The following is a 113,963-nucleotide window of genomic DNA, read 5'->3' as shown; positions in this document are numbered from 1 at the left end:
CCGGACGACCCCACCCAGCCCGCTCCCACCGACCCCGCCTCCGGTGGTCTCGCGTCGGGCGCCCACGCGTTCGGCGCCCTTGCATCCTCCGCCCCCGCCTCCGGCGCGCCCGCGTCTTCCGCCCCCGCGTCCGGCGCGCCCGCGTTCGGCGGTCATGCGAGTGGTAGCCCGGTCTCCGGGGCCGGCGGTGGCGGGCCCGCTGATCGGGTGTCCGGCGGTCGGGTGCCGGACTGTGATGCGGCTGTGCGGCGGGCGCGGGAGTTGTTGCGGGCCGCCGTCACCAGCCGGGCCGCGCAGATCAGGGACGTCAGGGCGGGTGCCGTCCGGCACGACGAGGCCGTCAGGCGTCGTACCGCCGCCGAGCACGAGCGCGACCAGGCCCGCGACGACCTGGCCGCCGCCCAGGAGGCGCACGAGAAGGCCGGGCGCCGGTGTGAGGAACGCGCCCGCGATCTGGCCGCCGCCCTGGCCGACTGGGCGGGCGGCTGCGCGCAGCTCCAGCTCGACCCCGGCACGCTCGCCGGGCTGGCCACCGACTTCGGGCGGGCCGACGACCTGGTCGGCACCGCCCGGACGATGGCCGCCGTCGAGCTGACCACCCGCGAGCAGCACGTCACGAGCCGGCGCGCCGGGCTGCTCACCGAGCGCGCCGAGCTGGCCAAGGAGCGCGAGAGCCTCACCGACCAGGCCGTACTGGAGCCGCCCGCCCCGCACGCTCGCGCCACCGCCACCAGACCGGGACGCCCGGGCACCCCGCTGTGGCGGGCCATCGCGTTCAGGTCAGGGCTCGACCCCGTCGCCCAGGCCGGGCTGGAGGCCGCGCTGGAGGCGTCGGGCCTGCTCGACCTGTGGCTGCGCCCCGACGGCGGGTTCGACTCCGGCGAGCACGACGCGTTCGCCGTGGCCGCGCTGTCCAGGCCCGCGCCCGGCTACAGCCTGGCGCACGTGCTGTTCACCGAGGCCGACTCGCCGGTGTCCGCGGACACCGTGCTGGCCGGGATCGCGTTCGCGCCCACCGCGATCGGCGTCGACCACCCCGCCGTCATCGGCGCGGACGGCACCTGGCGGCTGGGCCCCGCGACGGGCCGCTGGGTCAAGCCCGAGCCCTCCTACATCGGCGCCACCGCCCGCGAGCGGGCCAGGCGCCGCCGCGTCGCCGAGCTCGACGACCGGCTCGGCGAGCTCGCCGGGCGGATCGCCGAGTGCGACCACCTGCTCGCCGTGATCGAGGCCGACCGCGACACGCTGACCGCCGAGCTGCGGCGCAGGCCCGACCGGACGCCGTACGCCGACGCGCTCCAGGACCTCGACGGCGCGGTAGGCAAGGTCGCGCTGCTGGAGGACCGGCTCCGGGCCGGCGAGCAGCGCCTGCGCGAGCGTGAGCAGGACGTCGGCCGGTCGCTGCGCCACCTCACCGAGCTGGCCGACCGGCACGCCCTGCCCGCCGCGCCGCCCGCCCTGGACAACCTGGAGGAGGCGCTGCGCGGCACCGAGACGACCGGCACCGTCTGGCACGACCGCCGCGCCGACGCCCGCGCCGCGCGGGAACGCGCCGAGCAGGCCGAGGCGACGGCGGGCGAGTACGAACGCCTGGCCGTCCAGGCGGTCGAACGGGCCGAGGAGGCCGCCGCCGCCGCGATGGTGCTGGCCGAACGACTGACCGCCATCGAATCCGCGATCAAGCCGGGCATCGATCGCGCGACCGGCTCCGCCGACGGCTCCGGACACGGATCTGGGGACACGTCGGAAATCGATCGCGAGGACGGGGCCGGGCAGGCGCACGTACTGGAGCGGCTGCGCGAGGCCCAGGGCGCTCACCAAGCCTGCCGGCGCCTGATCAAGTCGATCAACGACGGCCTGGCGAAGCTGAACGCCGAGCTCGGCCGGCTCAGGGGCGAGCTCGGCACCGCCGAGGACCGGCACGCCGAGGCCAGGCGGGCGCGCGACGAGGTGTCCGGGCGCTTCCGCCGACTGGCGGCCGGGCACCTGCCGGCGGACGCCGGGGTGACGATCGAGCTGGCGCCGGAGGCCGGGACACGGGCCGTGCTGGAGGCGGCCAGGGCGGTGGCCGAGCAGCTGGCGGCGGTCCCGTACGAGCACAAGAACGTCAGGGAGGCCGAGACGCGGCTGCAGGACGCCTTCCACCACGCCAGGGAGATCCTGGCCGGTCGCGCGGACCTGGAGCTGACCCCGGAGGAGGACGTGCAGGTGCTCACCGCCACCGTCAGCGGCGTGCGGGCCGGCGCCGCCGCGCTCAGCCAGGTGCTGCGCGAGGAGCGCGACGAGCGGCGCACCGACATCACGGAGGCCGAACGGGACCTGTTCGACCGCACGCTGGCCGGCGACACGCGGCGGCACCTGGCCGACCGGATCAGGCAGGCGACCGCGCTGGTCGAGAGCATGAACCAGCGCCTCGAACGCGTCCGCACCGCCTCCCGGGTGGCGGTGCGGCTGGTGTGGCAGGTGGACCCTGCCCAGGCGCCCGGCACCCGCGCCGCCCGCGACCTGCTGCTGCGCGACCCCGCCGGGCTGAGCGAGGCCGACAAGGAGGCCCTGTACGTCTTCTTCATGGACCGCGTGGAGGAGGCACGGGCCGACGACTCCTCGGCGAGCTGGGAGGACCAGCTGATGAAGGTGCTCGACTACACGGCCTGGCACCGGTTCGTGGTCCGGCTCGACCGCGGCGACGGGCAGGGCTGGCAGGAGCTGACCAGGAAGCTGCACGGGGCGCTGTCGGGCGGGGAGAAGGCGATCGCGCTGCACCTGCCGCTGTTCGCCGCCGTGGCCGCGCACTATCAGACCGATCCGGGGTGCCCGCGGTTCATCCTGCTGGACGAGGTGTTCGTCGGGGTGGACAGGACGAACCGGGGGCAGGTGTTCGACCTGCTGGTGGACCTGGGGCTGGACCTGGTGCTCACCTCCGACCACGAGTGGTGCGAGTACCGGGAGCTGGACGGGATCGCGATCCACCAGCTCATCACGGGCGACGGCGACGACGCGGTGACGACCGCCCGTTTCGTCTGGAACGGCTACCGCACGGTGCCAGGCGACTGACGTCCGGTCAGTTGGTCGCGCCAGGGCGGGTCGGCCCCGGGGACCGAGCACGTCAGCGCCGCCACCTCGGCCGCGAACGTGGCCGCCGCCACGGCGGTCTCCAGGTCGAGGGCGTCGAGGCGGCCCCCGAGCAGGCCCCGCGCCTCCAGGTCGTGCAGCAGCCCGGCGGTGAACGCGTCCCCCGCGCCGACCGTGTCCACGACCCGCACCCGCGGCGCCGGCACCTCGGCCCGTTCGCCGTCCAGGGAGATCAGCGCGCCCGCCGCGCCCTTGGTGACGACGACGAGGCGGGCGCCGGCGGCGTGCCAGGTGTCGCAGGCGCGCTCGTACGGCACGCCGGGCAGCAGGAAGTCCACGTCGTCGGTGCTGAGCTTGAGGATGTCGCTCCACGCGCACCAGCGCTCCACCCGGTAGTCGTCCCTGGTGGCGAAGCCGGGACGGACGTTGGGGTCGATCGAGACCGTGGCGCGGGAGCGCACGGCGCGGGCGAACTCCTCCACCGCCTCGCCCCCCGGCCGCCTGACCAGCGCCAGCGAGCCGGTGTGCAGGCAGGAGGCCGGGCCGAGCCGGTCGCCGTCCAGCTCGTCCGGGGTCCAGCCCCAGTCGGCGGTGCCGTCGGCGTAGAAGGTGTAGACCGCCCGGCCGTCGGCGTCGAGCGCGGCGACCGCCAGCGTGCTCAGCTCGCCGGCCGCGACGGCCGCCGACAGGTCCACCCCCGAGGAGGTCAGGTGCGCCCGGAACAGGTCGCCGAAGACGTCATGGGAGAGCCGCCCCAGGAACCGGGCGGCGGTCCCCAGCCGAGCCAGCGCCACCGCCGTGTTCGCCGGCCCGCCACCAGGCAACACCCGCAACGCCATCCCCACCGGCCTGGCGCCTGGTCCGCCCGCCGGTCCGCCCGCCGGTCCGCCCGCCGGCCCGTCCTCTGGCCCGTCCTCTGGTCCGCCCGCCGGCCCGCTCGCCGGCCCGTTCTCCGACCCGCCTGTCCGCCCGTCCGACGGCCCGTCGGACGGGCGGACAGGCGGGTCGGCGGGGCGGTGGTCGGTGAAGGCGTCGGCGACGCACTCGCCCAGGACAGCGATCATGGTGCGGCCTGCCTCTCGCCGCCTGTTGCCGATTCGTTACGGCACCAGGGCATTGACGTTTCCCGGATCGAAGCTCATCATCGCAGCACAGCCGATGTCAACGATGACATATGTCAACGATGACATAGAATCCCCCCTGTTAGGAACCGCAATGAACGCGAAGCTTCCTGCCGGAATCCTGGTCACCGTGCTGCTCGTCGCCGGCTGCGGCGGCGGCGGAGGAGGGGGCACGCAGAGCGCCTCCGCCACCAAGGTCGGCCTGATCACCAAGACCGAGACCAACCCGTTCTTCGTCAAGATGAAGGAAGGCGCGCAGAAGGCCGCCCAGGCCGGCGGCCTGGAGCTGATGAGCGCCGCGGGCAAGTTCGACGGCGACAACGCCAGCCAGATCACCGCGATCGAGAACATGGTCGCCGCCGGGGTGAAGGGCATCCTCATCACCCCGAGCGACACCAAGGCCATCGTCCCGGCGATCAAGAAGGCGCGCGACGCGGGCGTCCTCGTGATCGCCCTCGACACCCCCACCGAGCCGCAGGACGCCACCGACGCGCTGTTCGCCACCGACAACTTCAAGGCCGGCGAGCTGATCGGCCAGTACGCCAAGGCCGCCATGGCCGGCAAACCCGCCAAGATCGCCACCCTCGACCTGGCCCCCGGCATCACCGTCGGGCAGCTCAGGCACGACGGCTTCCTCAAGGGGTTCGGCGTCCAGGAGGGCGACCCGTCGATCGTCTGCTCCCAGGACACCCGCGGCGACCAGGCCAAGGGCCAGACCGCCATGGAGAACTGCCTGCAGAAGGCCCCCGGCATCAACCTCGTCTACACCATCAACGAACCGGCCGCGCTCGGCGCGCACACCGCGCTGAAGGCCAAGGGCCGCGACAAGGACGTGCTCGTCGTCTCCGTCGACGGCGGCTGCACCGGCACCAAGGCCGTGCAGTCCGGCCAGATCGCCGCCACCAGCCAGCAGTACCCGCTGAAGATGGCCGAAGAGGGCGTCAAGGCCGTGGCCACGTTCGCCAAGAGCGGCCAGAAGGCCAGCGGCTACACCGACACCGGCGTCACGCTCATCACCGACAAGGCCGTCACCGGCGTCGACGCCGAGGACACCGCCTTCGGCCTGGCCAACTGCTGGGGCTGAGCATGGCCGTGACGCAAGCGACGACCCACACGACGCTGCCACGCCGCCTGGCCGCCACCCCGGTCGCGGGCCCGCTGGTGGCGCTCCTGCTGGCCTGCCTGTTCTTCGGCGTGAACAGCGGCCAGTTCTTCACCGGCCCCAACTTCTCGCTGATCATCCAGCAGGTCATGGTGGTCGGCACGCTGGCCATCGGGCAGACCCTGATCATCCTGACCGCGGGCATCGACCTCGCCTGTGGCGCGATCATGGCCTTCGGCGGGATCGTGATGACCAAGCTGGCCGTGGACACCGGCCTGCCGCCCGTGCTCGCGCTGGCCGCCGGGCTCGCCGTCTGCGCCGGGTTCGGGCTGGTCAACGGGCTGCTGGTGACGCGGATCTCGCTGCCGCCGTTCATCGTGACGCTGGGCATGCTGAACGTGGTCTTCGCCCTGACGCACATCTACTCCAACGAGCAGACGGTGACCGAGCTGCCCGCGCTGCTGACAGTGCTCGGGCAGACGTTCCAGGTCGGTCAGACGAACGTCACCTACGGCTCGCTGCTGACGATCCTGCTGTTCGTGCTGTTCGCGTACCTGCTCGGCTCCACCGCGTGGGGCCGGCACGTGTACGCGCTGGGCAACAGCCCGGAGGTGGCCCGCCTGACCGGCATCAGGACCGGCCGCCTGACCGTCGGCGTCTACACGGTGGCCGGCCTCGTCTACGGCATCGCCGCCCTCCTCCTGGTCAGCCGGACCGGCGTCGGCGACCCCCAGGCCGGCCAGACCGACAACCTGGACAGCATCACCGCGGTCGTGCTCGGCGGCACCAGCCTGTTCGGCGGGCGGGGCCTGGTCCTGGGGACGCTCGTCGGGGCGCTCATCGTGGGCGTCTTCCGCAACGGGCTGCAGCTCATGGGCGTACCGTCGATCTACCAGACGCTCATCACGGGCATCCTGGTGATCCTCGCGGTCACCGTCGACCAGCTCTCCCGCAGGAGGAACCGATGACGAGCCCGCCTACGCCGATCCTCCAGGCGCGCGGCCTGGTCAAGCGCTACGGTCACGTCACCGCGCTCGACGGCGCGGACTTCGACCTCATGCCCGGCGAGGTGCTGGCCGTCATCGGCGACAACGGCGCCGGCAAGACCAGCCTGATCAAGGCGCTGACCGGCGCGCTGCAGCCCGACTCGGGCGAGATCCGGCTGGACGGCGAGCCGGTGCGCTTCCGCGACCCCCTCGACGCGCGCCGGCACGGGATCGAGACCGTCTACCAGGACCTGGCCATCGCGGCCTCGCTCGACATCGCGACGAACATGTTCCTGGGCCGGGAGGTGCGCAAACCCGGCCTGCTCGGCACGGTCTTCCGGATGCTCGACAAGAAACGCATGCGGGAGGAGTCGGCCCGGCACATGGCCGAGCTCAAGATCGGGCTGCGCTCGCTCACCCAGCCGGTCGAGTCGCTGTCCGGCGGGCAGCGGCAGGGCGTGGCCGTGGCCAGGGCGGTCGCGTGGGCCACGAACGTCGTGGTCATGGACGAGCCCACGGCGGCGCTCGGCGTCAAGGAGTCCGGCCAGGTGCTCGACCTCATCCGGCAGGTCCGCGACCGGGGCACCCCGGTGGTGCTGATCAGCCACAACATGCCGCACGTGTTCGAGATCGCCGACCGCGTCCACGTGCAGCGCCTGGGCCGCAGGGTCGCCGAGCTCAGCCCGCGCGACCACAGCATGGCCGAGGTGGTGGCCATCATGACCGGCGCGCTCCAGCTGTCGGACGGGAAGTCCGTGGTCCACGACGAGGGCGCCGCCAAGGCGATCGGCCTGTAACGGATCTAGGTTGGCATCCTCTCCCTGCCAAAGGAGGGAGAGTCCCACGGTCGCCCATGGGTCTTCCTGCTTCACCGCCGGTCGCCCGCCCGAGAGGGGTCTCGTTGAGGTCTTACACCGGCTCCACAGGCGTTTCAGTTCTCCGCCAGCCCGGCGGCGAGCACGTTCTGGGCCGCGTTCACATCCCGGTCATGGAGCGCGCCGCAGGCACACTGCCACATCCGGACGTTCAGCGGCATCTTCTCTTGCACGCAGCCGCACACGGAGCACAGTTTGCTGGAGGGGAACCAGCGGTCTGCCGCCTCCAGCGTGCGCCCGTACCAGCGCGCTTTGTACTCCAGCATCGACCGCATCTGTCGCCAGCCCGCGTCGGAGATGGCGCGGGCCAGCGAGTGATTGCGAACCATGTTGCGGACGGTCAGGTCTTCCACGGCGATCGTTTGGTTCTCGCGAACAAGCCGTGTGGTGACCTTGTGCAGATGATCTCTTCTCCGGTCGGCGATCCGGGCGTACGCCTTCGCTACCTTCAGGCGGGCCTTGGCCCGGTTGTTCGAGCCTTTCTCCTTGCGGGACAGCGCCCGCTGGGCTTTGGCCAGCTTGCGCCGGTCGCGGCGCTCGTGCTGGGGGTTGATGATCTTCTCTCCGGTGGACAGGGTGGCCAGCGAGGTGATGCCCGCGTCCACGCCCACCGCCTGCTGCACTGGAGCGAGCAGGGCGATCGTCTCCTCCACCAGGATCGACACGAACCAGCGCCCCGCAGCGTCCTTCGACACCGTCACCGTGGACGGCTGCGCGCCTTCCGGCAGCGAACGCGACCACACGATCGCCAGCGGGGCGTCCATCTTTGCCAGCGTCAACTCCCCATCCCGCCAGCGGAAGGCAGAGCGGGTGTATTCCGCCGACGCCCGCGACTTCTTACGGGACTTGAAGACCGGGTACTTCGCCCGCTTGGCGAAGAAGTTCGCAAACCCCGTCTGCAGATGGCGCAACGCCTGCTGCAAGGGCACACACGACACCTCGCGCAGGAAGCCGAACTCGCCGCTGCGCTTCCACGCCGTGAGCATCGCCGACGACTCCGCATAGGAGACCCGCTTGCCCTCCAGAGCGTAGGCGCGGGTGCGCTCTTCGAGGGCTTTGTTGTAGACGAAGCGGACGCAGCCGAACGTCCGGGCAAGCTGCGAGGTCTGCTCGGGGGTGGGGTAGAAGCGGTACTTGTAGGCCCGCTTCACGATCTGCGCCATGCCTGGCATCCTATCGAACGATCAAGGAGAATTCGCTTTCATGTTCGATATGTCGGTTCGGCTGTCGGCGAATCGGCAGTTCCTGCCCTGCTCCGCAGGAGTCCGATTCCTCCCTCGCCTCAAGGCGGGGGTTTCTTCGGAGGCTTCTGATGAGCCGAATGCGGCGTCCGACGATGACAGACGTGGCACGCGAGGTCGGAGTCACCGCCAAGACCGTCTCCCGGGTGCTCAACGACGAGGGCCCGGTCGCCGTCGAGACGCGCGAGCGCGTCCTGGCGGCGGTCAGGCGGCTCGGATACCAGCCCAACCTGATGGCCCGCAACACCCGGGTGGGCGCGCGCGACGCCGCGATCGGCCTGGTCATCCCCGAGATGGGCAACCCGTTCTTCGGCACGGTCGCGGGCGGCGTCGAGAGCGCCGTACGGGCGCGCGGGCTCACGCTCATCGTCGGCTCCTCCGACGAGACGGCCGGGCTGGAGCAGTCGCTGATCGCCACGTTCCTGGCCCGCCGGGTGAGCGCCCTCATGGTCGTCCCCGCCGCCGGCGGCGACCACCGTCACCTGCGCTCGGAACGGGTGGCCGGGCTGCCGATCGTCTTCCTCGACCGGCCGGCCGCCGGCCTGACCGCGGACTGCGTGGTCAGCGCCAACCGGGAGGGCTCCAGGGCCGGCGTCGCCCACCTGATCGGGTACGGCCACCGCAGGATCGGCTTCGTCGGCGACGTGCCCGCCACCCTCTACACCCGGCGCGAACGCCTCCAGGGCTACCGCGACGCCCTGGAGGCGGCCGGCCTGCCGTTCGACCGATCGCTCGTGGACACCGGGCACGACATGGAGGCCGCCGCCCGTGCCACCCTCCGGCTGCTGGCCCTGGCCGACCCGCCGACCGCGCTGTTCGCCGGGAACAACTTCGCCTCCATGGGGGCGGTGCTGGCGCTGGCGCGGGCCGGGCGCAAGGACGTCGCGCTCGTCGGCTTCGACGACCTGCCGCTGGCCGAGGTCCTGGACCCGCCGCTGACGGTGGTCGCCCAGGACCCGGCGGCGGTGGGGGCCGCGGCGGCGGAGCTGGTGCTGTCGCGGCTGGACGGCGACCGCTCCCGCGCCCGCCGCGTGGTCGTCCCCACCCGCCTGCTCACCCGCGGCTCCGGCGAGCTTCCGCCCCCCGGGTCCGCTCCGCCCGCCGTGGAGGTGAGCGCGGGACTGGGATGAGCCGCCTGTCGTGGGGGATTCGAGTGGGCCGGTTGGCTGAGGCGGTCAGGTGCAGGTGTAGGTGGCCGGGAGCCGGGTGTCGCCGGTCGGGCGGGTGGCCTGGAGGCCGAAGGTGGTGCTCTGGCCTGGGGTGAGGGCGCCGTTGTGCGTCGTGTTCCCGGCCGTGACGGTCTGGCCGGAGGTGGTCAGGACGGCGTTCCACGAGCCGGTGACCGTGTGGCCCGCCGGCAGCGTGAACGTCACCGTCCATCCCGTCGTCGCGGCCGTGCCTGTGTTGGTGACCGTGACCGGCTGGACGACGTAGCCCGTGCCCCACTGGGACTGGACGGACGCCGTCGCCGTGCAGCCGCCCGAGGGGCTGCCGCCGGTGGTGGTGACCGTGACCGTGGCGGAGACCGGTGACACGTTGCCGGCCGCGTCGCGGGCGCGGACCTGGTAGCGGTAGGCGGTGCCCGCGCTCAGCCCCGTGTCGGTGTGCGTGGTGCTCGCCGAGGTGCCCACCTGGGTGAAGGCGCCGGAGGTGCCGGGGGCGCGCAGCACGTCGTAGCCGGTCACGCCCACGTCGTCGGTGGCGGCGGTCCAGGTCAGGGTGGCCGTGGTGGCGGTCGTGCCGGTGGCGGCCGGGTCGCCGGGCGCGGTGGGCGCGGCGGTGTCGGTGCCGCCGGCGGCCGGCGGGACGCGGATGATCCGGTCATCCTGGGCGACCGGGGTGCCGCGGCCGTCGCGGTTGCTGGTCGCCACCCAGAGCCAGCCGTCGGGCCCGGCCGCGACCGCGCGCAGCCGGCCGTACTGAGAGGTGAACTCGGCCTGTGGCGTGCCCGGCGTGCCGGCGCCGGTCAGCGGCACCGTCCACAGGCGCTGCCCGCGCAGGGCCGCCGCGAACAGCGTGTCGTTCGCGTACGCGAGCCCGCTCGGCGAGGACTGCGCGGTCGGCCAGGTGACGATCGGGCGGCGGAAGTTCGTGTTGCCGCAGTCGCCCTCGCAGGAAGGCCAGCCGTAGTTGCCGCCCGCGACGATCTGGTTGATCTCGTCCCAGGTGTTCTGACCGAACTCGGTGGCGTACATCCGGCCCTGCGCGTCCCAGGCCAGGCCCTGTACGTTGCGGTGGCCGTAGCTCCAGACGCGGGAGCCGGGGAACGGGTTGTCCGAGGGGACACCGCCGGTGGGCGTCATGCGCAGGATCTTCCCGGCCGGGCTGGCCAGGTTCTGGGCGTTGGCGGTGTTACCGGCGTCGCCGGTGCCCGCGTACAGCATGCCGTCGGGGCCGAACGCGATGCGGCCGCCGTCGTGGATCGTCGCGCTCGGCACCCCGGAGAAGAGCACCGTCTGCGTCTGCGGGGCGCTCAGCTGGAACCTGATCAGCCGGTTGTCGCCGCTGGTGCTGGTGAAGTACGCGTACACCCAGCCGTCCTGCGCGTAGCCGGGGGAGACCGCGAGGCCGAGCAGCCCGCTCTCGCCCGACGCGCTGACCCCGCTGATCGTGGCGACGGCGGCGGGCGCCTGGCCGGGACGCACGCGCATGACGCGCCCGGTGTTCCGTTCGGAGACGAGCGCGCTGCCGTCGGGCAGGAACGCCATCGCCCACGGCACCTGGAGGCCGGTGACGGAGACCTCCGCCCTGGAGAAGTCGAAGCCGCCCAGGGCGTGGGCGGCCGGGACGTCGACGCCCAGCGCGAGCAGCATCACGATCAGGGCCGGGACGACTCTCGCGCGCATGACGGACTCCTTGACCGGGCCACCGGGCGGATGTCAGCACCGTACGCGCACCGGTCACCGCATCACAATCCGCCCGGCCGTCCGGCTCCGGAGACATCGGGCGATCTGCGGTGATCGCCGGCGGCGACCACCGGCCCGCTGAAACTTTCACCACCGAGACCGTCAAGTCACGGCCCGAACCCGTCGAGGTCATGCCGCGGGCCGTTGAGATCACCGCCCGGGTGGTGACGTGCACCGGTCGGGCGGTCGCAGGTCCCGGTCGGACGGGGTGGTCCCGGACCGGCTGGTCCCCGATCGGGTGGTCCCCGATCGGGTGGTCCCGGACCAGGCCGGACGTGTCGGGGCGCCGGTGGCGTCAGGAGTCGCGGAGGCCTGCGAACAGGTCTTCCTCGTGGGCGGGTGCGTCGACCTTGCTCAGCACCCGCTCGAACGCCTCGTGCGCGAACGCCTGCATACGCACGTCCTCCGCCATGCGCAGCAGGAAGATGTTGTCGCCCTGGCTCTCGTGCGCCTGCAGCGCCTTGAGCTTGCGCTCGACGTAGGGGGCGACATCGACGACGCTCGTCACGCGCTCGTCGGGGGTGCCGAAGTCGCCGGAGGGGTCGAAGTCGCCGACGTCGACGCCGCTCTCCTTCATCAGCTCGAACATGCGCATGATCGACGCCCTGGGGATGGCGGTGTAGTAGAACTTGTCGGGGATGCCGCTGCGCTCGACGGCGGCCACCGTGACGCGATGGGTCTGCACGTGGTCGGGGTGACCGTAGCCGCCCCCGCCGGTCTCGTCGTAGGTGACCACGACCTGGGGCCGGTAGTGCTCCATCAGCGCGGCCAGCCGGGCCGCGGCGCTCTCCACCGGGACGTTGGCGAAGGCGTCGGGATGGCCGTTGGCCTCCCAGCCCTCCATGCCCGAGTCGCGGTAGCCGAGCAGCTCCAGGTGCTCGACGGCCAGGTGGCCCACGGACTCGCGCAGCTCCTCCAGCCGCTTCGCGGCCACCGCCGCGTCGTCGTGACCGGGCTCGCCCGGCTTGACGCCGTTCTGGTCGTCGCCCTGCTCACCGTTGGTGCAGGTGACCAGCACGGTGCGCACGCCCTCTTCGGCGTAGCGGGCCAGGATGCCGCCCGTGGTCAGGCATTCGTCGTCGGGGTGGGCGTGCACGACCATCAGGGTGAGTTGCCGGTTCATGTCCGGAAACACTACTCGCCGGGTCCGACAAGCGAGCGCCCCGCCGGCCACGCGCACCACTCGGAGGCCGGCGGGTGGGCGGCCCACTGGCGGGAGCGTCACTCGGGGGCCGGCCAAGCGGGCGGCCCGCCGGTGTGAGCGCTACCCGGGGGAGCCGGCGATCCGGCCCCCGCCCGCCGCGAGCTCCCGTGCCCGCGTGCGCGCCACGGCCGCCGCCGCCCCGTCGCCCATCGCGTCGGCCAGCGAGGCCTGCTTGAGCCAGTTGTACGGGCTGCACGGCCGCACGCTGATCCGCTCGCTCACCAGCACCCTGGCCACATCGCGCCGCCCCGCCCGCAGGGCCGCCTCCAGCAGCGTGCGCTGCACGGCGTCGCGCTGGGCGTGGCTGCCGCCGAACTCGCCGACCCGGTGCCTGATCGGATGCAGCAGCTCCACCACCGCCTCGTGGTCGCCCCGCCCGAACGCCACGATCGCCCGGCACACCGGCAGCCCGACCCGCAGCGTCATGGCGTGGTTGGTGACGCCGGGACGCGGCCGCGCCACGTACGCCTCCCGCCCCGCGATCAGCCGCTCGGCCTCCGCGATCCGCCCCGCCCCCACGTACGACATCACCGCGTGCATGTCGTTGAAGGCGTAGAACGGCTCGCCCATGCGCGGCGGCCACGCCTCGGCCAGGACCCGCCAGCGTTCCGGCTGCTCGGAGCCCTCCAGGTGCAGCCGCCACAGCAGCGCGGCGGCGTCGAGCAGCTCCATGCAGGACTGCCCGTCGGCGAGCACCGCGTCGTAGATCGCCAGCACCCGCCGCTCGTCGCCGCTCTCCAGCGCGTACAGGCAGTAGTGCCACCAGCTGTGCACGTTGAAGAACGTCCCGGTGGACCAGTCGCCCATCCGGGCGTCGAGGTAGCGCAGGCCGTCGCCGAAGCGCCCCTGCATCTCGTACGTGTGCACCACCGCGTGGATGCCCCACACGTCGCGCGGGTCGAGCTCCACCGCCCGCAGGCCGACCTCCTCGGACCGGTCGTAGTGGCCCGCCTCCTCCAGACCGAAGGCGTACATGCCGAGCAGGTGACCGAAGTGGCGATCGTCCTCGTGCCAGGCGTTCAGCGCGCCGCCGATCCGGTCGCGCAGCATGCGGGCGTCGCCGGTGAAGAAGTCGATCTGGTGGCCGGCGGCCAGCGCCAGCGCGTCGCGCGGATGCTCGGCCGCGATGCCGGCCAGCAGCTCGCCGCAGGTCAGGTAGTCGCCGCCGAACAGCGCCCGCACGGCCGCCACGTGCGCGCGCTCACGCGGCAGCAGCGAGGTGGCGTCGATCCTGCGCAGGAACGCCTCGAACCGGACCCGGGCCGTGCGCGCGTCCTCGACCTCGGTGGTCAGCAGCCCGAGGTAGGCCGCCAGCACGTTGCCCATCGGGAAGTCGGGCGACTCGGCCAGCGCGGCCCCCGACTCGGCGTCCACCTCGGCCCGGAACCGCAGCAACTCGTCGATCGCCCGGTCGTAGTGCCGCACCGCCGCGGCGCCCGCACCCGTCATGGCCAGGCCGTGCTGATCACAGCTCACCGCTCCACTGTAACCGGGCCGCTGTGACCAGCGGGAAGACCTGCGGAAACGGGTTCGCCACGCCTAGACGCCCCGTTCCAGGGCACTCGGGACCGGCAACGAATGAGCGTTCTCTTGGGAGGAAGCGTGAACACAGCGGAACAGGCGGGTCGCGAGGCGAAGGCCGCCACGCGGCGCGCGACCTCCAGCCGGCCCATGGCCGTGCTGACCCGGGTGGGCCTGGCCTGCCGCGGCGTGCTGTACGCGTTGATCGGCGTGGTGGCCCTGCAGATCGCCACCGGCGACGGCTCGCAGCAGGCCGACAAGGCGGGTGCGATCACCACGCTGGCCGGGCTGCCGTTCGGGGCCGTCATCCTGTGGGTGATGACGGCCGGATTCGTCGCGCTGGCGCTCTGGCAGGCGTCGGAGGCGCTGTTCGGCTCCGGCAAGGCACTCGAGAAGGGCGAGGCGGTCGCCCGGGTCGTGGTGTACGGGCTGCTCGTCTTCACCCTGATCAGCGTGCTGACCACGCACAAGGCGAAGTCCGACGACCAGAAGTCGCAGGACCTGACGGCCAAGCTGCTGGAGCTGCCCGGCGGGCAGATCATCGTGGGCGCGGTCGGGCTCGGCCTGATCGCGCTGGGCGTCTACTGGATCCACCGGGGCGTGACGAAGGGCTTCAAGGAGGAGCTGGAGCTCGGCCGCATGTCGCCGCGTGCCAGGACGATCATGGAACGGCTCGGCGTCGGCGGCTATGCGGCCAGGGGCGTGATCGCCGGGCTGGCCGGAGTCCTCGTCGTCCAGGCGGCGCTCACGTACGACCCGGACAAGGCGGGCGGCATCGACGCGACGCTGCGCGAGTTCGCCGAGACGCCGGTCGGGCCGTGGCTGCTGGTCGTGGTGGCGCTCGGGCTGCTGCTGTTCGCCGGCTACTGCTTCGGCGAATCCCGCTGGCGCCGCACCTGATCAGCGACCGCTCAGGCCGGGTGCCGGGCCACCACCGCGCGGCCCATGGCCGGGTCGTCGCAGAAGGCGCCGTCGATCCCCAGCTCGACCAGCCGCGACAGCCACCCCATGACGTCCCCTGTGGCCCGCGGATAGGCCGGGCTGGCCGGATCGCCGAGCCGGTGGTCGGCGGGCAACTGGGAGTTCTCGTTACGCACCGTCCAGACGTGCACGTCGAGCCGCGCGCGGTGCGCGTCCGCGACCAGCGTCGAGGGCTCCAGCGTCCGGCCGGCCGCGTCCACGGGGACGACCCGCCGCGTGTCCACGCCGATCCCGTCGGCGTAGCGGGCCACCTCGCGCAGCCCCTCGGGCGTGACCATGTCGTCGTAGGTCCGCGTGCCGCCGGCGGCCACCCAGTCGTAGGGCGCCCCGCCGGCGCTGATGAGCTGGATCAGCGGCAGCCGCGTCCGGCCGCTCAGCTCACGCAGGTTGGCGGTCTCGAACGACTGGATGTACGCCTTCCGCACCCGGTGCCGGCCCAGCACGTCCAGCAGCGGCTCCTCCAGCGACAGGCCGATGGAGTCGAAGTAGGTCGGATGCTTGGTCTCGGGGTAGACGCCGACGCCGTGCGCGACGGCCAGCCGCACGACCTCCTCGAACGTCGGGATCTCCGCCAGCCCGTCGAACGCCGTGTTGCCCGGCCGCAGGTCGGGCACGCGCTCCTTGGCCCGCAGCGTCTTCAGCTCGGCCAGCGTGAAGTCCTCGGTGAACCAGCCGGTGACCGGCCGCCCGTCCACGGTCTTGGTGGTGCGCAGTCCGGCGAACTCGGGCCTGGCGGCCACGTCGGTCGTGCCGGAGATCTCGTTCTCGTGCCGGGCCACCAGCACGTGGTCCTTGGTGGAGACGAGGTCGGGCTCGATGTAGTCGGCGCCCATCGCGATGGCGGCCTCGTACGACAGGAGCGTGTGCTCGGGCCGGTGGGCGCTGGCGCCCCGGTGGCCGATCACGAGCGGGGCGTGGCCGCGGCGCTCGGCCGTGGCGGGAGAGGTCTGGGTCAGCACGACCGCGACGCTACCGCCGGCCAGGACCCCGGCCAGCACGCTCGCGAGCAACCTGCGCATCGTCATGACGCGCACGGTAGCCCTGCCAGGTGGACGGCGGGTCACGGCCGGGGGAACGGACGCGGCCGCCCGCGGCGGGGGCGTCACGTCCGGCCGGGGGAGCGGCCCCGGAGGGCCGCTCGGGCGGGTCGATCGGGCGGCTCGATCGGGCGGGTCAGAGGTCGGTGGCGATGATGTGCTCGATGTTGCGTTCGGCCAGCGCCGTGATCGTGACGAACGGGTTGACGGTGGTGTTGCCGGGGATCAGCGCCCCGTCGATGACGTACAGCCCCGGGTACGCCGTCAGCCGCCCGTAGTTGTCGGTCGCCCGGTTCAGCACCGCGCCGCCGAGCGGATGGTAGGTCAGGTGGTCGCCCCAGATCTTGTAGACGCCGAACAGGTCGGTCCGGTAGATCGTCCCCTCCTTGGCGTTGATCCGGTCGAAGATCGTCTTGGCCATGTCGATCGACGGCTGTTTCCACGCCGTCTGCCAGTTCAGCTCCACCTTGTTCGCGCTCGCGTTCCAGGAGAACTGCGCGCGATGCGGGTTGTTGGTGATGGACAGATAGAACGAGGCCCACGTCTCGATGCCCGTCGGCAGCGGCGCCACCTCGGCGAACGCTCCTCCCGCGGCCCAGTTGTCGATGCCGCAGCACGGGATGGCCGACTGGAGCGAGCCCGTCGGGTCCCATAAGTGGTTGGCCCGGCCGCACATGACGTTGCCGTTGTCGCCCCAGCCCTTGCCGACCTCCCCGTTGAGGTTGGGCAGCACACCGGTGGCCTTGAGCTTGACCAGCAGCTTGCTGGTGCCGACGCTGCCGGCGGCGAAGAACACCCGGTCGGCGGTGACGGTCTTGGTGGCGATCGTGTTCCCGGAGGTGTCGAGCTGCTCCATGGTCACCGTGTACCGGCCGCCCGACGCCGGCGCGACCGAGGTGACCCGGTGCAGCGGCGAGACGGTGACCCGGCCGGTGGCCTTGGCCTGGGCGAGGTAGGTCTTCTGCAGCGACTTCTTGCCGTGGTTGTTGCCGTAGAGGATCTCGCCGGCCAGGGCGGACTTCGGGACGGTGCCGGCCTCCTCCGCCTTCATGTAGTCCCAGTCGTACACGTCGGGCACGAACACGAACGGGAAGTTCGAGCGCTGGGCGTGCTTACGGCCGACGCGGCCGTACTGGTAGTAGGCCGTGCTGTCGAACCAGGCCGGGTCGATGGTGCCGACGCCGAGGCCGGCGTTGGCGCGCGGGTAGTAGACGTCGTACATCTCGTTCGCGTTCACCGACGGCAGCACGGAGGCGAAGTTCGCCCGTTTCGGGGTGACCGCCATGCCGCCGTTCACCAGGGAGCCGCCGCCGACGCCGCGGCCCTGGTAGACGGTGATGCCGCCGAACTCCTCCGCGTCCAGGACCCCGGTGTGGCGGGGGATGTCGCGGTCGATGGGGAAGCCGAGGAAGTAGTTGAGCGGGGCCTTGGTCCTCGTGCGCAGCCAATAGGAGCGGTAGTCGGGCTCGCGCGTGTTGCAGAAGATCTTGCCGTCGGTGCCGGGGGTGTCCCAGGCCATGCCCATCTCGATCATGTGGACGTCCACGCCCGCCTGGGCCAGGCGCAGGGCGGCGACGGCGCCGCCGTACCCGGTGCCGATGACCAGGGCGGGGACCTGCGTGCCCGAGGCGATGGCGCGGGCGGCGGGGGCGTGCACCCCGAGGGCGGCGGTGCCCAGCAGGGTGCCGGTCCCGGCGATGAAACCGCGGCGGGAGAGCTCGTTCTGACTCATCTGGCCGGCCTCACTCTCGGCTCTGGTGCGGGCGAAGCGCCACTGGGCAACTGGCAGACGGTGTCCAGGCCCAGGACGTGGTTGAGCCGGCCGAACGCCAGCCACGAGCCGATGCTCATGCTCAGCTCCACGATCTCCAGCTGGCTGTAGTGCGCGGTCATCCGGTCCCAGAACTCCTCGTCGAGGTTGTGGGGGTCCAGGGTGTACCGCTCGGCGTACTCGGCGGCCAGCCGGGTGCGCTCGTCGAAGTCGCCGGTCGTGCGCCAGTGCGTCACCGCGTCGGCGAAGCTCTCCTCGACCTTGACGCCGTCGCGTTCCGTCCGCCAGTCCAGGCAGAACGCGCAGCCATTGATCTGCGCGACGCGCAGCCTGGCCGCCTCGAACTCACGCAGGCCGAGGGTCGTGTGGGTGTAGACCGACAGGGAGAAGCGCGAGGCGGCCGGGCCGATCCCGGGCACCATCTCGCCCCACACGTACGCGATGGCGTCCTTGCCCTCCGGTATGTCGATCTTCATGACCGTCTCCTTCCGAGCTTGCCGGTGGCGGGACGCAGGGGCACGTCGAGTGCGTCGTACAGTCCTGGCGGGGCCTGGTCCAGCCAGTCGATGGCGCCGACCAGCCGGCCGACGGCGGTCGCGTTGCCGCCCGCCGAGCGGTTGCCGTCCTCGTCCGCGGCCTCGACGGTGACCTCGATGCGCGGCCGGCCCTCGATGATCACCCGGTGCGCGCCCACGCCGTCCGGCGGGAGCGGCCAGTCGGGCGCGCAGGACGGGTGGATGCGGGTGACGTGCTCGATCACGATCAGCGCCTCCCCGTCCACGACGCCCTGCACCTCGAACCGCACCGCGCCCTGGGTGCCCGCCTCGAACGCGCCCATCGAGGCGGTGGTCACGGTGGCGTCGAGCTCGCGTCGGTGCACGCTCTCGCGGATCTCGTCCAGCTCGACGTCCAGGGCTCTGGCCATGAGCCGGATCTGGCCGCCCCACACCATGGACGGCACGGTGGGCGCGATCATCGGTGGTTCGTAGTCCATCGGCTGGCCCATGCCGACCAGGTAGCGGACCGCGTCGGGCTGGTCGTAGGTGGAGTAGTCGAAGATCTCCTGGCAGCGTACGGCGTCCACGGTGGTCGCCAGCCCGCTGACCAGCAGCGGCAGCACGTCGTTGCCCCAGCCGGGGTCGACGCCGGAGACGAACAGCGAGCCGCCGCCCTCCTTGACGGCGGCCAGCACGGGCTCGCGCATGTCGGGCGGGGCGCTGCGGTGGTCGTAGAGGGCGTACAGGGAGGGCGTCACGACCACGGCGCCGGCGCGCACGGCCGTGACGATGTCGGCCAGGGCCTCGGCCGGGCGGATGTCGCCCGAGGCGGCGTACACGACGGCCCTGGGGCCGGTCGCCAGCACCGCCTCGGGATCGCCGGTGGCCGGAACGCCGAGGTGGCGGCCGAGGCCGGCCAGGTCGCCGGCGTCGCGGCCGAGCTTGGCCGGGTCGTGGACGAGGACGGCGGTCAGTTCGAGCGCCGGATGGGCTTCGACGGCGCGGATGGCGGCGCGGCCGATGTTGCCGGTACCCCAGACGATCGTGGACACCATGGGCGGAGCGTAGCAAGCGCTTGGTTTGTTGCCTAGAGGTTTCCCCGCCTTCACTACGGCCCTGACGCGTAGTCACTTTCTCACTTTTCGTGGCGGATCCAGGCCGCGTCCGGCAAGCTGCTGTTCACCGAGGCGGCAAGGTGGGCGAGCCGGACAGGTGAGGGCCATGACGATGGGTGGGCGGCACAGCGGGAATCTGCCGCCGGAGACGACCAGCCTGGTGGGCCGCCGCGGAGAGCTGGCCCGCATCCGCCGGTTATGCCGCGAGTTCCGCATGGTGACGCTGACCGGGGTGGGCGGGGTCGGCAAGAGCCGGCTCGCACTGCGCGCCGCCGCCCTCATGCGGCCCGGGTTCGCCGACGGGGCCTGGTTCGTGCCGCTCTCGGCGCTGGACCAGGGGGCGCTGGTGCCGTACACGATCGCCGAGTCGCTGCCCCTGGCCGACCAGACCACCCGGCCGATGCTGGAGGTGCTGACCGAATACCTCGGCGACCGGCACCTGCTGCTCGTGCTGGACACCTGCGAGCACCTCATCGAGGACTGCGCCAGGACGGCCCGCGAACTGCTCGTCGCCGCCCCCCGGCTGTCGATCCTGGCCACCAGCCGCCGCCCGCTGGGCGTGCCGGACGAGCAGGTGCTCATCATCGACCCGCTGCCCGTCCCCGACGACGACGGCGAAGGCCCGCAGGAGGCGGTCCGGCTGCTCACCGAGCGCGCCGCGGCCACCGTGCCCGGCTTCGCCGTCGGCGACGGCGACCGGACCGAGCTGGCCCGTCTGTGCCGGCGGCTCGAAGGGCTGCCCCTGGCGATCGAGCTGGCCGCGGCCCGGCTGCGCGAGCTGGCCCCGGCCGAGCTGGCCGCGCGGCTGGACGACCGGTTCGAGCTGCTCGGCGACACCGAGGACGAGGTGCTGGACGCCGACCCGCCCTGGCACCAGGCGCTGCGCACCGCGATCGGCTGGAGCCACCAGCTGTGCACCCCCGAGGAGCGGCTGCTGTGGGCGCGGACCTCGGTGTTCGCGGGCAGCTTCGACGACCAGGCCGCCATGGATGTCTGCGCCGACGAGCTGCTGCCCGCCGCCGACATCGTCGGCCTGCTGGCCGGGCTGGCCGACAAGTCGATCCTCATCTGGGCGCCGACCGGCGGCGGCGAGCGCTACCGGATGCTGGACACCATCCGCGAGTACGGCGCCATCTGGCTGCGCGCCCTCGGCGAGCAGGACGAGCTGCGCCGCCGCCACCGCGACTTCTATCTCGACCTGGCCCGCCGCGGCGACGCCTCCTGGCTGGGCCCCGAGCAGATCGACTGGAACGACCGCACCACCGTCGAGCACGACAACCTGCGCACCGCCCTCGACCACAGCCTCAGCACCCCGGACGACCACAGCGCGCTCGAGTTCGCCGCCGCGCTCTGGTTCTTCTGGTACCCCTGCGGCTTCCTGCGGGAGGGCCAGCACTACCTGGAACGTGCCCTGCGCCTCGACACCGAGCCCAGCGCGGTGCGCAACCGAGCCCTGTGGGTGTGCAGCCTGACCCTTGTCGTCCAGGGCGACGCCACCGCCGGCATGGCCTGGGCCGCGGAGTGCGCGGGCGCGGCCGAACGGCTCGGCGACACCGAGGCGGCGCTGGCCGCGCAGGCCATGGTCATGGCGGCGGCCACGATCAGAGGAGACCTGTCGCTCGCGCTGGCCCTGGCCGACAGCCTGCTGGCCGTGCACCGGCCCGAGCACGGGCTGAGCCTGCCCAGCCTCCTGGCCCGCCTCGGCCAGTGCCACGTGCACACCGCCGAGGGCCGCGTCGAAGAGGCGGTCAAGGTGCTGGAGGAGATGTGCGCCGAGTGTGACAAGCGCGGCGAACGGTGGATGCGCGCCTACGCCGACCTCTTCCGCGCCCAGGCCGAGCTCACGCTGGGCCGCTTCGAGGACGCGCAGACGCACGCGCGGGCGGCGCTGGAGGTCAAGTACCGGCTGCACGACAGCGTCGGCATCGCGCTCGCCCTCGACGTGCTGGCCTGCGCCGCCGCCGCGTCGGGGCAGGGCGCGTCCGCCGCCCGCCGGCTGGGGCTGGCCCAGCACGTGTGGGACACCATCGGGCGGGCGCAGCTCGGCATCCACGAGTGGGTCAGCGCCCGCGAGAAGTGCGAACGGCGGGCGCGGGCGGCGATCGGCGACCAGGAATACCGCAACGCGTTCCTGACCGGGTACGGGACCGGGCTGGAGGCCGGGATCTTCAGCGCCCTCGACCCCGGCCCGCTCGACCCGTCCTCCTCGCCCCCGTCCGGCCCGGCCCAGGAGCACTGACCGCGGTCCTCAGGGGCCGGCCGGGGCGGCGGCCGTCCGGCCGTCCGACCGGTGCCGTCGGTCCGTGAGCCCGCCGTCCGTCAGCCCGCCGTCCGCGCGGTCCTCGCCGCGTCGGCGCGGGCCGCCGCCTCGAAGAGCAGCGGCTCGTCGCCCGGACGGCAGACGAGCTGCAGGCCGACCGGCAGGCCGTCCACCGTCCCCGCCGGGACGGTCAGCGCCGGGAAGCCGAGCACGTTCCAGGGGCTGGTCAGCGCGAGCAGCGCCGGCCGCACCGCGACGGAGCGCCCGTCCACCTCCATCTCGCGCGCGCCGACCGGCGGCGCGACGATCGGCACGGCCGGCAGCACGAGCACGTCGTGCCGCTCGAACAGCGCCCCCACCGTGCCGGCCAGCCGCCGCCTGGCCTCCAGCGCGCGGACGTAGCGCCAGCCGGGCAGCTCGGCGGCGGCGCGCAGGCGTTCGAGCACCTCGGCGTCGAACAACTCGGGCGCCCGCTCCAGCCGCTCGGCGTGCACGGCGGCGGTCTCGCAGCTCTGGATGGCCAGGTACGTCTCCCTGAGCTCCGCCGCGACCTCCTCCGACAGCCGCACCTCGTCGGCGGCCCCCGACGCGGCTCGTACGGTCCGCGTCACCCGGGGATCGCCGTCGAAGACCGCACCGGGATCGAGCCACGCCACCCGCACGGGCTCCGTTCCCTCCCTGCCCGGCCCGCCGCCGTCCCCGGCCAGGTGGCGGTAGGCGATCAGGCAGTCGTCGGGGGTGCCCGCGAGCACGCCCACGTGGTCGAGCGTCGTCGAGAGCGGGAAGACGCCGTCCGCCGGGATCGCGTCGTACGCAGGCTTGAACCCGGCGATCCCGCACACGGCCGCCGGGATGCGGACGGAGCCGCCCGTGTCCGTGCCGAGCGCCAGCGGCACCATGCCCGCCGCGACGGCCGCCCCGCTGCCGCCGCTGGAGCCGCCCGACATGCGTTCCGGGTCCCACGGGTTGCGCGAGGGGCCGGTGGCGGAACGGTCGCCGGTCGGCCCGTACGCGAACTCGTGCGTGGTGGTCTTGCCCACGACGACCGCGCCCGCCTCCCGCAGCGCCGTCACGCAGGCCGCGTCGGCGTCCGGGACGTATCCGGCGAAGTGCCGCGAACCCATGGTCGCCGGCACCCCCGCCACCATGATCATGTCCTTCACCGCGACCGGCAGCCCGTGCAACGGCCCCCGGTCGCCGCCCCCGGACAGCTCCTCGTCGGCCCGGCGCGCGGCCTCGAGCGCCCCGCCGGCGTCCACGGTGACGAACGCGTTCAGCGCCGGATCGAGCACGGCGACGGCGCCGAGCGCCTGCTCGACCAGATCGACGGAGGTGGTCTTCCGGTCGCGCAGCTCCCGGGCGAGGTCGGTGACGGTACGGCCGGTGAAGGGTCCCTGGGGAATCGGCATGGACCCTTTTCTACACATCACCCCGGCCCGCGCACCAACGGATCCGATCCGGACCGCCGGTCCGCACCTCACCCGGCCCCGGGCATCGACGGAGACGGGCCGGGCGGCCGGCCCGCACATCACTCCGGCCCCGGGCACCGACGGAGACGGGCCGGGCGGCCGGCCCGCACATCACTCCGGCCCCCGCGCCGACGGAGACGGGGCGGGGGCCGGGGGAGCGCTAGCATCGGCGGATGCCCGAGGCGCCCTCCCTCCTCCGCCGTGCGCTGCGCTGGTCGCGCCGGCTCGCCGCCGTCCTGATCAGCCTCTGCGCGGTCGTCGGCGCCGTGCGCCTGATCGCCCCCGCCACGCCGGGCGGCCCCGCGGGCGAGCCGCCGGGGGTGCGGCGGCAGCTCGCGTTCCTGCGCGGCGCCCTGGACGCCGGCGCAGCCGAGGACGCGCAGGCGCTGTTCCCCGAGGGCTACTTCTTCCTGCACGTCCTGTACGGCCTGACCTGGGTCGAGCTGGGCCTGCGCGTCCCGGGCGAGACCAGGGCCGAGGCGCTGCGGGAGGCGCGGTGGGCGCTGGAACGCCTGGAGACCCCGCCGGGCCGCGCCCCGTTCAGCGCCGAGCTCGTCCCCGAGTACGGCGTCTTCTACCGGGGCTGGTGCAACTGGCTGCGCGGCGGCGTGCTGAGCCTCCAGCCGGCCGGGCGGCGGGACGCGGGGGAGTCGCGCCGCTTCGCCGCGGACTCGGCCGCGCTGGCCGAGGCGTTCGACGTCTCCCCGTCGCCGTACCTGGAGGCCTACCCCGGCCAGGCGTGGCCGGTGGACTCCACCGTGGCGATGGCCTCGCTGCGGCTGCACGACACCCTGGAGCCGCCCCGCCACGCCGCGACCGTCGCGCGCTGGCTGGAGCTGGTGCGGGAGCGGCTGGACCCGGGCACCGGGCTGCTGCCGCACCGCGCCGCGCCCGGCACCGGCGAGCCGGAGGAGGTGGCCAGGGGCAGCTCGCAGAGCATGATCCAGCGCTTCCTGCCCGACATCGACCCCGGCTTCGCCGCCGGGCAGTACCTGCGCTTCCGCGACCGCTACGTCGTCACCCCGCTCGGCCTCGGCCCGGCCGTGCGGGAGTACCCCTCGGGCATGGACGGCCCCGGCGACGTCGACTCCGGGCCACTGCCGCTGGGCGTGAGCCTGTCGGCCACGACGGTCACCCTGGGCGCCGCCCAGGTCCACGGCGACGCCGCCCTGGCCGGGGCGCTGGCCCGCTACGGCGAGCTGGCCGGCCTGCCCGTCGGCACCCCGTGGACCAAGCGGTACGCCTTCGGGCTGATGCCGATCGGCGACGCGTTCCTCGCCTGGTCGAAGACCGCCCGGCCGTGGACGGCCACGGGGCCCCTGGAGCCGCCGCCGGCGAGCGTCCCGTGGTGGTGGCGGCTGCCCCTGCTGGCGCTGCTCGCCGTGCTCGGCGCCGCGCCCTGGCTACCGGCGTTGCGACGCCGGGCCAGGGCGGCCCGCTGAGACGTTGTTCCCCGCTCAGACGGCGGGGACGGGCTTGGCCGGGCGGCGGGTGCCCGGCCTGCTCAGGCGGTGGGCCAGCCGGTCCAGCGCCATGTTGATGACGATGAAGATGGCCGCGATGAGGATCGCCGCCGGGATCACGTTCGAGAAGTTCGCCGCGATCCCGTTCAGGCCGCGGTCCACCAGTTCGTCGTAACCCACGATCAGCCCGAGCGCCGAGTCCTTCAGCAGCACCACGAACTGGCTGATCAGCGCCGGCAGCATCGTCTTGAGCGCCTGCGGCAGCAGGACCAGGCGCATCACCTGCCCCTTGCGCATGCCGACCGCGTACGCCGCCTCCCGCTGCCCCCTCGGCAGGCTGAGCACGCCGGCGCGGACGATCTCGGCGATCACCGAGCCGTTGTAGAGCGTCAGCCCGAACACCACCGCCGCGAAGGCCGAGACGTTCACGCCGATGAGCGCGTACGAGCCGAAGAAGGCGAAGAAGATCAGCAGCAGCAGCGGCACGGACCGGAAGAACTCCACCACCACGGCCGCCGGCACCCGCACCCACGCGTGCTCCGACAGCCGGGCGGTGGCGAAGACGAGCCCGAAGATCCCGGCCAGCACCCCCCCGGCGACGGCCGCCGCCAGCGTCCCGGCCAGGCCGGGCAGGATGAACGTGGCCCACACGTCCGCCCGCAGCAGCGGCGCCCACTTCGCCGCCGCCCACTGCTCCTTCTCCTCGAAGCGCACGTAGACGACGTACGCCAGGGCCAGCAGCACGAGCGCGACGACACCCGTCAGCACCCGGTTGCGCCGCACGCCGCGCGGTCCCGCGACCTCGTACAGGTTCGCGTAGGTCATCGGGTCACCGCCATCCGCTTCGACAGCCAGCCGAACGCCAGCCCCATGGGCAGGCAGAGCAGCACGAAACCGGCGGCGAAGCCGAGGAAGATCTCGATGACCTGGTCCCCGTACGTCTCGACCAGCTCCCGCATCCGCACCGACGCCTCCGCGACTCCCACCACCAGCGCGATCGTGGTGTTCTTGGTCAGCGCGATGAGGATGCTGCCCAGCGGCGCCACCACCGCGCGGAACGCCTGCGGCAACGTGATCAGCGCCAGCGTCCTGACGAAGCCCAGCCCCAGCGAGCGGGCCGCCTCCGCCTGCCCGACGGGCACCGTGTTCAGCCCCGAGCGCAGCGCCTCGCAGACGAACGCCGAGGTGTAGGCGGTCAGCCCGATGACGGCGAGCCAGAAGTTGTTGGTCGCGATGTCGTCGGACAGCTCAAGCCCGAGGTTCGCCCCGAGCCCCAGGCCGGTGAACAGCAGCACCAGCGTCAGGGGCGTGTTGCGGGCCACGGTCACGTACGCGGTCGCGGTGGCGCGCAGGGAACCCAGCGGGGCCACCCGCATGGCGGTCAGCAGCGTGCCCAGCACCAGAGAGCCGAGCGCGCTGACCGCCGTCAGCCGGACCGTCATCCAGAAGGCGGCCAGAACGGTGCCGCCCTCGGTCAGCAACGCGTCCATGGGCCTCAGTACCGTTCGAGCTGCGGGGCCTGGGAGACGGTGAAGCCGGAGGAGCCCACGCTGGCCTGCAGCGCCTTGGTCCAGCTGCCGTCGGCGAACATCTTCTCCAGGGCGTCGTTGACCGCCTTGCGGCCGTTCGTGTCGTCCTTCTTCATCCCGATGCCGTACTTCTCGGTGCTGAACGGCTCGCCGACCACCTTGAGCTTGCCCGCGTGCTGCGCGGCGTAGCCGGCCAGGATGACGTTGTCGGTGGTGAGGGCGTCGAGCTGGCCGCCGAGCACGCGGTCCACGCAGGCCGAGTAGGTCCGCTCCTCCTGCAGTTGCACCTCCTTGGCGTACTCGGTCTTGACCTTCTGCGCCGGGGTCGAGCCGGCGACCGAGCACAGCTTCTTGCCGTTCAGTGCCTCGGGGCCGGTCAGCGCGGCGTCGTCGGCCCGTACCAGCAGGGCCTGGCCGGCCACGAAGTACGGCCCCGCGAACGACACTTTCTGCTTCCTCGCGTCGGTGATCGAGTACGTGGCCACCACCATGTCCACCTGGCCCTGCTCGATGAACGCCTCCCGGTTGGCCGTCACGGTCTCCTTGAAGGTGATCCCGGACGGCTCGACCCCGAGCTGCTTGGCCACGTACGTGGCGACCTCGACGTCGAACCCGGTGAAGCTCCCGTCGGGCGTGCGCAGGCCGAGCCCCGGCTGGTCGGCCTTCACGCCGATGACCAGCTTCTTCTCGGTCTTGGCCTTGTCCACGATCGAGGCGTAGGCGTCCTGCCCGCCTCCGCACCCGGTGGCGGTCACGGCGACCACGGCGAACACGGCGTAAAGGGATCTGCCGAACATGACACTCCTTAGTGGGTGAGGATCTTGGCGAGGAAGGACTGGGCGCGGTCGCTGCTCGGCGCGCCGAAGAAGGCGCTGGGGGCGCCCTGCTCGACGATCTCGCCCTCGGCCATGAAGACGACCCGGTCGGCCGCCCGGCGGGCGAAGCCCATCTCGTGGGTGACGACGACCATCGTCATGCCCTCGCGGGCCAGCGTGGTCATGACGTCGAGCACCTCGTTGACCATCTCGGGGTCCAGCGCCGAGGTGGGCTCGTCGAACAGGATCGCCTTCGGGTCCATCGCGAGGGCCCTGGCGATGGCCACCCGCTGCTGCTGCCCGCCCGAGAGCTGGGCGGGCAGCTTGTCCGCCTGGGCGCCGATGCCGACCCGGTCGAGCAGCTCACGGGCCTTGCGCACGGCCTGCTCCCTCGGCCGCTTCAGCACGTGGACCTGCCCGAGGACGACGTTGTCCAGGACGGTCTTGTGCGCGAAGAGGTTGAAGGACTGGAACACCATGCCGACCTCGGCGCGCAGCCTGGCCAGCTCCCTGCCCTCCGACGGCAGCGGAGTGCCGTCGAGGGTGATCGTGCCGGAGTCGATGGCCTCCAGTCGGTTGATCGCCCGGCAGAGGGTGGACTTGCCCGCCCCGGACGGGCCGATGATCACGACGACCTCGCCCTGCCGGACCGTCAGGTTCACGTCCCGGAGCACGTGATGGTCGCCGAATCTCTTGTTGACCTGGTCCAGGACGATCAGGTCCGACTGGGACATGCGCCACGCTCCTCGTCTCGGTCAGCGTTGGCGTAACCGTAGGAGCCGCATGATCCGCGGAAGGGCTTGTGATCGTTTAGGTTGCTTGTGCTCGTTTAGCTCAGCAGTTGGCGGGCCTGGACGGGCCGGCGGTGTTACCGTGAACGCCGATGGTGGCCATGAAGCCGCGGTCCCACTGCCCGTCGCGCAGCCAGCGGCAGATCAGGCCGTTGAGGTAGTCGCGGAAGGCCGTGTCCTGCTTGCGCACGCCCATCCCGTACGGCTCGCGCCCGAACGGCTTGCGTACCAGGCGCAGCGTGTCGGGATGCTGGGCCAGCAGGCCGAGCAGGATGGTGTCGTCGGTGCTGAGCGCGTCCACCCGCCCGGAGATGAGGGCGGGGATGCAGATGCTGTAGGCGTCGACGATCTCCAGCTTGGCGGTCGGCACCTGCTCCCGCAGCCGGTCCACCGAGGTGGAGCCCTTGGCCGTGCAGACCGTCTTGCCGCCCAGGTCGGTCACCTGGTTGATGGTGGAGTCACCCATCCTGACCAGCAGGTCCTGCCCCGCGTAGTAGTACGGGTCGGTGAAGGAGACCAGCTCGGCGCGGGCCGGGGTGATCGAGTAGGTGGCGATGACGAGGTCCACCACGCCCTGGGTGATGAAGTTCTCGCGCTCGCGGGAGACGGTCTCGACGAAGCGGATGTTGCGCTCGCTGCCGGTGAGGTCCTTGGCCAGCAGCCGCGCGATCTCCGCGTCGAAGCCGGTGATCCGGCCGCTGGCCGGGTCCTTGTAGCCGAACATCGGCTGGTCGAACTTGGTGCCCACGGTCAGCACGCCACGCTGCTTGATCCGCGCCATCGTGGACTCCGCGGCGAACGCGTCCGCCTCGCCGCAGCCCGTCGCGAGCACGCAGAGCAGCACCGCCGCCAGCACCACGCGCAACCCGCGCCGCGCCGTCCCGCTCGTCGGGCCGTTCCGCGAGCTGCTCATCGGGCTGATCATCGGACGCGGTACCGGTGCTGCGGGCGCCCGGTCTCCCCGTACTTCGGGCGGCCCTCGACCAGCCCGCGATCGGCCAGGTGCTCCAGGTAGCGGCGGGCGGTGGCCCGGCTGACGCCGACCATCCCGGCCAGCTCGTGCGCCGAGGCGTCCTCCTCGACCTCGGCCAGCGCGTCCAGGATCTTCTGCTCGGTGGCCGGCGAGATGCTCTTCGGCCGGGTGCCCTGGTCGAGGTGGAGTGAGCGGAAGAGGCGGTCGATCTCCTGCTGCTCGGCGAACCGGCCGCCGCCGTCGAGCTGCTCGGCGGTGGCCGCGTACCGCAACAGGGTCTGCTCCAGCGTGCCGGCCCTGGTCGGCTTGACCAGGTAGTAGAGGGCGCCGCGCTGGATGGCCGCCCGTACGGTCGCCGACTCCTTGCGGCTGGAGACGACGATGATGTCGGCGGGGGGCTGTTCCGGCCGGCGCAGCCGGTGCGCCACCTCTAAGCCGGGCATATCCGGAAGGTGCAGATCGAGCAGGATCAGCCGGGGCGCGAAGCGGCCGGCGGCGGCCAGCGCCGCGTGGCCGGTGTGGGCGATGCCCACCACCCTGAAGCCCAGCACCCGGTTCACCTGCGCGTGCAGCGCCGCCGTGACGACCGGATCATCGTCCACGATGAGTACGGTGATGTCCCTGGGCTCAGGCATCGCCACGCTCCTCGTCCAAGCAGTAGATTCTTGCAGCTTAGGCGTGTTTTATTACAAAAGATCGACTTTTGCTCGTTCTGCTCATCCGGATCCGGCGTGCCCGCCGGTTACCTCCTACTCTGTACCCGAACGGCTGGGGGGAGGGACGGACGCCCGTGCGGTGGTTGTTCGCGGTGACGGCCCTGTGGACGCTCCTGGGCCTGCTGCCACTGGCGGCGCTGACGTCGTCCAGCATCTCGCTGTCCGAGGGCGCCGTGCGCGACGAGGTCAGCAACCGGGTCAGGACCACCGCGTCCGTCAGCAGGGTCGTGGTGGACCAGCAGATGAGCTCGCTCAAACAGCTCGTCACCGCCTTCGCGCAGCGCCCCGAGGTACGCGACTCCGTCGGCGACGCCACGCCGACGACCCTGCGCGACTGGCTGGGCCAGCTGGAACGGATGCGCGACGGCGTCAGCGGGCTCATGCTGATCTCCCCCGAGGGCGGCATGCTCGGCGCCGAACCCCCGAGCGCGCTGCCCCAGGACATCACCAGCACCGACTGGTACCGCGCCGTGCGCGACGGCCGCCAGGCCCACGTCTCCCAGGCGTACACGCCCACGATGGGCGACGTGTCCAGGGCGGTCGCCGTGGCCGCGCCCATCATGAGCGCCGACGGCGTGCGCATGTTCGGCATGCTCGCCCTCGTCTACAGCCTGGACGCGATCAAGGCCTTCGCCGAGGAGGCCGCCAACGCGCAGGACATCCGGCTGCTCATCACCGACAAGGCCGGCGTGCTCGTCGCCGACCCCGGCAGGCAGGTGTACGCGCTCACCTCCCTGCGCGAGGACTTCCGGGTGGACGCCGCGCTGGCCGGGCAGGCGTGGAGCGGCATGTACCGCGGCATCGACGGCCTGGTCATGTCGGCCTCCGAACCCATCCCGAGCATCGGCTGGACGGTCACCGCCGAGGTCTCCGCCGCCGAGGCGCTGGCTTCCGCCGACAAGCTGCGGACCAACGTGCTCACCGTCGCCGCCCTGCTCGCCCTGCTCATCCTCATCGGCCTCGGCCTGCAGATCCACTCCACCCGCGGCCGCCGCCGGGCCCAGGCCACCCTCGCCAGGTACGCCGCCGAACTGGCCTCCGCCAGGGACGACGCGCTCAGCGCCTCCAACGCCAAGTCCGAGTTCGTGGCCAAGATCAGCCACGAGATCCGCACCCCGATCAACGGCGTGCTCGGCATGAACTCCCTGCTCATGGGCACCCGCCTGGACGAGGAGCAGCGTTACTACGCCACCACCGCCCAGGAGTCGGCGCACAACGTGCTGCGCCTGCTCGACGACTTCCTCGACCTGTCCAGGATCGAGGCCGGCCACCTCCAGGTGGACGCCGTGACCTTCGACCTGCCCCGCCTGTGCGACGAGGTCGTGGCGCCGTTCGCGCCGCACGCGTACGAGCAGGGGCTCTGGCTCACGCTCCGGCTCGACGAGAACGTCCCGAGCCAGGTGTCCGGCGACCCCGCCCGGCTGCGCCAGGTGCTGACCAACCTCGTCGGCAACGCGCTCAAGTTCACCTTCCAGGGCGGCGTGGACCTGCGGGTCACCCTCGACGAGGGCGAGCCGGGCCAGGAACGGGTGACGCTCAGGTTCGCCGTGGCCGACACCGGGATCGGGGTCGGCCCCAACGACCGGGAGCGGGTGTTCGGCGTCTTCCGCCAGGTGGACTCGCCGATCACGCGCAGGACCGGCGGCAGCGGCCTGGGCCTGGCCATCAGCCGGCAGCTCGTCGAGCTCATGGGCGGCAGCATCGGGCTGGACAGCGTGGAGGGCGTGGGCAGCCGCTTCTGGGCCACGCTGCCGCTCGACGTCGTGACGTGGGCGGAGCCGGGGGCGCACACCCTGGAAGGACGGCGCGCGCTCGTCGCCGACTCGCGGCCCGAGGACCGTACGCTGGCCGCGCGCTACCTGGCCCAGGCCGGGGCCGAGGTCGAGGAGACCAGGGACCAGGAGCAGACCCTGGCCCGGCTGCGGTCGGCCGCGGCGGCGGGGGAGCCGTACGAGCTGGCGGTCGTCGCCCTCGACCTGGGCACGACGCCGGGGACGGCACCGGCGACCCCGCCCGGGACCGCGCCGGACCCCTCACCGGACACTTCGCCCAGCAACGGATCGGGCGCCTTACTGGCCGCCTCAGCGGCTGGCTCACCGGCCGCCTCATTGGGCGCCGAGCGGGCCGACCTGGGCGCGCCGAGCTCGCTCGCCCACGCCATCCTCACCGACCCGCTGCTCCAGGCCACCAGCGTCATCGTGGTCGTCACTCCCGGCCGCTCCGGCTTCGCCTGGCCGGCCCCGGCCGGCGAGCGGGCCGTGCAGTCGATCACCCGGCCGCTCAGCCGCCGCCGCCTGGTCGCCGCCGTGGAGAACGCCCTGGGCACCGCCGAGTCCCCCGGCGACCACCCGGCCGGCCAGAACGGCAGCCCGGCCGCCGCCGCCAGGATCCTCGTGGCCGAGGACGACGAGGTGAGCCGCCAGGTGGCGATGCTCGTCCTCGGCCAGGCCGGGCACGAGGTCGAGGTGGTCGACGACGGCGCGCAGGCCGTACGGGCCGTGCTCGACGGCGGCTACGACCTGGTCTTCATGGACTGCCAGCTGCCCGTCCTCGACGGCCTGGCCGCCACCGCCGAGATCAGGGGCCGCGAGGAGGTGCACACGCCGATCATCGCGATGACCGCCGCCGCCATGCCCGACGACCGGATCCGGTGCCTCGAAGCCGGCATGGACGACCACCTGGCCAAGCCCGTGGACTGGCCGCGCGTGCTGGCCCGCATCCCGGAGTGGACGGCCTCGGCCGGGCTGCCGCCCGAGCTGGCCGGGCTGTCCCAGGAGGCGCTGGCGGACGTGGCGCGGGCCTACCTGGCCACCGCCACGCGGACGTTCGACGAGCTCGGGCAGGCCGTACGCGACGGCGACCGGGCGGCCGCCACGGCGCTCGCGCACCGGCTCAGGGGTGCCTGCGCCACGGTCGGCGCGGTCAGGGAGGCGGAGCTGTGCAGGCGCGTCGAGGACCTGTCCGCGTCGGGGGCCGCCGTGGACGAGGACCTGCTGGAGGAGCTGGGCGGCCTGCTCAGCGACGTCCCCGAATGGATGAGCGCGGCCCACTCCTGAGGCGGGGACCGCCCGCCGCACCACGGGGGACGTGCGCCCGGTTTACGGGTTTCCGCCATCGAGGTCGGCGGGCCGCCCCCATGGTCCCCGCCGCGCCGGGCTCCTAGCGTGGGGCGGCATGATCAGTCTGCGGGGTTTGACCAAACGGTACGGCGACCGTCTCGCCGTCGACGACCTGTCCCTCGACCTGAGACCGGGCACGGTGACCGGCTTCCTCGGGCCGAACGGAGCGGGGAAGTCGACCACGATGCGCCTCGTCCTCGGCCTCGACCGGCCCAGCGCCGGCACCGCGCTCGTCGGCGGAGTCCCGTACCAGCGGCTCAGGAATCCCCTGCGCACGGTCGGCGCGCTGCTCGACGCGCGCGCCGTGCACCCCGGCCGCAGCGGCCGTGCCCACCTGGTGGCGCTGGCGCGCAGCAACGGGATCGCGCGGCGGCGGGTCGGCGAGGTGCTGGAGACCGTCGGCCTGGCCGGCGCGGGGGGCAAGCGGGCCGGGACGCTGTCGCTGGGCATGAGCCAGCGCCTCGGGATCGCCGCGGCGCTGCTGGGCGACCCGGAAGTGCTGATGTTCGACGAACCCGTCAACGGGCTCGACCCTGACGGCGTGCGGTGGGTGCGCGGGCTCATGCGATCGCTGGCCGGCGAGGGGCGCACGGTGTTCGTCTCCAGCCACCTGATGAGCGAGATGCAGCTCACCGCCGACCATCTCGTGGTGATCGGCAGGGGCCGGCTCATCGCGGACGCGCCGCTCGCCGACGTCATCGCGGGCAGCTCGCTGACGGCCGTGCTGATCCGCACCCCGCACGCGGACGCCCTCGCCGACCGGCTGCGCGCCGCCGGGATCGCGGTGGACCGGCTCGGCGAGAACGAGCTGGAGGCCACCGGCGCCCCCGTCGAACGCGTCGGCGACCTGGCGCACGAGGCCGGGATCCGGCTGCACGAGCTGCGTACCAGACAGGCGTCCCTGGAACAGGCCTACCAGGAGCTGACCGCGGACAGCGTCGAGTACGGAGTGGGCCGATGAACGGGCGGACGCTGGGGCAGGCGTCCGAGCCGTCGGAGGCGACGGTGCGGACGTCGGGGCAGGCGTTCGGGCGACCGGGGGCGATGGCGCGGGCGTTGTGGCAGGCGGCCGGGGCGGAGTGGGCGAAGGTGTGGTCGGTCAGGTCCACATGGTGGTGCCTGGCCTGCGCGCTCGCGCTCACCGTGCTGACCGCCGTCACGCTGGGCGGGGCCGCCGCCACCGACGCCCTGCGCGACGGCGCGGCCGGCGTGCGCGTCACGGCCAGCGAGCCCGTGGTCTCGGCCACGTCGTTCGTCCAGTTCGCCCTGGTGGCCCTGGCCATGCTGACGATCACCGCCGAGTACGCCTCCGGCGGCATCCGCGTCACCCTCCAGGCCACGCCCGTGCGCGGCGTGGTGCTGGCGGCCAAGGCGCTGGTGGTCGCGCCCGTCATGTTCGCGGCCGGAGTCCTGTCCGGGGCGGTGGCGACGGCGGCGGTGTACCTGCTGCTGTCCATCGACGTGTTCGGCGGCCTGGTCGCCCTGCCCGCCGCCGACGTCGCGCTCGACCTGCTGGGCACCGGCGTGTACTACGCCTTCGCAGGGGTGCTGACACTGGGCGCCGGAGCGGCCGTGCGCAGCGCGGCGGGCACCCTGACCGTGGTGTTCATGCTGCTCATGGGCCTGCCGCTGCTGCTGCTGATGACCGGCAGCCAGGTGGCGGTGGACGCCTCGATGCGGCTGCCGATGTTCGCCGGGCTGGCGTTCATGGGGAGCACCGGCAATCTGACCGGCGGGCCGATCCCGTACCCGGCGGGAGAGGGGCTGGCATGGCTGGTGGCCTGGACGGCGGCGGCGCTGGTGGCGGGCCTGGTCGTGCTGCGCCGCCGCGACGCCTAGACTTCACGCCCGTGTGGGGCGGGCAGATCGCGCGGATGGCGGCCGGGGTCCTCGTCGGGACGGCTCTCGGCCTCGCCGAGCTGGCCTTCCTGTGCGCGGCGGCGCCCGCGTCCCTCGTCCCCGCGCTGCGTCCCGCCCTCGCCCGCGGCCGCGCCCGCCTCACCGCCCTGGAACGCGCCCGCCTGTCCCGCTGGCTCGACCTGGACCCGAGCCACCTCGGCACACGTTCGCGGGGGACTGACGGGGCGGCGGACCAGGCCCAGGGGACGCGGGACGGCGGGTACACGTTCCTGGCCGCCCGCGCCGCCCTGGCCCTCCTCGGCGGGTACGTCTGCGCGTCCACGCTGTTCCTGGCCTGCCTGTTCCTGGCCGGCGGCGCCTGGGACCTGATCAGGGACAGCACGGAGCCCGTTCCGCTGAACCTGCCCGGCGTCAAGCTCGTGACCAGCAGCGGCATCGTCGGCCTCACCACGGGAGCGGTCCTGCTGGCCGTGCTGGTCCTCATGGTCGCCGCCCTGGCGGCAATGGAGCGCCGCCTGGCGGCCCGCTTCCTCGGGCCGGGCGGCCGGGAGCTGATGCGCAGGCGCATCGCCGAGCTGACCGCGACCCGTTCCGGCATCGTCAGAGCGGTGGACGACGAGCGCCGCAGGATCGAGCGCGACCTGCACGACGGCGTGCAGCAGCGCGGCGTGGCCCTGGCCATGCTGCTCGGCCGCGCCCGCCACAGCGTCGCCCCCGACCGGACCGCCGAGCTGGTCGACCAGGCCTACACCGAGGCCCGCCAGCTCCTCGACGAGCTGCGCAGCGTGGCCTGGCGCGTCTACCCGACCGCGCTCGACGAGCTCGGCCTGCGCGCCGCGCTGGCCGGCGTGGCCGAGCGGTCGGGCGTCCCCGTCACCGTGCACCACGGGCTGAGCGGCCGCCTGGCCTCCGAGGTCGAGACGGCCCTGTACTTCGTCGCCCGCGAGGCCATCACCAACGCGGTCAAGCACGCCGGCGCGCATGACATCCTGGTGGTCCTGAGCGAGGACGAGCGGACGGTGAGTGTGGCGATCTCCGACGACGGCGCGGGCGGCGCCGACGCCTCGGGCGGCGGGCTGTCCGGCCTGGCCCGGCGCGTGCTCGCGCTCGACGGGACGTTCACCGTGGACAGCCCGCCCGGCGGCCCCACACGGATCGCCGCCACGCTGCCGAAGGCGCCGCCGTGCGGGTGATCCTGGCCGACGACTCGGTGCTGCTGCGCGAGGGCCTGACCCGGCTGCTCGACGACGCCGGGCACGAGGTGGTCGCCGCCGTCGGCGACGCGCCCGCGCTGCTCGACGCCGTCGGCCGGCACCGTCCCGACGTGGCCGTGGTCGACGTGCGCATGCCGCCCACGCACAAGGACGAGGGGCTGCGGGCGGCGCTGGAGATCCGCGAGCGGCTGCCCGGGATCGGCGTGCTCGTCCTGTCGCAGTACGTCGAGCAGCACTACGCCGCAAGGCTCCTGGCCGGGTCCACCGAAGGGCTCGGCTATCTGCTCAAGGACCGGGTCTCCGAGGTCGGCGACTTCCTCGACTCGCTGGAACGGGTCCGCGCCGGCGGCACCGCGTTCGACCCCGAGGTGGTGCGCCAGCTGCTGGCCCGCACCACCCGAGCCGACCCGCTGAGCCGGCTCAGCCCGCGCGAGGGGGAGGTGCTGCGGCTGCTCGCCCAGGGGTTCGTCAACGCCGCCGTCGCCGAACGCCTGCACGTCTCGCTCAGCACGGTCGAGAAGCACGTCAACGCGATCATGGAGAAGCTCGACCTGCCCCGCGACCCCGGCTACAGCCGCCGCGTGCTGGCGATCCTGCGCTATCTGGAAAGCTGAGTGATCCCCTTCCCGCGGCACGTCACGGATTGTCCGGCAGGCCGCCGGGTAAGGGAGGACACTCGACTCGTACGACACAGGGGGGAAGGACCCACATCATGACCGTCATGCTCTCCGACGGCCGCCCGATGCCGCGCCTGGGGCTCGGCACCTATCCCATGCGCGACGCGGAGGCCCGCCAGGCGGTGTCCCACGCGATCTCGCTGGGCTACCGCCTGATCGACACCGCCGCCGCCTACGGCAACGAGGCCGACGTCGGCGCCGCCGTCGCGGACGCGCCCGTGGGCCGCGAGGAGCTGTTCGTCACCACGAAGCTGCGCGGCTCCCACCACGGCTACGACGCGGCCATGCGCGGCTTCGAGGAGAGCCGGTCCCGCCTCGGCCTCGACTACGTGGACCTGCTCCTCATCCACTGGCCGCTGCCCGGCCGCGACCTCTACACCGACACCTGGCGGGCCTTCGTCCACCTGCGTGATCAGGGGCTGGTGCGCTCGATCGGCGTGTCCAACTTCACCCCCGCCCAGATCGGCCGGCTGGCCGACGAGACGGGCGTGCTGCCGGTCGTCAACCAGGTCGAGATGCATCCCGGCTTCCCCCAGCACGAGCTGCGCGCCTTCCACGCCGGGCAGGGCATCGTGACCGAGTCGTGGAGCCCGCTCGGCGCGAGCAGCAAGCTGCTCGACGACCCCGCCGTCACCGACCTGGCCTTCGCGCACGGCCGTACTCCGGCCCAGGTGGTGCTGCGCTGGCACGTGCAGGGGGGCGCGGTGCCCATCCCGAAGTCGGGCGATCCCGAACGGATGCGGCAGAACTTCGAGGTGTTCGACTTCAGCCTGTCACCGGAGGAGACAGCCCGTCTCGACACCCTGAACGGCGGCCGCCTCGGCGGCGACCCCGACCACCACGTCGAACTCTGACCATCCCCGCCCTGCCGGGCGAGCGTTCAGAACGCGGTGTGGGCGAGCCAGTGCTCCAGCACCGCCCGGTCCCCGGTGACGGCGCGGGCCGGCAGCCGGCGCGCGAACACCAGCATGCACTCGGCCGTCGTCCCCGACACGACCACGTCACCATCACCGTCGCCGCGCTCCCACCGCACCCCCTCGGGCGTCCTGGTGATCACCCAGCCGTCCACCCCGTCCGGGCGGATCACCAGCCGCTCGCCCCGGCCGCGCAAGGCGGCCAGCCTCGGCAGGAACGCCTCCGCCGCCTCCGTCGCCGCGATCAGCTGCAGGCTCTCGGTGAGCACCTCGGCGGCCACATCGCCGGCGATCCCGTACGCGGCGCCGGTCGTCACCGCCGCGTCGTAGTGGTGGACCGCGGTGTCGCACATCATCCGGCGCACCCAGGACGCCGCGGGCACCGGCCCTGCCATGGACCACACCTCGGTCTCCGCCCCGACGTCCCGCACGGCCGCGATCAGCTCCTCGGCGCCGCCCAGGAGCCGCTCCTCCCATGCCGCCGGCTCATCGTGGTCGGCCTCGGCCGGATCGGGGACGGCCGAAGGGCCGCCTTCGCGGACGATGCCCGCCGCCCACCGGTCGGCCTGCCCGATGTGCCCGACCAGGCGGGCCAGCCGCCATTCCGGGCAGGTGGGCACCTTCGCCTCGGGATCGCCCCCTGCCACCGCGCCGGCGTACCCGGCGGTCACCTCCCGCAGCCCTTCCACCAGCCGCGCGTAGTCCAGCGTCGTCATGACGAGATCTCCTCTCACGGGATACGGCGGTAGCGTAAGAACTCCAGTCCAGTGGAGGTTCAAGTGCTTTCGCGCGACGAGACGCTCGGGATCGGGGATCTGGCCCGGCTCACCGGCGTACCCGTGCGGACGATCCGCTTCTACTGCGACGAGGGGATCATCGCCTCCGTACGCAGCACCGGGGGGCACCGCAGGTTCGACCGGACGGCCGTGGAGCGGCTGGGCCTGGTCAAGCGGCTGCGCGGGCTGGGGCTCGGGCTGACCGCGATCTGCCACGTGCTCGCCGGCGAGCGTTCCGTCGGCGAGGCCGTCGCCGCCGAGCGGGCCGCGCTCGACCTGCGGCTCGCGGAGCTGGCCTGGCGGCGCGCCCGGCTGCGGGCCGTCGAGGAGGCCGGCCCGGCCGACCGGGCGGCCAGGCTCGCGCTGCTGGCCGGCGTGGCGGACGCCGCCGCCGCGCGGGAGGCGCTGGTGCGGTTCTGGCGGTGGCAGATGGTCTCGCCGGTCTCCGACGCGACCCTCGCCCCGTTCCTGGCCATGGCCGCGCCCCCGCCGCCGCCGGATCCGACGCCGCCGCAGGTGATCGCGTACGCGGAACTGGTCGCCCTGGCCGGGGACCGCTCCCTGACCGGCGACCTGCGCGCCAGGGCCGTGGCGCACGCCAGGGAGATCGGCAGCGAGGACGACCTCATGCACGGCGTCGGCGAGGCGATCACCTTGGCCTCGCCGCTCGTGCTCGCCGGCGAGCCACCGCGCCCGGGACCCGAACTGGACCGCTTCGTCCACGCACACGCCACGGTCAGGGGCCGCACCGACACCCCGTCCTTCCGCCGCCGCCTCCTCACGATCGTCGAACCCGACCGCGACCCACGCGTCCGCCGCTACTGGCAACTCGTGGGCGAGGTCAGCGGCGAACGGGCCACGATCGGCGCCTTGCTCGGCTGGCTTACCGACTCGCTGGAACGCTCTGTCGGATGACACCGGTTCCCGCTCGGTGGTCAACCGCTCGGGGAACGGGCTCCGGCCGGACTCGGGTCGGTGGTCAGCTGGTCGGGGTTCGCTGGTTCTCCTGGGTTCTCGTCCTGGCGTCGTTCGCCGCTGGGGCGGGTGGGGTCGGGTGGCGGGCGGTCAGGAGGACGATGAGGGCGGCCAGCAGCAGCCAGGCCGAGGTCATGACGATCAGCCAGGTCCAGCCCGCGTGCCCGTACACGACGGCGCCGGCCGTGCCGCCCGCGCCGCTGCCCAGGTAGTAGAAGAGGGTGTAGAGCCCGGCGGCCCTGCCCCTGGTCGACGAGGGCGCGTCGGCGGTGACCCAGGCGTTGGCGACGGCGTGGGCGGCGAAGAATCCGGCGGTCAGCACGGCGAACCCGGCCACCACCACGGGCAGCGACGCCGACACGGTCAGCACGGAGCCCGCCGTCGTGACGGCCAGCGCGGTGACCAGTGCCGTCCTCCGGCCGAGGCGGGCCGTCAGACGTCCGGCGGCGGCCGATGAGGCGGTGCCCATGGCATACGACAGGAAGACCAGGGAGGCGGCGGCCGGGGCCAGCGACAGCGGCGGCGCGGCCAGCCGGAACCCGGCCGCGTTGTACAGCGCCACGAACGCCCCCATCCCCAGCGCCCCCACCACCACCGGCACCACCAGCCCCACCCGCACTCCGGTACCCGCCCGTGTCCCGGTGTCCGCCGGCGCGGCGGCTCGCCGGGATCCCGCTGTACGGGGGTCGCGGGGCAAGGTGGTGGCGGTGAAGAGGGCGCAGGCCAGGGAGACGGCCGCTACTGCTGCGAGGGCTCCGTGCCAGCCCAGGGGTTCGGCGGCGAAGCCGGCGCCGAGGCGGCCGAGCATGCCGCCGACGGAGTTGCCGGCGATCATGGCCCCTACCGCTCCGGCCAGCCGGGCCGTTCCGAGCGCGTCCGCCAGGTATGCCGCCGCCACCCCCGCGAACCCGGCGATGGCCACCCCCTGCACCGCCCGCATCCCCAGCAGCACGGGGAAGGACGGCGCCAGCGGCAGCAGCAGGCCGATGAGCGCCGACAGCACGACCGACCAGACGATCACCCGGCGCCGCCCCACTGCCCCGGCGAACCAGGCCAGGGGCAGCACCGCCACGGCGAGTGCAGCGGTGGCCACCCCGATGGCCAAGGAGGCGGTGCCGGGATCGAGCCCGTACGCGGAGGCGAGCTGAGGAAGGACGGGCTGCGGCGCGTACAGCAGGGCGAACGACGACAGCCCGGCCGCCGCCACGGCCACGCTGACCCGCCGCGTGCCGACGGTGGCGGAGGAGGAGGCTTCGAGAACTACCACCCCACAAACGCTAAGCAAGGCTAATAAATACGTCTAATGCAGAAATGGGCGATAATTCATACTGTGATGGATGAATCGGATGACCGGCTGGCGGCAAGCCTCGCCCCCGTGCTCGCGCTGCTGGCCGTCGTAGGCGAGACCGGCCACGTGACCCGCGCCGCCGAGCTGCTCGGCATCCCCCAGCCCACGGCCAGCCGCCGCCTGGCCGGACTGGCGGACCTGGTCGGCACCCCGCTGGTGCTGCCCGCCGGCCGTGGCATCCGCCTGACCAGGGCAGGACGTACCCTGGCCGCCGCCTCCGCCAGAGCCCTGGCCGTCGTGACCGCCGCCGCCCGTGAGGTGCGCGAGGACATCGACCCGGGCAGCGGCCGCATCGTGCTCGGCTTCCTGCACCTGCTCGGCCGCACCCTGGTGCCCTCCCTCATCGGCGGCTTCCGCGAGCGCAACCCCGACATCCGGTTCAGCCTGGCGCAGGGGTCGCGGCAGGACATGCTGCGGGCGCTGCGCGAGGGGGAGATCGACCTGGTGTTCGTCGGCCCCATGCCGCTGGACGATCCCGACCTGGTCAGCCGTCCGCTCGCCGACCAGGAGATGGTCCTGACGACGCCCTCGTCCCACCGCCTGGCGGGCCGGCGCCGGGTGCGGGCGGAGGAGCTGGCGGGGGAGGAGCTGGTGACGCTGGAACACGGGTACGGCGTGCGCCAGATCACCGACAGCCTGTGCGCGGCGGCCGGGTTCGAGCCGCGGATCGCGTTCGAGGGGCAGGAGACGGAGACCGTGCGCGGCCTGGTGGCGGCCGGGCTGGGCGTGGCCGTCCTGCCCCGCTCCGAGCAGCCGCCGGCCGGGGGTGTGGTGGAGATCCCGCTGGATCCGCCGGTGTCGAGGACGATCGGGGTGAGCTGGCCGGCGGGTGAACGGCTCACCCCGGCCGCGCGCTCGTTCCGCGACCACGTGTGCTCGGGCCTGACCGACTTCGGCCCCGGCTTCCGCCCCCACGCCCCTTTCCGAACGCCGCACGCCGCTCAGGAACGTCGGCAGCGAGCCGGGACGCAGCCGCGCCGGTAACGCCACACCGCGCAGGGAAGGCCGCTCACCCGCGTCGGCAGCGCACGTCGTCCGGGACGGCCTGCCTCCGCCAGGCTCAGGGCCACCCCCGCAGGCGGGCGCCCGACCCTCGCTCGCAGGACCTCGGCCTCCTTCCGGAAAGTTCTACAGAACCTTGACGCGGCACCCGTTGGTTGTTGAACTTGAAGCATGACCGGACAGCCAGAGGCGTCCTTCGACACCGATCCCGGCAGATACCGTCACCTCCGGCTTGAGTTCGACGGCGACGTCGCCAGGATCGTGCTGGCGGTCGACGAGGGCGCCGGCATCGTCCCGGGCTACGACCTCAAGCTCAACTCCTACGACCTCGGGGTCGACATCGAGCTGTACGACGCCGTCCAGCGGCTGCGCTTCGAGCACCCCGAGGTCCGCGCGGTCGTCCTCACCGGCGGCCTGGACCGGGTGTTCTGCGCGGGCGCGAACATCCGCATGCTGGCCCAGTCGTCCCACCCGTGGAAGGTGAACTTCTGCAAGTTCACCAACGAGACCCGCAACGCCATCGAGGACGCCACCGCCTGCTCGGGCCAGACCTACCTGGCCGCGGTCAACGGCACCGCGGCGGGCGGCGGCTACGAGCTCGCCCTCGCCTGCGAGCGGATCATCCTGGTCGACGACGGCTCCACGGCGGTGTCCCTGCCGGAGGTGCCGCTGCTCGGCGTGCTGCCCGGCACGGGCGGCCTGACCCGGCTGACCGACAAGCGCGGCGTGCGCAAGGACCTGGCCGACGTGTTCGCCACCCGCAGCGAGGGCGTGCGCGGCAGGACGGCGGTGGCCTGGCGGCTGGTGGACGAGGCGGTGCCGCGCAGCCGGTTCGAGCAGACCGTACGGGAGCGCGCGAAGGAGGCGGCCGCCCGCTCGGCCCGCCCCGAGGGGGCCCGGCCGGTCGAGCTGCCGCCGCTGCGCCCCGACGGCTACGCCTACTCCACGGTCACGGCGGTGCCGGAGGAGCACCAGGTCACGATCACCGTACGCGGCCCCGAGGCGGGCGACGACGGCTGGCTGCTGCGCATGACCAGGGAACTGGACGACCTGATCCTGCGCCTGCGGACGAACGAGCCGGAGCTCGGCACCTGGGTGATCAGGACCGAGGGCGACATCGACGCGGTCCTGGCCGCCGAGCCGGGCACCGACGCCTGGCCGCACGGCGAGATCAGGCACTACCTCAAGCGCACGCTCAAACGCCTCGACGTCACCAGCCGCAGCCTCATCGCGCTGATCGAGCCGGGCAGCTGCTTCGCCGGCCCGCTGCTGGAGCTGGCCCTGGCCTGCGACCGCCAGTACATGCTGGACGACCCGGACCGGCCGGCCGAGATCGAGCTCTCGCACGCCAACTTCGGCGACTACCCCATGGGCAACGGCCTGTCGCGGCTGGCCGCCCGTTTCCACGCCGAGCCCGGCCGGGTGGCCGCGCTGGAGAAGGAGCAGGGCAGGCGCCTCGGCCCGGGCGAGGCGCTGGAGCTGGGGCTGGTGACGTTCGCGCCGGACGACCTCGACTGGGACGACGAGGTACGCCTGGCGCTGGAGGAACGCGCCGCGCTCAGCCCCGACGCGCTCACCGGCATGGAGGCCAGCCTGCGCTTCGCCGGCCCCGAGACCATGGAGACCAAGATCTTCGCCCGCCTGGCCGCCTGGCAGAACTGGATCTTCACCCGCCCGAACGCCTCGGGGCCCGAGGGCGCGCTGCGCAGCTACGGCACCGGCCGGCGCCCCGTCTACGACCGTGAGCGAGCATGACCAGCCGACCGGAGGCGAGCTTGACATGGGCATCGACTACACCGAGCGGATCCCGAACAACGTCGACCTGGCCGAGGACCGGCGGCTGAAGCGGGCGCTGGAGTCGTGGCAGCCGCGTTTCCTGCAGTGGTGGGCGGAGATGGGCCCGGCGCTGCCCACCCAGGACGTCTACCTGCGCACCGCCGTCGCCGTCGGCCGTGAGGGCTGGGCGCACTTCGACCACGTGCCGCTGCCCGAATACCGCTGGGGCATCTTCCTGGCCGAGCGCGACACCGACCGGCGGGTCGCCTTCGGCCAGCACAAGGGGCAGCCGGTCTGGCAGCAGGTGCCCGGCGAGTACCGCGCCGACCTGCAGCGGCTCATCGTCATCCAGGGCGACACCGAGCCGGCCAGCGTCGAGCAGCAGCGCCGCCTCGGGCTGAGCGCTCCCTCCCTGTACGACCTGCGCAACCTCTTCCAGGTCAACGTGGAGGAGGGCCGGCACCTGTGGGCGATGGTCTACCTGCTGCACGCCTACTTCGGCCGGTCGGGCCGGGACGAGGCCGAGGCGCTGCTGCTGCGTAACTCGGGCAGCGAGGACTCGCCGCGCATCCTGGGCGCCTTCAACGAGGAGACGCCGGACTGGCTGTCGTTCTTCATGTTCACCTACTTCACCGACCGCGACGGCAAGTACCAGCTCGGCACGCTCAAGGAGTCGGCGTTCGACCCGCTGAGCCGTACCTGCGAGTTCATGCTCAAGGAGGAGGCCCACCACATGTTCGTGGGCACCACGGGCGTGGACCGGGTGGTGGAGCGGACGGCGCAGCTCATGCGCGAGCACGACGACGAAGATGTCCGGAAATATGGTGGCATCCCGTTGAACGTCATCCAGAAGTACATCAACTTCCACTACAGCGTGAGCCTCGACCTGTTCGGCGGAGAGACCTCCACCAACGTGGCGAACTACTACACGGCCGGACTGAAGGGGCGCTGGCAGGAGGAGCGCCGTAAGGACGACCACCTGCTCACCGAGGCCGTCGCCGTGGTGCCGCGGATCGAGGACGGCCGCCTGGCCGAGGCCCGGCTGCCCGCCCTGACGGCGCTCAACGCCGACCTGCGCGGCGAGTACGTGGCCGACTGCGTCACCGGCGTGAACCGGTGGAACCGCATCCTCGTCTCCCACGGCCTCGACCCCGTCCTCTACCTGCCGCACGTGGGCTTCAACCGCAAGGTGGGCGCGTTCGCCGGCCACCACGTCTCCCCGGACGGGCGGGTGCTCGCCGAGCCCGACTGGGAGGCCGCCGCCGGCCGCTGGCTGCCGGCCGCCGAGGACAAGACGCACGTGCTGTCGCTGATGCGGCCCGTCTACGAGCCGGGGAAGATCGCCGCCTGGGTCGCGCCGCCGCGTTCGGGCATCAACGGCCGGCCCTTCGACTACGAGTACGTGCACCTTTGAGCTCTACAAGTCATTGACGAGCTACCGATCCCGTGTAGAAGATTCAGTCACGATCGCCCGCCTGCGGATGGGGACGGCCATGACGTCCGAATCGTTCAACGCCAGCGTCTTTCTCACCGACCGCCAGGTCGAGGCCGGCCGGGGCGACCACGTCGCCGTCACCGGCCCGGCGGGCACGCTGACCTACGCCCAGCTCGCCACCCGCACGGCCGAGCTGGCCACCGGGCTGGCCCGCCTGGGGGTCAGGCCGGAGGAGCGGGTCCTGCTCGTCATGTCCGACCGGCCGGAGACAGTGATCACGATCCTGGCCGTCATGCGGATGGGCGCGGTCGCGGTGCCGGTGTCCACGATGTACAACGGGACGGAGCTGGGCGCGCTCATCAGGGACGCGCGGGCCAGGACGGTCGTGGCCACGCCGGAGTTCGAACCGGTCGTCCGCGCGGCCCTGACGCAGACCCCCGAGGTGACGACACTCATCCTGACCGGGGAGGCCGGGGAGGCCGGGGAAACCGGCGGGACCAGCGAGACTCACGGGACCACCGGGACAAGCCGGACCAGTGAGAGCCCTGAGGCTCTTGGGGCGCGCGGCCCCGGCCTCTCCTGGGCCGAGGTGCTAGCCTCGGGCCGGCCGGCCGGGCCCGCGTACGAGAGCTGGCGCGACTCACCCGCGCTGTGGCTCTACACCTCAGGCACCACCGGAGCGCCCAAGGCCGCCATGCACCGCCACGGCGCGATCAGGGACGTCTACGAGACCTACGGCCGCCAGGTGCTCGGCATCCGCCCGGACGACCGGTGCCTGTCGGTGGCGCGGCTGTTCTTCGCGTACGGCATCGGCAACTCCATGTTCTTCCCCTTGGCCGCCGGCGCGACCGCCGTCCTCGACCCGGCCCGCCCCACCCCCGCCGGCGTGGCCGCCCAGGTGGCGGCCGAGCGGCCGACGCTGTTCTTCGCCGGCCCCACCTTCTACGCCGCGCTGCTCGCCGCCGGCATCCCCGATGACGCCTTCGCCTCCGTACGGCTGGGCGTCTCGGCGGGAGAGGCGCTGCCGGCCGAGATCCTGCGCCGCTTCACCGGCCGCTTCGGCGTGGAGATCATCGACGGCCTCGGCTCCACCGAGGCGCTGCACATCTTCATCTCCAACGCGCCGGGCCAGGTGCGGCCGGGCACCTCGGGAACGGTCGTGCCCGGCTACGAGGCCAGGCTGCTCGACGACCACGGCGCCCCCGTCGAGGACGGCAGGCCGGGCCACCTGCTCGTCCGCGGCGACTCGATCGCCACCGGCTACTGGTGCCGCACGGCCACCACCCGCCAGGTCTTCCAGGGCGAGTGGCTGCGCACCGGCGACACCTACGTGCGCGAGCAGGACGGCTCCTACCGCTGCCTCGGCCGCTCCAACGACATGATCAAGGCGGGCGGGATCTGGGTGTCGCCGATGGAGGTCGAGGACCGGCTGCTGCGGCACGAGTCGGTCGGCGAGTGCGCGGTCGTGGCCTACATCGACGGCGAGGGGCTGGAGAAGCCGGTGGCATGCGTGGTGCCCGCCCCCGGCCGCCAGGTGGACGCCGGCGAGCTCATCGGCTTCTGCCGCGACGGGCTGGCCTCGTTCAAACGGCCGCGCGAGGTGCTGGTGCTGGACGAGCTGCCCAAGACGGCGACCGGGAAGATCCAGCGCGTGGTGGTCCGCCGCATCGCCGCCGACCTCCTGGGCAAGCAGTAGCCGGCCGGACGGCGGCCGGGCGGCGGTCAGGCGGCCGCCCGCGTCCGGTAGACGGTGATGGCGAACGGCCGCTGCGAGGAGGCGTAGACCTGCTCGTTCAGCCGCGCCAGCGACCCGTGCGCGTCCAGGTAGCCGTGCAGCCGGTCGGACTCCGGCCACGGATGGACCGCCACCAGCACCCCGCCGGGCGCGAGCAGTTCGCTCAGCCGCGACGAGGCCAGCCGCAGCCGCTCCTCGCGCCCCAGGTAGTAGAGCGTCTCGGAACAGAACACCAGGTCGAAGCGGTCCTGCGGCCGGTGGGTGAGCAGGTCGGCGCGGACGAAGCGCACGTGCCCGTTCTGCGGCACGCGCGCCCGCGCCCGCGTCAGCGCCCGTTCGGACAGATCCACTCCGACGATCTCCGCCTCCGGGTACGCCGCCGCCAGCGCGAGCGTGAACACCCCCTCGCTGCACCCGACCTCGATGATCCGCCGGTACGGCCCCGGTGGCAGGTGCTTGAGCGTGACCAGGTACTTCTGCTGCTCGTAGTCGTCGGTCGCGAGCCGCCACGGGTCGGGGATCCGGTGCCGCCAGTCGAAGTAGCGGCGCAGGACCAGCCCCTGCCCCTTCGCCGACAGCAGGGACAGCGCGCGGAAGAGCGCACGGTGCATGAGCTCGGGCAGGCGTGGCATGCGGCCCCTCCCGGTCGGGACACAAAGGAGAGGTCCCTGGGCTTTGAGATGAAGTCGTCGCCGAGAGGGGATTCCCGTTATCAGGCCGGATAACGCCTGGTCAGCGGTATGCCATGAGCATATTTCACGACATCGACTCGCGGAGCTCGCGTTTGAGCACCTTGCCGGAGGCGTTCTTCGGCAGCGCGTCCACGAACACCACCCGCTTGGGCGTCTTGAACGACGCCAGCCGCCCGCGCAGGAACCCGGTCAGCTCACCGGCCGTCAGCCCCGCACCCTCCCGCAGCACCACCGCGGCCGTGACCGCCTCGATCCACTTCTCGTCCGGCACCCCGAACACCGCCGCCTCCGCCACGGCCGGATGCTGGTAGATGGCCTCCTCGACCTCGCGGCTGGCCACGTTCTCGCCACCCGACTTGATCATGTCCTTCTTCCTGTCCACCACCGACAGGTAACCGTCGCCGTCCATGACGCCCAGGTCGCCGCTGTGGAACCAGCCGCCGCGGAACGCCTCCGCCGTCTTGTCCGGGTCGTTCCAGTAGCCGAGCATCGCGTGCGGGCTGCGGTGCACGATCTCGCCCACCACGCCGGGCGGCACCGGCCGGTCCTGGTCGTCGACGATCCGCGTCTCCACGTTCAGCGCGGGACGCCCGGCCGAGCCGAGCCGGGTCAGCTGCTCGTCCGGGCCGAGAATCGTGGCGACGGGCGCCATCTCCGTCTGGCCGTAGAAGTTGAACAGGCGCACGTCGGGCAGCCGCGCGGCGATCTCCTTCAGCACCTCCACCGGCATGATCGAGGCGCCGTAGTAGCCCTTGCGCAGCGACGACAGGTCCCTGCGGTCGAAGTCGGGGTGACGCAGCAGCGAGATCCAGACCGTGGGCGGGCAGAACAGCTTCGTGGCCCGCTCGCCCTCGATCGTGGCCAGGATGGCCGCCGGGCTCGCCCCTGGCAGCACGATGTTGGTCGCGCCGAGATAGACGCCCGGCGTCAGGAAGCAGTGCAGCTGCGCGCAGTGGTAGAGGGGCAGGGCGTGCACCTCGACGTCGTCGTGGCGCATCTCGCCGTCGATCACGCAGGTGACGTACTGGGCGATCAGGCTGCGGCTGGACAGCGTGGCGCCCTTCGGCCGGGACTCCGTGCCGCTGGTGTACATGAGCTGGATCGGCTCGTCGTCGCCGATCTCCACCGTCACCTCCGTCGCGTCGTCGTGCTCCGACCAGGCGCTGAACGGCTCCCACCCGTCGGCGCCCGCGCCGATCACGCCGCGCACCCGGACGTTGTCCGTGACCGCCGCGGCGGCCACCGGCAGCAGCGCCTCCTCCACCAGCATCCCGCTCGCCCCGGAATGCTCAAGGATGTACGCCACCTCTTCGGCCCCCAGCATGAAGTTGACCGGCACGGAGATCGCCCCCAGCCGCGCCAGCGCGAAGTACGCCACCACGAACGCGTGGTTGTTGTGGCTCAGGACGGCGAACCTGTCGCCCTTGCCCACACCCCGCGCGGCCAGCGCGTTGGCCGTCCTGTTCACCACGGCGTCGAGCTCGGCGTAGCTCTGCCGCAGGTCGCCGTAGACGACGGCGGTCTTGGCCGGGTGGCGGGCGGCAGAGCGCCGCAGGAGGTCACCGATGGCGTGCTGGCGTGTCATCCGGGCACCCTTCGTCAGAACGATGTTCGGGTGATCCTAACCCGTGGCCCGCGTCAGTCCAGAGGGTCGCCCGGGATCGCCTCGTAGTGATCGAGCAGCCGCCGGGCGAGGCCGTCGTCGTGGCGCAGCGGCAGGCCGTCCGCCTGCCCGACCGTCATCACGCCCCAGGAGTTGCAGAGGAAGACGAGGTCGAATCCGGTCAGGTCGGCCACCTTGAGCGGACGCCGCACCTGCGGCACGTCCATGCGTTCCAGCAGCCGCATCGTGATGCCGCGCAACATCGGCGCGTCCGGCCAGACCAGCCGGCCGTCCGCGAAGCCGCCCAGGTTCGTGATCGAGCCCTCGCTGATCAGGCCGTCGCCGGTGGTCAGCAGCGCCTCGCCGAACCCGTCGCGGGCCGCCGCCCGGTTGATGTGGGCCTGCTGGAAGCCGCCCGCCTGCTTGATGTGCGGCAGGTAACGCTGGTAGACCACCGACCTGACGCTCAGCGGCCCGGCCAGCGGCCCGTGGGGCGGGCCCGAACTGGCGACGACGTGCGGGGGGTCGCCGTCCAGCACGTAGACGCGCACGCTCGCGTCCCGTACGTCGCCGCCCAGCACGGTGCGGACGGAGGCGAGCACCGCCGCCCGGTCGATCCCGCCGCCGAACAGCTCGCGGGAGGCCGCGTCGAGCCGGTCGAGGTGCAGGCCGAGCCCGCGCACCCGGCGGTCCCTGACCTGCATGGCGGTGAAGTGGCCGTAGCGGGCCTCCAGCAGCAGGCGCGCCTGCGCGCCCACGAGCCGCCCGTCGAGAGTGGTGCGTCCGGTCATGACGATCCACTCTACGGACCTCCGCGCCGAGAGCCTCAGGTGCCTTCCGCCCGCATCACGGTGTACGGGGCCAGCTCGCCCAGCCCGCGCACCGACAGCCGGTTGACCTCGCGCAGCCGGAAGGCCCGGTCGCCCTCCAGCTCCTCGGCCAGCTGCGGATCGGCCAGGATCGTGCCGGGCAGGGACAGCGCGGTCAGCCGGCTGGCCAGGTTGACCGTGGTGCCGAACACGTCGCCCATCCGCCAGATCACCGGCCCGGAGGCCAGCCCCACCCGCAGCTCCGGCATGTCCTTGCCGCGCGCGTGCGTCTCCACCAGCCGCAGCGCGATCTCGGCGGCCACGTGCGCCTTGTCGGAGACGAACAGCACCGAGTCGCCCAGCGTCTTGACCACCCGCCCGCCCGAGGAGGTGACGATGTCGGCCGAGCGCCCCTCGAACCTGTCGATCAGCCGGGCCAGCTCGCCGCCGGTGATCTGCCGGCTCAGCCGGGTGAACGCGACCAGGTCGGCGAACCCGACCGCCAGGCGTACGGCGCTCATGTCCTGGACGGCGATGCGCCCGGCCGCGGCGGCGAGCTGGCGCTGCCAGGCGTAGACCAGCAGCCGGGCCAGGTCGGGCACCACCCGCTCGGCCCGCCTGCGCCAGGCCCGCGGCCGCTCCGCCAGCGGCACGCCGGCCTGGTCGAGCTCCTCGACGCCCAGCTCGGCGTGCGACTCGGCGAGCCGGGTCGTGGCCCGGCCGAGCGAGCGCGCGAGGAGCAGCACGTGCTCCTCGTCGTAGACGCCCGAGGTCACCATGCCGACGAGCGTCTTGAGCGCCTCGACGTCGGAGTCGGTGAACTCGACCGCCTCGTCGGGCACGTTGGGGAAGCCCAGGGCGCGCCAGAACCGCCGCGCCCGGTAGACCGGCACCCCCGCCATGTCGGCGACCTGGTGACTGGTGTACCGGCGCGGCTCACGCAGGAACGCCTCGGTGAGCCCGCTCATGAGCCCGTCCGTGAGACCGCCCATCGCCCCGCCCGCCGAACCGCCCGCCGAACCGTTCGCGGGCCCGCCCACCGGTCCGTCTGCCGGTCCTTCTGTCGGTCCGCCGCCCAGCCCCCCGGCCGGTTCGTCCCCGTACACCGCCGCCACCTCGGCAAGATAACACCCTGTGCGCCAGATCACTCCAGCAAGGCACGCAAGGCGCCTCTTTCTCTTTCCGGTACGTACCCGGCGTAGTAGTCGTACATCGCTTTTCTCGACAATCTGGCGGCGAGCGGCCCGTCACCGGCACGCATGGCGGCGACCACGTCCTCGTGGTTCCTGATGCTGCGCCGCATCAGCGCGCCCCGGTCCGGCTCGTCCGTGATCCGGCCGGCGATCAGCTTCAGCACGATCGAGCGCACCACGTCGGTGCAGATCTCGATCAGCTTGTTGCCGCTCGCGCGCGCCACGGCGTCGTGGAAGGCCAGGTCGGCCGCACCGAAGGCGTCCGCGCCCTCGTCGCCGGCTTCCCCCTCGTCCAGCGCCGCGCGCATCGCCGCGACCGCCGCGTACATCTCGGCCAGCTGCTCCTCGGTGCGCAGGCGCGCCGCCAGCAGGATGGCCGCGGAGTCCAGCACCATCCTGAACTGCACCAGCTCGGCCAGCGACAACTCCTCCACCCGGGCGAGCGTGGTCATCGACTTGTGTAATGCGGCGGGCGTGAACGGCAGCACCTCCGCGCCGTTCGGATCGCCGGGCCGCGACCGCACCAGGCCGCGCGCCTGCAGCACCCGCAGCGCCTCGCGTACGGTCGAGCGGCTGACGGAGAACTGCACCATCAGCTCGCGCTCGCTCGGCAACCGCCCGCCCGGCGTCAGCGCGCCGCTCTCGATGGCCTCCTCGACCTGCTCCACGACCCGCTCGTAAGCGCGCACGGCACGCACCGGCTCGAAGCGCGGTCCACCCATGCAAGCCCCCTTGACCCGAGCCGCCACCGACTGGCAATGTGCAGAGCCTACTGGTCCGACCAGTGCACTAGCCAGGAGGCTGTAAGACATGAGGCGAATCGGCATCTGGATCGCCGCCGGCGGTCTCCTGCTGGCCACCGCCGCCTGCGGCGGCGGATCGGGGAACGGGAGCGCCGGCACCGGCGGCACCCCCAAGGCCCAGTCGCTGTCCGTCGGATTCGTGGCCGAGCCGGCGAATCTCGACTTCACCTCGACCGAGGGCGCGGCCATCCCGCAGGCGCTGCTCGTCAACGTCTACGAGGGCCTGGTCAAGCTCGACCAGAACGGCGAGATCGTGCCCCTGCTCGCCGAGAAGTGGGACGTCTCGCCCGACCGCAAGACCTACACGTTCACGCTGCGCAAGAACGTGAAGTTCAGCGGCGGCGCGCCGTTCACCGCCGACGACGTGACGTTCTCCCTCGACCGGGTCAAGTCGGACTGGAAGCTCAAGATCAAGTCGCAGCTCGACGTCATCGACAAGGTCGAGAAGAAGGACGACGCGACCGCCGTCGTCACGCTCAAGCGGCCCAGCAACGGCTTCCTCTACTCGATGGCCACCAGGCTCGGCGCCATGTTCAGCCGCACCGGCGTGGCCGACCTGGCCAACAAGCCCGTCGGCACCGGCCCCTACGTGCTGAGCTCGTGGCGCCGCGGCGACTCCATCCAGCTCGCCGCCAACCCCTCCTACTGGGGCACGAAACCGCCGCTGGGCGCCATCACGCTGAAGTACTTCAAGGACGCCACGGCGATGAACAACGCGCTGCTGACCGGCGGCATCGACGTCATCTCCAGCGTGCAGGCGCCCGAGTCGCTGCAGCAGTTCGCCGACCCCGGCCGGTTCGAGACCGTCGAGGGCACCACGAACGGAGAGGTCGTGCTGTCGATGAACAACGGCCGCCCGCCGTTCGACGACAAGGCCGTACGCCAGGCGGTCAGGCACGCCATCGACCACAAGGCGCTGCTCGACACCGCCTGGGCCGGGCGCGGGCAGCTCATCGGCTCGATGACGGCGCCCACCGACCCCTGGTACGAGGACCGCACCGGCGACTACCCCTACGACCCGGCCAAGGCCAAGCAGCTGCTCGGCGGCAAGACGTACAACGTCAAGATGCGCATCCCCAACCTCCCGTACGCGGTCAACAGCGCCCAGGTCGTCAAGTCGCAGCTGGCCCAGGTGGGGATCAACGCCGAGATCGAGCCGCTGGAGTTCCCGGCCCGCTGGCTGGACCAGGTGTTCACCAAGGGCGACTACGACCTGTCGATCATCAACCACGTCGAACCCCGCGACATGGGGATTTTTGCCGATAAGTCGTACTACTTCCGCTACGACAACCCCGAGTTCGGCAAGCTCCTCGCCGCCGCCGACGAGGGCACCGAGCAGGAGCAGACCGACGACCTCAAGCAGGCCGCCAAGCTCCTGTCCGACGACGCCGCGGCCGACTGGCTCTTCCTCTTCCCCAACCTCATCGTGGCGAAGAAGGGCGTCACCGGGCTGCCGAAGAACGCCATCGCGGAGTCCTTCGACTTCACCGCGCTCGCCAAACAGTGATCCTCTACCTGCTCAAAAGGCTCGCCGTCCTGCTAGCGAGCACCGCCGTGGCCGCGGTGGCGGTGTTCGCGTTCATGGCCGTGCTGCCCGGCGACCCCGCCGAGATCGCGCTCGGCGTCAACGCCACCCCCGACGCGGTGGCCGAGCTGCGCAAGCAGTTCGGCACCGACCGGCCCGCCGTCGCGCAGTTCCTCGACTGGGCCGGCGGCCTGCTCCAGGGCGACTTCGGCACCTCCTACGTGACCAGTTCCCCCATCGGGCCGCAGATCGGCGACCGGCTCGGCGTCACGCTCGTGCTCGTGCTCGGCGGCATGGTGGTGGCGCTGGTGCTGGCGGTGCCGCTGGGCACGTTCGCCGCCGTACGGCACCGCGACCCGCTCGGCGCGGCGATCAGCGCGGCCAGCCAGCTCGGCATCGCCGTCCCGGCCTTCCTGGCCGGCATCCTGCTCGTCTTCGTCTTCGCGGTGCAGGCCCAGGCGCTGCCGTCCGGCGGCTACGTGCCGATCGCGGAGAGCCCGGGTGAGTGGCTGCGCAGCCTGCTGCTGCCCTGGCTGTCGCTCGGGCTCGTCCAGGGCGCGGTGCTCACCCGTTACGTCCGCAGCGCCGTGCTCGACGTCATGCGCGAGGACTACCTGCGCACCGCCCGCGCCAAGGGACGGGGCAGCACCGGCGCGCTGTGGCGGCACGGGCTGCGCAACGCCTCGATCCCCGTCGTCACCGTGCTCGGCCTGCAACTGGCCACCCTGCTGATCGGCGCGGTCGTCGTCGAGCGCGTCTTCGTCATCCCCGGCCTCGGCGACCTGCTGCTCAACGGCGTCGCCGGGCGCGACCTGCTGCTCGTCCAAGGCGTGGTGATGGTCCTGGTGGCCGCCGTACTGCTGATCAACTTCGTGGTGGACGTGACCTACCACCTGCTCGACCCGAGGCTGCGATGAGCCGCCGGACCTCCGCGAAGGCGAACCGCGGCCGGATGAACGCCGGGCTGCTCGCCGGCGGCGCGCTCGTCGCGCTCGTCGTCCTCACGGCGCTGGTCTCGTTCTTCTGGACCCCGCACGACCCCACCCTCGTGGACGCCGCCAACAAGCTGCGCGAACCCGGCGGCGGCTACCTGCTCGGGGCCGACAAGTTCGGCCGCGACACCTTCAGCCAGCTCATGGTCGGCGCCCGCACCACCCTCTACGTCGGCGTCGTCGCGGTCGGCATCGCCGCCGCGCTCGGCGTGCCGCTCGGAATGGCCGCCGGGATGACGCCGCGCGGCTGGCTGTCCGAGCTGATCATGCGGGTCAACGACCTCGTGTTCGCCTTCCCCGCGCTGCTGCTGGCCGTCATGCTCGGCGCCGTGTACGGGGCCGGCACGCTCACCGCGATGATCGCCATCGGCGTCGCCACCGTGCCCGCGTTCGCCCGCGTGGCCCGCGCCGCCACACTCCAGGTCATGGTGACCGACTACATCCTGGCCGCCAGGGCCGCCGGACGCCGCCGCGGCGCCATCGCCCTGCGCCACGTGCTGCCGAACATCGGCTCCATGCTCATCGTGCAGGCGTCGGTGTCGTTCGCGATCGCCATCCTGGCCGAGGCGGCGCTGTCGTTCCTCGGCTTCGGCACCCGCCCGCCGACCCCGTCGTGGGGCCGGATGTTGCAGGAGTCGCAGGAACTGCTCTTCTCCACCCCGCGCCTGGCCCTGTGGCCGGGCATCGCCATCGCCCTCGCGGTGCTGGGCTTCAACCTGCTCGGCGACGGCCTGCGCGACTTCCTCGACCCCAAGCTCAGGAGGATCCGTGCTGAGCGTTGAGGGCCTGACCGTCCGCGCGGACGCCACCGACCTCGTCCACGACGTCTCCTTCGCCATCGCGCCCGGCGAGCGGGTCGGCCTGATCGGCGAGTCCGGGTCGGGCAAGTCGCTGACCGCCCTGTCGCTCATGGGCCTGCTCCCCGAAGGCGTCACCGCCGCCGGCCGGGCCAGGCTCGGCGAGCGCGACCTGGTCGGGGTGCCGGAGAGCCGGATCAAGGGCCTGCGCGGCGACGAGCTGTCCATGGTCTTCCAGGAGCCCATGACCGCGCTCAACCCGCTCATGCGGATCGGTGCCCAGGTCGCCGAGGTCATGACCCTGCACGGCCGCTCCCGCCAGGAGGCCAGGGCGCGCTCGGCCGAGCTGCTCGAACGCGTCCGCCTGCCCGAACCCGCCCAGATCGCCCGCGCGTACCCGCACCAGCTCTCCGGCGGCCAGCGCCAGCGCGTCATGCTGGCCATCGCCCTGGCCAACGAGCCCCGGCTGCTCATCTGCGACGAGCCCACCACCGCGCTCGACGTCACCGTGCAGAAACAGATGCTGGAGCTGATCGCCGAGGTCGCGCCCGCGCTGCTGTTCATCACCCACGACCTCGCCGTCGTCGCCTCCGTCTGCGAGCGGGTCCTGGTCATGTACGGCGGCCGCGTCGTCGAGTCCGGCCCCATCGGCGAGGTCTTCACCCGCCCCCGCCACCGCTACACGCAGGGGCTGCTGGCCGCCTCGAAACTCACCCCGCGCGGCACCCGCCTGCCCGTCATCGAGGGCGGCGTCCCCGCGGCCGGGCGCTTCCCCGGCGGCTGCGTGTTCAGGAACCGCTGCCCGCACACCACCCCCGAGTGCGAGACGCTCCCGGCGCTGACAGGAGACGGCCATGCCTTCGCATGCTGGCACCCAGCAGACTGACGCCCTGATGACAGCGGAGCGGCTCAACCGCGTCTACCACCGCCCCCGCACCTCACTGACCAGGCCGGGCGCCGCCGTCCACGCCCTGCGTGACGTCTCCCTGACCGTGCGGCGCGGCGAACGCCACGGCATCGTCGGCGAGTCGGGGTCGGGCAAGTCCACCCTGCTGCGCCTGCTGTGCGCGCTCGACCAGCCCACCAGCGGCTCCATCCGCTTCGACGGCCAGGAGATCACCGGCCGTCCGGAACGGCGGCTGCGCTTCCTGCGCGAGAACCTGCAGATCGTCTTCCAGGACCCGATGAGCTCGCTCGACCCGCGCATGCGCGTGCGCGACCTCGTCGCCGAGCCGCTGACCGCGCTCGGCCTGCCGGTCGGCGACCGGGTCGCGGAGCTGCTCGACGCGGTCGGCCTGCCCGCCGAGGCGGCCGGCCGCTACCCGCACCAGTTCTCCGGCGGGCAGCGGCAGCGCATCGCCATCGCCCGCGCGCTCGCGCCCCGGCCGAAGGTGCTGGTCGCCGACGAGCCGGTCAGCGCACTGGACGTCTCCGTCCGCGGGCAGATACTCAACCTGCTGGCCGACCTCGTCGACGAGCTGGGGCTCACCCTCGTGTTCGTCTCCCACGACCTGTCCGTGGTGCGGCACGTGTGCGAGACCGTGTCCGTCATGCGCCAAGGGGAGATCGTGGAAGGGGGCCTGGTGGACGACGTCTGGGCCGAGCCCGCCCACCCGTACACGCGGGAGCTGCTGGCGGCCGTACCGACTCTGGAGGGGTTTGCATGATCGACGTCGATGCCGACGGAGTGGTGGAGTTCACCCGGGCGCTGGTGCGCGTGCCCAGCACCAACGACCCCGCGCGCGGGCGCAGCGAGCGGCCCGCCGCCGAACTGGTCGAGGCCAAGATGCGCGAGTGGGGCTGGGAACCGGTCGTGTACGAGGCCGCGCCCGGCCGGCCGAACGTGGTGGCCGTGGTCGAGGGCGGCGGCGGCGACGGGCCGACCCTCATGTTCGAGGGCCACACCGACGTGGTGACCGAGGGCGACCTGTCCGCCTGGACCGTGGACCCGTTCGGCGGGGAGATCCGCGACGGCAGGCTGTGGGGGCGGGGCAGCGCCGACATGAAGTCCGGCCTGGCCGCCACCCTCTACGCCACCCGCGCGCTCCAGCTCGCTGGACCGTTCCCCGGTCGGATCAAGGTGTGCGCGCTGGCCGACGAGGAGGGCCTGATGATCGGCGCCCACCACTTCGTCTCCTCCGGCCTGACCGCCGGCGTCGACGGCGCCATCGTGGCCGAGCCCGAGGCGGGCGAGATCTGCGCCGTCGCCAAGGGCGCGCTGCGGCTGCGGGTGGACCTGACCGGCAAGATGGCGCACGGCGCGATGCCCCAGCACGGCCGCAACCCCATCCAGGCCGCCGGATCGCTGCTGGTCGCGCTGCGTACGCTGCAGGAGGAGCTGCAGGCCCGCCATCCCGCGCACGAGCACCTCGGCGAGGTGTACGTGACCCCGACCGTGCTGCGGGCCGGCACCGAGGAGCAGGTCAACGTCATCCCCGCGGTCGCCTCGGTCTTCGTGGACGTGCGCACCATCCCCGGCGCCGAGCACAAGGAGATCGCCGACCGGGTGGCCGCGCTGGCCGGCGGCGACGGCGTCACCGCCGAGGTGTCCGTGCTGGTGGACCGGCCGCCGGTGGACGTCCCCGTGACCGACCCGGTCGTGGCCGCGCTGGCCGCCGCCCACCGGACGGTGACAGGGGAGGAGCCGGTGTACGGCGGCGTGCCCGGCTCGACCGACGGGACCGTGCTGACGCACTGGGGCGGCATCCCGTCCGTCGTGTACGGGCCCGGCGGCAAGTGGATCGCGCACCAGGCGGACGAGTACGTGGAGATCGACGAGATCGTGCGCTGCACCCGGGTGTTCGCCGAGGCGGCCCGCCGCTTCCTGACCGGCGACCACTGATGCGGGCCGGGCCGACGAACTCCCTGATCGACGTCGCGGGGCTCCGGGTGGGGCACGCGCACCGGGTCGGCGGCGGCTACCGCACCGGCACCACCGTCGTCCTCGCGCCCTCCGACGGGGCCGTCGCGGGCGTGGACGTGCGCGGGGCCGCCCCGGGGACGCGGGAGACCGAACTGCTCGACCCGCGCAACCTGGTGGAACGGGTGCACGCGGTGGTGCTGTCGGGCGGCAGCTCGTTCGGGCTGGGGGCGGCCTGCGGGGTGATGGACCGGCTCGCGGACGCGGGGGCGGGGTATCCGGTGGCGGCGGGCGCGGTCCCGATCGTCCCCGCCGCCGTCATCTTCGACCTGGGCCGCGGCGGCGCCTTCCGCGCCACCCCCGACGCCGACCTGGGCGCCGCCGCCTACGACGCCGCCTGCGGCTCTCGTGCCCCTGGCGCGCCCGATGCCGGGACGTCGTTCTCCCAAGGGACGGCGCCCGCGGCGGCGAGCGGGTCCGTCGGGGCCGGGACCGGGGCGGTGGCGGGCGGGCTGGCCGGAGGCGTGGGGACGGCGAGCGTCGTCCTGCCCGACGGCACGACCGTGGCCGCGCTGGCCGTCGTCAACCCCGCCGGCTCGGTCCTGGACCCCCGGGACGCCACCCTGGCCGGCGTCAGGTACGGGCTGCCGGGCGAGTTCGGCCATCTCCGGCCGCCCGACGCGCGCGAGGCGGAGGCGTGGCGGCCCGAGAAGGCGCCCGCCTTCAACACCACGATCGGCGTCGCCGCCACCGACCTGACCCTCACCAAGGCCCAGTGCGGCAAGCTCGCCGCGGTCGCGCACGACGGCCTGGCCAGGGCGATCAGGCCGGCCCACACCATGACCGACGGCGACACCATCTTCGGCCTGGCCACCTGCGCCCGTCCCGTCCCCGGCCACGACGCCTTCCAGGACGTCCTGGCGGTGGCGGCGGACGTGTTCAGCCGGGCCGTCGCGCACGCCGTCCTGGCCGCCACCGGCCGCGAGGGCGCGCCCGCGTACCTCGACGTGTTCCCGAGCGCCCTGCGGAGACGGCCATGACCACAGACCGGCCCGGCCCCGACGAGAAGACCACCACCCACGGGAACGCCGCCCGCGAGAGCGCCACCCACGAGCCATTGGAGGCCGCCATGAAACAGAACTGGCCCGGCGGGCTGCCCGTCGGCGGGGGATGGGTGGAGACCGCCGCCACCACCGACGTGATCTTCCCCTACGACGGCTCCACGGTGGCCGCCGCCCCGCTCGGCACGCCCGAGCACGCGCGGCAGGCCCTCGACGAGGCGCTCGCCGCCGCCCCCGCCATGGCCGCCCTGCCCTCGCACGCCCGCCGCACCGCCCTCATGGCCGCGCACGACGCCGTCGCGGCCGGCCGGGAGGAGTTCGAGCGGCTGCTGGTGCTCGAAACCGGCAAACCGCTGGTGGACTGCCGGGTCGAGGTGGCCAGGACGCTCGTCACGCTCGCCACGGCCGCCGAGGAGGTGGCCCGGCTGCACGGCGAGACCGTCCCGCTGGACCTGCTGCCCGCCGGCGAGGGCCTGATCGGCTTCTGGACGCGGCGGCCCGCCGGCGTGGTCGTCGGCATCACCGGCTTCAACTACCCGCTTCTCCTGGCCGCGCACAAGATCGCCCCGGCCGTCGCCGCCGGCTGCCCCGTGATCGTCAAGCCGGCCCCGGCCACCCCGCTGGCCACCCTCTGGCTGGTGCACCTGCTGCGCTCGTCCGGCGTCCTGCCGCCGGCCGCCGTCCAGCTCGTCACCGGCGACGTCGAGGTCGGCCGGACGCTCGTCGAGGACCGGCGGATCGGCGCCGTCTCCTTCACCGGCTCGGCCGCCGCCGGCCACGCCATCGCCCGCTCCGCCGCCCCGACCAAGGTGCTGCTGGAGCTCGGCTCGAACGCGGCCCTCATCGTGGCCGCGGACGCCGACCTTGAGGCCGCCGCCGACGCCGTCGTGCGCGGCGGCTACTACGCCTCGGGCCAGGCGTGCATCGCGGTGCAGCGGGTGCTGGTCGAGGAGCCCGTACGCGAGGAGTTCCTGTCCCTGCTGGCCGACCGCGTCAAGGGCGTGACGACCGGCGACCCGCGCCTGCCCGGGACCCGCGTGGCGCCGCTCATCGACGAGGCCGCCACCGACCGCGTCCTCGCCTGGATCGAGGAGTCCGGGGCCGAGGTGGTCACCGGCGGGCACCGCGACGGCCGGGCCATCGCGCCGACCGTCCTGTCCGGCGTGCCGGACGGGGCCGCCGCCTGGGACGAGGAGATCTTCGGTCCCGTCGTGTGCGTGCGCCCGGTGCCCGGCCTCGACGCCGCCTTCGCCGCGGTCAACCGCTCCCGGTACGGCCTGCACGCCTCCGTCTTCACCCGCTCGCTGGCCACGGCGTTCGCGGCGATCGAACGCATCGACGCCGGGGGCGTGGTGGTGAACGAGGTGCCGGGCTTCAGGGCCGACAACATGCCGTACGGGGGCGTCAAGGACTCGGGCATCGGCCGCGAGGGCCCCAGGTTCGCCATCGAGGAACTCACCGTCACCAAGATGGCCATCATCCGCCCCTGACCCCCGCCCGGCCGGAAGGTGGCCGGTGGGGGCGGGCGGCGGCCGGGCACGCCCCAGGAGGCGGTCAGACCTGGGGTCAGTTCGGTGGGTCGAAGCGGCCGTCCACGGCCGTCCAGCCGCCGTCCACGTACAGGACGGAGCCGGTGACGAAGCTGGCCGCCTCGCTCGCCAGGTAGACCACCGCGCCGGCCATCTCGTCCGCCCTGGCCCACCGGCCGAGAGGGGACTTGGCCGAGTACGCCTCGTACCAACCGGCATCGTCCTGGATCTGCCGGGTCAGCGGCGTCTCCACCACACCCGGCGCGATGGCGTTGACCCGGACCCCGTGCGGCCCGAACTCGGCCGCGGCCGTGCGCAGCAGCTGCACCAGCCCGGCCTTCGTGGCCGAGTAGACGCTCTGGCCCGGCTCGGTGACCGAGGCCCGGATCGAGGCGAAGCCAATGATCGATCCGCGTCCCCGCTCGACCATGCCCGCCCCGAACGCGCGCACCACGTCGAACGAGGCCCGCAGGTTCAGCGCCACCACCCGGTCGAACTCCTCGCCGGTGTAGTCGAGCAGCCGCTTGCGCACGTTCGTGGCCGCCGTGAACACGAGCACGTCGGCCGGCTGCTCCGCGGCGAGCTCGCGCACCGCCTCGGCGTCCAGCACGTCGACCAGGCGGGCGTCCCCGCCGCAGCCGTCGGCGGTCTCCCTGGCGGCCTCCAGGTTCCGGTCCGCGCACACCACGGAGGCGCCGTGGGCGGCCAGCGCCAGCGCGGACTCCCTGCCGATCCCGCTTCCCGCCCCGATCACCACGGCCCGCCGCCCATCCAGGCGGAACAGCGCGTCATATCCCATACGAGGCACCCTAGCGACTGGTCCGACCAGTGCACCAGGTTGGGCCGCCGATCAGCTGCGCGCGGCCTCCCATGCGGAGCGCAGCAGCTCGTACTCCACCTCGCCCTGCTCCGAGCCCTCGATCGGGTCGGGCCAGTCGATCTGGAACGTGCGCGCGAAGCGCAGCCCGCACTTCTCCATCACCCGCCGCGACCCGAGGTTGACCGCCATCGTCTGGGCGAACACCCGTCCGGCGCCCAGCTCGGCGAACGCCTTATCGATCAACGCGACCGATCCCTCGGTCGCGAACCCCCGCCCCCAGGCCTCCTTGCGCAGCCGGTAGCCCAGTTCGAGCTCGTCCGGCGGCCGGCCCTCGACCGTCCGCAGGTGGAACCAGCCTAGGAACCGGCCCGCCGGCTTCTCCAGGGCGGCGAAGAACCCGCCGGCGATGAGGCGCGGCAGGACGCGCTCGTCGATCACCTCCCGCGGCGTCGGCGCGCCGCCGTTGAGGTAGCGCATGACGTCGGGGTCGTTGTCCAGGGCGAACAGGTCGTCGGCGTCGGACTCGGTGAAACGGCGCAGAATCAGCCGCTCGGTCTCCAGATACACGTGCACCGGCGGCACGTTAGCCCAGGCGGCGGGCACATTCGAACGCTTTTCCGCCGCCGGGGGCCACGATCAGCCGCCAGTCCCCTTCCGTCGGCGGAATTCCGTTCGCTGCTAGCCTCCATCTGTGGAACAGGATTCGCTCGACGCCCGCGTCCGTGCCCGCCTCGCCGGGCTGCACGACGCCGAGGCCAGGGTCGCGCAGGTCGTGCTCGACCAGGGAGCCGGGCTCGTCCACCTGAGCGTGAGCGACGTCGCCGGCCAGGCCGGCACCTCCGCCTCCACCGTCGTGCGCGCGTGCCGGCGGCTGGGGTTCGGCGGCTACCAGGAGCTGAAGATCGCCGCCGCCAGGCAGGCGCCGGGCGAGGCCGAGCCGGAGGACGAGCCCGACCCGGTGGCCCGTGTGCTCGCCGCCACCGTCAGGGCGGCGCGCGAGGCGCTCGGCGGGCTCGGCTCCACGCTGTCGCGCACCGGCCTGCGCGAGTCCGCCGAAGCGCTCGGCCGGGCCTCACGGGTGCTGATCGCCGGCACCGGGCTGTCGGGCGCGACCGCCACCGACGCCGCGTACCGGCTGCGGGCCCTCGGCCTGCCGGTGGACCTGCCGCCCGACCCGCTCACCGCGCACCTGGCGGCCGGCCTGCTGCCCGGCTCCTCGGTCTGCCTGGCGATCAGCCACAGCGGCGCCACCCGCTCCACCGTGGACACCGCCCGCCGCGCCCGTGCCGCCGGGGCGCGGGTGGTGGCGATCACCAGCTACGCCCGCTCCCCGCTGACCGAGCTGAGCACCTGGGCGCTCGTCGGCGGCGGGCAGGACCTCGTCTTCGGCATGGAGGCCGTCGCCAGCCGCCTGGCCCACCTCACCATCGTCGACACGCTGTCCATGCTCGTGCTCGAACGGGGCGGGCGGCGGGCCCGGCGGGCGGTGTCCGCCTCCGCCGAGGTCACGGCCAGTCACAGCTACTAAGGGGGAACGGTGACCGATCAGGAGTTCACCATGGGAGGCGAGCTGCGGGTGCGGCGGCTCGGGTACGGCACCGGGCAGCTCACCGGGCCCGGATACTGGGGGCCCAGGATGGAGCCGGCCGAGGCGGTGGCCGTGCTGCGCCGCGCCGTGGAGCGCGGGGTCACCCTCGTCGACACGGCCGACAACTACGGGCCGTCGCTGGCGGAGGAGCTGGTGGCCAGGGCGCTGCACCCGTACCGGGAGGGCGTGGTGGTGGCGACCAAGGGCGGCGTCGTCCGTACGGGGCCGAACGTCTGGCACGTCGACGGGCGGCCGGAACGGCTGCGCGCCATGTGCGAGGCGAGCCTGCGCCGCCTGCGCACCGAGACCGTCGACCTGTACCAGCTGCACCGGCTCGACCCCGCGGTGCCGCCGGCCGACCAGCTCGGCACGCTGGCCGAGCTGCGGCGGGAGGGCAAGATCCGGCACATCGGGCTGGACACGGTCACGGCGGATGAGCTGGAGCGGGCGCTGGAGATCACCGAGATCGCCTCCGTCCAGAACCGCTACAACGTGCTCGACCGGGAGTCCGAGCCGGTGCTGCGGCTGTGCGAGGAACGCGGGCTGGCCTTCCTGCCGTGGTTCCCCCTGGGCAACGGCTCCCTGACCGCCCGCGACGCGGCACCGGAGGGGACGGCGGTGCTGCGGGAGGTGGCGCGGCGGCACGGGGCGAGTGCGGGGCAGGTGGCGCTGGCCTGGCTGCTGCACGTCTCACCCGTCACCCTGCCGACGCCCGGCACGGGGTCGCTCGCCCACCTGGAGGAGAACCTGGGCGCGGCCCGGCTGGAGCTCACCCCCGGCGACCTGTCCGCCCTGGACCGCCTCCACTGAGCGCCCGGCCCTTCCCGGGTACGACCGTCCCGCAGAGCTTGTAAGGCGGCTTGCACAATTTCTGTAAGGTGGCTTACGATCTAGCGATGATCAACTCGGATCGGCCCCCGTACGAGGACCTGGAGGCGCGCTTCGGCGCCCCCGTCGGCGTGGAGGAGGCCCGCGGCCGGTGGGGCTCGCTCGTGGACGCCGCCACCAACGGCGCGACCGTGCTCATCACCCGCGAACGCTGGGAGTGGGCCGCGCTGGTCCCGCTGTCGCACCTGTCCGGGCTGCTCAGCGGACTGCCGGTGCTGTCGCTGTCGGCCGCCCGGTCCAAGCTGGGCGAGCTGGTCCGCCAGGCCGTCGGGCCGCACGACGAGCCCGTGCTGCTGACCCGCCACCGCACCCCCGTCGTCGCGCTGGTCGCGGCCCGGCGCCTGCTCGGCACGGCCGGCGCCCGGCCGCCGGTGGCCGAGCGGCTGCTGGCCGCGGACGCCACGATCACCCTGGCCCGCGACGCCCGCGACGGGATCACCGCCATCGCCCGCGACCGCGACGGCAACGTGCTCGCGGCCGGCTCCGGCGACGGCATCGCCCAGGCCCTGCGGTCGCTGGGCGACTGACCGCTCCGTCCCGCGAAGCGGTGGGGGAGTCAGCGGGGTGCCACCGGGTGCAGGTGGCCGAGATCGAGCGGGGGCGGGGGCGGCAAGGGGGCGGTGTGCCCGGCCTCGAAGGACTGCAGCAGGTAGGCCACCAGCCTGCGCGAAGAAGCCGCCGCGGCCTCGCCGGCGTCGGCGGTGACACCGCAGACGGCCTTGAGCAGCAGCACCAGATCGGCCGGGTCGAAGTCGGCCCGCAGCCGCCCGGCCTCCTTGGCCCGCCGTACCAGCTCGGCGAAGCGCCGTTCCGCGTGCGCCCGCGTGTGCTCGTAGCCGGTCGCGGCGGGGAACGCCGTCATGAACGCCGTGGCGAACCCCCGGTCGGCGAGCTGCATCGCGCAGATCTTCTCGATCGCCGTGGTGAAGCCCCGCCACGGGTCGGGGTCGGCGAACGCGTCGTCCACGGTGGACGCGCAGGCCGTGAGCTGGTCGGCGAAGACCTCGACGACCAGCGACTCGCGTGAGGGGAAGCGCCGGTAGAGCGTCGCCACGCCGACGCCCGCGCGCCGCGCGATGGCCGCCATCGGCACGTCCAGCCCGCGCGTGGCGAACGCCTCCCGCGCCGCACCGAGGATCCGCTCGCGGTTGTGCCGCGCGTCGGCCCGCAGGTCGGGGCCCGGCCCGTCCTGGGGAGGCACCCGCAGATCGGCGTGTACGGCCGCGCGCAGTTCGGCCCGATCCGTGCCACGTTCGAGCTCTATCCGAGAGGGATGACCAGGCATGTTTCTCACATTAGCCTAAGTGGAGCACCCCGTCCGTTTGCCGCGTTAGCGTCACTGATGACGATTCCGGCAGAGGGGACAAGAAGGACAATGGACGAGATGCGCGCGGCCCTCTACGACAGGTACGGCCCCCCTGAGGTGCTCTACGAGGGCAGGCGCCCCATGCCGTCACCCGCGCCCGGCGAAGTGCTCGTCAAGGTGCACGCCACCAGCGTGAACGGCGGTGAGCTGCACGGCCGCGCGGGCCGGCTGCGGATGCTGACGGACCTGATGCAGCGCGGCTTCCCCAAGCTCGTGGGCATCGACTTCGCCGGGAAGGTCGTCGCGGTGCGCTCGAAACAGCCGGGCCCCGCCGTGGGCGACCGGGTCTGGGGCGCGCTGTCGCGCACCTTCGGCAGCACGGCCGAGTACGTGGCCGTACGCCCGCGCCAGCTCTCCCTCGCCCCGGCCGGCATGGACCTGGTCGAGGCGGCGGCCCTGCCCGTGGGCACGACCGCGGTCACGGCGCTGCGCGACAAGGCCAGGCTGCGTCCGGGTGAGCGGCTGCTGGTGATCGGCGGGGCCGGCGGCGTCGGGAACGTCGCGGTCCAGCTGGGCAAGCACCTCGGCGCCCACGTCACCGCGCTGGCTTCGGCCGGGACGCTGGACTTCGTCCGCGGGATCGGCGCGGACGAGGCCCACGACTACGCGGTCACCGGCCCGGCCGATCTGGGCCCGTTCGACGTCGTGCTGGACACCAGGGGTGTGGCGCAGGAGCCCTTCCGCCGCCTGCTGACCCCGGGCGGGCGCATGGTGGCGATCGCCTTCGACCTCGGCCGGCCCGTGGTGTCGCTGTCGTACGTGCTGGCCTCCGCCGTGTTCGGCCCCCGGCGGGTGCGCTTCTTCAGCGGCGACCCCACCCACCGCGACTTCGCCGATCTGACCAGTTATGTGGAAAAGGGCGCGATCCGTCCGCTTGTGCACGCGGTGTACCCGCTCTCCGATATCGCCGGCGCGCACCGGGCGCTGGAGGCCGGGGGAGTGCGCGGGAAGATCGTCGTCCGCATCGCCTGACCCACCGCTCCTCCGGACTTGGCCAAACTTCCCGAAAAACGCCCGACCTGCGGCGAAACCTCCCATCCCCCAGAAAATTGGAGTTCCATGTCGAGAGCAGTTTGACGGAAAGTGAGGAAGTATGGTCGTCTCGTGACCTATGTTTCTGATGGGATGAATTAACCAGGTCCGGGGGAGAACGCTACATGCCGCACGCCCTCCTGCGCGTGCTCGCTTCGACGACGATTGCCGGCGCCGCCCTCGTGGCTCTGCCGCCGGTCGGAGCGCAGGCCGGGCCCGTACCGGCACATACTCAGCCTGTACGGGCGCAGGCCGCGGCCGCCCAGAAGGTGCGGCCCGTGCCCGCGGTACGGGAGCCGGCCCCCGCCGTCGTCACCGTGCCGCGGCAGAACTCGCTCGCGCTGCGCCCCGTCGCGAACGGCGCGGCCGGCCAGAACGGCACGGTCGGCCCCGCCACGCCCGAGGTGACCACGCCGGCCGGTCCGGGGCTCGTCAACGAGATCACCGCGGCCGCCGTCGCCGTCCAGGAAGGGCAGGGGCTCGGCAGGCAGACGCCGAAGCCCGGCGACATGCTGCCGGACACCTCCCAGGCCGCGACGCTGGGGCTGAGCAAACCCCTGGCCGCGATCGCCAAGTCGTTCGAGCCGCTCGGGCAGGCCGTGCCCGGGCTGACCTACCGGCTCTGCGTCGAGAGCGAGACGGTGCCCGTCTCCTGCTCGATCAGGCAGCCGGTCGGCCTGCCGGTGGCCGCCGACGTGACCGGCGACGGCAAGCCCGACCTGGCCGCCGACCTGGTGCCCACCGCAGATCCCGGCGGAGGCTCGGTCGGGCTGCGGTTCGCCGTCAGGCGGCTCGGCGAGGAGAACCTGAAGGCGCAGGTCTGGGCCGAGTACGACGGCAAGGTCTCGGTCGGGTTCGACGGCCTGCGCCGCGGCACGTCGCTGTCGGCCTCCGACAAGGGCACGTTCACGGTGGACTCGACCGGCAAGCGGGTCAAGGCCGTCGTCGAGCGCAAGGAGCCGGGGCAGTCCGCGGCCATGGTCGCCGGCCTGACCGGCCGCAGCGCCGTGAGCATGCGCCAGACCCCGGCCACCACCCGGCTCACCGTGAACGCCGCCCTCGACACGCGCGCCCTCGACGTCGCCGCCTCCGCGCCCGCCAAGCTGGAGGCGGTCGCTTTGCGCGGCGGCCGCCTCACCCACGCCGTGCTCGACCGCATGGGCACCAGCGCGAAGGTGCGCCTGGCGCACGGCGAGGTCCGCTTCGCCAGCCCGACCGCCATCGCCCACGCCCGGGTCGACGACCTCGACTACCGCGACGGTCAGCTGAACCGGGTGACGCGGGCCGAGCTCGAGCGCGTCCCGCGCACCTTCACCGCGAAGTACGTCGCCGGAGGCGGCAAGCAGAGCCTGGCCGTCGCGGCGGGCGCGGGTCGCGCGGGCGCCGGCGCGGCGAGCATGCTCTTCTACGACCGGGCCGCCGCCAAGACCGTGCTCAAGGCGGAGCTGAGCGAGCTGCCCGCCAGGGTGAGCCTGGTCAACGACCCCGAGCGGCACCAGATCACCCAGTCGTCCAGCTCGCCCATCGGCAGGTTCGCCGCCGTGCTGCAGCGCAACGGGGGCGCCGTCGCCACCCCGCGCGGCGGCCACGTCACCATGATCAAGGACGGCTCCGCCATCGGCGTGTCGGGGCTGGTGTCCGGGCTGTCCGGGTTCGACGTCACGTACGGGGCCGCGCCGCACGCCCATCTGAAGACGGACTCCAGCGGGCGCTCGTTCGTCGGCGCGGCCGTCATCGACCGCACCCACGTGGCCGGCCTGGAGATCAGCAACACGCCCGGGGACGTGGACGTGACGCTCGACCCGTCCGCCAGGAAGGCGGCCTACCAGGCCAGCGGCACGATCAAGCGGGTGCGGGCCACGTACACGAACCTCAAGTCGGGCCCCACCATCGACGGCACCCTGCTCGGCGTGCGCGACGACGTGAAGGCGTCGTGGGAGCTGGGGGAGCGTGCGACGGTCAAGGTCAGCACGTCCGCAAAGCTCGCCGAGATGGCGATTTATGCCAATAAAGCGCACGTGACGCGGGTGGGCGGCGAGGACCTGACCGCCACCGTCGAAGGCGTGCGCAAGCGCGCCGAACTCGTCGCCGACACCAAGGCCAGGACCCTGACCTGGACCTCCGACGCCCCCGTCGCCAAGGTGTCGGCGCTGGCCCGGGTCAAGCTGGGCGACCGGTACGCCAGGGCCGCCGCCGAGGTCACCGGCGTGCCCGCCAGGTTCGACGCCTCCTGGGACCCCGCCGGCTACCGCTTCCGCGGCCTGTCGGGGCCGGTCAAGACGGCCGAGCTGGCGTTCACCAACCACGACGGCGCCAAGTCGCCGACCGGGCCGCACCTGGCGGCCCACTACGACCAGGGCACGGGCGACCTCGACGCCAGCGTCCTGGTCAACGGGCTCTCGCACGTCGAGTTCAGCCCGGCCGCGCAGGGGTTCAGCGCCGACTTCCGCTCGGCCAAGCAGATCATCGCCGTGGACGCCGACGTCGTCCGGGGCGACGACCGCTTCGGCCTGCTCGGCACGGTCGGTCCCGTACCCGGACGCCTGTCCGTCACCTCGGCCGACGGCAAGCTCTCCTACGCGGGCTCGCGCCTGGACGTCCGCGCCCGCGCCTGGCTCGGCAAGAAGGCCGCGCTCGCCCGCATGCAGGCCGCGCCCGCCGTGCCCGGCGGCGTGTCGCTGGTGGACGGCGGCTGCGCCGCCGGATCGCCCGGCTGCGCGCAGGGCCCCTTCTGCCTGGCCCAGCGCGGCTGCTTCGGCCTGCAGGGGTACGTGGACGTGACCGGCCTGCCCGACCAGGTCACGGTGGACCTCACCGGCCGCACGCTGGCGTTCTCCGGATTCCGGCCCAAGCGGCCCGACCTCGGCGTCTACCTGTCCAGCAGCGTCCTGTCGCCTGTGCCGATCAAGGCCAGGGCCACCCTGACCGGGCTGCCGGCCGAGATCACCTCGATGGCGATCGGGCCGTTCGGGGTGGGGCGGGGCAACACCGTGCAGGCCGCGTACCGGATCGAGCCGCCCGCCACGCTCGGCTCCCTCGACCTGCACGCCGAGGCGGCCGGGCTGCGCGGCCACGTCGCCGTCGACCCGGTGCCCGCGCAGGTGGCACTTCAAGGCGCCTACGGGGCCAAGACCCGGATCCGCGTCAGCAACTCCGCCGCCGTCAAGCACCTCACCGCCAAGGTCACCCTGCCCGGCAAGGGCACCGGCGAACTGCGCTTCGGCGACGTGCCCGCCGTCTTCGGCGTGGACGCCGACGCCTCGTCCGCCGCTCTGAAGGTGCCGGCCGTCACGTACAAGGCGGAGGGCGGCGCCAGCACGCTCGACGGCTACTTCGGCGTCGAGGGCGGCCTGGTGGACCCGTCGGGGCGGCTGGGCGACGTGGCGTTCGCGGTCAAGGACCTGGCCGCCGACACCACGGTCAGGCTCAACCCCGACCACACCCTCGACCTGGTCTCCAGGCCCGTCCCCACGGGCCGCATCACACTGCGCGCCGGGCTCACCATGGACCCGGTCGCCCCGCAGGGCATCGCGGTGAGCAAGGAGGTCCCGTACACCAAGGGCTTCCTCACCTACCACGTCGGCGGGCGGTTCGGGCTCGCCAAGAGCTCGATCGAGGACGTCGCGGTGAGCATCAGGCGCGTGTCATGGCTGCGCATCAGGCCGGGCAAGGTGCCCTTCGGGGTGAAGGCGCCCGCGGCCGTCGGCTACCTCGCCCCCGGCTTCGAGGGGAACTACGGCACCGTCACGATCTCCGCCAAGGGCGTCAACCTGCGGCCCGACGTCAAACTCGACGTCAAGCTGAGCAGAGAGGTCGGCGACGACGTCTTCCGCGAAGCCGTCCGGATCGGCCCCGCCACCTCGCTCGCCCTGCGCCGCTACGACCAGCGCATGCGCAGGATCGGGGCCAAGCAGGAGATCAAGGCGGCCGGGATCAGCCTGGCCTGCGTGACCGTGGACGCCAAACCCGGCTTCGCGGCCGGCACCGGCGGCAACACGATCACGCTGCGCGGCGCTGACGGGCCCCAGATGGTCTCCCTGCTGGATCCGGGCGGGCAGGTGCCCGACTACGCGGTGGACCTGCTGACGCACTTCATGAGCCCGTTCCCGGGGTCGGAGTGGAAGGTGGCGGGCACCAAGGCCGGCTCCTGCGGCCCCGGCGCCGACTCCAAGACCGGCAGCAGGTCCGACGCCCGGTAGCTCGCACAGTCCTCTTCCGCATGCCGCGGTCCCGTGAGACGGGACCGCGGCATCGCTCCGCGCCGCGACACGGAACAGTTGGAAAAGAATTTAGTCAAGAAGGGTTAGGGCGCCGAGTCGAGGGAAGGGCAGGCAACTTCAAGAACGTCGAACGTGAGGAGGAGCCGTAGTGCTCACCCTGACCGAAAACGCCGCCCAGGCGATCCGTGACCTGACCGCGACCGCGCCCGAGCCCTCTCAGAGCGGGATCCGCATCTCGTCGCAGGGAGAGGGCGCGAGTTCGCTCACCCTGACCCTGGCCACCGCCCCGGAACCGGCCGACGCGGTGGTCGAGACGGGAGGCGCGCGGGTCTACCTCGACCCTGTGGCGGCGACCGTACTGGACGACAAGGCCCTCGACGCGGGAGCCGACGACCAGGGGAGCGTCTCCTTCCTGGTGACCGAGCAGACCGCCTGACGCGGCTCCCGCCGTGCCGCGGCCCACGGGGGCTGTGGCACGGCGGGGACTCCGCTAAGCCGCCGGGCAGAAGTCTGGCGGAGACTCTGCTCAGCCGCCGGGCAGAAGTCCGGCGGGGACTCCGCTCAGCCGCCGGGCAGGAGGTCGAGCGGGGGAGCCGGCCGGCTCATCCACCGGACAGCAGCTTGTGCAGATAACGCACCTGCTCCTCCGACTGGTAGCCGCCACCGCCCTCGTGGTTGTTCCACGGCCACACCGTGATCTCCTTGGGCCCCTGCCAGTGGTTGTAGGCGGCGAACACCGTGGACGGCGGGCAGATGTCGTCCATCAGCGCGACCGAGTACAACGCGGGCACGGTGCCGCGGGCGGCGAAGTTGACCCCGTCGAAGTAGCTCAGCGTGCGGAACACCTGGTCGGCGGTGTCGCGCCGGGTGGACAGATAACGGACCAGCTCCTGGTACGGGTCGCGTCCCGTGATCTCGACCGCCCGCCGGAAGTGCGACAGGAACGGCACGTCGATCAGCGCCGCCTTGACGCCCGGGTGCAGCGCGGCCGCCGCCTGAGAGATGGCTCCGCCCTGGCTGCCGCCCGACGTCACGATGCGGGAGGCGTCCACGGCCGGATGCTCCGCCGCCGCGTCCACGGCCCTGACGGCGTCGGTGAACACGCGGCGGTAGTAGTAGTCGGCCGGATCCAGGATGCCGCGGGTCATCATGCCGGGGGCCTGCGGCCCGGCGCTGCCGTGGGGGTCGCCGGTGGCTCCGGGGCTGCCGACGTTCGCGCCGCCGTGGCCGCGGGTCTCCATGACGAACACCGCGTACCCCGCCGCGGGCCACATCAGATGGTCCTTCGGGAAACCGCGCCCGCCGCTGTAGCCGATGTAGTGCATCACGCACGGAACCGGCTCCTCCGCGCCGCGCGGCAGCAGGAACCAGCCGTTGATCCGGTGACCGCCCCAACCGGCGAACGACACGTCGTACACGTCCACGCCGGTGAACGGCAGGTCATAGGGGACGTACTCGGCGGCCAGGTCGAACTCCCTGGCCTCGGCCAGGGTGGCGGACCAGAACGCGTCGAAGTCGGCGGGCTCGTCGCGGTCGGGCAGGTAGCTGCGGAGCTGGTCGAGCGGCAGGTCGAACAGTGGCACGGTGGTACTCCAGCCTGTAGATAGGGATGCTGCCATTTCATCCCATAGCGCCGGAAAGCGCTATCCCGCCATCCACTTCCGCTGAAAGCGTGATATTTGGGTAGACGTCGCCGCGTGACTGACCATGTGATCGAGGTGGCGTACTCCCACCTGTATCCCGGCCTGATCCTCGACGCCCCGGCGGACGCCGCCGACTTCCTGGTGCTGTTCGGCGACGACTCGGAGTCCCGGGCCCAGTTGCTGCGCGACTCCACGGGGCGGCCGGTGCTGCGGATGGGCGGCTACATGACGGCCAAGGGGACGGTGATCGACGAGCGGGTGTGGACCGTACGCGAAACCGTCCAACGAGGCAACCGTCTCCGCCTCCGCCTAGGCCGCCCCCTCCCCTAACCCCCGAACCCTCCCTGACTTCCGGCCCCCGGCCCCCGGCCTTCGACCCCCGGCCTTCGACCCCCGGCCTTCGACCCCCGGCCTTCGACCCCCGGCCTTCGACCCCCGGCCTTCGACCCCCGGCCTTCGACCCCCGGCCTTCGACCCCCGACCTTCGACCCCCGGCCCTCGACCCCCGACCCCGGCCCCCCGAACGGCCGGACCCGGACCCAGTACCCCTGTCCGCACCCACGCTTTCCGCACCTACCCTGGTTCGCTGTCCTGGCCCTCGGACCCCTCCCTGTCCGGACCCTGGACCTTTGTCCGAACCCGCGCCGGTTCCTCGCCTTGGTCCCTGGAACCTCCTTCCGGGACTCCGGCCGCGCCGGTTCCCTGCCCTGGGCCTTGGAAACCCCTCCCGTCCTCGCGCCGGTTCCCTGCCCGGCTCCTGGAGGGCTCCCTGTTCCCCCTCGCGCCGGTCTCTGCCTTGACCGCCGACCGCTACCTGCCTTGGTCTCCGGGACCGCTCTCCGCCCTGGCCCCGGCCCTGGCCCCGGCCCTGGCCCCGGCCCTGGCCCCGGCCCTGGCCCCGGCCCTGGCCCCGGCCCTGGCCCTGGCCCTGGCCCTTACTTGTCCGGACCCACGGACCCTGGACCCACGGACCCCCGACGTCCAGCCCCTCGACGCCCGAGCCCTCCTTGTCCTGACCCTGGAGGGGCTGTCTGTGCCGGGTTTGGGGTGGGTGAGGTGTGGGTTTCTCCGACCTTGGTGGGGAACGTGGGCTAACGTCCCCTTCGTGGCTTCTTTCGGCAGGCTGGCCGGGCGGGCGGTGGCGGGCGCAGTGGTGCTGGCGCTCTCGCCGGTCCTGGGGCTGGCCGCGCTCGCCGGGACGGCCATGGTGGGGTCGCGGCCCCAGGTGTTCGCGGTGACCGGGCTGGCGGTGTTCGCCTCGGTGTTCTTCCTGGGGCTGCTGCTGTGCGTGCCCAGGCCGGCGGCCGGCTGGGGGCGCTGGACGCGTGCGGTGGTGCTGCTCGGCGTCGAAGCGGCCGTGGTCTGGCAGGTCTCCGCGGCCACGCTGCGCCCGCCCGCCGTCCCCGCCGCGCCCGCGAAGGTGGCCGGGCAGCGCGAGTGGCGGCTGGAGACGGGGTCGCGGCTGGCGTACGTACGGGTCTCGCCCCGGCGGGTCACCCGGCCGGAACCGGTGGTGTTCCTGCATGGCGGCCCCGGGGTGGGCGACCTGGCCGGCGACTCGGCGTTCCTCGGCAAGCTGGCGGCCGACGGGTTCCGGGTCTACGTCTACGACCAACTCGGCGCCGGCCGCTCGGGACGGCTGGCCGATCCGCGCGGGTACGGGCTGACCCGCGACGTCGCCGACCTGGAGGCCGTCCGTCTGGCCATCGGCGCCGAACGGCTCAACCTCGTCGCCCGCGACTACGGCGCCCAACTGGCGGCGGCCTATCTGGCACAGCACCCGGCCCGGGTGGCCAGAGCGGTCCTGTACTCCCCAGCGGGCCTCACCGGTCTGCCTCCTGGACGCGCGGGCGACCACCCCCGATCCTCCGCCATCCTGCTGGGCCCAGGACCGATCCCCGGCCCGCGCACGCTAGCCGTGTCCACCTTGCTGCGAGTCGACCCGGTCGCCGCCCACGCCTTCGCCGGTGACCCCGAACTCGCCACCCACCTCAACCTCCTCCGCCACCGAACCCCACTTCCCTGCCCACCCTCCGATGGAAAGACGGCCGGTCCAGGGACGGCCGGTCCAGGGACGGCCGGTCCAGGGACGGCCGGTCCAGGGACGGGCGGCTCAGGGGTGGCTGGTCCAGGGATGGTTGGTCCAGGGGCGGTCAGGCTTGGAGAGACAGGGATGCCGGGCGTTGCTCTGGCGGGCCTCCGGGCGGACGGCTTTGGAGCGGTGGATTTCGGTCCGGGGGTGGCGGGTTCCGGGCGGGAGGGTGACGGTGTTGCGGGGCTCGGCTGGATGGCGGCTGAGAGTGGCGCTTTGCCGCGTTCGGGAGAGGATGTTGCCGCGGTCGTTGCCGAGGCCGGCGCTGCTTCGCCCCGTTCTGGAGGGGATGCCGTTGTTCCTGCCCCCGAGGCCGATGCGGCTTCTGCCGGGTATGGCGGGTATGTCGCGCTAGCCGGTAGGGCGGTGCCGGCGTCCGTTCGGCGTGGGCTGGGTGCGGTGGAGGCGCCTGTGCTCATCGTCAAGGGGCCCTGTGATGCACAGAGTTGGGCGGAGGCCGTCGACTACCGGAGCGCCCTTCCGGACGCGCGCTTTGCCTACGCCGCCGGCGACGATGGCTTCTCCGGGCGCGGCGCCGCCTACCTCGGCCTGCTCCGGGCCTTCCTCACGGATCGGACGGTTGACACCTACGAGGCCGAAGACCCGCCTCCGGACTACCGCGGCCCCGCTTGAGGCTTGATGTCCGTGCCTGAGGCCAGGCCACTGAGGCCCAGGCTGGGTCTGGACGCCTGAGGCTGCGGGACGCCTCTGGGCGAGCCTGAGCGTGGGGCCTGGTTCGGGTGCATGATCAGGTGCCTGCGGCCGAGCTGGTGTCTGGATGTCTGGGTGTCTGGGCGGTGGGGATCGGCGTGGACGCGCCACCTCGGCTGTAATGCTGGGCTGCTTCTGACCGGGATGGTTACTCTCCGTATCAGAGTAATTTCACCGTGTCAAAGGAAGTCTCATGCGTACTCGCCTTACCCTGTCCCTGTCCGTTGCGGTCCTGGCTGCTCTGTCCGGTTGTGCTGGTGAGACGGCACAGAACTACGCCGCGGTGGCCACCCCCACCGGTACGCCCCCGTCCGAGCAGGACAAGGCCTGGCTGGGTGCTATCCACCAGGGGAACCTGACCGAGGTTCAGGCTGGAGCGCTGGCCAAGAATAAGGGCGCCGCCAAGCAGGTCAAGGCCGTCGGCGCGATGCTGGTCAAGGATCACAACCAGCTCGACGCCAAGGTCACCCAGACGGCGGTGCGGCTCGGCGTGCGGCTGCCCAGCTCGCCGGACGCCAGTCAGCACAAGGAGCTGAACCGCCTGGAGGATGCCACGGGGGAGGACTTCGATCAGGACTTCCTGTCGGGCATGGTCAAGGCGCACAAGCAGGCGCTGGCGGCCACTCAGAAGGAGATCTCCAAGGGCTCGTCGCCGGCGGTGGTGGCGTTGGCCAAGACGGCCGCCCCGTCGTTGCGGCAACACCTGTCCGCGCTGCGCAAGGCTCAGAGCGATTGAAGGCGAGCTGGGTGGTTGTTAGCCGGACGACGGTGAGCCGGATGGCCGTCAACCGGACGACCGTGAACCGGGGGATGTCGAGCTGGTGATGCCGAGTCCGGTGGTCCGAGCTGGGTGGCTGGAGTCGGGTGACGCCGAGTCGGGTGGGCTGAGCCGGGTGGCTGGAGTCCGGGTGGCGTCGAGCTTGGGGGCTGAGCTGGGTGGCCGTGTCGGGGTGGGTTGCTGGAATAGGGTTAAAACTGACCTTCCCTTATGTGGATATGTGGTGATTTGGGGTATTTGTCCCTTTTGAACCACGAGAGAAACATCGGGGGGATCGACGTGGCTATGCAAACAGAGATCCGCAACCTGCTCGACTGCCACGTGGTGGGTTCGGACGGACAGTCGATCGGCAAGGTAGGACAGGTCTACCTCAACGATCGGACGGGCGAGCCGGAGTGGGTGACCGTACGCACGGGGTTCTTCGGGATGAAGCAGACGTTCGTGCCTCTGGCCAACGCCCGCCGCTCGGGTGAGGAGATCCGGGTCCCCTTCGACAAGGAGATGATCAAAGGCGCGCCGAACATCGACGTGGACGGCCGCCTGTCGCTGAACGAGGAGGCCGACCTCTACCGCTACTACGGCATGCACCCGTCCGACATACCGCGTCAGCGCCCCGGCGAGACCCGCACCAGGGAGCCGATCACGGGGGAGAGCGCGGAACGGAGAGCGGGACTGGCCGGCGAGACGACCGGCGACATGCCCGGCGGGACGCTCGGGGAGACGACCGGCGACATGCCCCGCGGAACGTCCGGCGAGATGCCCGGCGAGATGGGCGGCGGACTGGCCGGTGGCGCGATGCCCGGCACGACCGGCAGGGAGACGCCCGGCGGCCTCGGCGACGAGATGCGCGGTGGCCTGCGCGACGACCAGGACATCGACATGATCTGCTCGGAGGAGCAGATCCACATCGGCAAGGAGAGCCGGGAGTCCGGCCGCGTCCACCTGCACAAGTTCGTGGACACCGAAGTCGTCCGCGAGACGATCCCGCTCTCGCACGAGGAGGTCGTCATCGAACGCGAGCCCATCCGCGACGGCGAGATGGTGGGGACGTTCGAGATCGGCGAGGAAGACCGGGAGATGATCCTGCACGAGGAGCGTCCGGTCGTCGGCAAGGAGATCAGGCCGGTCGAGCGCGTGCACGTGCGCAAGCAGGACGTGCAGCGCGAGGAGACCGTCGAGGGTCAGGTCCGCAAGGAGCGGCTGGAGATCGACGAGGAGACCAGGGACGAGAGCACCGGCTTCGGCCGTGACAGCCGCGACGGCCTCGACAGAAACCTGCCGCCCGACCGGTGAACCAACCGGCCGCGCTGGTGGGGGCCGCGCGGAGAAGCGCTGCGGGGAGTGGCTGCGCGCCCTCCCCGCGTCCGCGCGACAGCAGTGTCCGCGCGACAGCAGTGTCCGGGTGAAGGCTTGTTCGGGTGAAGGTATGCCCTGCGAAGGCGCAAAGCGCGAAGACGTGTACGGAACGTGCGTCCGCGTCGAAAGGTCGTCTGAGCGGCCGCGATGACGGCGAGCGGATCGCGAAGGCCGCCGGCCTCTCGTGGGACCGTGTACGTACGCCGCGCCGATGACCGGAATCACCGGCGGCGATGACCGGAAATCATCCAGGGTCGTTCGACGAGTAGAGCTCGACCTCGTTCAGCACCCCGCACGAGCGACCGATCTCCGGATCGCAACCCTCCGACGGCTCGACGACGATCTTGACGTGCCGGGCCCTGCGGCCGCCGAGGTCGTCGTAACGCAGGGCGTAGTCGGTCCTGTCCTCGATGGTGACGACGGGTTCGCCCCAGTCGCGCCCGTTCCCCGACACGTACACCCGGGCCGCGGCCGGATGCCCGGGACGCAGGCTGAGGCCGATGCGGCTCAGCCGGTACGGCCGGTCCAGGTGCAGCACGTAACGCCCGCGCCCCTTGGCGACGGCGCTCGACCAGTAGCCGGTGCTGCCGTCGAGCGCCCCGCCTGGCCCGGTCCGCGGCCGGTACGGGCTCGACCAGCGCATCGTGGTCGAGACCCGCAGAGCGCCCCGCCCGTACAGTTCGCCCAGGTCGAGCCTGGTGCCGCCGGCGGCGCCAGGAGTGGCCACGGTGAACAGCTGCCGTTTGACCGCGTACCAGCCGCCGTGTTCGAAACGATCGTGCAGGGGGCAGGCCGTCTCGTCGAGCAGCCCGTCGGGCCGCACGCCCGGCAGCTTGCAGTTGTCGAAGACCTGGATCAGCCGGTGCGGCCCCACGGCGGCCAGGCCGGTGTAACCGGACGAGCCGTGGGCGTCCCAGATGCCGTCGCGGTTGTGGTAGGTGATCACCGGCTCCCGCCACTCCTCCCCGAGCCCGTCGGGGGAGACGGCCAGCCAGTTGTCCGGCCGCCCCGCGCTCAGCACGAGGACGCCGCCGGGGGTCAGCAGCAGCCGCGGGGCCACGCCGCGCACCGCGCAGTCCAGGCCGGCGAAGCGCAGCTCGCGCACCGGTGCCCAGGTGCGGCCCGCGTCGGTGGAGCGGGTCTGGTGCAGCGTCGAGTATTTCCCGCCGTCGCGGCGCAGCACGGCCACCAGGCTGCCGTCCATCGCCTGCGCGATCGCCGCCTCGTTGTAGACGAACCCGGGCTCGGGCCCGGCGATCACGCCGCGCCGCTCGAAGGTGGCGCCGCCGTCGCCGCTGGCGTACACCTCGGCCTGGTACGTCCCGGTGTCGGCGTAGCGCGCGTACACCGTGATCAGGATCGTCCCGTCGGCGAGCTGGATCGGCGCCCCGTGCGCCGCCCCGCCGGGCAGCAGCTCGCCGGGTGTGGACAGCAGCGCCTCCGAGCGCAGCCAGCTCTCCCCGTCGTCCAGCACGGACGAGGTGAGCACGCCCAGCCGTGCCGTGTGCGGGCCGATCCGGTCCGGATAGTACTCCGTGGCGAAGAAGCGGCCGTCGTGCAGCTCGACCGGGGACTCGCGCAGCGGCGTGGCGCCCGACGGGCCGAAGGTGATCCCGCCGTCCTCCGAGACCGCCGACGAGCTGGTGAGGGTGACGACCCGGTCCACGTTGGTGGTGAAGGTGGAGATCACCTTGAGCGCGGGAGCGCCGTCGGAATCGGTGACGTCGAGGGCCGAGACGTTCGGGAATCCGGCGAAGTCGAGCCGTTCGGAAGAGGTCGGCTCCGGCTCGGCGGGCGGCGGATTGGGATGAATCCAGTCTAGGAAGGAAGCAGTATCGATCAGGTAAGGGCCCGCCGCCGCGGACCGCAGGGAGTGATCGGGTAGCACGCAGTAACCGGCTCCGGCCTGCACCGGGCCGGGATGCGGGGGCAGCCCGGCGACCACGGTCACGGCCGCGACCATGACGTTGCGCATCGGCACGGGCTCGCTCCTCGATCGTCGTCCACGGTTCACCGCACCGTACGGACTTTAGATCATCCACCTGCGACAACACGGCATTCACCTGCGTGGATCCACCGGTTCCCCGTGTCGGGGCCCGGCTAAACCTGGGCGCCAACCGGGCTACGTAAAGTGGCAGTTGACAGAAAACGGTCGTCTTACGACGATCAGAGCGGCACTATTAAGTGTCAATTTACGTAGGTCGAGAGACCGCGCGGGTCAGGAGGTGGCCCCAGATGAGCATCGAGCCAAGGGCGAGAGTGGCCCAGGAGCGCGTGCTGCCGGGCCCGGTGCCGATGTCGCCGGAGACGGCGGCACAGCAGCGGGTCGTGCAGCGGATCTGCGCCAGGGTCGCGCCCGACGGCATGGACATCGGCGTGGCGGAGCTGCCCCCCGGCGGCCTCCAGGTGTGGATCGACACCCCGCTACCGCCGGCCGGACAGGAGTCATGGGTGCTGCACCACCAGATGGCTCGCGAAGTGGCGCTGGTCGGCTGGCACTGCGAGGCGGACGCGGACCGCCTGCTGGTACTCGGCTGGAGCGCCGCGTGCCTGCAGAACCGGGTACGCCTGCTGCAGAGCGGGCTGCGCCGGCTCGCCGACTTCGAACCCACGGCCCAGCGGGCCGTGCGGCTGGACGGGCATGACCCCGACGACGAGCCCGCCGCGCGGCTCGTCGCGGACGTGTGCGCCGCCATCGAGCGGCGGCTGCGCTGGCCCGAGCGGCTGGCCGAGCTCAAGGGCTTCGAGCGCAGCTCGGGCCTGCCGCACCTGCAACTGCTCCTCGCCCAGGTCGCCGGCCTGGAGGCGAAGGTCGCGGGTGCCTGCGAAGAGCACCTCGTCATGGCACGGGTGCTGGCGCGGGCCGTCTGCGAGCACTACGCGCTGCACGCGGACCTGGTCCGGGCGCAGCGAGAGGTGCTGGTGGAGACGCGCCGATGGGTGCACGCCAGCTCCATGATCCGCGGCTCGGCCACTCCCAGGCCGAGCATCCCCGGTGCCGGCCGTCCCCACATGGGGCTGGCGGAGCGCCGCATCGCCGCGAGCGTCATCAACCACGGCGTGCCGCGGGCCACCCCCGCGGCCGTCACTCCACGAGCCGGACACCCCGGCATCGAGGAGGGCGCACGCTGACCCCGAACCGCTCAACGGCGAGTGGTCGCCCGGAAAACCCCATCAGAATCCGGTAGGAGAGCTCCCGTCATGCGAACCCCCCCGCACCTGCCCGCCCGCTCCCGGCGCGAGCACACCGACCACGTCCGGCGACACCCGTACGGCCTGCACGACGTGCCCGCGCAGACCGCGCCGCGCGGCAGCCTCGACTTCCCCGCCTTCCCCGAGACCGTCCCGTCCGCAGACTCCTACGCCGAGGCCGAGGCCGACGTCTTCGTCGAGCAGCGGCTGCGTGACATCCGAGAGATGTCCAACCAGGCCATCGGCTCCATCGACGACCTGCTCACGCACACCGCCTGACGTGTGCCCCCAGCGGCTCCCTCGCCGGGGAGCCGGAGACATGGACCGCACCATTCAAGGAGAGTCATGCAGGATCTGTCGCGACCGGAGCTGAGGTCGCGTGACGTCGGGGGCCACCAGCCGCGCTCCGTGGCGGGCGTCGAATCACCGCGCAGCCTCGACGAGGTACGCGCGCTCGTCCGGCGGGCCACCGCGGCCAAGCTCCGTCTCTATCCCATCAGCACCGGCAGGAACTGGGGCATGGGCTCCGGCATGCCGGTCACCGACGACAACCTCGTCGTCGACCTCGGCGGCATGAACCGGGTCCGCAGCCTCGACCTGGAGGCGGGATACGCGGTCATCGAGCCGGGCGTCACCCAGCGCCAGCTCGCCGCCGTCCTGCGGGACACCCCGTGGATGTTGAACGTCACCGCCTCGTGCGCCGACACCTCCGTGATCGGCAACGCCCTCGACCGCGGCGACGGGTGCATCCGCTCCCGCGTGCACGACGTGGCCGGCCTGGAGGCCGTGCTGGCCGACGGCAGCGTGGTCACCACCGGTGGGCTCGACCCCGCCGGCCGCTACCACGGCCGGGTCGCCGGGCCCGACCTGACGTCCTCGTTCGTCCAGCACAACCTGGGCATCGTCACCGCGATGGCCGTCTCGCTCGTGCCGCGCCCGCAGACCATCGGGCTCGTGCACGGCCGGATGCCGCGCGACCAGGTCAGCGCGGCGGTCGGCGCCGTCACCGGCTTCCTGCGCGCCGGCAACCCGGCCGACGGGCTGCTGCGCGTACGCGAGCTGTCCCTCGTCCCCGGCCACGGCGACTGGACGCTGCCGCCCGGCGTGGACCCCGGCCTGTTCACCGTCCTCGGCCCGCTCATGGGCAGCGACGCCACCGTCGAACTGGCGGAGGAGTTGCTGCGCAAGGCGCTCATCGAGGTCGAGGGCGCCGAGGCCCTGCGCGTGATGGACGCGGCCGGGGTCGGCCCCGACGACCCGCTCTACCCCAGGGCGCTCATGGCGCAGGGCATCCCCACCTGCCGGGGCGTGCACGCCGCGCTCGGCGTCACCTCCTGCGACCAGATCGACGAAGGCGCGATGGGCTTCCTGGCCCTGCTGCCGGTCATGCCGATGCACGAAAGAAGGACCGAGCACATCCTGGCGGCGCTCCAGACGGCCGTGGACGCCCACACCACCGCCCTCATGGTCGAGTGGAACATGGTCAGCAAGCACATGGCCAACGGCGTCATGCAGATCTTCTTCGACCGCGGCACGCCCGACGCCGCCTACCGCGCGCACCAGCTCCGCAACGACGGCAACTGCCTGCTGCGCGGGAACGGCTGCGCCATCTACCGCTCCGACATCGACCACGCCGCCGCCGACGTCTGGTCGGAGACCAGCACCGCCGGACTCGGCATGCTCCACCGGCTCAAGACGGCGCTCGACCCGGACGGCCTGCTGTCGCCCGGCCGGTACGGCGCCTGAGACCGGCACCACCCACCTCACGTCCGGCTCCGCCGCCGGCACCCGCCGGAGTGCGCCCGCGGCGGAGAACGATCGACGCTTCTCTAGGAGGAACCACGTGCGTTCGTCACCAACGGCCAGCAGGGGGACGGGCACGCCAGGCGCGAACCGGCGTCACGGAGTGATGCTGCGCCTGGTCGGTGCGGGTGTCATGTTGACGGTGATGGCCGACACCACGGCCACCACCCTGGCGGTGGGCGTCCTGCGATACACGCCCTCCGGCTCCGCGATGCCGCTCGGCGACCTGGTCTGGCTGACCAGCGCGGCGTTCATCCCGATCGCGGCACTGCTGGCGACCGCGGGCCGCTGGGCCGACCTGTTCGGCCGCCGCCGGGTGCTGGCGGTCGGTCTTGTCGTGTTCGTGCTCGGCGGGATCGCCACCGTCACCGTCGAACCCTGGTCCTACGTGCTGGCCGCACGGGCCGTGCAGGGCGCGGGAGCCGCGGCGATGATCCCGGCCAGCCTCGGGCTGCTGCTCGGGGAACTGCCGGAATCGCAGCGGCGCGGCGCGATCGCGCTGTGGAGCTCCGCCTCCGGGCTCGGCTGCCTGCTCATGCAGGCGGGCGGCGGCTGGCTGGCCGCCACCGTCGGCTGGCGGTCCCTGTTCATCCCCGACGTCGTCATCGGCGTCGCCCTCCTCATCGCCTGCGCGGGGCTGCCGTCCGGCCGGCGCAACTCCGCCAAGGGCGTACCCGACGTGCTCGGCGCGTGGCTGCTGGCCGCGGGCATCGCCGTGATCGTGCTGGCCATCTCCAAGGCCATGGCCTGGGGCATGGACGTGATGTGGCTGGCGCTGGCCGCGCTGGCCCTGCTGGGCGGCGCGCTCGCGCAGGCCAGGCACCACCGCCTGCCGGCCATCGACCTGGCCCTGTGGCGGCGGCCCAAGTTCGTCTGGGGCTGGCTGGCCACCTGGGGATTCGGCGCGCTGTCGTACGGGCTGCTCACCGTGCAGCCCCTCTACCTGCTCCACCTCGGCTACCCGATGCTCGAAGTGGCCATGTGGCTGACCCCCACATCGGTCGCCGTCGTCGTCACCAGTTTCCTGGCCGGACGCATGGTGAAGCGCATCGGCGCGTACGGGCTCATCTACGCCGGATCCCTGCTCTGCGGCGGCGCGTGCGTGCTCGTGCTGGTCCAGGCCGGACCCACCGTGTGGGGCCTGATCGCCAGCGTCGTGGTCGGAATGGGGGTCGGCGCGCTCGCCCCCGGCACCTCCGTCGCGACCACCCTGGCCGCCCACCCGCACCAGTACGCCTCCGCCGTCGGCGCGGCCACCATGGCCCGGATGGTCGGCGGGGCCGTCGGCGTCGCCGTCGTGTCGGTCGTGATCGACCACCCGTTCATGACCGGGCCGTACGCGGGCCTGGCCGGCGCGCTCGCCCTGTGCGTGGCCATCTCGGTGCTGATCGGGGCGCTGGCCCTGACCAAGATCACCCGGCTCCGGCCGGACCCGGGTGACGTGATGATCAAGGTGCCGCGCCGGATGCTGCTCGAACTGCGCATGACCCTCGCCACCGTCGCGGCGGAGGCCGACGCGCTGCTGCCGGTCGAGACCCGCACTCCCTCCGCACCCCCCTATCCGGGCCCCAACCCGGATCACTACCCGGACCCTGTCCCGCGCCCCAGAGCGGCCGAACCAGGCCCGCTCGCCGGCACCCGCGGGCACACGCACTAGTTCAACCATTCGAAAGGGCTCCCCGTCATGGCAACCACATCCTGCGACGTAGCCATCGTCGGCGCCGGTCTCGGCGGCTGTTTCCTGGCCTTACTCCTGAGCCGCCGCGGCCGCGACGTCGTCGTCATCGAACAGGGACCCTCGGTCCCCAGCGCGGGGGCCGACTTCCTCAAGCCACCTGGACTGCGGGTGCTGGCCCGGCACGGGCTGGCGAACCTCGTCGGGCGCAACGGCCTGCGGCGCGACCTCGTCCGCTACTACCACGACGGCGATCCCATCCAGGACTGCCACTTCCCCGACGGCGGCTTCCTCATCCGCCCGTACCGTGAGCTGGTCGAGCTCATCTACACCTCCTGCGCGATGGAGGGCGTCGAGTTCCGCTTCGACGTCAGCATCGACGACATCGCCACGGACGGGAACCGCGTGGAGGAGCTGACGCTCTCCGACGGCCGGCGGCTGCGCGCCGACGTCGTCATCGGCGCCGACGGCACCAAGTCCGCGATCCGCCGGGCGCTCGGCATCGAACAGCTCACCATGCCGTACGAGCGGCTGCTCATGCGGGTGGCCACCGTGCCGCTGAGCGCCAGCGTCGCCCAGCTCAACCGGCTCTACTTCAGCTCGGAAGGCTGGATGACCTACCTGTACCCGATCAGCAGGGACCAGGCCAGGGTGTTCGTCGGCCTGCCGCCCGAGGCGGACAAGGAGATCTTCCAGGACGGCATCCCGGTCCTGCTGGACGAGCTGAAGAAGTTCGTCACCGAGAGCTCCGACGCCTTCAACTTCCTGCTGCCCGCCACCTGGCAGCGGATCAAGGTCTCCTCGCTGCGGGTGGAGGCCTACCACAAGGGCAACGCCGCCCTGCTCGGCTCGGCCGCGTTCGCCTGCCATCCGATGACGGGCATGGGCATGAGCTACACCCTGCACGACGCCGAGATCCTGGCCGACGTCATCTGTGCGGCCGGGGGCGACCACGACCTGCTCGACCGGCTGCTCGGCGCCCGCTACGAGCCGCGCCGGCAGGCCCACAGGGAGCTCATCGACTACGGCGACGCCCTGGCCGCCACCTTCCGCGACCGGGCCGCCTACCTCGCGGCCTTCCGCCCCGACCTGCACGTCCACGGCGAATCCGCGGCCACGGCCCACCTGGAACCGGCCGGGTGAGCCGTACGGGACCGGCAGCGTGAGCCGCACAGGACGGCGGCGTGAGCCGCACGGGACCGGACGGGTGGCCGGACGAGCCGCGCCGGGCCGGGCGAGGGACCGTGCGGACGCGCCGAGCCGGGCGAGGGTCCGTGCGGACGCGCGGGGCCAGGCGAGGGGCCCGTGCGTACGTGCCGAGCCGGTGTCCCCGCCGCCCGCCGTTCCCCACCCAGACGGGGCCGCCCGGCGCCGACGCTGAGGGCGAAGAGCGGTCCCGGTCCCGAGGCGGCGGGGACGCCCCATGGTAGGGCGGGCACTACCGCGGAACCGGGTGACAGCGGGGGTTCGTGAGACCCCGGGAACCGGCGATCCTTGGAGGACCATTCCCCTCCTCGGCATCGGAGACGTACGTGACTGTGGCAGAGACCTCCCGCCCGGCCCCGGGACAACGGCGGGGAAGCGACTTCGCGCGGCTGTCGCGGCGCATCGCCCAGGAAGGGCTGCTGGACAAGCGGCCCGGCTACTACGCGGTCAGGATCAGCCTGGTCGCCGCCCTGTTCGCGGGCACCTGGGCGCTGTTCGCCGCCGTCGGCGACTCCTGGTGGCAACTGCCTGTCGCGGTGCTGCTGGCGGTGGCCTTCGCGCAGGTCACCCTGCTGGCCCACGACCTGGCGCACGGGCAGATCTGGCGGTCGCGGCGCGTCGGCAGGATCGCCGGGCTGCTGGCGGGCAACCTGGCCGTCGGCCTCAGCTACGGCTGGTGGATGGACAAGCACACCCGCCACCACGCCAACCCCAACCACGAGGACCACGACCCCGATGTCGCCCCCGACGTCCTCGTCTGGTCGGAGAAGCAGGCCGGGGAGAGCCGGGGACTGCCCCGCTTCATCGGCCGCCACCAGGCTTGGCTGTTCTTCCCCCTGCTCACCCTCGAAGGGCTCAACCTCAAGTTCTCCAGCTTCCGCGCGCTGCGCCGCGAATCGCTCAAGGGCAGGGGCGTCGAGGGGCTGCTGCTGAGCGCGCACGTGCTGGCCTACCTGGGTGCGGTGTTCCTGGTGCTGCCGCTGCCCAAGGCGCTGCTCTTCCTGGTCGTCCACCAGGCCTGCTACGGCGTCTACCTCGGCTGCACCTTCGCGCCCAACCACAAGGGCATGCCCGTGCTCACCGCCGAGGACGAGCTGGACTTCCTCCGCCGCCAGGTGCTCACCTCGCGCAACGTGCGCGGCGGACGGCTGATCAACACCGCGCTCGGCGGGCTCAACTTCCAGATCGAGCACCACCTGTTCCCCAGCATGCCCAGCGTCAACCTGCGCAAGGCGCAGCCGATCGTACGCGAGTACTGCGCCTCGCTCGGCGTCGGGTACGTCGAATGCGGGCTGGTCGAGTCGTGGGCGCAGGCACTGCGGCACCTGCACGAGGTGGGCCGGCCGCTGCGCGAGTCCAAGGCGTGACCGGGGTCAGGACGTGACGATCAGCTCCATGCCGTTGGCGTCCTGGCGGACCTGATGCCCGGCGTCGGTCAGCACGGTCCGCAGCGCCAGTTGCACCGCCGCTCGGATCGTGGCGTACTTGACCAGCTGCTCCGCCGAGGCGCCCCAGGCGATGACCACTCCGCGCGCCGGATCGTGCCAGATGCCGAGTCCGCCGTCGGCGGACATCAGGGACGGCTCGACGGTGAAGCCGGCCGCGGAGAGCTCCTGGCGGACCACGCGCTCCAGGTCCTCACCGGCGCTCGTGACGATGTCCATCCGAACCGACTGCCCGCACGCGGGCGTTTCGAACCTCCCGGGCCCTGACGAACTCTGTGGAAAGATGTCGGCTGTGCCCACTCCGTCCCTCTCCGGGCCCTTCGCCCGCGCCGCCTCCCATGGCGCGCCTTCGGGCAGGAGGGTTTCCGGCGGGGCGGGCGCAGATCAGGCCGGCAGGACGGCTTCCGGCAGGGCGGCCTTCGCGGGCGTGCGTCCTCTCCCGGGCGCCGCTGAGGGCACTGCCGGGGGAACGGGGCTCCGGCTGGCGCGGGCCGTGGTGTTCGCGACCGTGTGCGGAGCGGTGTCGGCCGGTGGGCACGCGCTGGCCGGCGGGGGAGTGGTGCCGTTCGGGGCCTACCTGGCCGGGACGCTCGCCGCCTTCGCGCTGGCGTACCTGATCGACGGGCGCGAGCGGGGCCTGCCCGTCGTGCTGGCCGCCACCACCGGCACCCAGATGCTGCTGCACCTGCTCTTCGAACGGCTCGCGCCCGCCCAGGCGCACCTGCCCGAGCAGTATCCGGGCCACCTCTTGAGCGGTCACCTGCTGAACGGCCGCCTCCTGGACGGGCTCTCCCCGAGCGGGCTGGACGGGCACCTCCTTCACGGGCCCGCCCCGAGCGGGCATCCCTCCTTCGGCATGGCGCTGGCCCACCTCACGGTCGCGGCGCTGACGGCGTGGTGGCTGCATCGCGGCGAACGCGCGCTGTGGACCATGATCCGCCTGTGCGGCACAGAATGCCCGCTCGTCGGCCCGCTCGTGGGCCCGCTCGTACGCCTGCTCATCCCTGCCCCGGCACCGGCCGGCGTGGGAACGGCGGGCAGGCCGATGATGTACGGCGTCGCCGCCTGCTCAGGCCGGGCCGTACCGGGAACGATCAGCAGGCGAGGGCCGCCGGCGACGGCGCGTCGTTGACGCACCTCCCCGCCCTTGCCTGTGCCCGGACGCCGGCGCCGTGGGCGCGGTCGTCCGGATGATCTCTGGAGACCAGCATGACAATCCCGCCGCGACACATCCGCAAGGCCGCGCTGGCGGCGCTCGCCTGCGCTCTTTTCCTGATATTTCCTGCCTCACCCGCTTTTGCCCACGACACGCTCAAGAGCAGCTCACCCGCGAAGAACGCCCAGATCTCCTCGCCCAAGGAGATCGAACTCGAATTCAGCGCCGGCGTGAAGTTCCCCTTCGTCGTGCTCCACGACGCGGCGGGCAAGGAGATCGCTCTGGGCGAGCCCCGGCTCGACGGGCCCCTCGTCCGCACCGACGTGCCGCAAACCCTCCCGCCGGGCTCGTACGTGCTCGCCTGGCGCGTCGTCTCCTCGGACGGACATCCCATCGAGGGTGAGATCCCCTTCGGCGTGCGAGGGTCTTCTTCGACGGCTTCGCCCTCGGGCGAGCAGAGCGCACCGGCGGACGGCCAATCCGCCGGCCCAGCCACCGACGCTGCCACCGACACTGCCACCGACACTGCCACCAGCGCCGCCTCGACGTCCGCCGCGCCCGCCGGCCCGGACGCGTCGGCGGCGGCCGGGCAAGGGCCGGCGTCCTCGGCCGGCGTTCCCGGGTGGATCTGGGGCGGGCTGGCCGTGCTGGTGGTGCTGGGTGCGTTCGTCCTGCTGCGGACCTCGCGCCGGGGCCGCGACCGGGAGGAAGTGGATGCGGGCTGAGCAGGCCAGGCGGATCGCGCGGCAGTGGGTGCGCGAGGAGGGCAGCGCGCTGCCCGGCTTCGCGGGGGCGTTCCTGACCGGGTCGGTGCTCTGGGCCGACCCGGCCGCCGAGCTGGCCCCGAGCTCCGACGTGGACGTCATGGTGGTCGCGCACCCCGGCACTCCGATCGGTCACATCGGGAAATTCCCCTATCAAGGGGTGCTGCTGGAGGTCTCCTCCATGACCGGGCTCGGCTCCACGCACGAGGTGCTGAGCGACTACCACCTGGCCGGCAGCTTCCACCTCCCGTGCGTGCTGGCCGACCCGACGGGGCGGCTGGGCGAGCTCCAGCGGGTGGTGGCCCGCGACTTCGCCGAACGCCCCTGGGTGCTGGCCCGCTGCACCCACGCCATGGACCGGGTCCGCGGCTTCATCAACGGCGTGGACGAGTCCGCGCCGCCGGTCGAGCAGATCACCTCGTGGCTGTTCGGCACGGGGGTGACCGCGCACGTGCTGCTGGTGGCCGGGCTGCGCAACCCCACCGTCCGCCGCCGGTACGCGGCCGTGCGCGACCTGCTCGCCGACCACGGGCGGCTGGAGTACCACGAGGACCTGCTCGACCTGCTCGGCTGCGCCCGGCTCAGCGCGGCCGAGGTCGGGCGGCACCTGGACGCGCTGGAGCGGGTGTTCGACGCGGCCGCCTCGGTGCGGGCGCCCGCGTACCGGTTCGACTCCGACATCAGCCCCGTGGCCAGGCCGGCCGCCATCGACGGTAGCCGGGAGCTCATCGACCAGGGGCTGCACCGGGAGGCGGTCTTCTGGATGGCGGCCACGTACGCGCGCTGCCTGACCAAGCGGGCGCTGGCCGGCGAGAGCGGCTACGAGGACGGCTTCGCCGGACTGCTGTCCGACCTGGGCGTCGAGACGCTCGCCGGCCGGCGCCGGCGCGGCGACCGGGTGCTCGCGGCGCTCCCCGGCCTCTGGCAGACCGCCACCGCCCTGTGCTGACCACCGTCCCCGGGGTGGCGGGCGTCAGCGGGGTGGTGGTGTCAGCGGCCGATGAGGCGGGGGAGGGCGTCGCCGTAGAGGTCCTGGCTGGCGTCCGTCTGGGCGATGAAGTCGCCGGGAAAGCCCAGCTCGAACTCCGCCGCCGCCTCCAGCCGCCGCACCGCCTCCTCGGGCAGCCGTACGTCCGAGGCCCCCAGGTTGTCCGTGAGCTGCTCTTCGGTGCTCGCCCCGATGATCGGATGCACGCCACGCGCCACCGCCCAGGCGATCGCCGCCTGCGAAGGCGTCACCCCCAGCTCGCCGGCCACCTCCGTCACGACCCGCGCCGCGGCCCGGTCCCGCTCGCTGATCGACTCCGGTGACACCCGCGAGGCCGCCGCCCCCGGCCGCGCGTACCGTCCGGACAGCACGCCCCGCGCGAGCACGCCCCACGCCGCCACACTCATCCCGTACGCCCGCGCCATCGGCAGCAGCTCACGCTCCACGTCCCGCCACAGCAGGCTGTAGGGCATTTGCAGCCCGGCGAACGGCGTCCACCCCCGCCACTCCGCCAGCGTGTTGGCCCGGCTGACCACCCACGCGGGCGCGTCGGAGATGCCCGCGTAGAGCACCTTGCCCGAGCGGACCACGTCGTCCAGCGCCCGCATCGTCTCCTCCACGGGCGTGTGCCGGTCCCACACGTGCACCCAGAACAGGTCGATGTAGTCGGTGCGCAGCCGGCGCAGGCTCTGCTCCAGCGACAGCACCAGGTTCTTGCGGTGGTTGCCGGCCGCGTTCAGGTCGGTGCGGTCGCGGGTGGGGGTGTACTTCGTCGCCAGGACGAAACGGTCGCGGCGGCCCTGGAGCAGCTCGCCGACGACGTTCTCGCTCTCGCCGTACATGGAGGCGGTGTCGACCACGTTGCCTCCGGCGTCGGCGTACCGATCGAAGATCCGCCGCACCTCGGGCGAGGCCTCCCGGTAGGTCATCGCGCCGAGGAACAGCTCGGACACCCGCAATCCGGTACGCCCCAGCAGCCGGTAACGCATCAGGCCCTCCCCGCGAACGAGCCCGAGCCGGTCATGATCACTGTCGTCTTCTTCATGGTCACCCACCCTGCCGTGCCGCCGTACGCGCGAGGAAGGCCGGGCCCAGACCAGCCCCCGGAGGGCCACGATAAGCGAGCGGCCGGCCTCTAGACTCGACCCCGTGAGCGACAACGAGCTGGGGGCCTACCTGCGCGCACGAAGGGAGGCGACCCGGCCCGCCGACGTCGGCCTGCCCGGCGGCGGACGCCGACGCACGCCCGGACTGCGCAGGTCGGAGCTCGCCACCGTGGCCGGGGTGAGCGTCGAATATCTGACCAGGCTGGAGCAGGGTCGCGACCGCAACCCGTCGGTGGGGGTGCTCGTCTCGCTCGCCGACGCCCTGCGCCTGACCCCGCAGGAGCGCATCCACCTGCGCCACCTGGTCAAGGTGACCAGCGGCGGCATGGCGCTGTGCCCGTCCGGAGGCCAGGCGCCCCCACGCACCGTGCGTCCCACCGTGCGGGCGCTGCTCGACCGGCTCGAACCCGCCCCAGCGGTGCTGCTCAACCGGCTGGGCGACGTGCTCGCCCACACCACCGGTTTCGAGCGGCTGCACGGTCCCGCCGGCCTGCTGGAGTACGACCTGCCCAATCTGACCCGCTTCGTCTTCTCCGACGCGCGGGCCAGGACCGTCTACCCCGACTGGGACCGGGTCGCCGACGAGTACGCCGCCACGCTCAAGTACGAGGCCGGCGCCGACGACCCCTGGGGGGCCGAGCTGGTCGACGAGCTGTCCTTCGCGGCGGGGGAGGCCTTCACCGGGCGCCTCGCCGCGGCGTCCGGGCCACCGGTGCCGGACGACGTGCAGCGCTTCGCGCATCCGGAGGTGGGTGAGCTGCGGCTGGCCAGGGAGCGGCTCGACCTGAGCGGGTCGGAGCAGCGGCTCGTGGTCTACCTGCCCGCCGACGCCGCCACCGCCGCCGCGCTCGACCGGCTCACGCGCGGCGCAGCGAGCGGGTCAGGCCGGCGGCGATCGTCGTGGCCAGCACCCAGCCCGCCGCGATCAGCCCGTACGCCAGCCACTGCGTCCCCCCGCCGGGGTTGAACGCCTTGTCCTGGCCGAAGTCGATGATCGGCAGCAGCAGGTCGAGCGAGTAGACCAGGGCGTTGAACTCCGGCGCCTCACCCGCCTTCAGTGGCGGCGGCTCGTTCTGCGCGAACACCAGCGTGCCCAGGGCCAGCAGCGCGAGCAGCCAGCCGGCCGCGCGCAGGGGGCGGAAGCCGTAGCCGACGGTGACGTCCTGGAGGTGCCCCCACAGGCGCGCGTACCAGGGTAAGGACGAGCGGCGCTGCTGCTGACCGGCCAGCAGCGTGTCACGGGCGTCGTTCTCGCTGCCCAGCCGCCGGTAGAGCGCGGCGAGCTGCTCGTAGGCGTTGGGCAGGTAGCCGTCGATGTCGCGGCCGAGCCAGCCGAGCCGTTCGGCGGCCGGCAGCATGGGTTCGAGCGCCTCGTACGACAGCCCGTCCATGCGCAGCTCGTCCGGCCACACGCCGGGGCTGTCGCGCAGCACCCCGATGCGCGCGTGCCGCAGCTCCACCGTGCCCTGGACCGGCTTGGCGGTGTGCAGCGACAGCTCCCGCGTCTCCATCCCGAGGCACTTGAGCGCCACGTCGCCGGGCGCCTCCAGCGTGGCGCCCTTGAGGCAGAGGCGGCTGCCGATCCTGGCGTTGGTCAGCCGGATGCGCCCGCGCGCCGAGAAGCCGTCGCAGAGGTTGAGCACCTTGCCGACCGTGAGGCCGTTGGCCGACAGCGCCGCGCCGCCGGGGTTGACCAGCGTGGCGCCCTCGAAGTGGACAGGACCGCTGACGGAGGCGTCGAGCAGGCTGATCTCGCCCTCGGCCGTCAGCCCTTCGCGGGCCACGAGGGCGCCGTCGACGATGAGGCCGTCGCCCGCCAGCACGAGGTCACCGGGATTGCGCAGACGCGCTCCGCTGACGTTGAACGAGCGGCCGATGGTGGCGGCCTCGACCCAGACGATGCCCTCGATCTCGGTGAGCGACAGGAACAGCCCGCCCTCGGCGTTGAGCCCGCCGGCGCGCACCGCGAGGCGGCCGGGGTTGCGCAGGCGGGAGCCGCGCAGCGACAGCGGCCCGCCGACCCGGGCGAAGCGCAGGCTGAACTCCCCGTCCACCTCGACGTCCCGCGCGAACAGCGCCACCTGGGCGACCAGGTTGGACCCGCCGAACGCCAGCCCGCCCGGGGCCCGCAGGCGCGCGCCGTCCAGCTGGACCGCCCCGCCGATGCCGGCCGCGGTGAGCAGGATCTCGCCGTCGCAGGTGAAGCCGTCCTCGGCGCGCAGATTGGCGCCGAGATCGAGGTGCTCGGCGTTGAGCGCGATGCCGCCGGGATGGTCGAGGCGGGCGCCGTTCAGCGTGAGGGTGCCGTTGATCCGGGCGCCGGGCATGCGCAGCTCGCCGCGCACGTGGCAGCCGCCCAGCCGCAGGTTGCCCTCGACCTGGATGTTGGAGGCGGTCAGGCCGGGCATGTGGGAGCCGGCGAAGCTGAGGAAGCGGGTGCGGGCCTGGTAGAGGTCGGGGACCTCGTCGAACACGCAGTCGTGCAGGATGACCGGGAAGTCGATCTCGCCGAACGCCAGCTTGAGCTCGCCGGTGATGCGCGCCCCGATCAGGCGCAGGCCGGGTTTGTCGGCGGGGCCGGAGTAATCGGCCAGCAGCAGCCGTTCCAGCACCTCCGCGCGCACGTCGCGGTCGGTGCCCCAGGAGGCGGCGTCGGCGGGGGAGTCGCGGGCGGGGTCGCCCGAGCGCAGGTCGACCTTGGCGCCGCGGGCGACGGCGGCGGACACGGCCTGCTCGGCGGGGGTGAGTTCGGCGTTAGGCAAGAGGCGTCCCGGGGGGTGGGGGTCAGTCTCGTACGTCAAACCCTAGGGCCCCCGCGACCACGGTCGCCTGGAACGGGTCGATGATCGCGTCCTTCATCGTGACCTCGCGCGGGTCGAGCGTGCTCAGGTCGCTGCCGCGCAGATCGCATCTGGTGAGGTCGGCCTCGCGCAGCCACGCCCCGGACAGGTCGCAGCGCCGCAGCTCGGCGCCCTCCAGCCGGGCCGCCGACAGGTCGGCCTCACGCAGCCGGGTGCCGTGGAAGGCGCTGCCGCGCAGGTCGGCGCCGGCCAGGGCGACGTAGGACCAGTCGCCGCCGGACACCTTCAGCAGCCCGTACGTGCAGCCGTCGAACACGCAGCCGGTCAGCTTGCAGCCCGTGAACGTGGCATCGAAGAACGAGCAGCGCGAGAACACGCAGTTGAGGAAACGCGCGTCCTCGTGGACCGACACGTTGAAGCGCACGTTGCGGAACTGGCACTCCTCGAAGGAGGAGCCGTGGTCGGACAGCTCCGTCATGTCCACGTCCTGGAACAGCACCCGGCGATGGTTCTCACCGGAGATGTCGAGGCTGTCCCAGTCCGCGGACCTGATCGTCTTGTCCACCGGGGGTGCGGAAACGCCGAGCCTGCGGTCTGCCATGCGAACAAACTAGCGGACCGGCGCTCCCGCCGTCAGGCCGCCCGGTTGGCGATGGAGGTGATGAGCGGCTGCACCAGCTTGGCCGCCAGCGGGCCGAACGCCGCCAGGATGAGGACGTACGCCGCCGCCAGCGCTCCCAGGTCGGGATGTACGCCCGCGCCCACCGCCAGACCGGCGATGACGATGTTGAACTCACCGCGCGGGATGAGCGCGATGCCCGCCCGCGCCTGGCCGGCCTTGGCGATGCCCGCCTGTTTGGCCGCGTACATACCGGTCAGCAGCTTGGTGATCATGCTGATCAGGGCCAGCAGCGCGGCCAGGCCCGCGACCGGGAGGATCTTCGCCGGATCGGTCTGGAAGCCGAAGAAGACGAAGAACACGGCCGCGAACAGGTCGCGCAGCGGCGCCAGCAGCGCCTGCGCGTCCTCGGCCAGCTCGCCGGAGAGCGCGATGCCGACCAGGAACGCGCCCACCGCCGCCGAGACCTGCAGCTGCTGGGCCAGACCGGCGACCAGCAGGGCGAGGCCGACGACCTTGAGCAGCAGCACCTCGGAGTTGGGGCTGGACACGAACGCCTCGATGAAGCGCCCGAAGCGCAGCGCCACGACGAGCACCACGCTCACGGTGAGGAGCGCGATGCCGACCGAGATGGCCCCGCTGAGCAGGCTCAGCCCGGCCAGCATGGTCGTCAGGACCGGCAGGTAGATCGCCATCGTGAGGTCTTCGAAGACCAGCAGCGAAAGGACCGTCGGCGTCTCCCGGTTACCGATCCACCCCAGGTCGGACAGCACCTTGGCGGTGATGCCTGACGAGGTGGCGTAGGTGACGCCGGCCATCGCCACGGCGGCGACCGGCCCCCAGCCGAGCAGCAGCGCGCAGACGGCGCCGGGCGCGGCGTTGAGCACCAGGTCCACGATGCCCGCCCGGGCGTTGCTCTTGAGGCTGGTGACCAGTTCGTCGGCGTTGTATTCCAGGCCCAGCGTGAGCAGCAGCAGCACCACGCCCAGCTCGGCCCCGACCGAGATGAACTCCTCGCTCGTGGCCAGCGGCAGCACGCCGCCGGTGCCGAACGCCAGGCCGGCGATCAGGTAGAGCGGGATGGGGGAGATGCCGCCGCGCAGCGCCAGGGCGCCCAGGACGCCAAGGCCGAGAAGTACGGCTCCGAACTCGAGAAAGATGATCGCGGTTTCGTGCACCCGCGGCCCTATCCTTCGGCCAGAATGCCGGCGACCTCGGCCGTGCTGTCCTCGCTGCCGACGACGACCACGACATCACCGATGCGGAACGTGAAGTCAGGGCCGGGGCTGGCGAAGACCTGCCCGCTCCTGACGACGGCCACGATCGAGGCGCTCGTACGGGTCCGCACGCGCGCGTCACCCATGGGGCGGCCCGCGTAGGGGGAGCCGTCGGGAATGGGGAGCTGCACGCTGACCAGCCCCTCGACCTGCTGGTGCAGCTGGTTGAGCCGCTGCACGATGCGAGGGGCGCCCAGGAGCTCGGCCAGGGCGTCGGCCTCCTCGTCGTTGAGCTTGACCATCTGACAGACCGAATCCGGGTCATCCTTGTCGTAGATGACCAGATCCCGGCGTCCGGTGCGATGAGACACGACACCCACCCGCTGTCCCTTGCGGGTAAGGAAGTCATGTTTCAAGCCGATTCCCGGGAGCGCTGTCTGTTCGACCTCCACCTATCCCACCCGTCCAAACTCGAACATTTCTGGACAACCTTACCAACGGCTTACCCTGGGCTGATCCATGCGTGATGACCATCCGGTCATGCTTTGCCTGCTCATGGGGGACAAGCCGGTGGGCGGCGTCCGGGGAACCTGCGATCAGGCCGCCTGACGTGCGAGACTGCGTCTCATGCCGCCCGCCCCCTCGATCCTGCTGGTTCTCGTGGAGGACCACGCCATGGTCGCGGAGGCCATCGGGCAGGCGCTCGGCCGCGCCCCCGGCATCGAGGTGGTGGCCCAGGCCGGGACCATCGCCGGCGCCGTGGCCGAGACCGGCAGGTGCCGGCCCGACGTGGTCGTGCTCGACCGCCGGCTGCCCGACTGCGGTTGTGGGGCGCCGAGCTGCCCGACAAGCACGCCGCCGGGCTGCGCGCGATCGACGCCGCCGTCGACGCCGCCGTCCACCGCCTGCGTGAGCTGACCTTCAGCCTGCGCCCGCCCGGCGGGCGGCTGGTGGAGCATCGGCGGCAGGCCGGGCGAGGGCACCACGGTGGAGTTCTGGGTGCCCGCCGGGCCGGCCCTCGCCGACGGCCGGGCGGCATCGCCGCGCGGCTGACCCGCCCGTGCCGTCAGGCGCCGCCGATCAGGGTGTGGGCCTGGCAGGCGATCTCCCACTCCTCGTCCGTCGGGACGACCAGCACCGCGACCTGCGCGTCCGGCGGCGAGATCGCGCGTTCCGCCCGCGAGCCCGCCGCGTTCAGCTCCTGGTCCACCGCGATGCCCAGACGGTCCAGCCCGGCCAGCGACTCGGCCCGGGTGGCGGCGTCGTGCTCGCCCACCCCGCCGGTGAACACGATCGCGTCCAGGCGGCCGAGCAGCGCGTAGTACGCGCCCACGTACTTGCGGATCCGCCGCGTGTAGACGGCGAGGGCGAGCCTGGCCTCGTCGTCGTCGCGGGCGCGTACCTCCCGCATGTCCCCGGTCCCGGCGAGCGCGAGCAGGCCGCCCGCGTGGCCGAGCGCGTCCTCCACCTGACGGGCGTCCATCCCGTCCACGCGGGCGAGGTAGCCGCCGAACGCGGGGTCCACGTCGCCTGAGCGGGTGCCCATGACGAGGCCCTCCAGCGGGGTCAGGCCCATGGAGGTGTCGACGCTGCGGCCGCCGGAGATCGCGGTGGCGCTGGCGCCGTTGCCGAGGTGCAGCACGATCAGGTCGAGCTCGGCCAGGTCACGGCCCAGGACGGCGGCGGCGCGGCGGGAGACGTACGCGCACGAGGTGCCGTGGAAGCCGTAGCGGCGCACGCCGAGCCGCTCGCGCCAGTCGCGGGGCACCGCGTACGTGTACGCCTCCGGCGGCAGCGTGCGATGGAACGCCGTGTCGAACACCGCCACCTGTGCCACCCCGGGGAAGGCCGCCCGCGCCACGCGTACGCCGGCCAGGTTGACCGGATTGTGCAGCGGCGCGAGCGGCGCCAGCTCCTCGATGGCGGCGATCACGCCGTCGTCGATGACGACCGCCTCCGTGAAACGGTCGCCGCCGTGCACGATCCGGTGCCCGACCGCGACGGGGTCGAGCCGCGGCCCCTCCCGCGCGAACGCCTCCATGACCGCGGCCAGCCCCTCCTCGTGCGTGGCGAACCGGGCCGCCCGCTCGTACGGCGGCCCGCCGCCCGCGTGGTGCTCCAGCCGCCCGGACTCCTCGCCGATGCGCTCGACCAGGCCGCGGGCGGGGCGCTCGCCCGTGCCCATGTCCACGAGCTCGTACTTGATCGAGGAGGAGCCGGTGTTCAGGACGAGGATGCGCCCGGCCATGTCCACGACCTGATGTCCGCCGGGTCCTCGCCGTGGTCCCGCGTGTACGCGCGGGCCCGCAGCCGCTCGTCGCTCATGTGCTGGCGCAGGTGCGCCGCCTTGGCGCCGAGGCCGGGAACCCGGTCGATGACGTCCATGACGAGGTGGAAGCGGTCGATGTCGTTGAGCATGCACATGTCGAACGGCGTCGTCGTGGTGCCCTCCTCCTTGTAGCCGCGCACGTGGATGTTGGCGTGGCCGTTGCGCCGGTAGGTGAGCTGGTGGATGAGCGACGGGTAGCCGTGGAAGTTGAAGATGACCGGCCTGTCCCGGGTGAACAGCGTGTCGAACTCGGCGTCCGACATGCCGTGCGGGTGCTCCGTGGGCGGCTGCAGGCGCATCAAGTCCACCACGTTGACGAGGCGTACCCGCAGCTCGGGCAGGTGCTCGCGCAGGAGCGCGGCGGCGGCCAGCGTCTCCAGGGTGGGCACGTCGCCGGCGCAGGCCAGCACCACGTCCGGCTCCGTGCCCTGGTCGGTGGAGGCCCACGGCAGGATGCCCAGCCCGCGCGTGTTGTGCGCGATGGCCTCTTCCATGGTGAACAGGTCCAGCACCGGCTGCTTGCCGGCCACGATGACGTTGACGTAGTCGCGCGAGCGCAGGCAGTGGTCGCCGACCGAGAGCAGCGTGTTGGCGTCCGGCGGCAGGTAGACCCGCACCACCGACGCCTTCTTGTTCACCACCACGTCGAGGAAGCCGGGATCCTGGTGGCTGAAGCCGTTGTGGTCCTGCCGCCACACGTGCGACGACAGCAGGTACGTCAGCGACGCCACCGGCCGCCGCCACGGGATCTTCTGCGACGACTCCAGCCACTTGGCGTGCTGGTTGAACATCGCGTCGATGATGTGGATGAACGCCTCGTAACAGTTGAACAGCCCGTGCCGCCCGGTCAGCAGGTAACCCTCCAGCCAGCCCTGGCACAGGTGCTCGCTCAGCACCTCCATGACCCGGCCGCCCGGCCCCAGGTTCTCGTCCGTCGGCAGCGTCTCGGCGTCCCAGGCCCGGTCGGTGACCTCGAACACCTCCGACAGCCGGTTCGAGGCGGTCTCGTCCGGGCCCATCAGCCGGAACGTGTCCGGGTTCGCGGCGATCACGTCGCGCAGGAACCCGCCCAGCACCCGCGTGGGCTCGCTGGACTGCTCGGCCGGCGCCTTGACCTCGATCGCGAGCCGGCGGAAGTCCGGCAGCCGCAGCGGCTCCAGCAGCTCGCCGCCGTTGGTGTGCGGGTTGGCGCTCATCCTGCGCGGGCCGTCAGGGACCGTGCGCAGGATCTCCCCGACCGGCCGCCCGTCCGAGCCGAACAGCTCATCCGGCCGGTACGAGCGCATCCACTCCTCCAGCTGGGCCAGGTGCGTCGCGTTCTCGCGGACCTTGGCCAGCGGCACCTGGTGCGCCCGCCAGGTGCCCTCCACCGGCTTGCCGTCCACCTCCTTGGGGCCGGTCCAGCCCTTGGGCGTGCGCAGGATGATCATCGGCAGCCGGCCGGCGTCGCCCGCCTTGTACGCGGCCATCTCCTCGAACGCCGTGTCGAGGGTGCCGGCCATCTCCTCGTGGTCGGGGCCGACCAGGTGGGGGCGGTAGCCGTACCCCTCCATGAGCTTGATCAGTTCGTCGGTGGGGATGCGGGCCAGGACGGTCGGGTTGGCGATCTTGTAGCCGTTCAGGTGCAGGATGGGCAGCACCATGCCGTCGCGGCGGCGGTCCACGAACTTGTTGGAGTGCCAGCTCGCGGCCAGCGGGCCGGTCTCGGCCTCGCCGTCGCCGATGACGCAGGCGACGACCAGATCGGGGTTGTCGAAGGCGGCGCCGTACGCGTGCGCGAGCGCGTACCCCAGCTCGCCGCCCTCGTGGATGGATCCCGGCGTCTCCGGCGCCACGTGACTGGGGATGCCGCCGGGGAAGGAGAACTGGCGGAACAGCCGCCGCATGCCCTCCACGTCCTGCGACACGTCCGGATAGCGCTCCGAGTACGACCCCTCCAGCCACGCGTGCGCCACCGCCGCGGGCCCGCCGTGACCGGGGCCCGCGATGTAGATCATGTCCTGGTCCCGCTCGCGGATCACCCGGTTGAGGTGGGCGAAGCAGAAGTTCAGGCCGGGCGTCGTGCCCCAGTGGCCGAGCAGGCGCGGCTTGATGTGCTCCGGCCGCAGCGGCTCGGTGAGCAGCGGGTTGTCCAGCAGGTAGATCTGCCCGACGGACAGATAATTGGCCGCCCGCCAGTAGGCGTCTATGTGGTCCATGTCTGTGTGGTCCATGCCCCTGCTGATTCCTCCACAGAGCGTGATGAATCCCCTGAGGCGCCGATAAGGTGCCGAGCATGGATTTGAGGAGTTCGCGCTGGTACTCGGGGAACGACCGTAACTCCTACATTCACCGGGCCTGGATGCGCCGTGGCCTGCCGCGCGAGGCGTTCGAGGGCGGCAAGCCGCACATCGCCATCGCCAACACCGCCTCCGACCTCACCCCCTGCAACTCCCACCTGAACGAGGTGGCCCGGAGCGTCATGAACGGCGTCTGGGAGGCCGGCGGCGTGCCGCTCAACCTGCCCGTCGTCTCCCTCGGCGAGACGAACGTACGCCCCACCGCCATGCTCTGGCGCAACCTGGCCGCCATGGCCACCGAGGAGATGCTGCGCGCCAACCCCGTCGACGGCGTCGTGCTGCTCGGTGGCTGCGACAAGACCATCCCGTCGCTGCTCATGGCCGCCGCCTCCGTGGACCTGCCGGCGCTCGTCGTACCCGGCGGCCCGATGCTCACCGGGCACTTCCGCGGCGCCCCGCTCGGCTGCGGCACCGACGTGTGGCGGCTCAGCGAGGAGGTCCGCGCGGGCACGCTCTCCCGCGAGGCGTTCCTGCGCTCCGAGTCCTCCATGATCCGCAGCCGCGGCCACTGCAACACCATGGGCACCGCCTCCACCATGGCCTGCATGGCCGAGGCGCTCGGCATGACCCTGCCCGGCACCGCCGGCACCCCCGCCCCCGACAGCCGCCTGCTGGAGCTCTCCCACGAGAGCGGCCGCCTGGCCGTCGAGCTGGTCGAACGCGGACGCCGCCCCAGCCAGATCATGACCAGGGGCTCCTTCCTCAACGCCATCGTCGCCCTGGCCGCCGTCGGCGGCTCGACCAACGCCGTCGTCCACCTGCTGGCCGTCGCCGGCCGCCTCGGCGTCCGGCTCGACCTCGACGACTTCGACCGCACCGGCTCCGGCGTGCCGCTGCTGGCGGACCTGCAGCCGGCCGGCCGCCACCTGATGGACGACCTGTTCCGCGCGGGCGGCCTGGCCGCCCTGCTCAAGGAGGTCGAGGACCTGCTCGACCCCGGCGCGATCACCGTCACAGGCCGGCCGCTCGTCGAGCACCTCGCCGGGGCCGAGATCTGGGACGAGGACGTCATCCGCCGCCGCTCGAACCCGCTGCTGCCCGACGCCGGCATCGCCGTCCTGCGCGGCAACCTCGCCCCCTCCGGCGCGGTGATCAAGCCCGCCGCCGCCTCGCCCGAGCTGCTGCGCCACCGCGGCAGGGCCGTCGTCTTCGACAGCGTGGAGGACGTCCACGCCCGGCTCGACTCGCCCGACCTGGACGTGGACGAGACCTCCGTGCTGATCCTGCGCGGCTGCGGGCCCAAGGGTTATCCCGGCATGCCCGAGGTCGGCAACCTGCCGCTGCCCGCCAAGCTGCTGGAGAAGGGGGTACGCGACATGGTGCGCGTCAGCGACGCCCGGATGAGCGGCACCGCGTACGGCACCGTCGTCCTGCACGCCGCCCCCGAGGCCGCCGCCGGCGGGCCGCTGGCCAGAGTGCGCACCGGCGACCCGATCGTGCTCGACGTGGCCGCCCGCCGCCTCGACGTGGACGTGCCCGACGCCGAGCTGGCCGCCAGGCAGCCGGTCATGACCGGTCACGCGCGGCCCGTACGCGGGTGGGAACGCCTCTACGTCGAGCACGTCACCCAGGCCGACCGCGGCGCCGACCTCGACTTCCTCATCGGCTCATCCGGCGACCACGTCGGGCGGGAGTCCCACTGACCCTTCCGCCGGGATCGAGGCGAGGGACCCGAGCAGCTTCAGCTTCTCCGCCGTTTCGCTCTCGGCGTCGGCGTAGTAGAGGACGAGCAGGACGTCCCCCACGGGGAGCTTGTCGCGGTGCAGGCGCAGCTCCCCGAGCGCGGGATGGTCGACGGTGGCGGTGCCGCCGTCGAGCGTCCTGACGTCGTGGCGGGCCCACAACTGCCGGAAGCGTCCGCTGGCCAGGGAGAGCTCGCCCACGAGCTCGACCACGCGGGCGTCGTCGGCGTCGTCGCCGACGGTCTGGCGGAACGCGGCGACGATGCCCGCCGCCGACGCCTCCCAGTCCTGGTGGAACGCCTGTTCCTCCGGGTCGAGCAGGAGCGAGCGCAGCCGGTTCTCGCCCGGCCGCAGCCGGGGCGAGAGCGCGGTGGCCAGGGCGTTGGCGGCCAGGACGTCGAACGTGCGGCTCTCCACGAAGGCGGGCACCCCCACCACCGCGAGGAGGTGGTGCAGCCGGGCCGGGACGCGCGGTGGCGGTCTGCGCCGTCCGGGGCGGCGGGGCGCGGCGGCCGTGCCGGCGAGGTCGTGCAGGTAGGCGCGTTCGACCTCGTCCAGCATCAGCACGCGGGCGAGTGCGTCGAGGACCTGCGGGGAGGGCCGGGTGTCGCGGCCCCGTTCCAGCCGCAGGTAGTAGTCGGCGCTGATCCCGGCGAGCATGGCGACCTCCTCCCTGCGCAGGCCGGGCACCCGGCGGGTGCCTCCTGCGGGGATCCCCGTCTGTTCGGGGGAGACGAGGTCGCGCCGGGCCCGCAGGTAGGCGCCCAGCCGGTTCGTCCCCGAGCCGTTCATGGGCATGGGCTTCAGCGCCCGCCCTGGACCTGTGTCCGGCCCTGGGCCTGGACTTGGACCTGCGCCTGTGCGTGCGGCTGCGTCCGGGCCCGGCCGGGGAGGGTCGCCAGGGCCTGGGAGCGCTGGGCGACGAGCTCGTCGTAGGTGCCGTCGCGCTCGGCCCAGCGGTGCATGAGGACGCCCCGTACGAGGATCTCGTCCGGTGTCGGGTCCTGGGCGAGCAGGTCCATGACCTCCGTGGCGAAGTCGTCCAGGGCCAGGGCGCGCGGGTTGGCGCCGCCCATGCCGGTCGCGACCGCCGGCGGGACCAGCTCGGCGACCTCGACCCCGGTGCCGGCCAGCTGCGCCCGCAGCGCCTCGCTGTAGGCGTGCACCGCCGCCTTCGACGCCGCGTACGTCGGCATCAAGGGGAAGGGCAGGAAGCCGATCCCCGAACTGACCGTGACGATCGTCCCCGCGCCACGCGCGACCAGGTGCGGGGTGAACGCGTCGATCACCCGCACGGTGCCCAGGAAGTTGACATCCATGATCGTCTCGGTCTGCGCGAAGTGAGCAGGGTCACGCAGCTCCTCCGGCATCCCGGTGCCGGCCATCGTCACCACCGTGTCCAGGTCCGGACGCGCGCCGAGCACCTCGTCACGGGCGCGGGCGACCGAGCCGGCGTCGGTCACGTCGATCTCGGCCGTGGCGAAGCCCTCGCCGGCCAGCCGCGTGAGCACGTCGCCGCGGCGGCCGCCGACGACGACGGCGCTGCCCGCCTTGAGAAAACGGCGCGACAGTTCGAGCCCGATGCCCGAGGTGCCGCCGATCATGAAGACAGTACGTGAGGAAATGTCCATGTCTTCGAAGGTAAGACCGCGAGCGCACTGCTGAGGGGGCCCTGTCAGACCCCTGGACAGGGGCGGCCCCTCATCCGCCCCCGCGATGATCTGCGAAGGAGATGCCTTTCCCAAGACTCGGCTCCGCCGTGCGCGGAATCAACCACGGCGGGTACACGGTTACGGGACGATGGGGCCAGGCATGATCGGCTTGGCGACGCGAGGAGGAAAAACGTGAACGGCGACATCACCCAGACCCCGGAGTGGGCGGCTCTGGGCAAGCACCAGGAAGAGCTGGCCGGCCGGCATCTGCGCGAGCTGTTCGCGCAGGACCCCGGCAGAGCCGAGCGCATGACGGTGACCGCCGGCGACCTCTACCTCGACTACTCCAAGCACCGCGCCACCCAGGAGACCCTCGGCCTGCTCACGGCCCTGGCCGAGCGGGCGGGTCTGCGCGAGCGGATCGCGGCCATGTTCGGCGGCGAGCACATCAACGTCAGCGAGGACCGCGCCGTCCTGCACGTCGCGCTGCGCCTGCCGCGCGAGGCCGAGCTCGTCGTGGACGGTCAGGACGTCGTGGCCGACGTGCACGCCGTGCTCGACAAGATGAGCGGGTTCGCCGGCCGGGTCAGGTCCAAGGACTGGCGGGGCGCCACCGGCGAGCCGATCGAGACCGTCGTCAACATCGGCATCGGCGGCTCCGACCTCGGCCCCGCCATGGCCTACGAAGCGCTGCGCGACTACGCCGACGCCGGCATCACCGCCCGCTTCGTCTCCAACATCGACCCGGCCGACATCACCGGCAACCTGGCCGGCCTCGACCCCGCGACCACGCTGTTCGTGATCAGCTCCAAGACCTTCACCACGCTCGAGACGCTCACCAACGCCAGGGTCGCGCGCCGCTGGCTGGTCGACGCGCTCGGCGAGGACGCGGTCTCCCGCCACTTCGTGGCCGTCTCCACCAACGCCGCCAAGGTCGCCGAGTTCGGCATCGACACCGCCAACATGTTCGGCTTCTGGGACTGGGTGGGCGGTCGCTACTCCTACGACGGCGCCATCGGCCTGTCCCTGATGATCGCCGTCGGGCCCGAGCGCTTCCGCGAGATGCTGGCCGGCTTCCACACCATCGACGAGCACTTCCGCACGGCCCCGTTCGAGGCCAACATGCCGGTGCTGATGGCCCTGCTCGGCGTCTGGTACAGCGACTTCTTCGGCGCCGAGACCCGCGCCGTGCTGCCCTACAGCCAGCGGCTGCACCGCTTCCCCGCCTACCTGCAGCAGCTCACGATGGAGTCCAACGGCAAGTCCGTGCGCGCCGACGGCGCCGCCGTCACCACCGGCACCGGCGAGATCTTCTGGGGCGAGCCGGGCACCAACGGCCAGCACGCCTTCTACCAGCTCCTGCACCAGGGCACCCGGCTGGTCCCGGCCGACTTCATCGGCTTCGCCGAGCCTCACGAGGATCGTGAGGGCATGCACGACCAGCTCACCGCCAACCTGCTGGCCCAGACCACGGCGCTGGCGTTCGGCAAGACCGCCGAGGAGATCGCGGCCGAGGGCACCCCGCCGGAGATCGTGCCGCACAAGGTGATGCCGGGCAACCGTCCCACCTCCACCATCCTGGCCACCAAGCTCACCCCCGCCACGCTGGGCCAGCTCGTCGCCCTCTACGAGCACACCGTGTTCGTCGAGGGCACCATCTGGGGCGTCGACTCCTTCGACCAGTGGGGCGTCGAGCTGGGCAAGAAGATGGCGCTCGACCTCGCGCCCGCGCTGACCTCCGACGAGCCGCCCGCCACCTTCCCCGACCCCTCCACCGAGCAACTCGTCCGCCGATACCGGCGGCTGCGCGGAAGGCGGGTCTGACATGCGGCCCGACGAGACGCGGGCCGGCGCGCTGGTGCTGTTCGGCATCACCGGCGACCTCGCGCGCAAGATGTTGCTGCCCGCCCTCTACCACCTGACCGCCGACGGCCGGTTCGACCTGCCGATCATCGGCGTGGCCAAGACCGACATGGGCCTCGACGGGCTGCGCGAGTTCGCCCGCACCGCCTGCGGCGGCGTCAGCGACGCGGCCTTCGACAAGCTGGCCGGCAACCTGAGCCTGATCACCGGCGACTACCGCGACCCGGCCACGTTCGCCCGCCTGCGCGAGGAGACCGAGGGCAAGGGCTTCCTCGTCCACTACCTCGCCGTCCCCCCGGCGCTGTTCTCCGCGGTGGCCGAGGGGCTGGCGGGCGAGGGCCTCAACCGCGACGCGCGGCTCGTGGTGGAGAAGCCGTTCGGCCACGACCTCGCCTCGGCCCGCGAGCTCAACGGCGAGCTGCTCAGGTTCTTCGACGAGGACCACCTGCGCCGGGTCGACCACTTCCTCGGCAAGGAGCCGGTCGAGGACCTCATGGTGTTCAGGTTCGCCAACACGCTGCTCGAACCCATCTGGAACCGGTCCCACATCCGCAGCGTGCAGATCACCATGGCCGAAGACTTCGACGTCCGCGACCGGGGCGGCTTCTACGACGCCAACGGCACTGTCCGCGACGTCGTGCAGAACCACCTGCTGCAACTGCTCGCCATCCTCGCCATGGACCCGCCGCCCTCCACCGACGCCCGGGCCCAGCTCGACGAGAAGTGGCGGGTGCTGCGCGCCGTCCAGGCCATCGACCCGGCCGACGTGGTGCGCGGCCAGTACGACGGCTACCTCGGCACCGACGGCGTGCGCCCCGACTCCACCACCGAGACCTACGTCGCCCTGCGCGCCTACATCGACAACTGGCGCTGGGCCGGCGTGCCCTGGTGCGTCCGCTCCGGCAAGGGCCTGCCCGTCACCGACCTGGAGGTGGTGGCCGAGCTGCGCAGACCCCCGGTGACGATGTTCGGCAACGGCGACGCGCCCGACGCCCCCAACCTCATCCGCTTCCGGCTCCAGCCCGACGCCGGCGTGACCTTCGACCTGCTCGCCAAGGAGCCCGGCAAACAGCACACCCGCCCGGTTCCGGTCAGCGTCGACTTCACCAAGGTGCTCGGGCCGATGCAGGCCGCCTACGAACGCGTCCTGTCCGACGCCGTCAGCGGCGACCCGCGCAGATTCGCCCGGTTCGACCTGGTGGAGGAGTCGTGGCGGATCATCCAGCCGGTGCTCGACCTGACGGATCGGCCACTGCCGTACGAGAAGGGCACCTGGGGCCCCGCACCGGCGGCCGAGATCCCGCCGGGCGGCTGGCACGAGATCTCCACCACCTTCGACTGACCACCCATCGCCCACCGGCTCCGGACCCGGTTCGGGTTTGCGGGCGGTGATCCGGTTGGGGTCTACGGGGGGTGGCTCGGCTCGGGTCCCCGGGCGGTGACCTGGTTAGGGTCCCCGGGCGGTGACTCGGCTCGGGTCTACGGGGGTGACCCGACTCGGGTTTACGGGCCGCCCCCGCCCGGCCGGGGAGCGCTGTCGACGCTGCCCCCTCCGTGGGCTGCCTCCGGCCGTTCTTCTGGTTGCCGCGCGGCTGCGGGCGGTGCCCTTTCGTGGGCTGCCTTCGGCGTTTTCCCGGCTGCCGCGCTGCTGACTGCGCCTTTCCGTTGCCCCCGTCCTCGGGACTGTCCGAAATCCCCCCGGGGTGCGGGCCATGTTCGACGGGGAAGCTCCTGAGGACGAGCATGGGGGGATGGACATCATGGAGCTGATGGAGCAGTCGAAGGACGCCGCGACCGTCAACCGGGTCTTCGGCGAGCCGATCCACCACGGCGACATCGTCATCATCCCCGTCGCCAGGGTCGCCCAGGGCGGCGGCGGAGGCCGTGGCCAGGGCAGGAGCGAGAAGGGCGAGGAAGGCGGCGGCTCCGGCGGCGGCTTCGGCTTCAGCGCCACCCCGGCCGGCGTCTACGTCCTGAAGAACGGTGAGGCGCTGTGGCGCCCCGCCGTCGACGTCAACCGCATCGTCATCGGCGGCCAGTTCGTCGCGGTCGTCCTGCTGCTCACCCTCCGCGCCATCTTCAAGCGCCGCCGCCGCAAGCGCTGACCACCCGGCGACCGCGTGGGTGCGGGACGTCAGGACGACGCGCGGCCCGCACCCGCCTGCAGCTCGGCACAGCGATCACAGCGATCACACGACACACCATCCCGCAAATGTACGGCTGCACCCGGTCCGTCCGGCCGCGGCTGGCCGTCCGGCGACGATCGGCCCGTTCGACGGCGTCCGGTCTGTCCGGCAGCGGCCGGCGTGATCGCGGATCGACCACCGTGACGGGGAGGCGACCGCGCTGAGCAACCTCGGCGCCGCCCTGGGCCGGCAGGGGGAGTCCGAGGAGTCGCTGCGGCACCTGGAGCAGGCGCTCGCGATCTTCCGGTCGACCGGGCACAGGTACGGCGAGGCGAGCGTGCCCAACGGGATCGGTGAGACGCTGCGCGCCATGGGCCGGGACGGCGAGGCCGCGCGGCGGCACCGCCTGGCGCCGGCCATCGCCGCCGAGACCGGCGACGAGGACGAGCGCGGACGTGCCGCCGCCGCGCTCGAAGGCCTCGGCCTCGGTTGAGCGGGGTCATGGGACGGCGCCGCGCTCGAAGGCCTCGGTCTCGGTTGAGCACGGTCATGGGACGGCGCCGCGCTCGAAAGCTTCGGCCTCGGTTGAGCGGGGTCATGGGACGACGCCGCTCGGCGTTCCCCGGGCTCCGGTGGGCGACAGGGGCCGTGCGGGTGTGAAGGCGGTGCTCGTAAGGTGGACGCCGTGACTTCCATGGCGCAGATCGCGGCTTTCGGTGGAGTGGTGCTGCTCGGGGCGATGTCGCCGGGGCCCGATTTCGCGGTGGTGGTACGCCGTTCCGCGGTCTCGGGGCGTGGGCACGGCATGGCCGCCGCGGCGGGCATCGCGGTGGGCGTGTTCGCCTGGGTGACGGCGGCGGCCACCGGGGTGGCGGCGCTGCTGGCGGCCTCCGCGCTCGCGTTCACCGTGGTCAAGGTGGTCGGAGCGGCCTACCTGATCTACCTGGGTGTCAGGTCGTTGCGCGCGGCCCTGCGCGGGGGCGGGACCCTCGAACTGCACGTCCCCGACGCGGGCGGGCGCGGCTCATGGGCCGCCTTCGCCGAGGGGTTGCTGACGAACGTGCTCAACCCGAAGGCGGCCCTGTTCTTCGTGGCCCTGGTGCCGCAGTTCCTCGCCTCCGGGCTGTCGGCGCTGACGCTGTCAGCGGTGGCGCTCGCCGGGACGATCGTCTGGTTCCTGGTAGTGGCGAACGTCGTGAGTCTGCTGCGCCGGGTGTTCAGCAGGCCGGCCGTCCGCAGGGCGGTGGACGGCCTGACCGGCGTCGCCCTGATCGGCCTCGGCCTCAAACTGGCCACCGCCGGCCGCCCATGACGTGCCGCGGCGAATGACGGGTGAATTCGCCGAGTCCGGCTGCTGATCGGGCTGAATTCCGCGCTTTCTTCGTCGGCTTCGCGGTGTTACTTTGAATCTTCCACCGGCGTTTCTCTTCATCATGCCGACCTCGACGGACCACGCCGGCGAAAGGTCCACGCATGAACCTCCTGTTTCCGGACCAGTACCACGAGTTCGTCGTCGGATTCGCCGTGTTCCTCGTCACTCTGTTCGTCGTCGGCAACGTGCTCGTACCGCGCCTGCAGAAGACGCTGGCCGAGCGGGCCGACGCCATCGACGGTGCGATCGCCAGGGCGGCGCGGGCCCGGGCGGAGGTCCGCGATCTGGAACGGCGATATCACGAGCAGCTGGAAACGGCCCGGCGCGAGGCGGCGCTGCTGCGGGAGGAAGCCCGTGAGCAGGGCGCCCAGATCAGGGCCGAACTCCGCGCGCAGGCGCAGGCCGAGGCGCGCCGGCTCGTCGAGACGGCGCACGCCCAGATCGAGGCCGACAGGCAGGCGGCGTTCGCTCGACTCCGCCCCGAGATCGGGCGGCTGTCGACCGATCTTGCGAGCCGAATGATCGGGGAGTCATTGGCGGAGGACGTGCGGAATTCCGGCATCGTGGAACGGTTCTTGGACGAGCTGGAGAATCGAACGGTCGCATAAGTGACAGGCCGGCGTTTTGTCATTCTCATGCTTCGGTGTTGTCCGTGGCCTGATGAGCCGGATCGCTCAGGCGAGGTGACCTCACCGCGACCGTGTCGCCGGCGTACTAGGAGACGCTCACGCCGAGCAGGTGACCCAGGCCGAACGTGATGGTCGCCGCTCCGACCCCGAGCGCGAGCTGGCGCAGGCCGCCGAGCCACCACGGGCGGGCCGTCATCACCGCCACCGCCGCCCCGAACCCGAACAGGGCCAGCACGCTCAGCACCAGCGCCACCAGCAGCCCGGACGCTCCGAACAGGAACGGGACCAGCGGCACCAGCGCCCCGGCGGCGAAGGCGAAGAACGACGAGGCGGCGGCCAGGTAGGGGGAGGGCAGGTCGTCGGGGTCGACGCCGAGCTCTTCGCGTACGTGCACCCGCAGCGCCTGCTCGGGGTCGGCCGACAGCCCTGCGGCCACCCGCTCGGCCAGGTCGGCGTCGAGGCCACGCGCCCGGTAGAGCGCGGCCAGCTCGGCCTGCTCACCCACGGGGTTACGGGCCAGCTCGCGCCGCTCGACGGCGATCTCGGCCCGCATCAGCTCCGTCTGGGACTTCACGGACGTGTACTCGCCGGCCGCCATGGAGCATGCGCCGGCGATCAGTCCCGCGCACCCGGCCAGCACGGCCCCCTGCCCGGCCCCCGCCGCCCCGACCACTCCGGCGATCAAGGCGAAGTTGGACACGAGCCCATCCATCGCCCCGAACACCGCCGGCCGCAGCCAGCCGCCGGTGACGTCCCGGTGGCTGTGGTGCTGCTCGGGGGAGTGCGGGCGGGCGAGCTCGATGGTCATAGATTCCCTCCATTTGTGGATCTCTCATCACAAATCTGGCATGTCGAACGGAAGTTCGCAACGAAGGAAAGGCTTGCCTGAACTGCGGAAACTCAGGGGTGATGGGGTGGCCGGCTGTGTTCATATAACGGTCGGGACCGTAAGGCGGATCTGTCGTCGCCCTCGTTCCGCGTTCGCGTGAGGTGCGCTGCGATGATGGCCTCCCCTTTTCCGACAGATCGGAGACGACTGTGCGTATCGCTCTCGCGGGGCTGGCCACCAGTCATCCCTACACCGACGCCCGCACCCTGACCCGCCATGCCGAGCTCGTCGTATGGGAGCCCGATCCGGAGCGGCTGCGGCGGTTCACCGATGAGCATCCCGGCGTCAAGGTGGCCGGCAGCCTGGAGGAGGCGCTGGCGGGGCGGGTCGACGGGGTGGTGCTGACCGTGCCCAATCCCGCCGTGCCGGAGGCGCTGGCCAAGGTGCTGGAGACGGAGGCGGCGTGCTTCGTCAACAAGCCCGCCGCCGCCAGCCGGGCCCAGCTCGAACGGCTCGACGCGCTGCCGATCCACGACCGGGTGCTGTCGAGTTCGGTGCTGCGCTTCGCCCCGGCCTTCACGAACGCCCTGGCCGCCGGGATCCGCAGGCCGGGCGGCGAGGATCGGACGGGGGGCGTGACGGGGGGCGTGACGGGGGACGTGACGGGGGACGCGAGGGGGGAGGTGCTGGCTGTGCGGGCGACGGTGCGGCATGACGTGGGGCTCTGGGCGGACGGGTACAACGCCTGGCAGGACACCCCCGGCGAGGGCGGCGGGACGATGGTGACCATGGGGATCCACGGGGTCGAGCTGCTGGTGGCGCTCATGGGTCCCGAGGTCGAGCTGGTGGGGGCCGCCGGGGCCAGGCGGCACTACACCTCCCTGCGTTCCGAGGACACCGGGGTGATGGCGCTGCGCTGGGACGACGGCGTCACCGGCACGGTCGAGATCCTGGGCGTCTCCGAGTCCGAGTCGTACGCCGTCACCGTGCACCGCCGCGACTCCACCGAGACGATCGTGATCGAGGGCGGCGGCGATCCGGTGCGGGGGCTCGGCTACGAAGGGACGATCGAGGCGTTCCTCGCGATGGCGGCCGGGGCGCCCAGCCCGGTGCCGTGGCGCGAGACGCGGGCCGTCCTCGACGTGATCGTCTCCGCGCGCGAGCGGGCCTGACCTGGCCGCACCCGTTGACAGTCGTAGTCTCACCCAGTTACGGTCTGGACCGTAAATCAGGAAGAAGGAGACCGCGTGCGGACGACGGCGGAACTCGAAGAGCGGCTGGCCCGGCCGAGCGCCGGGCTGATCGACGATCTGGGCAGGCTCGACGGCGACATCATGATCCTGGGCGCCGGCGGCAAGCTGGGCCCGAGCCTCGTGCGGCTGGCGCTGAACGCCGTCCAGGGCAGCCGGCGCATCATCGCGGTCTCCCGCTTCTCCGAGCCGGGGCTGGCGCAGGCCCTCCAGGACGAGGGCGCCACCGTGGTGGCCGCCGACGTCGCCGACGACCGCGCCCTGCGCGAGCTGCCCGACGCGCCGAACGTGGTGTTCCTGGTGGGCGCCAAGTTCGGCACGCAGGGCCGCGAGCACGCCACCTGGTTCACCAACACGTACCTGCCCGGCCGGGTGGCCGACCGCTTCGCAGGCGGCCGGATAGCCGCCCTGTCCACCGGGAACGTCTACCCCCTCGTGCCCCCGGGCGGCGGTGGCAGCACCGAGGACTCGCCCGTCGGCCCTGTGGGCGACTACGCGATGAGCTGCCTGGGCAGGGAGCGGGTGCTGACCCACTTCGCCGAGACGAACGGCACCCGCTTGTCGCTGATCCGCCTCAACTACGCCGTCGAACTTCGTTACGGCGTGCTGGTGGACCTGGCCCAGAAGGTGCTCGCGGGCGAGCCGATCGACCTGGCCACAGGGCAGGTCAACGTGGTCTGGCAGGGGTACGCGAACGAGGTCGCGCTGCGGTCGCTGCTGCTCGCCGACGTGCCGCCGTACGTGCTCAACGTGACCGGCCCCGAGCTCGTCTCGGTCCGCCGCGCCGCGCTGGACCTCGGCGCCGCGCTCGGCAAGGAGCCGGTGTTCACCGGCGAGGAGGCGCCGACGGCGCTGCTCTCGAACGCCGCCCGATGCCACCGCCTGTTCGGCTACCCCGAGCTGACCCCCGCCGAGCTCATCGAGCACACGGCGCGCTGGGTCGCCGGCGGCGGCCCGCTGCTCGGCAAGCCCACCAAGTTCGAACGCCGCGACGGGCGCTTCTGACCCGCGCGCCCAATCCGGCAGGCACTCGCGGGCCCGATTCGGCGGTGACTCAAGTGCCCAGTCCGGCAGGTGCTCGCGGGCCCGATTCAGCCGCGGCCGGCGTACTCACTTCAGCAGAAAGAGGGGGACCTCACGTGCTCAGCACGGCTCCAGAGGCGCAGACGTCCGTGCGCGATCTGTTCAGGCGCGGTCTGGTGATCCCGGCTCATCCCCTCGCCCTCACGGGTGACAGGCGGCTGGACGAGCGCCGCCAGCGCGCCCTGACCCGCTACTACGTGGCGGCGGGGGCGGGCGGGCTGGCGGTGGGCGTGCACACCACGCAGTTCGCCATCCACGGCACCGGCCTGCTGCCGCCCGTGCTGGAACTGGCCGCCGTCACGGCCGCGGAGTCCGACCGCGAGGTGGTGCTGGTGGCCGGCGCGACCGGGTCCACGGCGCAGGCGGTGGCGGAGGCCGAGCTGGCCAGGTCGCTGGGGTATCACATGGTGCTGCTCAGCCCGTACCGGGAGCTGGACGAGGACGGCCTGATCGAACGGGCCAGGGCTGTCGGCGAGGTGCTGCCGGTGATCGGCTTCTACCTCCAGCCGGCCGTGGGCGGGCGCCCGCTGTCGCGGGACTTCTGGACGCGGCTGGCGGCGATCGAGTCGGTGGCAGGCATCAAGGTCGCGCCCTTCGACCGCTACCGCACCCTCGACGTGCTGCACGGCGTCGTACGGGCCGGGCGGGCCGGCGAGGTGGCGCTCTACACCGGCAACGACGATCACATCCTGGCCGACCTCATCACCTCGCACCGGGTGATCGTGGACGGGCGGGAGGTGGAGGTGGAGTTCGTCGGCGGGTTGCTCGGCCAGTGGGCGGTCTGGGTGCGGCGCGCCGTGGAACTGCTGGAGGAGGCGACGCTGGCCCGCTCGGGTGACGACGCGGCGGTACGCAGGCTGCTCAGCCTGGACGGGCACCTCACCGACGCCAACGCGGCGATCTTCGACTCCGCGAACGGCTTCCACGGATGCATCCCCGGCATCCACGAGGTGCTGCGCCGCCAGGGCCTGCTGGCGGGCCGGTGGTGCCTCGACCCGGCCGAGGAGCTCTCCCCGGGCCAGCTCGCGGAGATCGACCGGATCTGGGCGGCCTACCCGTGGCTGCGCGACGACGAGTTCGTGGCGGAGGGCCTGGACCGATGGCTCGCCTGACCCTCCCTCCGTGCCGTACGGGAGCGCCGGGTGCAACGCGTGCGGCGGGCTCCAAGTGTGGGACGGCCTCGATGCGGCGTGAGGCGGGTTCAGATCATGAGGCGGGTCCGGAACGGGCGGCGGGCTGGGAGCGGGCTGCGGGGTCAGAGGGTGAGGCGGTAAAGGGTGAGGGGGCGGCCGCTGGAGCCGCTGGTCAGGTTGCCGGTGCGTTCGGCCAGCCCCGCCAGCTCCAGCCGGTGCAGCATCCGCCGCGCCGTCCGCTGCTGCACGGCCAGCCGGTCGGCGATCTCGCGCGTGGTCAGCGCGGCACCCTTCGCCGCGTCGCGGGCCTCGAGGAGTTTCTCCAGCGTCGGCACCGACAGCCCCACCCGGCGGGCCAGCACCGGCAGGTTGTGCTCACCGGGCGGCTCGTCGGCCGCCGACTCCAGCACGATGTCGGTGTCGGCGCGCAATGACAGCACCGCGGCCACGCTGCCGATCCGCCGGGCCCTGGACAGCGCCCGGCGGGCCAGGCTCTCGGCCTCGGCGGCACTGCGCCCGAGACCGAACCCCACCCGCGCCACGCCGCCGCGCGCCGCCAGCCTGGACAGCATGGGCAGCCGGGTGAAGCCGCCGGTGGCGTCGTGCAGCGGGCCCCGGGTGGTGACGAGGAGGTGGGTGCCGTCGCCGAAGGCGGCCAGCGTGCCGCCCAGCGCGCCCGCCTCGCGCAGCAGCCCTTCCTCGCCATCCACCTCCAGCAGGCCGAGCGCGATCTGCGCGTCCTCCTGCGCCTGTCCCTCGGCGGTCAGCAGGAGCCGGCGCAGCGCCACGCGGACCGAGTGCACCGACGGCGCCAGCCGCAGCACGTGCAGCTCGTCGCGCAGCGCCTCGTGCACCGAGCTGAGGCAGGTGATCACCGGATGGGCCGGCCCGCGGCGGTGGAAGGCGACGACCTTCTTGGAGGTGGTCTCCGGCCGGTAGCCGAGGGTGCGCAGCCGTTCGGTGGGCAGGCCGGCCTCGTGGAACGTGGCGGTGACGTCGGCGGGGGAGATGGTGTCGATGGACAGGCAGGTGATGTCGTGACCCTCGTGCTGCAGCCGGACCAGGGCGCT

General features: G+C 72.7%; 97 protein-coding genes and 1 pseudogene (2 of these 98 running past the window's edge). 58 read left to right on the top strand and 40 right to left on the bottom strand.

Annotated elements, in window-relative coordinates; translation table 11 throughout:
• Positions 1–3,054, top strand: partial view of a TIGR02680 family protein gene (locus OIE67_RS25165; RefSeq protein ID WP_326645462.1) — the 3' portion only. It extends 1,257 nt beyond the left edge of the window; only the last 3,054 of its 4,311 coding nucleotides appear in the window; its start codon lies beyond the left edge, outside the window; its stop codon occupies positions 3,052–3,054.
• Here the strand turns inward: OIE67_RS25165 and OIE67_RS25160 are convergent.
• Complete coding sequence (locus OIE67_RS25160) at positions 3,030–4,136, bottom strand: carbohydrate kinase family protein (protein WP_326644376.1); 1,107 nt, start codon at positions 4,134–4,136, stop codon at positions 3,030–3,032. The two genes, OIE67_RS25165 and OIE67_RS25160, sit on opposite strands and share 25 nt — an antisense overlap.
• Positions 4,137–4,287: 151 nt before the next feature.
• On the opposite strand from OIE67_RS25160, the gene OIE67_RS25155 reads away from it, so the two are divergent.
• From OIE67_RS25155 to OIE67_RS25145, 3 genes are read left to right on the top strand one after another with little or no spacing between them, the layout of a single operon-like run.
• Positions 4,288–5,277: a sugar ABC transporter substrate-binding protein gene (locus OIE67_RS25155; protein ID WP_326644374.1), complete on the top strand. Its 990-nt coding sequence runs from the start codon at positions 4,288–4,290 to the stop codon at positions 5,275–5,277.
• A gap of 8 nt (positions 5,278–5,285) precedes the next feature.
• Positions 5,286–6,263: an ABC transporter permease gene (locus OIE67_RS25150; RefSeq protein WP_326644372.1), complete on the top strand. Its 978-nt coding sequence runs from the start codon at positions 5,286–5,288 to the stop codon at positions 6,261–6,263.
• Positions 6,260–7,078, top strand: a complete 819-nt coding sequence (locus OIE67_RS25145) for an ATP-binding cassette domain-containing protein (protein WP_326644370.1) — start codon at positions 6,260–6,262, stop codon at positions 7,076–7,078. The genes OIE67_RS25150 and OIE67_RS25145 overlap by 4 nt, the downstream gene beginning before the upstream one ends.
• Positions 7,079–7,126: 48 nt before the next feature.
• Here OIE67_RS25145 and OIE67_RS25140 read toward each other — a convergent pair.
• A pseudogene (locus OIE67_RS25140) lies at positions 7,127–8,319 on the bottom strand (RNA-guided endonuclease InsQ/TnpB family protein); the annotation flags it as partial.
• A gap of 173 nt (positions 8,320–8,492) precedes the next feature.
• On the opposite strand from OIE67_RS25140, the gene OIE67_RS25135 reads away from it, so the two are divergent.
• A complete protein-coding gene (locus tag OIE67_RS25135) occupies positions 8,493–9,527 on the top strand; it encodes a LacI family DNA-binding transcriptional regulator (RefSeq protein WP_326644367.1) in 1,035 nt (344 codons plus the stop codon).
• Positions 9,528–9,572: 45 nt separating this feature from the next.
• Here OIE67_RS25135 and OIE67_RS25130 read toward each other — a convergent pair whose 3' ends face one another.
• The 3 genes from OIE67_RS25130 to OIE67_RS25120 all read right to left on the bottom strand — a co-directional run bounded on the left by OIE67_RS25130 (position 9,573) and on the right by OIE67_RS25120 (position 13,983).
• Positions 9,573–11,243 carry a PQQ-dependent sugar dehydrogenase gene (locus OIE67_RS25130; protein ID WP_326644365.1) on the bottom strand — a complete coding sequence of 557 codons (1,671 nt, stop codon included), beginning with the start codon at positions 11,241–11,243 and terminating at the stop codon, positions 9,573–9,575.
• 355 nt (positions 11,244–11,598) lie between these two features.
• The gene (locus tag OIE67_RS25125) at positions 11,599–12,426 is read right to left on the bottom strand and encodes a PIG-L family deacetylase (RefSeq protein ID WP_326644363.1); all 828 of its coding nucleotides are present in this window, start codon (positions 12,424–12,426) and stop codon (positions 11,599–11,601) included.
• 141 nt (positions 12,427–12,567) lie between these two features.
• Positions 12,568–13,983, bottom strand: coding sequence for a tetratricopeptide repeat protein (locus tag OIE67_RS25120; protein ID WP_326644360.1), 1,416 nt, complete (start codon positions 13,981–13,983; stop codon positions 12,568–12,570).
• A 126-nt stretch (positions 13,984–14,109) separates the two neighbouring features.
• Between OIE67_RS25120 and OIE67_RS25115 the strand changes: the two genes are divergently transcribed.
• Positions 14,110–14,928, top strand: coding sequence for a DUF1206 domain-containing protein (locus OIE67_RS25115; RefSeq protein WP_326644358.1), 819 nt, complete (start codon positions 14,110–14,112; stop codon positions 14,926–14,928).
• 11 nt (positions 14,929–14,939) lie between these two features.
• Here the strand turns inward: OIE67_RS25115 and OIE67_RS25110 are convergent, their stop codons facing one another.
• From OIE67_RS25110 to OIE67_RS25095, 4 genes are all read right to left on the bottom strand, one after another.
• Positions 14,940–16,034, bottom strand: a complete 1,095-nt coding sequence (locus tag OIE67_RS25110; RefSeq protein ID WP_326644357.1) for a glycerophosphodiester phosphodiesterase — start codon at positions 16,032–16,034, stop codon at positions 14,940–14,942.
• Between the two features lie 148 nt (positions 16,035–16,182).
• Positions 16,183–17,778: a GMC oxidoreductase gene (locus OIE67_RS25105; protein ID WP_326644356.1), complete on the bottom strand. Its 1,596-nt coding sequence runs from the start codon at positions 17,776–17,778 to the stop codon at positions 16,183–16,185.
• Positions 17,775–18,293, bottom strand: coding sequence for a carboxymuconolactone decarboxylase family protein (locus OIE67_RS25100; RefSeq protein ID WP_326644355.1), 519 nt, complete (start codon positions 18,291–18,293; stop codon positions 17,775–17,777). The genes OIE67_RS25105 and OIE67_RS25100 overlap by 4 nt, the downstream gene beginning before the upstream one ends.
• Positions 18,290–19,369, bottom strand: coding sequence for an NAD(P)H-dependent amine dehydrogenase family protein (locus OIE67_RS25095; protein WP_326644352.1), 1,080 nt, complete (start codon positions 19,367–19,369; stop codon positions 18,290–18,292). The genes OIE67_RS25100 and OIE67_RS25095 overlap by 4 nt, the downstream gene beginning before the upstream one ends.
• 166 nt (positions 19,370–19,535) lie before the next feature.
• On the opposite strand from OIE67_RS25095, the gene OIE67_RS25090 reads away from it, so the two are divergent.
• A complete protein-coding gene (locus tag OIE67_RS25090; protein WP_326644350.1) occupies positions 19,536–21,668 on the top strand; it encodes an ATP-binding protein in 2,133 nt (710 codons plus the stop codon).
• 80 nt (positions 21,669–21,748) lie between these two features.
• On the opposite strand, the gene OIE67_RS25085 is transcribed toward OIE67_RS25090, so the two are convergent.
• Complete coding sequence (locus tag OIE67_RS25085; RefSeq protein ID WP_326644348.1) at positions 21,749–23,098, bottom strand: amidase; 1,350 nt, start codon at positions 23,096–23,098, stop codon at positions 21,749–21,751.
• 233 nt (positions 23,099–23,331) lie between these two features.
• Here OIE67_RS25085 and OIE67_RS25080 point away from each other — a divergent pair, with 233 nt between their 5' ends.
• Positions 23,332–24,600 carry a hypothetical protein gene (locus tag OIE67_RS25080; protein ID WP_326644346.1) on the top strand — a complete coding sequence of 423 codons (1,269 nt, stop codon included), beginning with the start codon at positions 23,332–23,334 and terminating at the stop codon, positions 24,598–24,600.
• A gap of 15 nt (positions 24,601–24,615) precedes the next feature.
• On the opposite strand, the gene OIE67_RS25075 is transcribed toward OIE67_RS25080, so the two are convergent.
• The 6 genes from OIE67_RS25075 to OIE67_RS25050 form a co-directional block, all read right to left on the bottom strand.
• A complete protein-coding gene (locus OIE67_RS25075) occupies positions 24,616–25,446 on the bottom strand; it encodes an amino acid ABC transporter permease (RefSeq protein WP_326644345.1) in 831 nt (276 codons plus the stop codon).
• A complete protein-coding gene (locus tag OIE67_RS25070; protein WP_326644343.1) occupies positions 25,443–26,111 on the bottom strand; it encodes an amino acid ABC transporter permease in 669 nt (222 codons plus the stop codon). The genes OIE67_RS25075 and OIE67_RS25070 overlap by 4 nt, the downstream gene beginning before the upstream one ends.
• A 5-nt stretch (positions 26,112–26,116) precedes the next feature.
• Entirely contained in the window at positions 26,117–26,947 is an 831-nt protein-coding gene (locus tag OIE67_RS25065) for a glutamate ABC transporter substrate-binding protein (RefSeq protein ID WP_106250919.1), read from the bottom strand.
• A gap of 8 nt (positions 26,948–26,955) precedes the next feature.
• Positions 26,956–27,699 (bottom strand): amino acid ABC transporter ATP-binding protein, encoded by a 744-nt coding sequence (locus OIE67_RS25060; protein ID WP_326644340.1) that lies wholly within the window; start codon positions 27,697–27,699, stop codon positions 26,956–26,958.
• 100 nt (positions 27,700–27,799) lie between these two features.
• Complete coding sequence (locus OIE67_RS25055; protein ID WP_326644337.1) at positions 27,800–28,669, bottom strand: glutamate ABC transporter substrate-binding protein; 870 nt, start codon at positions 28,667–28,669, stop codon at positions 27,800–27,802.
• Between the two features lie 8 nt (positions 28,670–28,677).
• The gene (locus OIE67_RS25050; RefSeq protein ID WP_106250915.1) at positions 28,678–29,364 is read right to left on the bottom strand and encodes a response regulator; all 687 of its coding nucleotides are present in this window, start codon (positions 29,362–29,364) and stop codon (positions 28,678–28,680) included.
• A gap of 155 nt (positions 29,365–29,519) precedes the next feature.
• Between OIE67_RS25050 and OIE67_RS25045 the strand changes: the two genes are divergently transcribed.
• The 6 genes from OIE67_RS25045 to OIE67_RS25020 all read left to right on the top strand — a co-directional run bounded on the left by OIE67_RS25045 (position 29,520) and on the right by OIE67_RS25020 (position 37,169).
• Positions 29,520–32,501: a hybrid sensor histidine kinase/response regulator gene (locus tag OIE67_RS25045; protein WP_326644335.1), complete on the top strand. Its 2,982-nt coding sequence runs from the start codon at positions 29,520–29,522 to the stop codon at positions 32,499–32,501.
• Positions 32,502–32,619: 118 nt separating this feature from the next.
• Positions 32,620–33,525 carry an ATP-binding cassette domain-containing protein gene (locus tag OIE67_RS25040; protein WP_326644333.1) on the top strand — a complete coding sequence of 302 codons (906 nt, stop codon included), beginning with the start codon at positions 32,620–32,622 and terminating at the stop codon, positions 33,523–33,525.
• The gene (locus tag OIE67_RS25035) at positions 33,522–34,403 is read left to right on the top strand and encodes an ABC transporter permease (RefSeq protein ID WP_326644331.1); all 882 of its coding nucleotides are present in this window, start codon (positions 33,522–33,524) and stop codon (positions 34,401–34,403) included. Before OIE67_RS25040 ends, OIE67_RS25035 begins: the two co-directional genes overlap by 4 nt.
• 11 nt (positions 34,404–34,414) lie before the next feature.
• Complete coding sequence (locus tag OIE67_RS25030; RefSeq protein WP_326644329.1) at positions 34,415–35,617, top strand: sensor histidine kinase; 1,203 nt, start codon at positions 34,415–34,417, stop codon at positions 35,615–35,617.
• Complete coding sequence (locus OIE67_RS25025; RefSeq protein ID WP_326644327.1) at positions 35,608–36,252, top strand: response regulator transcription factor; 645 nt, start codon at positions 35,608–35,610, stop codon at positions 36,250–36,252. The genes OIE67_RS25030 and OIE67_RS25025 overlap by 10 nt, the downstream gene beginning before the upstream one ends.
• A 98-nt stretch (positions 36,253–36,350) precedes the next feature.
• The gene (locus OIE67_RS25020; RefSeq protein WP_326644325.1) at positions 36,351–37,169 is read left to right on the top strand and encodes an aldo/keto reductase; all 819 of its coding nucleotides are present in this window, start codon (positions 36,351–36,353) and stop codon (positions 37,167–37,169) included.
• A gap of 26 nt (positions 37,170–37,195) precedes the next feature.
• Here OIE67_RS25020 and OIE67_RS25015 read toward each other — a convergent pair whose 3' ends face one another.
• On the bottom strand, positions 37,196–37,945 hold the full coding sequence (locus OIE67_RS25015; protein WP_326644323.1) for a maleylpyruvate isomerase family mycothiol-dependent enzyme: 750 nt from the start codon (positions 37,943–37,945) through the stop codon (positions 37,196–37,198).
• Between the two features lie 63 nt (positions 37,946–38,008).
• Here OIE67_RS25015 and OIE67_RS25010 point away from each other — a divergent pair, with 63 nt between their 5' ends.
• Entirely contained in the window at positions 38,009–38,920 is a 912-nt protein-coding gene (locus OIE67_RS25010; RefSeq protein WP_326644321.1) for a MerR family transcriptional regulator, read from the top strand.
• Between the two features lie 64 nt (positions 38,921–38,984).
• On the opposite strand, the gene OIE67_RS25005 is transcribed toward OIE67_RS25010, so the two are convergent.
• Positions 38,985–40,247, bottom strand: a complete 1,263-nt coding sequence (locus OIE67_RS25005; RefSeq protein ID WP_326644319.1) for an MFS transporter — start codon at positions 40,245–40,247, stop codon at positions 38,985–38,987.
• A gap of 66 nt (positions 40,248–40,313) precedes the next feature.
• On the opposite strand from OIE67_RS25005, the gene OIE67_RS25000 reads away from it, so the two are divergent.
• From OIE67_RS25000 to OIE67_RS24985, 4 genes are all read left to right on the top strand, one after another.
• Positions 40,314–41,312 carry a LysR family transcriptional regulator gene (locus OIE67_RS25000; RefSeq protein WP_326644317.1) on the top strand — a complete coding sequence of 333 codons (999 nt, stop codon included), beginning with the start codon at positions 40,314–40,316 and terminating at the stop codon, positions 41,310–41,312.
• 189 nt (positions 41,313–41,501) lie between these two features.
• Entirely contained in the window at positions 41,502–43,085 is a 1,584-nt protein-coding gene (gene boxC / locus OIE67_RS24995) for a 2,3-epoxybenzoyl-CoA dihydrolase (protein ID WP_326644315.1), read from the top strand.
• Positions 43,072–44,520, top strand: coding sequence for a benzoyl-CoA 2,3-epoxidase subunit BoxB (gene boxB, locus OIE67_RS24990; RefSeq protein ID WP_326644314.1), 1,449 nt, complete (start codon positions 43,072–43,074; stop codon positions 44,518–44,520). The genes boxC and boxB overlap by 14 nt, the downstream gene beginning before the upstream one ends.
• Before the next feature lie 79 nt (positions 44,521–44,599).
• On the top strand, positions 44,600–46,237 hold the full coding sequence (locus tag OIE67_RS24985) for a benzoate-CoA ligase family protein (RefSeq protein ID WP_326644311.1): 1,638 nt from the start codon (positions 44,600–44,602) through the stop codon (positions 46,235–46,237).
• A gap of 26 nt (positions 46,238–46,263) precedes the next feature.
• Here the strand turns inward: OIE67_RS24985 and OIE67_RS24980 are convergent, their stop codons facing one another.
• From OIE67_RS24980 to OIE67_RS24960, 5 genes are all read right to left on the bottom strand, one after another.
• Entirely contained in the window at positions 46,264–46,908 is a 645-nt protein-coding gene (locus OIE67_RS24980) for a class I SAM-dependent methyltransferase (protein WP_326644309.1), read from the bottom strand.
• Positions 46,909–47,032: 124 nt separating this feature from the next.
• On the bottom strand, positions 47,033–48,553 hold the full coding sequence (locus OIE67_RS24975) for an acyl-CoA synthetase (protein ID WP_326644307.1): 1,521 nt from the start codon (positions 48,551–48,553) through the stop codon (positions 47,033–47,035).
• Positions 48,554–48,606: 53 nt separating this feature from the next.
• Entirely contained in the window at positions 48,607–49,362 is a 756-nt protein-coding gene (locus OIE67_RS24970; RefSeq protein WP_326644305.1) for an aminotransferase class IV, read from the bottom strand.
• 35 nt (positions 49,363–49,397) lie between these two features.
• Positions 49,398–50,348: an adenylate/guanylate cyclase domain-containing protein gene (locus OIE67_RS24965; RefSeq protein ID WP_326644303.1), complete on the bottom strand. Its 951-nt coding sequence runs from the start codon at positions 50,346–50,348 to the stop codon at positions 49,398–49,400.
• Positions 50,349–50,524: 176 nt separating this feature from the next.
• Positions 50,525–51,295 carry a FadR/GntR family transcriptional regulator gene (locus OIE67_RS24960; RefSeq protein WP_326644301.1) on the bottom strand — a complete coding sequence of 257 codons (771 nt, stop codon included), beginning with the start codon at positions 51,293–51,295 and terminating at the stop codon, positions 50,525–50,527.
• 88 nt (positions 51,296–51,383) lie between these two features.
• Between OIE67_RS24960 and OIE67_RS24955 the strand changes: the two genes are divergently transcribed.
• From OIE67_RS24955 to OIE67_RS24920, 8 genes are read left to right on the top strand one after another with little or no spacing between them, the layout of a single operon-like run.
• The gene (locus tag OIE67_RS24955; protein ID WP_326644299.1) at positions 51,384–52,883 is read left to right on the top strand and encodes an ABC transporter substrate-binding protein; all 1,500 of its coding nucleotides are present in this window, start codon (positions 51,384–51,386) and stop codon (positions 52,881–52,883) included.
• Positions 52,880–53,818 (top strand): ABC transporter permease, encoded by a 939-nt coding sequence (locus OIE67_RS24950; RefSeq protein ID WP_326644298.1) that lies wholly within the window; start codon positions 52,880–52,882, stop codon positions 53,816–53,818. Before OIE67_RS24955 ends, OIE67_RS24950 begins: the two co-directional genes overlap by 4 nt.
• Positions 53,815–54,675 (top strand): ABC transporter permease, encoded by an 861-nt coding sequence (locus OIE67_RS24945; RefSeq protein WP_326644296.1) that lies wholly within the window; start codon positions 53,815–53,817, stop codon positions 54,673–54,675. The genes OIE67_RS24950 and OIE67_RS24945 overlap by 4 nt, the downstream gene beginning before the upstream one ends.
• Positions 54,662–55,576: an ABC transporter ATP-binding protein gene (locus OIE67_RS24940; RefSeq protein ID WP_326644294.1), complete on the top strand. Its 915-nt coding sequence runs from the start codon at positions 54,662–54,664 to the stop codon at positions 55,574–55,576. Before OIE67_RS24945 ends, OIE67_RS24940 begins: the two co-directional genes overlap by 14 nt.
• Positions 55,545–56,357, top strand: a complete 813-nt coding sequence (locus OIE67_RS24935; protein WP_326644292.1) for an ATP-binding cassette domain-containing protein — start codon at positions 55,545–55,547, stop codon at positions 56,355–56,357. Before OIE67_RS24940 ends, OIE67_RS24935 begins: the two co-directional genes overlap by 32 nt.
• The gene (locus OIE67_RS24930; RefSeq protein WP_326644290.1) at positions 56,354–57,532 is read left to right on the top strand and encodes a M20 family metallopeptidase; all 1,179 of its coding nucleotides are present in this window, start codon (positions 56,354–56,356) and stop codon (positions 57,530–57,532) included. Before OIE67_RS24935 ends, OIE67_RS24930 begins: the two co-directional genes overlap by 4 nt.
• A complete protein-coding gene (locus tag OIE67_RS24925; protein WP_326644288.1) occupies positions 57,532–58,590 on the top strand; it encodes a P1 family peptidase in 1,059 nt (352 codons plus the stop codon). Before OIE67_RS24930 ends, OIE67_RS24925 begins: the two co-directional genes overlap by 1 nt.
• A complete protein-coding gene (locus OIE67_RS24920; RefSeq protein WP_326644286.1) occupies positions 58,587–60,101 on the top strand; it encodes an aldehyde dehydrogenase family protein in 1,515 nt (504 codons plus the stop codon). The genes OIE67_RS24925 and OIE67_RS24920 overlap by 4 nt, the downstream gene beginning before the upstream one ends.
• 76 nt (positions 60,102–60,177) lie before the next feature.
• On the opposite strand, the gene OIE67_RS24915 is transcribed toward OIE67_RS24920, so the two are convergent.
• Positions 60,178–60,939, bottom strand: coding sequence for an SDR family NAD(P)-dependent oxidoreductase (locus OIE67_RS24915; protein WP_326644284.1), 762 nt, complete (start codon positions 60,937–60,939; stop codon positions 60,178–60,180).
• A gap of 51 nt (positions 60,940–60,990) precedes the next feature.
• On the bottom strand, positions 60,991–61,533 hold the full coding sequence (locus tag OIE67_RS24910; RefSeq protein ID WP_326644282.1) for a GNAT family N-acetyltransferase: 543 nt from the start codon (positions 61,531–61,533) through the stop codon (positions 60,991–60,993).
• A 118-nt stretch (positions 61,534–61,651) separates the two neighbouring features.
• Here OIE67_RS24910 and OIE67_RS24905 point away from each other — a divergent pair, with 118 nt between their 5' ends.
• The 3 genes from OIE67_RS24905 (at position 61,652) to OIE67_RS24895 (ending at position 63,963) form a co-directional block, all read left to right on the top strand.
• Complete coding sequence (locus OIE67_RS24905) at positions 61,652–62,488, top strand: MurR/RpiR family transcriptional regulator (protein ID WP_326644279.1); 837 nt, start codon at positions 61,652–61,654, stop codon at positions 62,486–62,488.
• A 30-nt stretch (positions 62,489–62,518) separates the two neighbouring features.
• A complete protein-coding gene (locus OIE67_RS24900; RefSeq protein ID WP_326645460.1) occupies positions 62,519–63,358 on the top strand; it encodes an aldo/keto reductase in 840 nt (279 codons plus the stop codon).
• An 86-nt stretch (positions 63,359–63,444) separates the two neighbouring features.
• Positions 63,445–63,963: a hypothetical protein gene (locus OIE67_RS24895; RefSeq protein ID WP_326644277.1), complete on the top strand. Its 519-nt coding sequence runs from the start codon at positions 63,445–63,447 to the stop codon at positions 63,961–63,963.
• 29 nt (positions 63,964–63,992) lie between these two features.
• On the opposite strand, the gene OIE67_RS24890 is transcribed toward OIE67_RS24895, so the two are convergent.
• Entirely contained in the window at positions 63,993–64,721 is a 729-nt protein-coding gene (locus tag OIE67_RS24890; RefSeq protein WP_326644275.1) for a TetR/AcrR family transcriptional regulator, read from the bottom strand.
• A 99-nt stretch (positions 64,722–64,820) separates the two neighbouring features.
• Between OIE67_RS24890 and OIE67_RS24885 the strand changes: the two genes are divergently transcribed.
• The 3 genes from OIE67_RS24885 (at position 64,821) to OIE67_RS24875 (ending at position 70,490) form a co-directional block, all read left to right on the top strand.
• Complete coding sequence (locus tag OIE67_RS24885; RefSeq protein WP_326645458.1) at positions 64,821–65,774, top strand: NAD(P)-dependent alcohol dehydrogenase; 954 nt, start codon at positions 64,821–64,823, stop codon at positions 65,772–65,774.
• Between the two features lie 185 nt (positions 65,775–65,959).
• Complete coding sequence (locus OIE67_RS24880) at positions 65,960–70,033, top strand: hypothetical protein (protein WP_326644273.1); 4,074 nt, start codon at positions 65,960–65,962, stop codon at positions 70,031–70,033.
• A gap of 169 nt (positions 70,034–70,202) precedes the next feature.
• Entirely contained in the window at positions 70,203–70,490 is a 288-nt protein-coding gene (locus tag OIE67_RS24875; RefSeq protein ID WP_106250866.1) for a HesB/IscA family protein, read from the top strand.
• Between the two features lie 166 nt (positions 70,491–70,656).
• Here the strand turns inward: OIE67_RS24875 and OIE67_RS24870 are convergent, their stop codons facing one another.
• Positions 70,657–71,637 (bottom strand): acetylxylan esterase, encoded by a 981-nt coding sequence (locus OIE67_RS24870; RefSeq protein ID WP_326644271.1) that lies wholly within the window; start codon positions 71,635–71,637, stop codon positions 70,657–70,659.
• A 114-nt stretch (positions 71,638–71,751) separates the two neighbouring features.
• Between OIE67_RS24870 and OIE67_RS24865 the strand changes: the two genes are divergently transcribed.
• From OIE67_RS24865 to OIE67_RS24850, 4 genes are all read left to right on the top strand, one after another.
• Positions 71,752–72,027 (top strand): hypothetical protein, encoded by a 276-nt coding sequence (locus OIE67_RS24865; protein WP_326644269.1) that lies wholly within the window; start codon positions 71,752–71,754, stop codon positions 72,025–72,027.
• 775 nt (positions 72,028–72,802) lie between these two features.
• Complete coding sequence (locus tag OIE67_RS24860) at positions 72,803–74,422, top strand: alpha/beta fold hydrolase (protein WP_326644267.1); 1,620 nt, start codon at positions 72,803–72,805, stop codon at positions 74,420–74,422.
• 271 nt (positions 74,423–74,693) lie between these two features.
• Positions 74,694–75,236, top strand: a complete 543-nt coding sequence (locus tag OIE67_RS24855) for a DUF4142 domain-containing protein (protein WP_326644266.1) — start codon at positions 74,694–74,696, stop codon at positions 75,234–75,236.
• A 327-nt stretch (positions 75,237–75,563) separates the two neighbouring features.
• Positions 75,564–76,571, top strand: a complete 1,008-nt coding sequence (locus tag OIE67_RS24850; protein WP_326645457.1) for a PRC and DUF2382 domain-containing protein — start codon at positions 75,564–75,566, stop codon at positions 76,569–76,571.
• A 307-nt stretch (positions 76,572–76,878) separates the two neighbouring features.
• Here OIE67_RS24850 and OIE67_RS24845 read toward each other — a convergent pair whose 3' ends face one another.
• Entirely contained in the window at positions 76,879–78,609 is a 1,731-nt protein-coding gene (locus OIE67_RS24845) for an exo-alpha-sialidase (RefSeq protein WP_326645455.1), read from the bottom strand.
• A 260-nt stretch (positions 78,610–78,869) separates the two neighbouring features.
• On the opposite strand from OIE67_RS24845, the gene OIE67_RS24840 reads away from it, so the two are divergent.
• The 6 genes from OIE67_RS24840 to OIE67_RS24815 all read left to right on the top strand — a co-directional run bounded on the left by OIE67_RS24840 (position 78,870) and on the right by OIE67_RS24815 (position 85,877).
• Positions 78,870–79,766 (top strand): hypothetical protein, encoded by an 897-nt coding sequence (locus OIE67_RS24840; protein WP_146178116.1) that lies wholly within the window; start codon positions 78,870–78,872, stop codon positions 79,764–79,766.
• Between the two features lie 69 nt (positions 79,767–79,835).
• Positions 79,836–80,105, top strand: coding sequence for a hypothetical protein (locus tag OIE67_RS24835; protein ID WP_326644263.1), 270 nt, complete (start codon positions 79,836–79,838; stop codon positions 80,103–80,105).
• Between the two features lie 66 nt (positions 80,106–80,171).
• Positions 80,172–81,572: an FAD-binding oxidoreductase gene (locus OIE67_RS24830; protein ID WP_326644261.1), complete on the top strand. Its 1,401-nt coding sequence runs from the start codon at positions 80,172–80,174 to the stop codon at positions 81,570–81,572.
• A 202-nt stretch (positions 81,573–81,774) separates the two neighbouring features.
• On the top strand, positions 81,775–83,286 hold the full coding sequence (locus OIE67_RS24825) for an MFS transporter (RefSeq protein WP_326644259.1): 1,512 nt from the start codon (positions 81,775–81,777) through the stop codon (positions 83,284–83,286).
• A 27-nt stretch (positions 83,287–83,313) separates the two neighbouring features.
• Positions 83,314–84,447: an FAD-dependent oxidoreductase gene (locus tag OIE67_RS24820; protein WP_326644257.1), complete on the top strand. Its 1,134-nt coding sequence runs from the start codon at positions 83,314–83,316 to the stop codon at positions 84,445–84,447.
• A 389-nt stretch (positions 84,448–84,836) separates the two neighbouring features.
• Positions 84,837–85,877: a fatty acid desaturase family protein gene (locus tag OIE67_RS24815; protein ID WP_326644255.1), complete on the top strand. Its 1,041-nt coding sequence runs from the start codon at positions 84,837–84,839 to the stop codon at positions 85,875–85,877.
• Between the two features lie 6 nt (positions 85,878–85,883).
• Here the strand turns inward: OIE67_RS24815 and OIE67_RS24810 are convergent, their stop codons facing one another.
• Positions 85,884–86,174: a hypothetical protein gene (locus tag OIE67_RS24810; protein ID WP_106237156.1), complete on the bottom strand. Its 291-nt coding sequence runs from the start codon at positions 86,172–86,174 to the stop codon at positions 85,884–85,886.
• A 208-nt stretch (positions 86,175–86,382) separates the two neighbouring features.
• On the opposite strand from OIE67_RS24810, the gene OIE67_RS24805 reads away from it, so the two are divergent.
• The 3 genes from OIE67_RS24805 (at position 86,383) to OIE67_RS24795 (ending at position 88,824) form a co-directional block, all read left to right on the top strand.
• Positions 86,383–87,087: a hypothetical protein gene (locus OIE67_RS24805; RefSeq protein ID WP_326644252.1), complete on the top strand. Its 705-nt coding sequence runs from the start codon at positions 86,383–86,385 to the stop codon at positions 87,085–87,087.
• A 77-nt stretch (positions 87,088–87,164) separates the two neighbouring features.
• The gene (locus OIE67_RS24800) at positions 87,165–87,836 is read left to right on the top strand and encodes a copper resistance CopC family protein (protein ID WP_326644250.1); all 672 of its coding nucleotides are present in this window, start codon (positions 87,165–87,167) and stop codon (positions 87,834–87,836) included.
• Positions 87,826–88,824 (top strand): hypothetical protein, encoded by a 999-nt coding sequence (locus OIE67_RS24795; RefSeq protein ID WP_326644248.1) that lies wholly within the window; start codon positions 87,826–87,828, stop codon positions 88,822–88,824. The genes OIE67_RS24800 and OIE67_RS24795 overlap by 11 nt, the downstream gene beginning before the upstream one ends.
• 41 nt (positions 88,825–88,865) lie before the next feature.
• On the opposite strand, the gene OIE67_RS24790 is transcribed toward OIE67_RS24795, so the two are convergent.
• Positions 88,866–89,852, bottom strand: a complete 987-nt coding sequence (locus OIE67_RS24790) for an aldo/keto reductase (RefSeq protein WP_326644246.1) — start codon at positions 89,850–89,852, stop codon at positions 88,866–88,868.
• A gap of 160 nt (positions 89,853–90,012) precedes the next feature.
• On the opposite strand from OIE67_RS24790, the gene OIE67_RS24785 reads away from it, so the two are divergent.
• Positions 90,013–90,936, top strand: a complete 924-nt coding sequence (locus OIE67_RS24785; protein WP_326644244.1) for a helix-turn-helix domain-containing protein — start codon at positions 90,013–90,015, stop codon at positions 90,934–90,936.
• Here OIE67_RS24785 and OIE67_RS24780 read toward each other — a convergent pair.
• From OIE67_RS24780 to OIE67_RS24765, 4 genes are read right to left on the bottom strand one after another with little or no spacing between them, the layout of a single operon-like run.
• The gene (locus tag OIE67_RS24780) at positions 90,827–92,731 is read right to left on the bottom strand and encodes a hypothetical protein (RefSeq protein WP_326644242.1); all 1,905 of its coding nucleotides are present in this window, start codon (positions 92,729–92,731) and stop codon (positions 90,827–90,829) included. The two genes, OIE67_RS24785 and OIE67_RS24780, sit on opposite strands and share 110 nt — an antisense overlap.
• A gap of 22 nt (positions 92,732–92,753) precedes the next feature.
• Positions 92,754–93,371 (bottom strand): pentapeptide repeat-containing protein, encoded by a 618-nt coding sequence (locus tag OIE67_RS24775; protein WP_106237172.1) that lies wholly within the window; start codon positions 93,369–93,371, stop codon positions 92,754–92,756.
• A 32-nt stretch (positions 93,372–93,403) separates the two neighbouring features.
• Positions 93,404–94,567 carry a cation:proton antiporter gene (locus OIE67_RS24770; protein ID WP_106237174.1) on the bottom strand — a complete coding sequence of 388 codons (1,164 nt, stop codon included), beginning with the start codon at positions 94,565–94,567 and terminating at the stop codon, positions 93,404–93,406.
• A gap of 8 nt (positions 94,568–94,575) precedes the next feature.
• The gene (locus tag OIE67_RS24765; RefSeq protein ID WP_326644239.1) at positions 94,576–94,977 is read right to left on the bottom strand and encodes a cation:proton antiporter regulatory subunit; all 402 of its coding nucleotides are present in this window, start codon (positions 94,975–94,977) and stop codon (positions 94,576–94,578) included.
• Between the two features lie 256 nt (positions 94,978–95,233).
• Here OIE67_RS24765 and OIE67_RS24760 point away from each other — a divergent pair, with 256 nt between their 5' ends.
• Positions 95,234–95,524: a response regulator transcription factor gene (locus tag OIE67_RS24760; RefSeq protein ID WP_326644237.1), complete on the top strand. Its 291-nt coding sequence runs from the start codon at positions 95,234–95,236 to the stop codon at positions 95,522–95,524.
• Positions 95,525–95,672: 148 nt separating this feature from the next.
• On the opposite strand, the gene OIE67_RS24755 is transcribed toward OIE67_RS24760, so the two are convergent.
• Positions 95,673–96,854, bottom strand: coding sequence for an acetate/propionate family kinase (locus OIE67_RS24755; protein ID WP_326644235.1), 1,182 nt, complete (start codon positions 96,852–96,854; stop codon positions 95,673–95,675).
• Positions 96,830–99,148: a phosphoketolase family protein gene (locus OIE67_RS24750; RefSeq protein ID WP_326644232.1), complete on the bottom strand. Its 2,319-nt coding sequence runs from the start codon at positions 99,146–99,148 to the stop codon at positions 96,830–96,832. Before OIE67_RS24750 ends, OIE67_RS24755 begins: the two co-directional genes overlap by 25 nt.
• 62 nt (positions 99,149–99,210) lie before the next feature.
• Here OIE67_RS24750 and OIE67_RS24745 point away from each other — a divergent pair, with 62 nt between their 5' ends.
• Positions 99,211–100,917, top strand: coding sequence for an IlvD/Edd family dehydratase (locus OIE67_RS24745; protein WP_326644230.1), 1,707 nt, complete (start codon positions 99,211–99,213; stop codon positions 100,915–100,917).
• On the opposite strand, the gene OIE67_RS24740 is transcribed toward OIE67_RS24745, so the two are convergent.
• Both OIE67_RS24740 and OIE67_RS24735 read right to left on the bottom strand, forming a co-directional pair.
• On the bottom strand, positions 100,882–101,754 hold the full coding sequence (locus OIE67_RS24740; RefSeq protein ID WP_326644228.1) for a helix-turn-helix transcriptional regulator: 873 nt from the start codon (positions 101,752–101,754) through the stop codon (positions 100,882–100,884). The genes OIE67_RS24745 and OIE67_RS24740 overlap by 36 nt on opposite strands.
• Before the next feature lie 5 nt (positions 101,755–101,759).
• Entirely contained in the window at positions 101,760–102,587 is an 828-nt protein-coding gene (locus tag OIE67_RS24735; protein ID WP_326644226.1) for an SDR family oxidoreductase, read from the bottom strand.
• Between the two features lie 213 nt (positions 102,588–102,800).
• Here OIE67_RS24735 and pgi point away from each other — a divergent pair, with 213 nt between their 5' ends.
• The 6 genes from pgi (at position 102,801) to OIE67_RS24705 (ending at position 108,577) form a co-directional block, all read left to right on the top strand.
• On the top strand, positions 102,801–104,432 hold the full coding sequence (gene pgi, locus OIE67_RS24730) for a glucose-6-phosphate isomerase (RefSeq protein ID WP_326644223.1): 1,632 nt from the start codon (positions 102,801–102,803) through the stop codon (positions 104,430–104,432).
• A 1-nt stretch (position 104,433) separates the two neighbouring features.
• Entirely contained in the window at positions 104,434–105,813 is a 1,380-nt protein-coding gene (gene zwf, locus OIE67_RS24725; protein ID WP_326644221.1) for a glucose-6-phosphate dehydrogenase, read from the top strand.
• 370 nt (positions 105,814–106,183) lie between these two features.
• Entirely contained in the window at positions 106,184–106,576 is a 393-nt protein-coding gene (locus OIE67_RS24720; protein WP_326644219.1) for a GerW family sporulation protein, read from the top strand.
• Positions 106,577–106,787: 211 nt separating this feature from the next.
• Positions 106,788–107,090 carry a tetratricopeptide repeat protein gene (locus OIE67_RS24715; RefSeq protein ID WP_326645453.1) on the top strand — a complete coding sequence of 101 codons (303 nt, stop codon included), beginning with the start codon at positions 106,788–106,790 and terminating at the stop codon, positions 107,088–107,090.
• Positions 107,091–107,291: 201 nt separating this feature from the next.
• On the top strand, positions 107,292–107,909 hold the full coding sequence (locus tag OIE67_RS24710) for a LysE family translocator (protein WP_326645451.1): 618 nt from the start codon (positions 107,292–107,294) through the stop codon (positions 107,907–107,909).
• 161 nt (positions 107,910–108,070) lie between these two features.
• The gene (locus OIE67_RS24705; protein WP_326644217.1) at positions 108,071–108,577 is read left to right on the top strand and encodes a F0F1 ATP synthase subunit B; all 507 of its coding nucleotides are present in this window, start codon (positions 108,071–108,073) and stop codon (positions 108,575–108,577) included.
• Positions 108,578–108,683: 106 nt separating this feature from the next.
• Here OIE67_RS24705 and OIE67_RS24700 read toward each other — a convergent pair whose 3' ends face one another.
• Complete coding sequence (locus OIE67_RS24700; RefSeq protein ID WP_326644215.1) at positions 108,684–109,406, bottom strand: VIT1/CCC1 transporter family protein; 723 nt, start codon at positions 109,404–109,406, stop codon at positions 108,684–108,686.
• A gap of 230 nt (positions 109,407–109,636) precedes the next feature.
• On the opposite strand from OIE67_RS24700, the gene OIE67_RS24695 reads away from it, so the two are divergent.
• The 3 genes from OIE67_RS24695 (at position 109,637) to OIE67_RS24685 (ending at position 112,872) form a co-directional block, all read left to right on the top strand.
• Entirely contained in the window at positions 109,637–110,599 is a 963-nt protein-coding gene (locus tag OIE67_RS24695; RefSeq protein WP_326644213.1) for a Gfo/Idh/MocA family protein, read from the top strand.
• Between the two features lie 75 nt (positions 110,600–110,674).
• The gene (locus OIE67_RS24690; protein ID WP_326644211.1) at positions 110,675–111,682 is read left to right on the top strand and encodes an NAD-dependent epimerase/dehydratase family protein; all 1,008 of its coding nucleotides are present in this window, start codon (positions 110,675–110,677) and stop codon (positions 111,680–111,682) included.
• A 134-nt stretch (positions 111,683–111,816) separates the two neighbouring features.
• Positions 111,817–112,872: a dihydrodipicolinate synthase family protein gene (locus OIE67_RS24685; protein ID WP_326644209.1), complete on the top strand. Its 1,056-nt coding sequence runs from the start codon at positions 111,817–111,819 to the stop codon at positions 112,870–112,872.
• A gap of 143 nt (positions 112,873–113,015) precedes the next feature.
• On the opposite strand, the gene OIE67_RS24680 is transcribed toward OIE67_RS24685, so the two are convergent.
• A protein-coding gene (locus OIE67_RS24680) for a hypothetical protein (protein ID WP_326644207.1) crosses the window boundary here: on the bottom strand, positions 113,016–113,963 show its 3' portion. 258 nt of this gene lie beyond the right edge of the window; only the last 948 of its 1,206 coding nucleotides appear in the window; its start codon lies beyond the right edge, outside the window — the gene reads right to left on this strand; its stop codon occupies positions 113,016–113,018.

Origin of the sequence: Nonomuraea fuscirosea, assembly GCF_035917475.1 — a bacterium.
In the GTDB taxonomy this organism is placed as follows: Bacteria; Actinomycetota; Actinomycetes; order Streptosporangiales; family Streptosporangiaceae; genus Nonomuraea; species Nonomuraea fuscirosea.
Note: the sequence above shows the minus strand (reverse complement) of the source record. Positions and strands in the feature narration are given on the sequence as shown.

Coding starts and splice junctions, on each gene's coding strand:
- OIE67_RS25160 (WP_326644376.1), bottom strand. CDS start 4,136: ATGATCGCTGTCCTGGGCGAGTGCGTCGCCGACGCCTTCACCGACCAC.
- OIE67_RS25155 (WP_326644374.1), top strand. CDS start 4,288: ATGAACGCGAAGCTTCCTGCCGGAATCCTGGTCACCGTGCTGCTCGTC.
- OIE67_RS25145 (WP_326644370.1), top strand. CDS start 6,260: ATGACGAGCCCGCCTACGCCGATCCTCCAGGCGCGCGGCCTGGTCAAG.
- OIE67_RS25135 (WP_326644367.1), top strand. CDS start 8,493: ATGACAGACGTGGCACGCGAGGTCGGAGTCACCGCCAAGACCGTCTCC.
- OIE67_RS25130 (WP_326644365.1), bottom strand. CDS start 11,243: ATGCGCGCGAGAGTCGTCCCGGCCCTGATCGTGATGCTGCTCGCGCTG.
- OIE67_RS25125 (WP_326644363.1), bottom strand. CDS start 12,426: ATGAACCGGCAACTCACCCTGATGGTCGTGCACGCCCACCCCGACGAC.
- OIE67_RS25110 (WP_326644357.1), bottom strand. CDS start 16,034: ATGACGATGCGCAGGTTGCTCGCGAGCGTGCTGGCCGGGGTCCTGGCC.
- OIE67_RS25105 (WP_326644356.1), bottom strand. CDS start 17,778: ATGAGTCAGAACGAGCTCTCCCGCCGCGGTTTCATCGCCGGGACCGGC.
- OIE67_RS25100 (WP_326644355.1), bottom strand. CDS start 18,293: ATGAAGATCGACATACCGGAGGGCAAGGACGCCATCGCGTACGTGTGG.
- OIE67_RS25095 (WP_326644352.1), bottom strand. CDS start 19,369: ATGGTGTCCACGATCGTCTGGGGTACCGGCAACATCGGCCGCGCCGCC.
- OIE67_RS25090 (WP_326644350.1), top strand. CDS start 19,536: ATGACGATGGGTGGGCGGCACAGCGGGAATCTGCCGCCGGAGACGACC.
- OIE67_RS25085 (WP_326644348.1), bottom strand. CDS start 23,098: ATGCCGATTCCCCAGGGACCCTTCACCGGCCGTACCGTCACCGACCTC.
- OIE67_RS25080 (WP_326644346.1), top strand. CDS start 23,332: ATGCCCGAGGCGCCCTCCCTCCTCCGCCGTGCGCTGCGCTGGTCGCGC.
- OIE67_RS25075 (WP_326644345.1), bottom strand. CDS start 25,446: ATGACCTACGCGAACCTGTACGAGGTCGCGGGACCGCGCGGCGTGCGG.
- OIE67_RS25070 (WP_326644343.1), bottom strand. CDS start 26,111: ATGGACGCGTTGCTGACCGAGGGCGGCACCGTTCTGGCCGCCTTCTGG.
- OIE67_RS25065 (WP_106250919.1), bottom strand. CDS start 26,947: ATGTTCGGCAGATCCCTTTACGCCGTGTTCGCCGTGGTCGCCGTGACC.
- OIE67_RS25060 (WP_326644340.1), bottom strand. CDS start 27,699: ATGTCCCAGTCGGACCTGATCGTCCTGGACCAGGTCAACAAGAGATTC.
- OIE67_RS25055 (WP_326644337.1), bottom strand. CDS start 28,669: ATGAGCAGCTCGCGGAACGGCCCGACGAGCGGGACGGCGCGGCGCGGG.
- OIE67_RS25050 (WP_106250915.1), bottom strand. CDS start 29,364: ATGCCTGAGCCCAGGGACATCACCGTACTCATCGTGGACGATGATCCG.
- OIE67_RS25040 (WP_326644333.1), top strand. CDS start 32,620: ATGATCAGTCTGCGGGGTTTGACCAAACGGTACGGCGACCGTCTCGCC.
- OIE67_RS25035 (WP_326644331.1), top strand. CDS start 33,522: ATGAACGGGCGGACGCTGGGGCAGGCGTCCGAGCCGTCGGAGGCGACG.
- OIE67_RS25020 (WP_326644325.1), top strand. CDS start 36,351: ATGACCGTCATGCTCTCCGACGGCCGCCCGATGCCGCGCCTGGGGCTC.
- OIE67_RS25015 (WP_326644323.1), bottom strand. CDS start 37,945: ATGACGACGCTGGACTACGCGCGGCTGGTGGAAGGGCTGCGGGAGGTG.
- OIE67_RS25000 (WP_326644317.1), top strand. CDS start 40,314: ATGGATGAATCGGATGACCGGCTGGCGGCAAGCCTCGCCCCCGTGCTC.
- boxC (WP_326644315.1), top strand. CDS start 41,502: ATGACCGGACAGCCAGAGGCGTCCTTCGACACCGATCCCGGCAGATAC.
- OIE67_RS24985 (WP_326644311.1), top strand. CDS start 44,600: ATGACGTCCGAATCGTTCAACGCCAGCGTCTTTCTCACCGACCGCCAG.
- OIE67_RS24980 (WP_326644309.1), bottom strand. CDS start 46,908: ATGCCACGCCTGCCCGAGCTCATGCACCGTGCGCTCTTCCGCGCGCTG.
- OIE67_RS24975 (WP_326644307.1), bottom strand. CDS start 48,553: ATGACACGCCAGCACGCCATCGGTGACCTCCTGCGGCGCTCTGCCGCC.
- OIE67_RS24970 (WP_326644305.1), bottom strand. CDS start 49,362: ATGACCGGACGCACCACTCTCGACGGGCGGCTCGTGGGCGCGCAGGCG.
- OIE67_RS24965 (WP_326644303.1), bottom strand. CDS start 50,348: ATGAGCGGGCTCACCGAGGCGTTCCTGCGTGAGCCGCGCCGGTACACC.
- OIE67_RS24960 (WP_326644301.1), bottom strand. CDS start 51,295: ATGGGTGGACCGCGCTTCGAGCCGGTGCGTGCCGTGCGCGCTTACGAG.
- OIE67_RS24955 (WP_326644299.1), top strand. CDS start 51,384: ATGAGGCGAATCGGCATCTGGATCGCCGCCGGCGGTCTCCTGCTGGCC.
- OIE67_RS24945 (WP_326644296.1), top strand. CDS start 53,815: ATGAGCCGCCGGACCTCCGCGAAGGCGAACCGCGGCCGGATGAACGCC.
- OIE67_RS24935 (WP_326644292.1), top strand. CDS start 55,545: ATGCCTTCGCATGCTGGCACCCAGCAGACTGACGCCCTGATGACAGCG.
- OIE67_RS24930 (WP_326644290.1), top strand. CDS start 56,354: ATGATCGACGTCGATGCCGACGGAGTGGTGGAGTTCACCCGGGCGCTG.
- OIE67_RS24925 (WP_326644288.1), top strand. CDS start 57,532: ATGCGGGCCGGGCCGACGAACTCCCTGATCGACGTCGCGGGGCTCCGG.
- OIE67_RS24920 (WP_326644286.1), top strand. CDS start 58,587: ATGACCACAGACCGGCCCGGCCCCGACGAGAAGACCACCACCCACGGG.
- OIE67_RS24915 (WP_326644284.1), bottom strand. CDS start 60,939: ATGGGATATGACGCGCTGTTCCGCCTGGATGGGCGGCGGGCCGTGGTG.
- OIE67_RS24900 (WP_326645460.1), top strand. CDS start 62,519: ATGGGAGGCGAGCTGCGGGTGCGGCGGCTCGGGTACGGCACCGGGCAG.
- OIE67_RS24895 (WP_326644277.1), top strand. CDS start 63,445: ATGATCAACTCGGATCGGCCCCCGTACGAGGACCTGGAGGCGCGCTTC.
- OIE67_RS24890 (WP_326644275.1), bottom strand. CDS start 64,721: ATGCCTGGTCATCCCTCTCGGATAGAGCTCGAACGTGGCACGGATCGG.
- OIE67_RS24885 (WP_326645458.1), top strand. CDS start 64,821: ATGCGCGCGGCCCTCTACGACAGGTACGGCCCCCCTGAGGTGCTCTAC.
- OIE67_RS24880 (WP_326644273.1), top strand. CDS start 65,960: ATGCCGCACGCCCTCCTGCGCGTGCTCGCTTCGACGACGATTGCCGGC.
- OIE67_RS24855 (WP_326644266.1), top strand. CDS start 74,694: ATGCGTACTCGCCTTACCCTGTCCCTGTCCGTTGCGGTCCTGGCTGCT.
- OIE67_RS24850 (WP_326645457.1), top strand. CDS start 75,564: ATGCAAACAGAGATCCGCAACCTGCTCGACTGCCACGTGGTGGGTTCG.
- OIE67_RS24845 (WP_326645455.1), bottom strand. CDS start 78,609: ATGCGCAACGTCATGGTCGCGGCCGTGACCGTGGTCGCCGGGCTGCCC.
- OIE67_RS24840 (WP_146178116.1), top strand. CDS start 78,870: ATGAGCATCGAGCCAAGGGCGAGAGTGGCCCAGGAGCGCGTGCTGCCG.
- OIE67_RS24835 (WP_326644263.1), top strand. CDS start 79,836: ATGCGAACCCCCCCGCACCTGCCCGCCCGCTCCCGGCGCGAGCACACC.
- OIE67_RS24830 (WP_326644261.1), top strand. CDS start 80,172: ATGCAGGATCTGTCGCGACCGGAGCTGAGGTCGCGTGACGTCGGGGGC.
- OIE67_RS24825 (WP_326644259.1), top strand. CDS start 81,775: ATGGCCGACACCACGGCCACCACCCTGGCGGTGGGCGTCCTGCGATAC.
- OIE67_RS24820 (WP_326644257.1), top strand. CDS start 83,314: ATGGCAACCACATCCTGCGACGTAGCCATCGTCGGCGCCGGTCTCGGC.
- OIE67_RS24810 (WP_106237156.1), bottom strand. CDS start 86,174: ATGGACATCGTCACGAGCGCCGGTGAGGACCTGGAGCGCGTGGTCCGC.
- OIE67_RS24800 (WP_326644250.1), top strand. CDS start 87,165: ATGACAATCCCGCCGCGACACATCCGCAAGGCCGCGCTGGCGGCGCTC.
- OIE67_RS24795 (WP_326644248.1), top strand. CDS start 87,826: ATGCGGGCTGAGCAGGCCAGGCGGATCGCGCGGCAGTGGGTGCGCGAG.
- OIE67_RS24790 (WP_326644246.1), bottom strand. CDS start 89,852: ATGCGTTACCGGCTGCTGGGGCGTACCGGATTGCGGGTGTCCGAGCTG.
- OIE67_RS24775 (WP_106237172.1), bottom strand. CDS start 93,371: ATGGCAGACCGCAGGCTCGGCGTTTCCGCACCCCCGGTGGACAAGACG.
- OIE67_RS24760 (WP_326644237.1), top strand. CDS start 95,234: ATGCCGCCCGCCCCCTCGATCCTGCTGGTTCTCGTGGAGGACCACGCC.
- OIE67_RS24755 (WP_326644235.1), bottom strand. CDS start 96,854: ATGGCCGGGCGCATCCTCGTCCTGAACACCGGCTCCTCCTCGATCAAG.
- OIE67_RS24750 (WP_326644232.1), bottom strand. CDS start 99,148: ATGGACCACACAGACATGGACCACATAGACGCCTACTGGCGGGCGGCC.
- OIE67_RS24745 (WP_326644230.1), top strand. CDS start 99,211: ATGGATTTGAGGAGTTCGCGCTGGTACTCGGGGAACGACCGTAACTCC.
- OIE67_RS24740 (WP_326644228.1), bottom strand. CDS start 101,754: ATGCCCATGAACGGCTCGGGGACGAACCGGCTGGGCGCCTACCTGCGG.
- OIE67_RS24735 (WP_326644226.1), bottom strand. CDS start 102,587: ATGGACATTTCCTCACGTACTGTCTTCATGATCGGCGGCACCTCGGGC.
- zwf (WP_326644221.1), top strand. CDS start 104,434: ATGCGGCCCGACGAGACGCGGGCCGGCGCGCTGGTGCTGTTCGGCATC.
- OIE67_RS24720 (WP_326644219.1), top strand. CDS start 106,184: ATGTTCGACGGGGAAGCTCCTGAGGACGAGCATGGGGGGATGGACATC.
- OIE67_RS24710 (WP_326645451.1), top strand. CDS start 107,292: ATGGCGCAGATCGCGGCTTTCGGTGGAGTGGTGCTGCTCGGGGCGATG.
- OIE67_RS24705 (WP_326644217.1), top strand. CDS start 108,071: ATGAACCTCCTGTTTCCGGACCAGTACCACGAGTTCGTCGTCGGATTC.
- OIE67_RS24700 (WP_326644215.1), bottom strand. CDS start 109,406: ATGACCATCGAGCTCGCCCGCCCGCACTCCCCCGAGCAGCACCACAGC.